The 115,343-nt window shown below is 43.5% G+C and carries 123 protein-coding genes, 1 tRNA gene, 3 pseudogenes and 3 other annotated features (1 of these 130 running past the window's edge); of the genes and pseudogenes, 19 read left to right on the top strand and 108 right to left on the bottom strand.

The window, feature by feature from the left end:
- Positions 1-24 precede the first annotated feature (24 nt).
- Positions 25-1,581 (top strand): stage V sporulation protein B, encoded by a 1,557-nt coding sequence (gene spoVB, locus M1D94_RS07365; protein WP_101502140.1) that lies wholly within the window; start codon positions 25-27, stop codon positions 1,579-1,581.
- A 3-nt stretch (positions 1,582-1,584) separates the two neighbouring features.
- Here spoVB and M1D94_RS07360 read toward each other — a convergent pair whose 3' ends face one another.
- Complete coding sequence (locus tag M1D94_RS07360) at positions 1,585-2,241, bottom strand: DUF421 domain-containing protein (protein ID WP_021480225.1); 657 nt, start codon at positions 2,239-2,241, stop codon at positions 1,585-1,587.
- Positions 2,242-2,438: 197 nt separating this feature from the next.
- On the opposite strand from M1D94_RS07360, the gene M1D94_RS07355 reads away from it, so the two are divergent.
- Positions 2,439-2,828 carry a TIGR04086 family membrane protein gene (locus tag M1D94_RS07355; protein ID WP_031315243.1) on the top strand — a complete coding sequence of 130 codons (390 nt, stop codon included), beginning with the start codon at positions 2,439-2,441 and terminating at the stop codon, positions 2,826-2,828.
- A gap of 56 nt (positions 2,829-2,884) precedes the next feature.
- Here M1D94_RS07355 and yajC read toward each other — a convergent pair whose 3' ends face one another.
- From yajC to iolG, 9 genes are all read right to left on the bottom strand, one after another.
- Complete coding sequence (yajC, locus tag M1D94_RS07350; RefSeq protein ID WP_004398708.1) at positions 2,885-3,151, bottom strand: preprotein translocase subunit YajC; 267 nt, start codon at positions 3,149-3,151, stop codon at positions 2,885-2,887.
- 36 nt (positions 3,152-3,187) lie between these two features.
- The gene (gene tgt, locus M1D94_RS07345; protein ID WP_003229725.1) at positions 3,188-4,333 is read right to left on the bottom strand and encodes a tRNA guanosine(34) transglycosylase Tgt; all 1,146 of its coding nucleotides are present in this window, start codon (positions 4,331-4,333) and stop codon (positions 3,188-3,190) included.
- Between the two features lie 26 nt (positions 4,334-4,359).
- Positions 4,360-5,388, bottom strand: coding sequence for a tRNA preQ1(34) S-adenosylmethionine ribosyltransferase-isomerase QueA (gene queA / locus M1D94_RS07340; protein ID WP_003229723.1), 1,029 nt, complete (start codon positions 5,386-5,388; stop codon positions 4,360-4,362).
- 29 nt (positions 5,389-5,417) lie between these two features.
- A complete protein-coding gene (locus tag M1D94_RS07335) occupies positions 5,418-5,618 on the bottom strand; it encodes a DUF2905 domain-containing protein (protein WP_003222669.1) in 201 nt (66 codons plus the stop codon).
- On the bottom strand, positions 5,611-6,615 hold the full coding sequence (gene ruvB / locus M1D94_RS07330; protein ID WP_003229718.1) for a Holliday junction branch migration DNA helicase RuvB: 1,005 nt from the start codon (positions 6,613-6,615) through the stop codon (positions 5,611-5,613). The genes M1D94_RS07335 and ruvB overlap by 8 nt, the downstream gene beginning before the upstream one ends.
- A gap of 10 nt (positions 6,616-6,625) precedes the next feature.
- A complete protein-coding gene (gene ruvA / locus M1D94_RS07325) occupies positions 6,626-7,231 on the bottom strand; it encodes a Holliday junction branch migration protein RuvA (protein ID WP_003229717.1) in 606 nt (201 codons plus the stop codon).
- A gap of 138 nt (positions 7,232-7,369) precedes the next feature.
- Positions 7,370-7,882, bottom strand: coding sequence for a sporulation cell-cell signaling protein BofC (gene bofC, locus M1D94_RS07320; RefSeq protein WP_014480438.1), 513 nt, complete (start codon positions 7,880-7,882; stop codon positions 7,370-7,372).
- A 47-nt stretch (positions 7,883-7,929) separates the two neighbouring features.
- Positions 7,930-9,237, bottom strand: a complete 1,308-nt coding sequence (locus tag M1D94_RS07315) for an MFS transporter (RefSeq protein ID WP_038829637.1) — start codon at positions 9,235-9,237, stop codon at positions 7,930-7,932.
- Between the two features lie 70 nt (positions 9,238-9,307).
- The gene (gene iolG, locus M1D94_RS07310; protein ID WP_070547599.1) at positions 9,308-10,333 is read right to left on the bottom strand and encodes an inositol 2-dehydrogenase; all 1,026 of its coding nucleotides are present in this window, start codon (positions 10,331-10,333) and stop codon (positions 9,308-9,310) included.
- Positions 10,334-10,570: 237 nt separating this feature from the next.
- Here iolG and M1D94_RS07305 point away from each other — a divergent pair, with 237 nt between their 5' ends.
- Positions 10,571-11,218 (top strand): phosphotransferase, encoded by a 648-nt coding sequence (locus tag M1D94_RS07305; RefSeq protein ID WP_103803779.1) that lies wholly within the window; start codon positions 10,571-10,573, stop codon positions 11,216-11,218.
- A 45-nt stretch (positions 11,219-11,263) separates the two neighbouring features.
- Here M1D94_RS07305 and M1D94_RS07300 read toward each other — a convergent pair whose 3' ends face one another.
- Positions 11,264-11,386 (bottom strand): hypothetical protein, encoded by a 123-nt coding sequence (locus M1D94_RS07300; protein WP_141949554.1) that lies wholly within the window; start codon positions 11,384-11,386, stop codon positions 11,264-11,266.
- Here M1D94_RS07300 and M1D94_RS07295 point away from each other — a divergent pair.
- The 3 genes from M1D94_RS07295 (at position 11,366) to M1D94_RS07285 (ending at position 13,682) form a co-directional block, all read left to right on the top strand.
- Positions 11,366-11,917 carry a DUF5412 family protein gene (locus tag M1D94_RS07295; protein WP_374953981.1) on the top strand — a complete coding sequence of 184 codons (552 nt, stop codon included), beginning with the start codon at positions 11,366-11,368 and terminating at the stop codon, positions 11,915-11,917. The two genes, M1D94_RS07300 and M1D94_RS07295, sit on opposite strands and share 21 nt — an antisense overlap.
- Before the next feature lie 6 nt (positions 11,918-11,923).
- Complete coding sequence (locus M1D94_RS07290; protein WP_029727127.1) at positions 11,924-12,064, top strand: hypothetical protein; 141 nt, start codon at positions 11,924-11,926, stop codon at positions 12,062-12,064.
- A gap of 163 nt (positions 12,065-12,227) precedes the next feature.
- The gene (locus M1D94_RS07285; protein WP_021480230.1) at positions 12,228-13,682 is read left to right on the top strand and encodes an alanine/glycine:cation symporter family protein; all 1,455 of its coding nucleotides are present in this window, start codon (positions 12,228-12,230) and stop codon (positions 13,680-13,682) included.
- Between the two features lie 40 nt (positions 13,683-13,722).
- On the opposite strand, the gene M1D94_RS07280 is transcribed toward M1D94_RS07285, so the two are convergent.
- The 6 genes from M1D94_RS07280 to nadB all read right to left on the bottom strand — a co-directional run bounded on the left by M1D94_RS07280 (position 13,723) and on the right by nadB (position 20,083).
- The gene (locus M1D94_RS07280) at positions 13,723-14,445 is read right to left on the bottom strand and encodes a YebC/PmpR family DNA-binding transcriptional regulator (RefSeq protein WP_004398802.1); all 723 of its coding nucleotides are present in this window, start codon (positions 14,443-14,445) and stop codon (positions 13,723-13,725) included.
- A 102-nt stretch (positions 14,446-14,547) separates the two neighbouring features.
- The gene (sgpA, locus tag M1D94_RS07275) at positions 14,548-15,144 is read right to left on the bottom strand and encodes a spore germination protein SgpA (RefSeq protein ID WP_038829633.1); all 597 of its coding nucleotides are present in this window, start codon (positions 15,142-15,144) and stop codon (positions 14,548-14,550) included.
- A 147-nt stretch (positions 15,145-15,291) separates the two neighbouring features.
- Positions 15,292-16,455 (bottom strand): spore coat assembly protein SafA, encoded by a 1,164-nt coding sequence (gene safA, locus M1D94_RS07270; RefSeq protein WP_021480233.1) that lies wholly within the window; start codon positions 16,453-16,455, stop codon positions 15,292-15,294.
- Positions 16,456-16,571: 116 nt separating this feature from the next.
- Complete coding sequence (gene nadA / locus M1D94_RS07265) at positions 16,572-17,678, bottom strand: quinolinate synthase NadA (protein ID WP_456270475.1); 1,107 nt, start codon at positions 17,676-17,678, stop codon at positions 16,572-16,574.
- A complete protein-coding gene (nadC, locus tag M1D94_RS07260; RefSeq protein WP_277708865.1) occupies positions 17,665-18,534 on the bottom strand; it encodes a carboxylating nicotinate-nucleotide diphosphorylase in 870 nt (289 codons plus the stop codon). The genes nadA and nadC overlap by 14 nt, the downstream gene beginning before the upstream one ends.
- Entirely contained in the window at positions 18,488-20,083 is a 1,596-nt protein-coding gene (nadB, locus tag M1D94_RS07255; RefSeq protein ID WP_277708866.1) for an L-aspartate oxidase, read from the bottom strand. The genes nadC and nadB overlap by 47 nt, the downstream gene beginning before the upstream one ends.
- A 102-nt stretch (positions 20,084-20,185) precedes the next feature.
- Here nadB and nifS point away from each other — a divergent pair, with 102 nt between their 5' ends.
- Positions 20,186-21,373: a cysteine desulfurase NifS gene (gene nifS / locus M1D94_RS07250; protein WP_103803776.1), complete on the top strand. Its 1,188-nt coding sequence runs from the start codon at positions 20,186-20,188 to the stop codon at positions 21,371-21,373.
- Complete coding sequence (locus tag M1D94_RS07245; protein ID WP_004398582.1) at positions 21,333-21,875, top strand: transcription repressor NadR; 543 nt, start codon at positions 21,333-21,335, stop codon at positions 21,873-21,875. The genes nifS and M1D94_RS07245 overlap by 41 nt, the downstream gene beginning before the upstream one ends.
- A gap of 23 nt (positions 21,876-21,898) precedes the next feature.
- Here the strand turns inward: M1D94_RS07245 and pheA are convergent, their stop codons facing one another.
- Genes pheA through spo0B form a run of 4 tightly spaced genes read right to left on the bottom strand, consistent with a single transcriptional unit; the run spans position 21,899 to position 25,175 of the window.
- On the bottom strand, positions 21,899-22,756 hold the full coding sequence (pheA, locus tag M1D94_RS07240) for a prephenate dehydratase (RefSeq protein WP_014477545.1): 858 nt from the start codon (positions 22,754-22,756) through the stop codon (positions 21,899-21,901).
- A 16-nt stretch (positions 22,757-22,772) separates the two neighbouring features.
- Positions 22,773-23,216, bottom strand: a complete 444-nt coding sequence (gene thrR, locus M1D94_RS07235; RefSeq protein ID WP_003222630.1) for a transcriptional regulator ThrR — start codon at positions 23,214-23,216, stop codon at positions 22,773-22,775.
- Positions 23,217-23,276: 60 nt separating this feature from the next.
- Positions 23,277-24,563 (bottom strand): GTPase ObgE, encoded by a 1,287-nt coding sequence (obgE, locus tag M1D94_RS07230; RefSeq protein WP_003229675.1) that lies wholly within the window; start codon positions 24,561-24,563, stop codon positions 23,277-23,279.
- A 33-nt stretch (positions 24,564-24,596) separates the two neighbouring features.
- A complete protein-coding gene (spo0B, locus tag M1D94_RS07225) occupies positions 24,597-25,175 on the bottom strand; it encodes a sporulation initiation phosphotransferase Sop0B (protein ID WP_004399131.1) in 579 nt (192 codons plus the stop codon).
- Positions 25,176-25,252: 77 nt separating this feature from the next.
- On the opposite strand from spo0B, the gene M1D94_RS07220 reads away from it, so the two are divergent.
- Positions 25,253-25,375 carry a hypothetical protein gene (locus tag M1D94_RS07220; RefSeq protein WP_003229671.1) on the top strand — a complete coding sequence of 41 codons (123 nt, stop codon included), beginning with the start codon at positions 25,253-25,255 and terminating at the stop codon, positions 25,373-25,375.
- Positions 25,376-25,495: 120 nt separating this feature from the next.
- On the opposite strand, the gene rpmA is transcribed toward M1D94_RS07220, so the two are convergent.
- The 11 genes and pseudogenes from rpmA to radC (M1D94_RS07165) all read right to left on the bottom strand — a co-directional run.
- Positions 25,496-25,780 (bottom strand): 50S ribosomal protein L27, encoded by a 285-nt coding sequence (rpmA, locus tag M1D94_RS07215; protein WP_003222623.1) that lies wholly within the window; start codon positions 25,778-25,780, stop codon positions 25,496-25,498.
- Between the two features lie 12 nt (positions 25,781-25,792).
- On the bottom strand, positions 25,793-26,131 hold the full coding sequence (locus M1D94_RS07210) for a ribosomal-processing cysteine protease Prp (protein WP_003229669.1): 339 nt from the start codon (positions 26,129-26,131) through the stop codon (positions 25,793-25,795).
- Positions 26,132-26,133: 2 nt separating this feature from the next.
- Complete coding sequence (gene rplU / locus M1D94_RS07205; RefSeq protein ID WP_003229668.1) at positions 26,134-26,442, bottom strand: 50S ribosomal protein L21; 309 nt, start codon at positions 26,440-26,442, stop codon at positions 26,134-26,136.
- 13 nt (positions 26,443-26,455) lie between these two features.
- Positions 26,456-26,531, bottom strand: a sequence feature (ribosomal protein L21 leader region).
- Between the two features lie 57 nt (positions 26,532-26,588).
- A complete protein-coding gene (gene spoIVFB / locus M1D94_RS07200; protein WP_103803775.1) occupies positions 26,589-27,455 on the bottom strand; it encodes a stage IV sporulation intramembrane metalloprotease SpoIVFB in 867 nt (288 codons plus the stop codon).
- Positions 27,448-28,242 carry a stage IV sporulation protein SpoIVFA gene (gene spoIVFA / locus M1D94_RS07195; protein ID WP_456270474.1) on the bottom strand — a complete coding sequence of 265 codons (795 nt, stop codon included), beginning with the start codon at positions 28,240-28,242 and terminating at the stop codon, positions 27,448-27,450. Before spoIVFA ends, spoIVFB begins: the two co-directional genes overlap by 8 nt.
- Positions 28,243-28,390: 148 nt before the next feature.
- The gene (gene minD, locus M1D94_RS07190; RefSeq protein WP_042975118.1) at positions 28,391-29,197 is read right to left on the bottom strand and encodes a septum site-determining protein MinD; all 807 of its coding nucleotides are present in this window, start codon (positions 29,195-29,197) and stop codon (positions 28,391-28,393) included.
- 1 nt (position 29,198) lies between these two features.
- Positions 29,199-29,879, bottom strand: a complete 681-nt coding sequence (gene minC, locus M1D94_RS07185; protein ID WP_004398901.1) for a septum site-determining protein MinC — start codon at positions 29,877-29,879, stop codon at positions 29,199-29,201.
- A 52-nt stretch (positions 29,880-29,931) separates the two neighbouring features.
- Entirely contained in the window at positions 29,932-30,450 is a 519-nt protein-coding gene (gene mreD / locus M1D94_RS07180; RefSeq protein ID WP_004398811.1) for a rod shape-determining protein MreD, read from the bottom strand.
- On the bottom strand, positions 30,447-31,319 hold the full coding sequence (gene mreC / locus M1D94_RS07175; protein ID WP_003222609.1) for a rod shape-determining protein MreC: 873 nt from the start codon (positions 31,317-31,319) through the stop codon (positions 30,447-30,449). Before mreC ends, mreD begins: the two co-directional genes overlap by 4 nt.
- A 30-nt stretch (positions 31,320-31,349) precedes the next feature.
- Positions 31,350-32,363, bottom strand: coding sequence for a cell shape-determining protein MreB (gene mreB / locus M1D94_RS07170; RefSeq protein WP_003229650.1), 1,014 nt, complete (start codon positions 32,361-32,363; stop codon positions 31,350-31,352).
- A gap of 91 nt (positions 32,364-32,454) precedes the next feature.
- Positions 32,455-32,757: pseudogene (gene radC, locus M1D94_RS07165) on the bottom strand (RadC family protein); the annotation flags it as partial.
- Positions 32,758-32,887: 130 nt separating this feature from the next.
- On the opposite strand from radC (M1D94_RS07165), the gene M1D94_RS07160 reads away from it, so the two are divergent.
- A complete protein-coding gene (locus M1D94_RS07160) occupies positions 32,888-33,040 on the top strand; it encodes a hypothetical protein (protein WP_042975112.1) in 153 nt (50 codons plus the stop codon).
- A 537-nt stretch (positions 33,041-33,577) separates the two neighbouring features.
- Here the strand turns inward: M1D94_RS07160 and M1D94_RS07155 are convergent.
- The 25 genes and pseudogenes from M1D94_RS07155 to M1D94_RS07035 all read right to left on the bottom strand — a co-directional run bounded on the left by M1D94_RS07155 (position 33,578) and on the right by M1D94_RS07035 (position 55,737).
- Positions 33,578-33,820, bottom strand: a complete 243-nt coding sequence (locus M1D94_RS07155; RefSeq protein WP_042975111.1) for a helix-turn-helix domain-containing protein — start codon at positions 33,818-33,820, stop codon at positions 33,578-33,580.
- Between the two features lie 444 nt (positions 33,821-34,264).
- Complete coding sequence (locus tag M1D94_RS07150) at positions 34,265-35,080, bottom strand: peptidoglycan recognition protein family protein (protein ID WP_095374975.1); 816 nt, start codon at positions 35,078-35,080, stop codon at positions 34,265-34,267.
- Positions 35,081-35,123: 43 nt separating this feature from the next.
- Positions 35,124-35,545, bottom strand: a pseudogene (locus M1D94_RS07145) (phage holin family protein).
- A 53-nt stretch (positions 35,546-35,598) separates the two neighbouring features.
- Entirely contained in the window at positions 35,599-35,796 is a 198-nt protein-coding gene (locus M1D94_RS07140) for an XkdX family protein (RefSeq protein WP_456270472.1), read from the bottom strand.
- The gene (locus M1D94_RS07135; RefSeq protein WP_268439079.1) at positions 35,797-36,162 is read right to left on the bottom strand and encodes a hypothetical protein; all 366 of its coding nucleotides are present in this window, start codon (positions 36,160-36,162) and stop codon (positions 35,797-35,799) included. It lies immediately after the preceding gene.
- An 11-nt stretch (positions 36,163-36,173) separates the two neighbouring features.
- Positions 36,174-37,940 (bottom strand): phage baseplate upper protein, encoded by a 1,767-nt coding sequence (locus M1D94_RS07130; RefSeq protein ID WP_456270471.1) that lies wholly within the window; start codon positions 37,938-37,940, stop codon positions 36,174-36,176.
- A 12-nt stretch (positions 37,941-37,952) separates the two neighbouring features.
- On the bottom strand, positions 37,953-39,848 hold the full coding sequence (locus M1D94_RS07125; protein WP_167568567.1) for a phage baseplate protein: 1,896 nt from the start codon (positions 39,846-39,848) through the stop codon (positions 37,953-37,955).
- Positions 39,849-39,858: 10 nt separating this feature from the next.
- Complete coding sequence (locus M1D94_RS07120; protein ID WP_456270520.1) at positions 39,859-41,724, bottom strand: prophage endopeptidase tail family protein; 1,866 nt, start codon at positions 41,722-41,724, stop codon at positions 39,859-39,861.
- A gap of 22 nt (positions 41,725-41,746) precedes the next feature.
- On the bottom strand, positions 41,747-42,580 hold the full coding sequence (locus M1D94_RS07115) for a phage tail domain-containing protein (protein ID WP_456270470.1): 834 nt from the start codon (positions 42,578-42,580) through the stop codon (positions 41,747-41,749).
- Positions 42,581-42,592: 12 nt separating this feature from the next.
- Positions 42,593-46,369, bottom strand: a complete 3,777-nt coding sequence (locus M1D94_RS07110; RefSeq protein ID WP_456270469.1) for a phage tail tape measure protein — start codon at positions 46,367-46,369, stop codon at positions 42,593-42,595.
- 62 nt (positions 46,370-46,431) lie between these two features.
- The gene (locus M1D94_RS07105) at positions 46,432-46,587 is read right to left on the bottom strand and encodes a hypothetical protein (RefSeq protein WP_225910714.1); all 156 of its coding nucleotides are present in this window, start codon (positions 46,585-46,587) and stop codon (positions 46,432-46,434) included.
- Between the two features lie 38 nt (positions 46,588-46,625).
- On the bottom strand, positions 46,626-46,988 hold the full coding sequence (gene gpG / locus M1D94_RS07100) for a phage tail assembly chaperone G (RefSeq protein WP_014479877.1): 363 nt from the start codon (positions 46,986-46,988) through the stop codon (positions 46,626-46,628).
- A gap of 56 nt (positions 46,989-47,044) precedes the next feature.
- Positions 47,045-47,626: a major tail protein gene (locus M1D94_RS07095; RefSeq protein WP_046160691.1), complete on the bottom strand. Its 582-nt coding sequence runs from the start codon at positions 47,624-47,626 to the stop codon at positions 47,045-47,047.
- The gene (gene gp17 / locus M1D94_RS07090; RefSeq protein ID WP_046160692.1) at positions 47,619-48,038 is read right to left on the bottom strand and encodes a tail completion protein gp17; all 420 of its coding nucleotides are present in this window, start codon (positions 48,036-48,038) and stop codon (positions 47,619-47,621) included. The genes M1D94_RS07095 and gp17 overlap by 8 nt, the downstream gene beginning before the upstream one ends.
- Positions 48,035-48,427, bottom strand: coding sequence for an HK97-gp10 family putative phage morphogenesis protein (locus M1D94_RS07085; protein WP_031600548.1), 393 nt, complete (start codon positions 48,425-48,427; stop codon positions 48,035-48,037). Before M1D94_RS07085 ends, gp17 begins: the two co-directional genes overlap by 4 nt.
- Entirely contained in the window at positions 48,427-48,753 is a 327-nt protein-coding gene (locus tag M1D94_RS07080) for a phage head closure protein (RefSeq protein WP_046160693.1), read from the bottom strand. Before M1D94_RS07080 ends, M1D94_RS07085 begins: the two co-directional genes overlap by 1 nt.
- The gene (locus M1D94_RS07075; RefSeq protein WP_046160694.1) at positions 48,743-49,036 is read right to left on the bottom strand and encodes a head-tail connector protein; all 294 of its coding nucleotides are present in this window, start codon (positions 49,034-49,036) and stop codon (positions 48,743-48,745) included. Before M1D94_RS07075 ends, M1D94_RS07080 begins: the two co-directional genes overlap by 11 nt.
- 54 nt (positions 49,037-49,090) lie before the next feature.
- Complete coding sequence (locus tag M1D94_RS07070; protein ID WP_046160695.1) at positions 49,091-49,483, bottom strand: collagen-like protein; 393 nt, start codon at positions 49,481-49,483, stop codon at positions 49,091-49,093.
- A gap of 27 nt (positions 49,484-49,510) precedes the next feature.
- Positions 49,511-50,716 carry a phage major capsid protein gene (locus M1D94_RS07065; protein ID WP_456270468.1) on the bottom strand — a complete coding sequence of 402 codons (1,206 nt, stop codon included), beginning with the start codon at positions 50,714-50,716 and terminating at the stop codon, positions 49,511-49,513.
- A 47-nt stretch (positions 50,717-50,763) separates the two neighbouring features.
- On the bottom strand, positions 50,764-51,360 hold the full coding sequence (locus tag M1D94_RS07060; protein ID WP_014479869.1) for an HK97 family phage prohead protease: 597 nt from the start codon (positions 51,358-51,360) through the stop codon (positions 50,764-50,766).
- A complete protein-coding gene (locus M1D94_RS07055; RefSeq protein WP_010329623.1) occupies positions 51,353-52,579 on the bottom strand; it encodes a phage portal protein in 1,227 nt (408 codons plus the stop codon). Before M1D94_RS07055 ends, M1D94_RS07060 begins: the two co-directional genes overlap by 8 nt.
- A gap of 4 nt (positions 52,580-52,583) precedes the next feature.
- Positions 52,584-52,790 carry a hypothetical protein gene (locus tag M1D94_RS07050; RefSeq protein ID WP_014479867.1) on the bottom strand — a complete coding sequence of 69 codons (207 nt, stop codon included), beginning with the start codon at positions 52,788-52,790 and terminating at the stop codon, positions 52,584-52,586.
- A 16-nt stretch (positions 52,791-52,806) separates the two neighbouring features.
- Positions 52,807-54,540 (bottom strand): terminase large subunit, encoded by a 1,734-nt coding sequence (locus M1D94_RS07045; protein WP_046160697.1) that lies wholly within the window; start codon positions 54,538-54,540, stop codon positions 52,807-52,809.
- Positions 54,530-55,015, bottom strand: a complete 486-nt coding sequence (locus tag M1D94_RS07040; RefSeq protein WP_122060541.1) for a phage terminase small subunit P27 family — start codon at positions 55,013-55,015, stop codon at positions 54,530-54,532. Before M1D94_RS07040 ends, M1D94_RS07045 begins: the two co-directional genes overlap by 11 nt.
- A 323-nt stretch (positions 55,016-55,338) precedes the next feature.
- Positions 55,339-55,737, bottom strand: coding sequence for an HNH endonuclease (locus M1D94_RS07035; RefSeq protein WP_456270467.1), 399 nt, complete (start codon positions 55,735-55,737; stop codon positions 55,339-55,341).
- Positions 55,738-55,816: 79 nt separating this feature from the next.
- Between M1D94_RS07035 and M1D94_RS07030 the strand changes: the two genes are divergently transcribed.
- Positions 55,817-56,041, top strand: coding sequence for a hypothetical protein (locus M1D94_RS07030; RefSeq protein ID WP_456270466.1), 225 nt, complete (start codon positions 55,817-55,819; stop codon positions 56,039-56,041).
- A 174-nt stretch (positions 56,042-56,215) separates the two neighbouring features.
- Here the strand turns inward: M1D94_RS07030 and M1D94_RS07025 are convergent, their stop codons facing one another.
- From M1D94_RS07025 to M1D94_RS06960, 14 genes are all read right to left on the bottom strand, one after another.
- A complete protein-coding gene (locus M1D94_RS07025; protein ID WP_456270465.1) occupies positions 56,216-56,416 on the bottom strand; it encodes a hypothetical protein in 201 nt (66 codons plus the stop codon).
- A gap of 443 nt (positions 56,417-56,859) precedes the next feature.
- A complete protein-coding gene (locus M1D94_RS07020) occupies positions 56,860-57,240 on the bottom strand; it encodes an ArpU family phage packaging/lysis transcriptional regulator (RefSeq protein WP_042975080.1) in 381 nt (126 codons plus the stop codon).
- Positions 57,237-58,592 (bottom strand): DEAD/DEAH box helicase, encoded by a 1,356-nt coding sequence (locus M1D94_RS07015; RefSeq protein WP_042975079.1) that lies wholly within the window; start codon positions 58,590-58,592, stop codon positions 57,237-57,239. Before M1D94_RS07015 ends, M1D94_RS07020 begins: the two co-directional genes overlap by 4 nt.
- Positions 58,534-58,866 carry a VRR-NUC domain-containing protein gene (locus tag M1D94_RS07010; protein WP_063124472.1) on the bottom strand — a complete coding sequence of 111 codons (333 nt, stop codon included), beginning with the start codon at positions 58,864-58,866 and terminating at the stop codon, positions 58,534-58,536. The genes M1D94_RS07015 and M1D94_RS07010 overlap by 59 nt, the downstream gene beginning before the upstream one ends.
- Before the next feature lie 281 nt (positions 58,867-59,147).
- Positions 59,148-61,562 (bottom strand): virulence-associated E family protein, encoded by a 2,415-nt coding sequence (locus M1D94_RS07005; RefSeq protein WP_042975078.1) that lies wholly within the window; start codon positions 61,560-61,562, stop codon positions 59,148-59,150.
- 19 nt (positions 61,563-61,581) lie between these two features.
- A complete protein-coding gene (locus tag M1D94_RS07000; protein WP_042975077.1) occupies positions 61,582-61,764 on the bottom strand; it encodes a hypothetical protein in 183 nt (60 codons plus the stop codon).
- Between the two features lie 118 nt (positions 61,765-61,882).
- Positions 61,883-63,829, bottom strand: a complete 1,947-nt coding sequence (locus M1D94_RS06995) for a DNA polymerase (protein ID WP_456270464.1) — start codon at positions 63,827-63,829, stop codon at positions 61,883-61,885.
- Complete coding sequence (locus M1D94_RS06990) at positions 63,826-64,368, bottom strand: hypothetical protein (RefSeq protein ID WP_046160703.1); 543 nt, start codon at positions 64,366-64,368, stop codon at positions 63,826-63,828. The genes M1D94_RS06995 and M1D94_RS06990 overlap by 4 nt, the downstream gene beginning before the upstream one ends.
- Before the next feature lie 56 nt (positions 64,369-64,424).
- The gene (locus M1D94_RS06985; protein WP_042975072.1) at positions 64,425-64,991 is read right to left on the bottom strand and encodes a DUF2815 family protein; all 567 of its coding nucleotides are present in this window, start codon (positions 64,989-64,991) and stop codon (positions 64,425-64,427) included.
- A gap of 28 nt (positions 64,992-65,019) precedes the next feature.
- Entirely contained in the window at positions 65,020-66,198 is a 1,179-nt protein-coding gene (locus tag M1D94_RS06980) for a DUF2800 domain-containing protein (protein ID WP_456270463.1), read from the bottom strand.
- Positions 66,195-66,572: a hypothetical protein gene (locus M1D94_RS06975; RefSeq protein WP_095374956.1), complete on the bottom strand. Its 378-nt coding sequence runs from the start codon at positions 66,570-66,572 to the stop codon at positions 66,195-66,197. Before M1D94_RS06975 ends, M1D94_RS06980 begins: the two co-directional genes overlap by 4 nt.
- A 12-nt stretch (positions 66,573-66,584) precedes the next feature.
- Positions 66,585-66,986, bottom strand: a complete 402-nt coding sequence (locus M1D94_RS06970) for a hypothetical protein (RefSeq protein ID WP_042975065.1) — start codon at positions 66,984-66,986, stop codon at positions 66,585-66,587.
- Between the two features lie 91 nt (positions 66,987-67,077).
- Positions 67,078-67,230: a hypothetical protein gene (locus tag M1D94_RS06965; RefSeq protein ID WP_179289453.1), complete on the bottom strand. Its 153-nt coding sequence runs from the start codon at positions 67,228-67,230 to the stop codon at positions 67,078-67,080.
- Between the two features lie 68 nt (positions 67,231-67,298).
- Positions 67,299-67,571, bottom strand: coding sequence for a helix-turn-helix transcriptional regulator (locus tag M1D94_RS06960; RefSeq protein WP_095374955.1), 273 nt, complete (start codon positions 67,569-67,571; stop codon positions 67,299-67,301).
- A gap of 266 nt (positions 67,572-67,837) precedes the next feature.
- On the opposite strand from M1D94_RS06960, the gene M1D94_RS06955 reads away from it, so the two are divergent.
- The 3 genes from M1D94_RS06955 to M1D94_RS06945 are packed head-to-tail and all read left to right on the top strand — an operon-like array spanning position 67,838 to position 70,199.
- Positions 67,838-68,272 carry a helix-turn-helix domain-containing protein gene (locus tag M1D94_RS06955; RefSeq protein WP_041345303.1) on the top strand — a complete coding sequence of 145 codons (435 nt, stop codon included), beginning with the start codon at positions 67,838-67,840 and terminating at the stop codon, positions 68,270-68,272.
- A 13-nt stretch (positions 68,273-68,285) separates the two neighbouring features.
- Positions 68,286-68,732 carry an ImmA/IrrE family metallo-endopeptidase gene (locus M1D94_RS06950; protein WP_041345305.1) on the top strand — a complete coding sequence of 149 codons (447 nt, stop codon included), beginning with the start codon at positions 68,286-68,288 and terminating at the stop codon, positions 68,730-68,732.
- 48 nt (positions 68,733-68,780) lie between these two features.
- Positions 68,781-70,199: a recombinase family protein gene (locus tag M1D94_RS06945; RefSeq protein WP_042975137.1), complete on the top strand. Its 1,419-nt coding sequence runs from the start codon at positions 68,781-68,783 to the stop codon at positions 70,197-70,199.
- 12 nt (positions 70,200-70,211) lie between these two features.
- Here the strand turns inward: M1D94_RS06945 and radC (M1D94_RS06940) are convergent.
- The 6 genes and pseudogenes from radC (M1D94_RS06940) to valS all read right to left on the bottom strand — a co-directional run.
- Positions 70,212-70,619: pseudogene (radC, locus tag M1D94_RS06940) on the bottom strand (RadC family protein); the annotation flags it as partial.
- Positions 70,620-70,655: 36 nt separating this feature from the next.
- Positions 70,656-71,225, bottom strand: coding sequence for a Maf family nucleotide pyrophosphatase (locus M1D94_RS06935; RefSeq protein ID WP_004398496.1), 570 nt, complete (start codon positions 71,223-71,225; stop codon positions 70,656-70,658).
- Positions 71,226-71,377: 152 nt separating this feature from the next.
- Entirely contained in the window at positions 71,378-72,376 is a 999-nt protein-coding gene (spoIIB, locus tag M1D94_RS06930; RefSeq protein WP_133954274.1) for a stage II sporulation protein SpoIIB, read from the bottom strand.
- 133 nt (positions 72,377-72,509) lie between these two features.
- On the bottom strand, positions 72,510-73,256 hold the full coding sequence (locus M1D94_RS06925) for a prepilin peptidase (RefSeq protein WP_163116893.1): 747 nt from the start codon (positions 73,254-73,256) through the stop codon (positions 72,510-72,512).
- Between the two features lie 140 nt (positions 73,257-73,396).
- Positions 73,397-74,689 (bottom strand): bifunctional folylpolyglutamate synthase/dihydrofolate synthase, encoded by a 1,293-nt coding sequence (locus tag M1D94_RS06920; protein ID WP_003229640.1) that lies wholly within the window; start codon positions 74,687-74,689, stop codon positions 73,397-73,399.
- Positions 74,690-74,748: 59 nt separating this feature from the next.
- Complete coding sequence (gene valS, locus M1D94_RS06915) at positions 74,749-77,391, bottom strand: valine--tRNA ligase (RefSeq protein ID WP_128740606.1); 2,643 nt, start codon at positions 77,389-77,391, stop codon at positions 74,749-74,751.
- Positions 77,392-77,450: 59 nt separating this feature from the next.
- Positions 77,451-77,673, bottom strand: a binding site (T-box leader).
- Between the two features lie 165 nt (positions 77,674-77,838).
- Here valS and M1D94_RS06910 point away from each other — a divergent pair.
- Positions 77,839-78,030: a hypothetical protein gene (locus tag M1D94_RS06910; protein ID WP_003222590.1), complete on the top strand. Its 192-nt coding sequence runs from the start codon at positions 77,839-77,841 to the stop codon at positions 78,028-78,030.
- Between the two features lie 18 nt (positions 78,031-78,048).
- Here M1D94_RS06910 and cotN read toward each other — a convergent pair whose 3' ends face one another.
- From cotN to hemA, 8 genes are all read right to left on the bottom strand, one after another.
- Positions 78,049-79,074: a spore coat protein CotN gene (cotN, locus tag M1D94_RS06905; protein ID WP_021480244.1), complete on the bottom strand. Its 1,026-nt coding sequence runs from the start codon at positions 79,072-79,074 to the stop codon at positions 78,049-78,051.
- A 32-nt stretch (positions 79,075-79,106) separates the two neighbouring features.
- A complete protein-coding gene (gene spoVID / locus M1D94_RS06900) occupies positions 79,107-80,834 on the bottom strand; it encodes a spore coat morphogenetic protein SpoVID (RefSeq protein ID WP_032726324.1) in 1,728 nt (575 codons plus the stop codon).
- Between the two features lie 130 nt (positions 80,835-80,964).
- Entirely contained in the window at positions 80,965-82,257 is a 1,293-nt protein-coding gene (gene hemL / locus M1D94_RS06895; protein WP_015384279.1) for a glutamate-1-semialdehyde 2,1-aminomutase, read from the bottom strand.
- A 29-nt stretch (positions 82,258-82,286) separates the two neighbouring features.
- A complete protein-coding gene (gene hemB / locus M1D94_RS06890; protein ID WP_072175588.1) occupies positions 82,287-83,261 on the bottom strand; it encodes a porphobilinogen synthase in 975 nt (324 codons plus the stop codon).
- Complete coding sequence (gene hemD, locus M1D94_RS06885; protein ID WP_072175587.1) at positions 83,258-84,046, bottom strand: uroporphyrinogen-III synthase; 789 nt, start codon at positions 84,044-84,046, stop codon at positions 83,258-83,260. Before hemD ends, hemB begins: the two co-directional genes overlap by 4 nt.
- Positions 84,036-84,980, bottom strand: coding sequence for a hydroxymethylbilane synthase (gene hemC, locus M1D94_RS06880; protein ID WP_021480247.1), 945 nt, complete (start codon positions 84,978-84,980; stop codon positions 84,036-84,038). Before hemC ends, hemD begins: the two co-directional genes overlap by 11 nt.
- Positions 84,981-85,012: 32 nt before the next feature.
- Positions 85,013-85,843: a cytochrome c biogenesis protein gene (locus tag M1D94_RS06875; RefSeq protein ID WP_003222575.1), complete on the bottom strand. Its 831-nt coding sequence runs from the start codon at positions 85,841-85,843 to the stop codon at positions 85,013-85,015.
- Between the two features lie 7 nt (positions 85,844-85,850).
- Entirely contained in the window at positions 85,851-87,218 is a 1,368-nt protein-coding gene (gene hemA / locus M1D94_RS06870) for a glutamyl-tRNA reductase (RefSeq protein ID WP_456270462.1), read from the bottom strand.
- 228 nt (positions 87,219-87,446) lie between these two features.
- On the opposite strand from hemA, the gene M1D94_RS06865 reads away from it, so the two are divergent.
- Positions 87,447-87,944: a hypothetical protein gene (locus tag M1D94_RS06865; RefSeq protein WP_014477563.1), complete on the top strand. Its 498-nt coding sequence runs from the start codon at positions 87,447-87,449 to the stop codon at positions 87,942-87,944.
- 21 nt (positions 87,945-87,965) lie between these two features.
- On the opposite strand, the gene yihA is transcribed toward M1D94_RS06865, so the two are convergent.
- The 13 genes from yihA to ilvB form a co-directional block, all read right to left on the bottom strand.
- Positions 87,966-88,553, bottom strand: a complete 588-nt coding sequence (gene yihA, locus M1D94_RS06860; RefSeq protein WP_003229621.1) for a ribosome biogenesis GTP-binding protein YihA/YsxC — start codon at positions 88,551-88,553, stop codon at positions 87,966-87,968.
- A complete protein-coding gene (gene lon, locus M1D94_RS06855; protein WP_003229618.1) occupies positions 88,550-90,874 on the bottom strand; it encodes an endopeptidase La in 2,325 nt (774 codons plus the stop codon). The genes yihA and lon overlap by 4 nt, the downstream gene beginning before the upstream one ends.
- Before the next feature lie 180 nt (positions 90,875-91,054).
- On the bottom strand, positions 91,055-92,713 hold the full coding sequence (lonB, locus tag M1D94_RS06850; RefSeq protein WP_003229616.1) for an ATP-dependent protease LonB: 1,659 nt from the start codon (positions 92,711-92,713) through the stop codon (positions 91,055-91,057).
- A gap of 151 nt (positions 92,714-92,864) precedes the next feature.
- On the bottom strand, positions 92,865-94,127 hold the full coding sequence (clpX, locus tag M1D94_RS06845; protein WP_003229613.1) for an ATP-dependent protease ATP-binding subunit ClpX: 1,263 nt from the start codon (positions 94,125-94,127) through the stop codon (positions 92,865-92,867).
- A 271-nt stretch (positions 94,128-94,398) separates the two neighbouring features.
- Entirely contained in the window at positions 94,399-95,673 is a 1,275-nt protein-coding gene (gene tig / locus M1D94_RS06840) for a trigger factor (RefSeq protein WP_014480469.1), read from the bottom strand.
- 227 nt (positions 95,674-95,900) lie between these two features.
- Complete coding sequence (gene ddcA, locus M1D94_RS06835; RefSeq protein WP_029726367.1) at positions 95,901-96,905, bottom strand: DNA damage checkpoint antagonist DdcA; 1,005 nt, start codon at positions 96,903-96,905, stop codon at positions 95,901-95,903.
- Between the two features lie 118 nt (positions 96,906-97,023).
- Entirely contained in the window at positions 97,024-97,623 is a 600-nt protein-coding gene (gene leuD, locus M1D94_RS06830; RefSeq protein WP_063335546.1) for a 3-isopropylmalate dehydratase small subunit, read from the bottom strand.
- A gap of 12 nt (positions 97,624-97,635) precedes the next feature.
- Positions 97,636-99,054 (bottom strand): 3-isopropylmalate dehydratase large subunit, encoded by a 1,419-nt coding sequence (gene leuC / locus M1D94_RS06825; RefSeq protein ID WP_080529631.1) that lies wholly within the window; start codon positions 99,052-99,054, stop codon positions 97,636-97,638.
- 49 nt (positions 99,055-99,103) lie between these two features.
- Complete coding sequence (leuB, locus tag M1D94_RS06820) at positions 99,104-100,201, bottom strand: 3-isopropylmalate dehydrogenase (RefSeq protein WP_015714468.1); 1,098 nt, start codon at positions 100,199-100,201, stop codon at positions 99,104-99,106.
- Positions 100,202-100,221: 20 nt separating this feature from the next.
- Positions 100,222-101,778, bottom strand: coding sequence for a 2-isopropylmalate synthase (locus M1D94_RS06815; protein ID WP_032726332.1), 1,557 nt, complete (start codon positions 101,776-101,778; stop codon positions 100,222-100,224).
- Positions 101,765-102,793, bottom strand: coding sequence for a ketol-acid reductoisomerase (ilvC, locus tag M1D94_RS06810; RefSeq protein ID WP_021480255.1), 1,029 nt, complete (start codon positions 102,791-102,793; stop codon positions 101,765-101,767). The genes M1D94_RS06815 and ilvC overlap by 14 nt, the downstream gene beginning before the upstream one ends.
- Positions 102,794-102,816: 23 nt before the next feature.
- A complete protein-coding gene (gene ilvN, locus M1D94_RS06805; RefSeq protein WP_004399096.1) occupies positions 102,817-103,335 on the bottom strand; it encodes an acetolactate synthase small subunit in 519 nt (172 codons plus the stop codon).
- Positions 103,332-105,056: an acetolactate synthase large subunit gene (gene ilvB / locus M1D94_RS06800; RefSeq protein WP_021480256.1), complete on the bottom strand. Its 1,725-nt coding sequence runs from the start codon at positions 105,054-105,056 to the stop codon at positions 103,332-103,334. Before ilvB ends, ilvN begins: the two co-directional genes overlap by 4 nt.
- Positions 105,057-105,177: 121 nt before the next feature.
- Positions 105,178-105,422, bottom strand: a binding site (T-box leader).
- A gap of 445 nt (positions 105,423-105,867) precedes the next feature.
- Between ilvB and cotQ the strand changes: the two genes are divergently transcribed.
- From cotQ to M1D94_RS06785, 3 genes are all read left to right on the top strand, one after another.
- Complete coding sequence (gene cotQ / locus M1D94_RS06795; RefSeq protein WP_021480258.1) at positions 105,868-106,203, top strand: inner spore coat protein CotQ; 336 nt, start codon at positions 105,868-105,870, stop codon at positions 106,201-106,203.
- A gap of 157 nt (positions 106,204-106,360) precedes the next feature.
- A complete protein-coding gene (locus M1D94_RS06790) occupies positions 106,361-106,816 on the top strand; it encodes a GNAT family N-acetyltransferase (protein WP_124048032.1) in 456 nt (151 codons plus the stop codon).
- Between the two features lie 180 nt (positions 106,817-106,996).
- The gene (locus M1D94_RS06785; RefSeq protein ID WP_249852219.1) at positions 106,997-107,821 is read left to right on the top strand and encodes a YsnF/AvaK domain-containing protein; all 825 of its coding nucleotides are present in this window, start codon (positions 106,997-106,999) and stop codon (positions 107,819-107,821) included.
- A gap of 385 nt (positions 107,822-108,206) precedes the next feature.
- On the opposite strand, the gene M1D94_RS06780 is transcribed toward M1D94_RS06785, so the two are convergent.
- The 10 genes from M1D94_RS06780 to M1D94_RS06735 form a co-directional block, all read right to left on the bottom strand.
- On the bottom strand, positions 108,207-109,466 hold the full coding sequence (locus M1D94_RS06780; RefSeq protein WP_249852220.1) for a Kelch repeat-containing protein: 1,260 nt from the start codon (positions 109,464-109,466) through the stop codon (positions 108,207-108,209).
- A gap of 577 nt (positions 109,467-110,043) precedes the next feature.
- Positions 110,044-110,117, bottom strand: a tRNA-Arg gene (locus M1D94_RS06775).
- A 129-nt stretch (positions 110,118-110,246) separates the two neighbouring features.
- Positions 110,247-110,756 carry a metallophosphoesterase gene (locus M1D94_RS06770; RefSeq protein WP_015384295.1) on the bottom strand — a complete coding sequence of 170 codons (510 nt, stop codon included), beginning with the start codon at positions 110,754-110,756 and terminating at the stop codon, positions 110,247-110,249.
- Between the two features lie 15 nt (positions 110,757-110,771).
- Positions 110,772-111,368 (bottom strand): XTP/dITP diphosphatase, encoded by a 597-nt coding sequence (locus M1D94_RS06765; protein WP_124072880.1) that lies wholly within the window; start codon positions 111,366-111,368, stop codon positions 110,772-110,774.
- Between the two features lie 12 nt (positions 111,369-111,380).
- Positions 111,381-112,118 carry a ribonuclease PH gene (rph, locus tag M1D94_RS06760; RefSeq protein WP_003246039.1) on the bottom strand — a complete coding sequence of 246 codons (738 nt, stop codon included), beginning with the start codon at positions 112,116-112,118 and terminating at the stop codon, positions 111,381-111,383.
- Between the two features lie 110 nt (positions 112,119-112,228).
- Positions 112,229-113,329, bottom strand: a complete 1,101-nt coding sequence (gene gerM / locus M1D94_RS06755; protein ID WP_021480263.1) for a spore germination protein GerM — start codon at positions 113,327-113,329, stop codon at positions 112,229-112,231.
- Between the two features lie 114 nt (positions 113,330-113,443).
- Positions 113,444-114,262 (bottom strand): glutamate racemase, encoded by an 819-nt coding sequence (racE, locus tag M1D94_RS06750; RefSeq protein ID WP_015251521.1) that lies wholly within the window; start codon positions 114,260-114,262, stop codon positions 113,444-113,446.
- A gap of 7 nt (positions 114,263-114,269) precedes the next feature.
- A complete protein-coding gene (locus tag M1D94_RS06745) occupies positions 114,270-114,710 on the bottom strand; it encodes a MarR family winged helix-turn-helix transcriptional regulator (RefSeq protein ID WP_003229573.1) in 441 nt (146 codons plus the stop codon).
- A gap of 243 nt (positions 114,711-114,953) precedes the next feature.
- Positions 114,954-115,178 (bottom strand): spore germination transcription factor GerE, encoded by a 225-nt coding sequence (gene gerE, locus M1D94_RS06740; RefSeq protein WP_003184172.1) that lies wholly within the window; start codon positions 115,176-115,178, stop codon positions 114,954-114,956.
- A gap of 115 nt (positions 115,179-115,293) precedes the next feature.
- Positions 115,294-115,343: the final stretch of an acyl-CoA thioesterase gene (locus M1D94_RS06735; protein ID WP_015251520.1), read on the bottom strand. It continues 394 nt past the right edge of the window; 50 of the gene's 444 nt are visible here — the last part of the coding sequence; the start codon falls outside the window, past its right edge — the gene reads right to left on this strand; its stop codon occupies positions 115,294-115,296.

Below are 115,343 nucleotides of genomic sequence, written 5' to 3'. Positions count from 1 at the left end.
AGTTTGAGAAGGCAGGGGGTAAAAATGGCGAAACAGACGTTTTTAAAGGGCACTCTTATCCTTATCGCAGCAGGAATGGTTACAAGAATGCTCGGGTTTGTCAACCGGGTGGTTATCGCCCGTTTTATCGGTGAAGAAGGAGTCGGGCTTTACATGATGGCGGCGCCTACCTTCTTCTTGGCCACTACATTAACTCAATTCGGTCTGCCGGTCGCGATCAGCAAGCTAGTCGCTGAAGCCAGTGCGCGCGGAGATCATCAAAAAACGAAAAATATTTTAGTCATGTCTCTGACCATCACGGGAGTGCTCAGCCTCATCTTTACACCGCTGTTTCTGTTTTTCGCCCCGGTTATGGCTGAAACGATGCTGACAGATAAGCGAACACTGTATCCGCTCCTGGCCATTACGCCGGTAGTGCCGATTATTGCTATATCGAGTGTGCTGAGGGGATACTTTCAAGGAAAACAGAATATGAACCCGCTTGCTATGTCACAAGTCCTTGAACAGGTCGTCCGCATTTCACTCGTGGCTGTCTGCACAACGATTTTTCTCCCTTACGGAATTGAATATGCTGCAGCGGGGGCAATGCTATCCTCAGTGGCAGGGGAGCTGGCATCACTTCTTTATTTATTCGTTTGCTTTAAGTATAAAAAGACAATTAAAATCAGAAAGCATTTTTTCCAGTCAATTAAAAACGGAAAACAAACCTTTACCCAATTAATGAGCGTGTCCCTTCCAACAACCGGGAGCCGCTTTATCGGAAACCTCTCTTGGTTTTTCGAGCCAATCGTCGTCGCTCAAAGCCTTGCCATCGCCGGTGTGGCAACAGTTGCCGCAACAAAGCAATACGGGGAACTGACCGGCTTTGCCATGACGCTGCTGACTCTGCCCAGCTTTATTACATATTCTTTGTCGACCGCGCTTGTTCCTGCGATCAGTGAAGGAATGGAGCAGAAAAAATTGCAGGTGGTGGAATACCGCTTGGAACAGGCGATGCGTCTCTGTCTGCTCAGCGGAGGCATTTCAGTTGTTATTTTATTTGTATTTGCAGATGAGCTGATGAGAGTGATGTACGGTTCCTCAGGCGCAGCTGTATTTATAAAAGTAATGGCCCCATTTTTTCTGCTTTATTATTTCCAAGGCCCGCTTCAAGCTGTGCTGCAGGCGCTTAATTTGGCTGGAGCTGCGATGATGAACAGCTTAATCGGAGCGCTTGTCAAAACAGGCCTTATTTTTGTCCTTGCCACAAGGCCTTCTCTTGGCATTATGGGCGCGGCATTAGCCATTGTGACAGGCATGGTGCTCGTCACGCTATTGCACGCAGCAACCGTAAGCAAAGTGTTGCCGATCAGCATCAAAATCAAGGAGTATGCGCTCAGCTTCGCTGTTATTGTAATTTGTGGATTTATCAGCTCCACCATCAAACAATATATAAGCTTTGGAGCATCTGAGGCTGTCAATCTAGCCGGATGGATTGCGGTGAGCGCCGCCATTTATATAATCCTCCTGCTCGTTTTCCGTTTAATTAAAAAAGATGAGCTTCGCCGCATTCCCATTATCGGACGTCTAATCGTCCGATAACGGTTACGGGCGGTGCCCATCTTTTTCATCAATAAATAATTCTCCGTCTGTAAACGAGCAAAAAGAAATATCTGAAGGGTTTGTGTATCCGTGTTTTTGCAAACTTTCGAGCAGCCATTTTTTATCTTTACTGATTCTGGACAGGTTTTCTGTTTGAATGAAGCCGTCTATAATGAGCGGCATTTCGAGCTGTCGATGCTCTCCGCTGTTTTCTTTCTTAACAATAGTCAGTTTGCCCGACGGCTCTAAAATAGCAAATGATACGTCAGCTACTCTGTCGATGCTATTTTCTCTGAGCTGAACCATTAAATCATCAAAATTATAACGCTGTGATTTCATGGCGTCTTCGTCAATTTTTCCATATTTGATAATTATGGTCGGCTTACCGTCAAGAAGCTGGCGGACTTTTCGGTTTTTTAAAGAAAAGTATGCCAAAGTCACTTGAATGATCATTAATACAAGCATTGGCAAAATGGTATGAAATAGATGATCGTCTACGTTTTCTATGGCTAAAACGGCAATTTCAGCCATCATGATAAAGACAACGAGATCTAATATACTAAGCTCTCCGATCTCCCGCTTGCCCATGAGACGAAAAATGACCAATATCACAAAATACAATACGACTGTGCGAAACGCAATAGTGAGAAGCTCTTCCATCATGCACCTCCAACTCATTATAGGTTGCAACAAAATGATCAATTTATGTAAGAAAAACCGATTGCATTTCACAAAGCTTTTACGTCTAATTCATGGGATAAGGGAATACATTTTTACAAAGACGAGCCATCAGCATGTCTGACGGCTTTGTGCAAAAAGAACAGAAGCCTTTTAATACAGGCAGAAAGGAGACAATCATGGAGGAGACGAAACAAGTTGGAAAAGGCATTCTTTACGGCTTAATCGCCATATTTGCAGCCATGCTCCTGACAAGTTTGGCGGTTTCACTTTTATTGACCGCAACCTCGCTGGAAGAATCATCATTTAACTGGCTGATCACAGCTATCTCATTTCTCTCTTTATTTATCGGCGGGTTCATTTCAGGCGGGAAAGGCAAGGAAAGAGGCTGGATGATTGGAGCATTGACTGCCTTAAGTTTTTCTCTGATTATCTTATTGTTTCAGTATTTAGGATTCGGAAAGACATTTACAGCAGAACAGCTGATCTTCCATCTGGGATTTTTAGGGGTGTGCATGCTGGGCGGGATTTTCGGCGTGAACATGAGGGGAAACAGGTCTTCCACATAAAAAAGAGCGGGCTCACTTGCCCGCTCTTTTTTGTTTGCTATGTATAGCTCCTGCTGTTATTCAGCAGCAGAAACTTCTCTGATCGCGCGGCGGTCGAACGTAAGACGTGTGTTATCACCAGTCTTAATTACGACTTTGCTTTCGTCGATAGAGTCAACAGTACCGTGCAATCCCCCGATTGTCACTACTGAATCGCCTTTTTTCAGTTCCTCTTGCATTTGGCGTACAGCCTTTTGCTGCTTTTGCTGAGGACGAATCAGCAAGAAGTAAAGGACCGCAAACATTAAAATAATAGGAACCAATGTACCTAAAGTGCCAGTCATCATTTTCACCCCTTTCTGTAAGCCTGTTATGTTTATTTAGAAGCTTTTCGCATTTGGCTTGTTATAGCCGTAACGCTCAAAGAACTCTTCTCTGAAATCACCCAGACGATCCTCGCGAATAGCCTGTCTTACCTGCTCCATTAAGTGTAACAGAAAATGAAGGTTATGGTAAGTTGTTAATCGAAGGCCGAATGTTTCATTACAGCGAATCAAGTGCCTAATGTACGCGCGAGTGTAGTTTTTACATGTATAGCAATCACACTCTTCATCAATCGGACGGAAGTCTCTTTCAAATTTCGCATTTTTCATATTGAGTCGTCCTTCAGCAGTAAACACTGTGCCGTTTCTTGCAATCCGTGTAGGCAGCACACAGTCAAACATATCGACCCCGCGGATCGCTCCGTCGATCAGTGCATCCGGAGAACCTACTCCCATCAGATATCTCGGTTTATCCTTCGGCAAGAGCGGTGTTGTAAATTCGAGTACACGGTTCATGACATCCTTCGGTTCACCTACAGACAATCCGCCTATAGCATATCCCGGAAAATCAAGGGAAATCAAGTCCTTCGCACTTTGTGTCCGCAGATCTTCATATTCTCCGCCTTGTACAATACCAAACAGCCCTTGTTCATCCTGACGATTGTGGGCATTCAGGCAACGTTCCGCCCAACGGCTTGTCCGTTCAACTGACCTCTTCATGTAGTCGTACTCCGCCGGGTATGGCGGGCATTCATCAAACGCCATCATAATATCAGAGCCGAGTGCGTTTTGGATCTCCATCGCTTTTTCCGGAGATAAAAACAGCTTGTCTCCATTTAGATGATTGCGGAAATGGACACCCTCTTCCTCTATATTACGAAACTTGCTTAAAGAAAAGACCTGAAAACCGCCTGAATCTGTTAAAATTGCGCGGTCCCAGTTCATAAATTTATGGAGCCCGCCCGCTTCTTTGACAATGTCTTGGCCCGGACGAAGCCATAGATGATAAGTGTTGCTCAAAATGATACCTGCATCCATTGCTTTCAGCTCTTCAGGCGACATTGTTTTGACTGTCGCCAGTGTGCCGACCGGCATAAAAACCGGCGTTTCGAAGGAGCCGTGAGGCGTATGCACTTTGCCCAGCCGCGCTCCTGTTTGTTTGCATTCTTTTATAAATTCATAGCGTATTGGTTGTTCAGCCACTTTTGATGAGGCCTCCTGTTCTCAAATTATATAATCAGCATCGCGTCTCCGAAGCTGAAGAAACGGTATTCCTCTTCCACTGCATGGTTATAGGCACGCAGAATGTTTTCTCTTCCAGCAAGCGCGCTGACCAGCATAATCAATGACGATTTCGGCAAATGGAAGTTTGTAATCATTCCGTCAATGGCTTTAAATTCATAGCCCGGATAAATAAAAATAGATGTCCAGCCGCTTGATGCTTTAAATTGCCCGTCATGTTCCCCGGCAATCGTCTCAAGCGTGCGTGTCGAGGTCGTGCCGACAGAAATGATCCGACCGCCATTTTCTCTTACTTTGTTTAAGGCTGCAGCCGTTTCTTCTGACATTTGATAAAACTCTGCATGCATATTATGCTCTTCCACTTCATCGGCACTCACAGGGCGAAACGTTCCAAGGCCTACGTGCAGTGTGATGAACTCAATTTGCACGCCTTTGTCTTTCAGCTGCTGTAAGATTTCTTCCGTGAAGTGAAGGCCAGCTGTAGGCGCAGCAGCAGAGCCGATTTCTTTTGAATACACTGTCTGGTAGCGCTCTTTGTCATCAAGCTGTTCTTTGATATATGGAGGGAGCGGCATCTCTCCAAGGGATTCAAGCACCTCGTAGAAAATACCATCATATTGAAATTCCATCTTTCTGCCGCCGTGCTCAAGCTCTTCCGTGCAGATTGCCTTCAATCTTCCGTCTCCAAATGTGACAACAGTTCCTTTTTTCACCCGTTTCGCCGGTTTGGCAAGTGTTTCCCATTTATCACCGGTTTCCTGTTTCAACAAAAGAAGTTCCACTTTCGCGCCGGTATCCTCTTTTGTGCCGAATAACCGCGCAGGCAGTACCCGGGTATTGTTCAGGACTAGACAATCGCCTTCGTTAAAGAAGCTGATAATGTGTTTAAACGAGCTGTCAGTAAGCTCTCCTGTATGTTTATCGAGCACCATCAGCCTTGAAGCATCACGCTGCTCCAACGGTACTTGTGCAATTAAACGTTCTGGTAGTTCAAAATCAAATAAATCGACTTTCATGATGATTTCACCTTTATTCTAGTCTTTTGTTATTTCATTCTGCCAAAAAGATTAAGCAAAATTGATAATACCACACTTATAATAATACAAGTGACAACCGGGAAGAAAAACGTGACATTTCCTTTTTTTACAAAAATATCTCCCGGCATCTTGCCGACAAAATGCAAAACTGCTCCGATAATAAGCAAAACAGCACCAAGAATCATGATGATCTTAGGAAATTCAGTCATATCGGGGAGCCTCCATTTGGAAATGATGATAAACGGCCGGTGTCACGATCCTTCCACGCGGCGTTCTTTGTATAAATCCAATTTGCAGCAGATATGGTTCATATACGTCTTCAATCGTATGCGATTCCTCGCCGATGGTAGCTGAAATCGTATCAAGGCCTACTGGGCCGCCGTTGAATTTTTCGATCATGCCCATCAGCAGCTTATGATCAATATGATCCAAACCGAGACGGTCAACCTGAAGCCGCTCCAGCGCATTCTGAGAAATGTCTTCCGTAATCCTGCTGTCACCCAGCACTTGGGCGAAATCGCGCACCCTTCTCAGCAGGCGGTTCGCCACGCGGGGCGTCCCTCTCGATCTTCTTGCAATTTCAAGAGCCGACGGTTTATCAATCTCAACCTCGAATACATCAGCGGTTCTTGTGACAATATCCGCCAGTTCTTCTTGTGTATAGTACTCAAGGCGAGACATGACGCCGAATCTGTCTCTTAAAGGAGCCGTCAAAAGCCCCACCCTCGTCGTGGCTCCCACCAGCGTAAAAGGCGGAAGGTCGAGCCGAACCGAGCGGGCAGATGGGCCTTTGCCAATCACAATGTCCAGGCAAAAGTCTTCCATTGCAGGATAAAGCACCTCTTCGATCGATCTGTGCAGCCTATGTATTTCATCAATAAATAATACATCTCCCGGTTCCAGCGCCGTTAATATAGCAGCCAAATCACCAGGCCTTTCAATAGCAGGCCCTGATGTCGTCCGCAATTCCACTCCCATTTCATTAGCAACAATCGAAGCAAGCGTTGTTTTTCCGAGTCCGGGCGGCCCGTACAGAAGAACATGATCCAGCGTCTCCTGTCTCATTTTCGCCGCATCTATAAACACGCGCAAATTTTCTTTTACCTTATGCTGCCCGATATACTGTGCCAGATTTTGCGGCCTCAGGCTTTGCTCTATCACTGATTCATGGTTGTCTGCTTCACTTGAGACGAGCCGTTCATCCATGAACATCACCTTACTTTAATAGTTTTTGTAATGCTTTTTTCACATATTGGTCTGTTGTCAGCCCAATTTCTTCTTTAAGGTGAGGAAGCACCTTTTTGATTTCTTTTTCAGCATATCCGAGAACCCTGAGGGCTTCAAGTGCTTCTTCAAGAGCCGTTTCCGCTGTTTGCTTTTCAAGCCTTTCTTCATGATTAAACAGATTTTCAATCATTTCAGGCACAACATCTGCCAGCTTTCCTTTTAAATCTAGAATAATCTGGCGTGCGGTTTTCTTTCCTACTCCAGGAAACTTGACCAAAAAAGCTTCATCTTCATTTTCAATTGCTTGGATGACCGCTCCGGGATCACCCGAGCCCAAGATGGCAAGTGCTCCTTTCGGGCCAATTCCGGTCACGTTTAACAGCTTTGTAAAGAGCGCCTTCTCCTCTCTTGTTGAAAAACCGTAAAGCGAAAAAGCATCCTCTCTGATATGATGGTATGTAAAAATCGTTTCCTGGCTTCTCTCCTTATATATAAACGGATTCGGCGTGAAAATCTGATAGCCGATGCCGCCGTTCTCTATGACAATATATTGGGGAGATACATAATCAATCGTCCCTTTAACAAATTCAATCACGCAAATTCACCTCTTTGACTGTTCTTCATTGTACCATAAAAACAGCCAAAGTCTTATAGAAAAGTTAACATATGTTCGCTTCTCTCTCATTCTTTCACGAAAAAAAAGACATGAATACATGTCTTCAATCAGCGGACGTTACCCGCTGTATGTCTTCATATGTTCGATGACATCCTCAAACTCCGCTTTTGTCCGAAATGGAATGCCTTTCAGCAGATTTTTTTGCATATGGCTTTCCAGCCTTTCTAAATCAATTTGAAAAAAAGACTGAATTGGTTCGGAAGCTGGCTCAGGCCGCCCATGAAAAGTGGAAATCACTCCATTATCCGATACACCGATATACCCGTTGACCTTGCTGAGCGGAGATATATCGTCCATTTGCTTCCGGAAGAGCACATATCCCTTTTTTTGTTCCACAAGCGTCCATCCGGCATAAGCTGCCCAAAAATCATCCATAGAAAACACTTTTTCATGCCTATGCTCAATGCTGACATCGCCGTCCAAATACACCTTTTCAAGCTGCACATGCACCTGCAGCGGCTCATAGTGCTCCACTTCCGCGCCAAGTGCGCGGGAAGGAGCTCCTATTAAAAATACTGCCGCTGAGCAAAGAATGCCCAGCAAAAGATACGCCGTGCTGAATCGTTTCACCCTCTACACCTCTTTGCACACGTTTATGATTAGTTTGACCAAAGAGGCTACTGCTTAACCGTTTTATCAAAATTTGTCTGCACATTTTCCCTGACAAACCGTTCCTCCGTATACACATCTGTGCTTTGCTCAGAAATTGTCAAGAATCGCGTCAGAAAGGCACTGAAAAAATACAATGCCGCAAAGATCCAAATCACGCCGCCTGCACCGAGCGGCCCAATGAAAAGACTCACGATGCCCGGCGCGATAAACGCACATAAACCAGATCCCAAATTCAACACTGACATGGCAGCACCTTTATTATCAGGTGCAAGCGTCGGCAAAAGCGCGCTTAATGGGACGTACCCTGCTAAAGCCGCGCCGTAGCAGCAGGCGATAATCATGAGCACCCAATACTGATGCCCGATCAGCTGAGGCGTGTAATACAGCGCCAGCGTAAAAATACCGCATCCGACACCGCCAAACCACATGACCGTATTGCGCCAGCCAAGTTTATCTCCGACTGCACCGAAAATGATATTAAACACAATATTCACAAAAAACAGCGTCCCCCATATTTGCAGCCATTCCGAAACCGAATACCCGTATCGTGCTAAATAAGTAGGAAGAAAGATGGCAAATCCAAATTGTCCTATCGCATTAATCGTCTTGACCACTCCGCCGATGCCTACCTTAGGGTTTTCAAACATAATCATAAATGCCTTCGACAGTTCTTTCCATTTCGGCTGATCTTGTTTTTGTATCGGAGTAAATTTATCTTTGTTAAAAAATAAGGCAAGAATTCCGCCTGCCGCCACAAACAGTAAAGCGCTCCAAAGCGTATTGATTTCTCCAAAGGCTGGAACTGCATAGCTGGAATAGAACGGGCCGAGCACGTTAAGGCCGCACGTAAACATAAACCAAAACCAGCCGACGGCTTTGCCGAGAATATTTTGAGAGGTGCTGTATGACACCCATACGAGAAAAGAGTATGCAAACAGCGGATATCCCAAGCCTCTAAGAGCATAGCTGCCCAAGAGAGCCGGATAATACATATGAGGAATCGCCCAGCCGATAAAAGCGGCCGAACCGAGGATAAATGCAAGCAATCCGACAGTCATCGTTTTTCTCGGCCCCCAAGTTTGGACAAACGTTCCTGAAAGCCAAGCTGAGATGGTGACAGCAATGCCGTACATGGTAAATAACGATGCGGATTGCTGCATGCTGAGACCATGATCAACGAGAAAAGGAGACAGCCAGCCTTGTTCGAGGCCGTCTCCAACCATAAAGATGACAACGCCAATATAACCCCAAACCATGTGAGAAGGAATTCCGATTTTGTTCAAAACATTTCCTTTAGCATGTACTGTATTCATTTTCTCCACCGCCTACTTAAAGTATCAATGGAGTATATACCCAAGCTTGCTGAATTGTAATCCTGTTAGATTAAAAAGCGATTTTTTCAGTGTGCTCAATGCTGACAGGCATGCCAAAAGCAAGCGATTGCTGTGCTGCTCTGGCGATCCTTCCGGCCTGTAAACCGTCATTGCCGGTGCAGGGAGTCTCCTGGTTTGTGCCGATCGCTTCTGCAAAACGGAGAATCTCCTCCTCATATGAATCCTTATAGCGTTCAAGGAAAAAGAAATGCGGTTTATCCTTCATCACAAAATCAGCTGTTGACACCTCAACCGTTGTCGGCCTGCTATTGTCAGCCGCTGCAGAGCCTTTCGTCCCGAAAACCTCAACCCGCTGGTCATATCCGTACACAGCTTGGCGGCTGTTATCAATCACAGCCATGGCACCGTTTTCAAAAGTCAGTGTAATAACAGCTGTATCAATATCACCCAGCTCCGCAAAAGAAGGATTCACCAAAGCCGCCCCTTTGGCATATACTTCCGTCACTTCGCTTCCCATAATATATCTGGCCATATCAAAATCATGGATCGACATATCCATAAACAATCCGCCTGACGTACGGACATAACCTATATTCGGGGGTTCTGGGTCCCGGGACGTGATTTTTAATAAATGAGGTGTACCGATTTCACCATTTTCAACAATCGTTTTGATTTTCTTAAAATGAGGATCAAAGCGGCGGTTAAATCCGACTTGAAGTGTTACCCCGTGTTTCCGGACAGCCGCAAGCGCTTCACTCGTTTCGTCCAGAGAGAAACTAACGGGCTTCTCACAAAATATATGCTTTTTCGCCTCGGCTGCTTCTTTGATCATCTGTGCATGTACGGCTGTAGGAGAGCAAATAAAAATAGCATCAATATCAGGATCATGTAATAAATCACGATAATCAGAGGTTATGTATTCAATCTGATGACTGTCGGCCCAGCTTTTTATACGGCTTGCCTGAATGTCAGAGACTGCTTTTATTTTCATGTGAGGAATCCGGCTTATATTTTGAACATGAAGTTTGCCGATGCGGCCTGCACCGATAATCCCTGTCACAATCTGTTTTGTCATAGCTTCTTCCCCCTTGATCATTCACGAAAGCGCTTTATTTAAAATTAATACTATCCCATTTGTAAGCGCTTTTCAAGAATGGAAATTAAAAGTTCTATGTCACTTTTATCACAATTCATGCTTATAAGTAGCCTTCTTCTTCAAGACCAGATACACTAGAATTAGGCTCTTTTTCCTGAACAGTTTATGATTTTCCTATAAACAGCTGCATAAAATAGAGCAAAGAAGGTGAATGAAATGCTGACAAAAGCAGAGGCACTGGCCCATTCCGTCATATACCGCAAGAACAGCAGATTTGATAAAGTCAAAGAGAAATCCGAGGAATTAACACTAATCGGCAAGGGAAGAAGCGCCTATGTGTTTGCCTTAACAGAAGGCGGTCGAAAAATGGCGCTGAAAGTATTTTTTCCGGAATATCGAGCGACAGCAGTCAAAGAAGCAGCGATCTATGAAAAATTAGCCGGGTCCGCATTCTATCCTGACATTTACGAAACTGGCGATTCATTTATTCTCATGGAATATATTAAAGGTGAAACCTTTTATAACTGTCTGAAGAAAGGCATTGCAATCAGTGATGACATGATTCAGCAGGTTGAAGAAGCGCTTTCTGACGCCCGGGCAGCCGGACTGAACCCGTCAGATATTCATTTGCGAAATCTGATATTGACAAAAACCGGGGCGGTGCGGGTGATTGATGTTGCGAGATTTGAGCAAACAAAAACATGCACGCAGTGGGACGACTTAAAATCCGCATATCATGCACTCTACAAAAAACCGATATTCCCCAAAAAGATTCCGGGTTTTTGGCTGGAGATCATCGCATTTTTATATAAGAAAGATTGGTTTCAAAAGCATTTCGCACAGCGGAAAAGAAAATATTCTTAAATCAAAAAGGCAGCCGCACAAGCGGCTGCCTTTATCATGTATTTTTTACTTTCTGACGGCAGAAATCAGTTTCATTTGTTCAGGCGACAGCTTAATTCGATAGCCTCTCACAGTTAAGTAGACCGCTTCTGGGTCCTTCTCGTCGGAATGACAATACGTTTTTTCCATTTCTGTCTCCCCTCACCCTTTATTGGCTTTATTTCATCTTATCATTGCTTTATTAAGGTAATTTTAAAGAAATGTAAAGATCATATGAATCCGATATATAGTAAAATGAGAGAAAAAAAGGGAGAGAGTCACATTAAGACACGCAGCAACATCCCGCTTATTATGTTTGCCCTGCTGGTCTTCTTCGGCGGCGCCATCTATTGGATGTTATTTTCACTAAAAAACGTTCCGAAAGGCAATCTCGTCCAATCGGTTGAATCGCCGGACGGCAGCTATACGTTAAACACTTATGTATCCGAAAACACCTTGAGCTTAGATGCAGCCAGAGGTGAACTTGTAAATGAAAAAACACTTGTCAAGAGAACAATCTACTGGAATTACCCGGACAGCCGCCCAGCAGTGACGTGGATCAATCACAATACAGTGAAAATCGGCAATCAGACTTTACATCTTGATACTGGTGAAACGTATGATTGGCGAAAAGATGATCATTGGATCCGTGAAGAACCGCCGCAGGCGTCAGTGAGGTGATGAAACATGAATAAGATGAACGGAACAAATGATGACAAGCATTTCAATCATTTTGTGATTGCTTTATCCTTTATATACGGTTTGACTGAACTAGGCTATTTGTTGCTGAAAGATTTTATAACAATTGCCATAAGTTTACCTCTGTAGAAAAACGCAGCGTAGTCGATACGCCGCGTTTTTTCTTTTTCCCTTCCTCTTCTTATTGATAATTACAGGTCATATAATGTGACAAATCGATTGTAGAAATAGTTCGATTAGACCAAAATCCTTTTTATACATGTATTCGAATTTGAAGTGAGGGGGAAGCTTGATGGCAGATTTTGTTGCTAGTTTGAATGCGGTCTTATGGAGTACGCCCGTCATTTATATTTTATTGGGAATTGGATTCGCCTTTTCAATTATGACCCGTTTTTTACAAGTCCGACATTTAAAAGAAATGATTGTTCAGATGTTCAAAGGCAAGAGCTCTGAAGCCGGCGTTTCATCTTTCCAAGCGTTATCGATTGCGCTGTCCGGCCGTGTGGGCACAGGAAACATCGCGGGAGTGGCGACAGCAATTGCATTCGGCGGACCCGGTGCGGTGTTCTGGATGTGGGCGATTGCCTTTATCGGGGCGGCGAGTGCCTTTGTAGAATCAACGCTTGCTCAAATTTACAAAGTGAAACAAGATGGTCAATATCGGGGCGGCCCTGCTTATTATATAGAAAAAGGCTTAGGCATTAAGTGGTTTGCCGTCTTATTTGCCGCTGCTGCCCTTATTGCAATGGCCTTTCTAATGCCGGGCGTACAGTCCAACTCCATTGCGGCTGGGATCCAAAATGCATTCGGCATCTCTCCTTTCGTCACAGGGTGTGGTCTGGTTTTATTATTAGGGTTCATTATTTTTGGCGGCGTCAAACGAATTGCCAATGCGGCGCAAATGATTGTTCCATTTATGGCAATTGGATATATCCTGCTGTCTTTGATTATTATTGTCATGAATGTGTCTGAATTGCCTGCTGTGATCTCATTAATATTCAAAAGCGCCTTTGCATTGGATTCCGCTTTTGGCGGCTTAATCGGCATGGCGATTTCCTGGGGCGTTAAACGTGGCATTTATTCAAACGAAGCCGGCCAGGGAACAGGCCCGCATCCGGCAGCTGCTGCAGAGGTTTCTCATCCGGTCAAGCAGGGACTGGTTCAGGCATTTTCTGTTTATATTGACACCTTGTTTGTATGTTCCGCTACAGCTTTCATGATCTTGTTTACCGGCATGTACAATACCCAGGCTGCAGATGGTTCCTTTATCGTTCACCAGCTTAAAGGCGTAGAAGCGGGACCTGGTTTCACACAAGCGGCAATTGACAGTGTTCTTCCCGGATTCGGTGCAGGCTTTGTTGCCATCGCTTTATTCTTCTTCGCTTTTACAACAATTATGGCGTATTACTACATCGCAGAAACAAATATCGCCTATTTAGCACGAGGCAGAGAAAGCAAATGGGCGATGCTTGGCTTAAAACTGATTATTTTAGCCGCCACGTTCTATGGTACTGTGAAAACAGCTTCACTTGCTTGGGCATTAGGGGATGCAGGGCTTGGCATTATGGTATGGCTGAACGTCATTGCCATTGTGCTGCTTGCCAAGCCGGCGCTCCTTGCTTTAAAGGATTATGAGCGCCAAAAGAAGCAGGGCTTAGACCCTGTCTTTGATCCAAAAGCGCTGGGTATCAAAAACGCTGATTTCTGGGAGAAAGAATACACTCATGAAAGTGAACGTGTCTCCTGAACATACTAATACCGGCCCGATATGACATCGTGCCGGTTTTTTATGAGCGATAGTTTGTATACACTTCTTGAACATCATCGTCATCTTCAAGGACGTCTATTAATGTTTCCAGCTTCTCAACAGCCTGATCATCGGCTTCTGCATAGGTATTGGGAAGCATGGTCACCTCCGCCGAAGAAATTAGATATTTCGATTCGAGGGCTGTTTTCACCTCTTCAAAATGCTCAGGCTCTGTGAAAACCTCATATAGGTCTTCTTCAATTCGCAGCTCTTCTCCTCCTGCTTCAAGCACATCAAGCATGAGCTCATCTTCTTCTATTTGCCGTTCAGTACGGTCTATCGTAATGAACCCCTTTCGTTCAAATAAAAAGGCTACACATCCGCTTTCTCCCAGACTTCCGCCATTTTTATTAAAGGCTGTCCGCACATTTGACGCCGTTCGGTTTTTATTATCTGTTACGCATTCAACCATGACGGCAATCCCTGAAGGGCCGTAGCCTTCATAGGTGATTTCTTCATAGCTGCTTCCGTCTTGGCCTCCCGCAGCTTTTTTAATGGCCCGATCTATATTTTCATTCGGCATATTGGCGCCTTTTGCTTTTTCGATGACAAGACGCAATGCTGAATTTGCTTCTGGATCCGCTCCGCCTTCTTTCGCTGCCACATAGATTTCTTTTGCAAGCTTCATAAATATTTTGCCGCGCTTTGCATCCTGTGCATTTTTTCTTTTTTGAATGTTTTTCCACTTGGAATGGCCTGCCATGTTTTCACCTTCTTTTACATTTTCTATGTACACTTTAATGGGAATTGTTCGCTGATGCAAAGAAAAAGGCTGCCGAATATCACTTCCGGCAGCCCTTCCTTCCTAGCGGTTGTTCATTTTATGAAGTTTTCTGAACAGCCCTTTATCTGTTGATACCTGGACATCACGGCCATTTGCATAATTGCGCGCTGCTTTTACGACATTATCTCTGTCAGACTTTGTGAACTCTCTATGGCTTCTGACTGCGATAACTACTCGATCATCCGATACCATAACTTGTGTGTCATTGACGTTTTTCACTTGTTTCACACGGTTGGCAATTTTTGCAGCCAGTCTTCTGTTTTCTTGGTTGTCATACCCGTTGTTCGCTGCATTCCGATTCATGTTTCGGTTATTCGTGTTGTTATATGTTCCGTCAGTTGCCAAAGGAACACGATCGTCAGCAGTAACACGGTCACGGTTATTTACATTCGTGGTGTTTCGGTTACCGTCGTTCTGATCCTCCATTAATTCAGAAACAGGACCATCGTGGTCGATTCCGTCTCCCTGTCTATCGGCGTCATTTTCATTTGTATAATATCCGATTGGACGGGTATTGCCGTTATTGCGCGTATCATTCATAGCATTATCGTTTGCTCCGCATGCTGTTAAGCCGGCTGTCATTAGAATCAGGCTAGCGATCGTCATTTTTTTACCCAATGGAAAAACCCCCCGTGGACGAATTGAGCATGTTTGCTCGCTTTTATCATGTGCGTATGGGGGGCATGTTAAGCGTGTCAGTTCTCTCCATTTGGCAGTGATCTGCTTAAAAACAAAAAAAGGAACGATTTACATCGTTCCGAACGATCACTCATTTTCTTCTTCCGGCCGGCCAAACATTTGGTTTACAGAAGGCTGGTTCGTCATTGGCATAGAAACTCCTGCCGAATATGGGTTTGGATTTGGGTTAGCTGTGCCATATGGCATATTAGGGCTTCCGTAAGCTCCCATTCCCGAATGGCCAGGCGCAGAGAAATATGGCTGATGATCACCGTCACAGCCGCAGTCGTCATGATCTTTGTATGGCATGTAACCATGAGCCGCAGCAGGCTGGTATGCTCCCATTACTTGGGGAGTGCCGTAATAAGGGCCATACGGCATATGTCCATACGGAGATCCATAAGCCGGAGATGCGTATTGCGGCGCACCGTATGAACCGTAATGTCCGTGATGGCTGTTTTCATGATGCTGGTTTTCATAACCCGGGTCATACTGAGGCGATACAAAGCCTGGCTGGTATCCATGCATCGGATGCATTGGATAAGCTTGTGCCGGATAGTACGGATAGCATAATCCTGATCCTGGAAGAATTGGCGAAACAGGCACCGGACACGGTACGAAATGAGCCGGATAATGATAATAAGGCTGAACAGCCGGCATCGGCATATTCGGAACTGTGTGATGAACGTTTTCCTCTTCTACACCGCCTACCTCTGGCGCCTTTGGCATATTAGGCATATTCGGATAATTTGCATTTTCCATATTACTCATAGCCTCCTGTTGTGGAAATTGGTCTTGCATATGATACATATGATCCATATTTCCGTCATGATGTTTTTTCGGCTCCTCCGGTTTAGGAGGCGACCAAGGCTGGAAAAGCTGTTTCATATCATAATAATCGTTCACATCAGCTTCAGGGTACACATTTTCCTGCAAATTAGGCATCGGCGGGACATACGGCATGGACTTTTTTTCTTTCGGCTTTGTGTCTTCTACATCGACAACGGATTTAGGCTTCTCTTTCGCATATGGATGTTCTTGCTTCACACTCCCGGCCGCAGGACTTTTGCCCGCTTTTGGCTCTTTTCTGACCGGCACTCCTTCTGACGGCACTTTTATTTTCATTCCAGGCATGATTAAGTCTGGATTGCTAAGCTGTGTATTGAGTTTTTTCACTTCCTCAACATCGACTCCGTACTTTTCAGCTATTTTCCAGAGCGAATCACCTTTTTGAACGATATGGATTTTCAACGTTTTCCCCTCCTATGCAAAACGTGAACAGTTCAGCTGTGATTACAATATGTTTCTTCACAACATATGCCTGAACAAAAGAAGTTATGAGTAAAGGAAGGGAAAATATTTCTGATCTACGTGATCGAAAGCATTCGATTCAGGGCAAGGAGTGCATCTTCCTGAATGGCTTTTGGCACTTTGATGACGCCTGAAGGTTCTCCTTTTTCAATTTGTTCCAGCGACCACAACAAATGCGGCAAATCAATTCGGTTCATTGTCAGGCAAGGGCACATGTCAGGGTTAAGTGATTCGATTTGTTTATCTGGATGCTTTTGAATGATCCGCTGAACAAGATTCATTTCTGTCCCGATTGCCCACTTACTTCCCGCCGGAGCCTGGTTGATTGTGTCGATAATATATTTCGTTGATCCGTTATCATCGCTTAATGTCACGACTTCGTGTGAACATTCCGGGTGCACAATGATCTGAATGTCGGGGTCTCGCTCTCTCATATCATGGATATTTTTAGTGGTGAATTTCTCGTGAACAGAGCAATGCCCTTTCCACAAAATCACTTTCACATTCGTATGCCCGGATTCAGCTACTAATTCATCTTTCATCGGGTCCCACACAGCCATATCTTCAAGCGCAATGCCCAGATCATAAGCCGTATTTCTCCCTAAATGCTGATCAGGCAAAAATAAAATTCTTTTTTTCTGTGTAAACGCCCATTCAAGCACTTTTTTCGCATTTGAAGAAGTCACAGTTGCTCCGCCATGCTTTCCGACGAATGCCTTGATCTCCGCAGTGGAGTTCACATAAGTTAAAGGTATGATCGTATCTCCAAATATATGCTGAAGCTTCTTCCATGCCCTATTGGTCTGCTGCATGTCAGCCATGTCAGCCATAGAACATCCTGCTCTCATATCTGGCAGGACGACCGTTTGCCGCTCGCTTGTCAGCATATCGGCGGTTTCTGCCATAAAGTGAACGCCGCAAAATACGATATAATCCGCTTCTTTGTTTTTTTCCGCTACTTGGGCCAATTGCAGGGAGTCGCCTGTTTGGTCAGCAAATTGTATCACTTCATCCTTTTGATAATGATGGCCTGGTATAAAGAGCCTGCTGCCGAACTTTTTTTTAATGGCGGCAACGCGCGTTTCCATATCCTTTCTCGATAGTTCTTTATAACTTTCGGGCATCATATCATTCGATTGTTTGATCACATCAAGAATTGACATAACGGCATTCCTCCACAGATTCATTTGATAACGTAACATCCATGCTGATATCTAAACTTTTGACGGAATGAGTCAGAAATCCTAATGAAATATAATTCACACCCGTCCCTTTAAAAGCAGGCAAAGATTCTAACGTAATCCCGCCGGAGGCTTCAGTTTTTATATGATCCGGTGTGAGCTTTGCAAAATGACGGACCGTATCAGGCGGACAGTTGTCAAACATAATAACATCCGCGCCAGCTGCAATTGCTTCCCGCAGCTGTCCCTCCGTTTCAATTTCCACCTCGATATTTACCATGTGCCCTGCGGCCTGACGGGCTTTTTTGCATGCCTCTAAAATAGAGCCGCATGCTGCGATATGATTATCTTTAATCATGATGCCGTCATACAAACCGAATCGATGATTATACCCGCCGCCGGCTCTGACAGCATATTTCTCCAGCATTCTGAGCCCCGGTGTTGTTTTTCTCGTGTCACAAATTTTAATCTGTTCATCATCCAGACACCGAACAGCCTCTCTTGTCATTGTCGCAATTCCTGACAGCCTCTGAATAAGATTTAATACGACCCGCTCTCCTGAAAGGAGCGCAGCTGCGGGACCGTGTAACTCGGCAATCACTTCACCTTTATGCAACATGTCCCCATCTTTTTTGTGCAAAATAATTTGAACATTTTCATCTAATAAAGCAAAGCCTTCTTTTATCACCGCAGTCCCTGCAAAGATACCCTCTGACTTAGCAACAATCTCCGCTTCACAGCTCTGTTCTCCAAAAATAGACTGCGATGTAAGATCCCCTGTCCCAATATCCTCAAGAAAAAAGTGATTCAGTAATTTTTTCAGCTGTAAATGATTCATTGTTCCAAATCCCCTCGTTTTTTCTGATCTTCGTTCCTTTTTTTGTATGGACAATTTGTCTTCCTTGCCAGCTCACCTCAGCATGAGGAAAATCGGTTCGGAAGTGAGCCCCTCTGCTTTCCTCCCGCAAAAGCGCAGAAAACGTCATCAGCTTTGCAGTTTGCCATAGATGAGAAAGTTCCATCTGCCGAATTGTGATATCCTTCACATTTACTTCCTGAAAAGGCAGCGTATGAAGCCAGATGCTAAGCTCAATCAAACTGCTTTGTTCCCGCAAAATAGACATGTGGCTTGTCATTTTGCATTGCAGTTCATGCACCTCTATATCCGGCACCTCGTAGAAGACACTGGTTTCTAGCCCTGATTGATATTGCCTGTTATAAACCGGTTTTTGGATAATATGCTCTGCTGCCCTTTTTCCAAATACCAGCGCTTCCAATAAAGAATTGCTTGCAAGCCGGTTTGCTCCATGTAAACCGGAGCATGCTGTCTCGCCAATCGCATAAAGCCCCGGCACTGTCGTTTCTCCCCAGCGATTAACTGAAACACCTCCCATTAAGAAATGCATTCCCGGAGCAACAGGAATTTTTCCGCTGTGGATATCAACCCCTGCTTTTTCACAAATAGCGGTGATGGTAGGGAAACGCGTTTCAAAATCAGAAATCGCACTGAAGTCTATATAAACGCGATTTCCTTTTGCCATTTCTTCGTGAATAACCCGTGAGACAATATCTCTTGGAGCCAGGTCACCTAAAGGATGCCGTTCAGCCATAATCCTGCGGCCGTTTTCGTCTACTAAACATCCGCCTTCCCCTCTGACAGCTTCTGAAACAAGCCCGTAGGATACACCATTTTTCACAAGCAGTGTCGGGTGAAACTGAGTAAACTCCAAATCCGTTAATTCCGCCCCGGCCCGGTAAGCCAGAGAAAGACCGTCACCTGTGACAGTAGGATCATTTGTATGGTGAAGAAACAGGTTTCCACAGCCGCCGGCAGCCAGCACAACTTCGTCTGCTTGCCTTACCTTGAGACGCCCTTTGCTGTCTTTTGTCATGACGCCGATACATCGTCCGTCCTCTATAAGCAAATCTGCTGCCATTTCATTCTCGATTAACTTGATTTTGCTGTTGATCCGTTTGAGCAAATAATCGATAAGCAGCCTGCCTGTTGCGTCTCCGCCTGCATGAAATATACGGTTGTATGAGTGGGCCCCTTCTTTTCCAAGACAAACACCGCCTCGTTCATTACGGTCGAATGGAAATCCACGCTCCAATAGGCTTTGAACCATCATTTTTCCATCATGTAAAATGTCTGCTGCAATAGCTAGATTATTATGGCCGCACCCTGCGTATAACGTATCCTCCAGATGGGCTTCAATCGAGTCATCTTTTGCATAGGCCGCAGCAATCCCGCCTTGTGCATAGACAGAATTGCTGTTTTTGACGCTTTTTTTTGTGATAACAGTCACTTCGTATGAGGGCGGGAAAGCTGCAGCTAAGGAAAGTGCCGCCGCCCCTGAACCGATGACTGCAATCGTCTTTTTAGACATATGCCATCCTCCTGTTGTTTACACCTGTCTTGACACCTATATTTACACAAGGATAAAATAAACTCAAGAGTTTTTTATGGAGAACGGATGGAGGAAGACCGGATGATTTATTTAGATTATGCAGCGACAACGCCTATTTGTGAGGAAGCCCTTACTGTATATCAGAAGCTTAGTATGGATATGTACGGAAATGCCAGTAGCCTGCATGATGCAGGAGGAAAAGCAAAGCACATACTGGAGTACTGCCGTGAAAAAATCGCCAACATCATTGGCGGAGAAGCAAGCGGCATCTATTTTACAAGCGGCGGCACTGAATCCAATTTTCTGGCCATTCAATCATTGCTAAACGGCCTGCCAAAAACGAAAAGACATTTTATTACGACTGCCATGGAGCATCAGTCCATTCACAATTGCGCTGCTTTTTTGGAACAGCAGGGATATGATGTAACAGTCATTGAACCGAATGAATACGGGCTTATTACCGAGGAAATCTTACTAGCCCATATCCGGCCGGAAACAGGCCTTGTATCTATTCAGCATGCAAATTCTGAAACCGGGATCATTCAGCCCATTCAACACCTGTCTTCATACCTGCACAATAAGGGGATTCTTCTTCATTGCGACGCTGTTCAAACGTTTGGAAAGATCCCGATCAATACAAAAAATCTGGGAGTAGATGCACTCTCAATGTCCAGCCATAAAATCCACGGTCCTAAAGGAGTAGGGGCGGTCTATATCCGGCCGGATGTCCCTTGGAAACCCGTTTATCCTCTGACTACTCACGAATACGGATTCAGAGCCGGCACCGTAAATGTTCCCGGGATCGGTGCCTTCACTGCCGCTGCAGAATTGATCGTAAGCGAAATGGAAAAACAGATATCCCGCAATGAGGCATTAAGAACATACTTTCTAGACCAAATCCGTATTCGGTCTCTCCCTGTAACCCTTGCGGCAGACACTTCGCAAGCAGAATGTCTTCCGCATATTATAGGGTGTTTTTTTCACTCATTTGAAGGACAATATGTTATGTTAGAATGTAATCGGAGTAATATTTGCATTTCAACCGGCAGCGCTTGTTCTGCAGGTTACCACGGTCCGTCTGAAACAATGAAAGCATTAAGAAAAACCGAACAAGAAGCTCTGCAATTTATCCGCATCTCTTTTGGCAGGCATACAACAGCTGAACAGCTGGAACAGTTATTACATACGTTTACAGTGCTTTGGGAACAAAAGAAAGGAGAATTTGATATTGACCGAAGAATTAAAGCTAATGGGCGCCAACAGGCGTGACCAGCTTCTTCTGTGGCTGAAGGAATCTAAATCACCGCTGACAGGAGGAGAACTCGCAAAAAAAGCGAACGTTTCAAGACAGGTTATTGTACAGGATATATCGCTCTTGAAAGCGAAAAATGTACCGATTATCGCCACAAGCCAAGGATATGTATACATGGATGCAGCCGCTCAGCAGCACCAGCAGGCAGAAAGAATCATAGCATGTCTGCACGGTCCTGAACGGACAGAAGAGGAACTGCAGCTCATCGTCGACGAAGGCGTTACAGTAAAAGACGTAAAAATCGAGCATCCCGTGTATGGAGATTTAACTGCAGCCATCCAAGTAGGCACCCGGAAGGAAGTTAGCCATTTCATTAAAAAAATCAATTCTACGAATGCTGCCTACTTATCACAGCTGACCGACGGCGTGCACCTGCATACACTGACAGCACCTGATGAACATCGCATCGATCAAGCTTGCCAAGCCCTCGAAGAAGCCGGCATTTTAATTAAAGACTAAAAAAAGCCCTCTAGAGGGCTTTTTTATAATTGGTAAGACTGGTATGCACCCAGGAGCTTCACTTTGCAGCCGAGCGCTTCAAGCTCCTGCATGGCCCCTGGAATCAATACATCATCAAACGCTTTTTCAATATCAATAATAAAGAAATAATGGCCTAATCCGGTTTTAGTCGGACGTGACTCAATTTTTGACAAGTTTAAATTTCTCCAAGAAAATGCAGACAGCACTCTATGCAGCGCCCCGGACTGATCATCCTGCGGCAGCATGACCATTAAGGTCGTTTTGGGCCTAGAACTCAATTTTGAATTCACTTCAAAAGATATGTTTTCATCAGGAGACAGGATAACAAATCTTGTATGATTGTCCCTATAATCCTGTATATCCCGTTTCACGATTTTTAATTCGTATGTAGAAGCTGCCATATCATTGGCAATGACCCCGATATTCAGCTCGGGATGGTCACTGACAAACTTTGCTGCCGCCCCGGTAGAATTGGCGTATTCATATGGAACGGAAGGAAAATGTCGATGAAGAAATTTATGGCATTGCGCAATCGCGTGTGAATGTGAGTAAATTTTGTCGAGCTCTTTCCATGCATTCTCTCTAGAGGGATGGACGAGCAAGTGCTGATGAATCGGCAACGTCATTTCACCCACGATTGGCAAGGGCTGTTCATGTATTAAATAGTCTATTGTTAGATTAACAGATCCTTCTAATGCATTTTCCAAAGGAACAAAAGCAAAATCAACTTCGCCTGCAACGGCTGCATCTATACACTCCGGAATGGTGCGGTAAGCAACATGTTCGGCGCCGTTTTGAAAACAAGAACTGACTGCTAGATGTGTAAATGTAGCTGCTGGACCTAAATAACCGACTTTCATGACGATTTTCTCTCCCTTATGCACCTGAACCTAATATTTCAACCTTTTCTACAAAATCAAACTTCCTGAGCTTATTCATTAATGTATGAATGTCTTCTTCCATTGCCGACGTACTGATAGACAGTGTCACATTTGCTCTGCCTTGAAGCGGAATGGTCTGGTGAATGGAAAGAACGTTGCTTCCAGAATCAGCTACCGCCTGAAGAAGCTGAGATAACGCACCTGACCTATCCTCCAAATGAAAGAAAAGTGTGATAATTTGTTCTTTTACCATGGTGTAGAATGGAAAAACAGCATCCCTGTATTTATAAAACGCACTTCTGCTTAAATCGACCTTTTGAACGGCATCTGCTACTGAATCTGCTTTTTTTCGATCAAGCAGCTTTTTGACTTCTAATGTTTTTCTCATTGCATCGGGCAATACATCTTCACGGACAAGATAAAATGTCTCCTCTTTCATTTGCATCCCCCCTTTAAAATAGAGAGCCTGACACCAGGCTCTCTTTTCAGCCAACATTCATTAATCAATAAATTCAAATTCAAATTCCAGAAGCCTGATTATATCTCCATCCTTGGCTCCGCGTTCTCTGAGTGCTTCATCAACACCCATTCCGCGCATCTGTCTTGCAAACCGTTTAACCGATTCATCACGTGAGAAATCAGTCATCTTGAATAACCGCTCAAGGCTGTCTCCTGAAAGCACAAATACACCGTCTGGATCGCGTGTAATGTTAAATGGCACTTCTTCATTTTCCATCGTGTACATGACACGGTTTTGTGTAAGCTCTTCCTCGTCATACAGCGGGAATTCCGGTGTGTTCTCAAGCTGATTGGCAACCTCAAACAGAAGCTCACGCAGACCTTCTCTTGTCACCGCACTGATCGGGAATACCGGATAATCATCCGTCAGCTTTTCTTTAAAGGCTTCGAGATTTTCCGCAGCCTCCGGCATGTCCATTTTATTTGCAACGATAATTTGCGGACGCTCGGTGAGACGCAGATTGTACTCGCTCAGCTCCTGGTTAATCGTAAGATAATCCTCATACGGATCGCGGCCTTCTAAGCCTGACATGTCAATGACGTGAACAATAACCCTCGTCCGTTCAATATGGCGCAAAAACTGGTGGCCCAGTCCGACGCCTTGGTGTGCGCCTTCAATCAGCCCCGGCAAATCGGCCATGACAAAGCTGCGTCCGTCATCCGTTTCAACCATGCCGAGATTCGGGACAAGCGTTGTAAAGTGATAGTCCGCAATTTTCGGTTTTGCAGATGAGACAACAGACAGCAAAGTAGATTTTCCCACACTCGGGAACCCGACAAGTCCGACATCTGCAAGCACTTTTAATTCAAGAACAATGTAGCGTTCTTTTCCCGGCTCGCCGTTTTCTGAAAGCTGAGGCGCGGGATTAGCCGGTGTAGCAAAGCGGCTATTCCCTCTTCCGCCTCTTCCGCCTCTTGCAATGACAGCCCGCTGTCCGTGCTCTGTTAAATCAGCGATGACCTGTTTTGTATCATCGTCTGTCACAACGGTGCCCGGCGGAACTTTAATGACCATATCATCAGCATTTCGTCCGTGCTGGTTTTTGGACATGCCATGCTCGCCGCGAATCGCTTTAAAGTGTTTTTTGTATCTAAAATCCATCAGGGTGCGGAGACCTTCATCTACTTCAAAAACGACGTCTCCTCCCTTTCCTCCGTCACCGCCGGCAGGGCCGCCTTTCGGCACATATTTTTCACGGCGAAACGCAACCATACCGTTGCCGCCGTCGCCGCCTTTTACATATACTTTGACCTGATCTACAAACATAATGTCCTCCGTTCTAAACCGTTAAAAACTCCGCTAGTCCAACCCAATTTCAATCAGACATTCGTGACTGGTGATTTCAAAACGCATGATATCAACGTCCTCATATCCATTCTGCCGAATATCATCAAAAGCAGATGGATCGGCAAAGGCGCCGTGAAAATCAAGGTACAGAATCAGCTGTCTGTCAGGATGATCCGTTTGAAGCGAAACCGTTAAATGATTTTCACTCTCTCTGCTGACTGCTTGATCAAACAGATGAAACAGCTTTCTCATCAGTTTCGCCAGCTTTTGATCATAAGCCGACAAATCCTTAATTTCTCCGAGAACTTCATATTCAAGCGTCATATAATGGGTTTTCCAATTAAACGTAAGAAAATCAAACGCCAAATGCGGTGTTTTCAGGTTTGAGAGCTTTGATTCGTGCTTTGCGTCTATAACCATTTCTTCAATCATTTCAAAGACACGGTCATACTTCTGTAAGCTTAAGTTTCCTTTAATCAGCTGCAGCTTATTCATCCAATCATGCCGGGAATGGCCAAGCAGATGAATCAGTTCGTTTGTTAATGCCGTGTCGCTTATATTTTCTTCTTGATTTTTTGAAACATCCTTCATTTTCGCACTCCCAATCATTTAATTTCTTATTTAGGAGTCTGTATAAGTGTGTATTATGAATTATAACAGAGAAGGCTTTGTTAGAAAAACAATTGTTTTTCCCAGAAATATCATGTTCCTTTTTTCTGGCTTTGGTTGATTTGCAGCCAGGCAGAACATTTTATGTATTACTGCTTGGGGAACATATCCAGTGGGTTTGAGATGTTTATTCTCATTCTTGGCGGGGTCTGCTCGCACATACTCTGCATTTCATTCTAGGTGTTTACTCCGCATATTGCAAAAAAAACTCCAGTCATCATCGACCGGAGTTTTTTGAATCATTATTGAGCTACAGGATATACGCTCACTTTTTTGCGGTCACGGCCGAAACGTTCGAATTTAACAGTTCCGTCGATTTTCGCAAATAGAGTGTCATCTCCGCCGCGGCCCACGTTTTCACCTGGGTAAATTTTTGTTCCGCGTTGACGGTAAAGGATAGAACCGCCTGTTACGAATTGACCGTCAGCACGTTTAGCACCTAAACGTTTAGCCTCAGAGTCACGTCCGTTCTTTGTAGAACCTACTCCTTTTTTAGAAGCGAAAAACTGAAGATCTAATCTAAGCATGTAGCTCACCTCCTATATTATGTTTGTGGTCACACGCAAGTTGTCTTTGTAATCCCGTTCGATTGTCTCCAGCGAAACAATCATGCCTTCAATCAGCAGCTGAGCTTTTTGGCGTGCCTCTGGATCAAGAGATTCAGGGAATTCAAAATAAAAATAACCCCCGTCCTCCCCTATATCAAGAAGCGGCTCGAAGCCCGCGAGCACAATGACCGCGTTAACGGCTCCAAACACAACGGCTGTCACTCCGGCACAAACAAGATCTTGTCCATGTTCAGCAAAATTCGCATGGCCCGTCATTTCAAAAGACAATATGCCTTTATCATGAGACCTTCTGATTGTTGCCTGAATCATGCTTACGCGTTGATTTTTTCGATCGTCACTTTAGTGTAAGGCTGACGATGACCTTGTTTTTTATGAACGTTTTTCTTTGGTTTGTATCTGAAAACAGTGATTTTTTTCGCGCGGCCTTGTTTTTCAACTTTAGCCGTTACTGTTGCGCCTTCAACTGTAGGGTTGCCGACTTTCACGTTGTCTCCGCCAACAAACAAAACGTCTTCAAAAGTAACTGTTTCACCTGCTTCAGCAGCAAGTTTTTCGATGTAAACAGTTTGGCCTTCTTCAACTTTGATTTGTTTACCGCCTGTTTTAATGATTGCGTACATTCTCTGCACCTCCTATTAGACTAAGACTCGCCAGATACCAGGGGGCTGTAAAAGCTCTTAACACCTGTACTGAGCGGTTGTAGCAATGGTGCTACATCCATAACATTAAAAAATATACCAAAATACAAGGCGTTTGTCAATCAGTTTTAGTAGGGCAGAAGCAGTTCCTCCATGGAAGAATTCGTCCGCTTATCGGCAAAGTAAGCGTGCAGCACTTCATTCTCGTCAAGCTGGCTGAGCTTTTGGCCTGATTTTTCTATAATAATCGGATGCTTACAGCCACGTTTGAACTCGGCCATCACATGATAGACTTTATCCTCCGCCTTTACTGTCAGCGGCAGAAGTTTCTCAAGCTCCCTGTTTTTTCCGTAATACCTTTCGAGGAGAAATCTCACATGGGTATAGTGCCTTTGCCGATATTCCTCAAACAAGGAAACCGCCAGAAAGACAAACAAAACCCATGCGCTGATTTGCAGAGGAATCACGAATAAAACCCAGCACCCGAGCAACAGGCAGAAGCAGAGCGACGTTTTTAGATTAAGCCGGTGAGCCTTTTGAAAAGGCAGCTGTTTGGAAAACAACAAAAATAACAGTTTTCCTCCATCCAGCGGCCAGATCGGCAGTAAATTGACAAATAAGATAGAAAGATTATAAAAGGTGAAGAGTTCAAAGGTATGCTGATGAATCACTGAGACTTCTGCAAGCATCCAGGCGGCAAACTGAAGCCAGATGTGCTGAAGAGGGCCGGCAATAATGACCGCAAACTCTTCCTTTAACGGCCTATTCCCGTGCTCTTCCACTTCGACCGTTCCCCCAAACGGCAGCAAAAAAACACGCTTGATTCTCCAAGAAAAAAATACGGCCAGAGCAGCATGCCCCAGCTCATGAATCAATACAATCAGGAGCAGACATAATAATGCTTTCATATGGCCTGTGAGCAAGCCCAGCGCCGCGATAATCCAAAGAAAAGGATGCACATGGATCTTTAAGATAAGGTCGAGCCATTTATTCAAATGTAATCACCTGAATCGGATCAATAAATTTATCGCCGTCTTTCATGGCAAAATAATAGACCCCTTTATTATGATCATCAAGCTTAATCGAACCGAGCTTTTTGCCTTTATCCACAAAATCATATAAAGCAACATCCACATCTTTGAGCTCGCCATAGATACTATAGGTGTTGTCAGCATGCTGCACCTTAACCGTCAGTCCCGTCTGGCTGTCTTTGCTGACTTCAACCACATAGCCTTCTTTTACGCTATCAATCTTATCGCTGCTTGTTTCGACTTTAATTCCTTCCCCATTGTCCTGAAAATCCTGCTGTACTTTCCCGGATGCAGGCGCGATCAGATCTTTGCCTACTTCAATTTGCTGTTCCTTATTTTTGTGTTCAGGAGCCAGGAAAGCAAGCGGATTTCCGAATTTGGTTTCGAACCAATGGCTTGCTGAGGCAAATTGAAATTCAGTTTCAAAGGTTTTGGCTACGGCGGGTTTAATCTGACTGACGGGTCCAATGTTTGTTTTATAGGCTATAGCTGAAACGAGAACAAGGCAGGCCGACAGAAGACATTTCAGGATAATTGAATCTGTTTTCACCAATGGGTGTTTTCCGTTGAATGCTGGCATGTTATCTTCGTAGACCGGAAGTGTTCCATACTTTTCCTGATCCGTTACCATCACCCAGGACGGGGGTTTCTGCTTTTCAGAAACTGTCTGAGTAGAGAAACGTTTTGAGCCGGAAAGCTGCTTTCTTCTTTTCTCTAATCGTTTTCTGATTTCATCTGCTCTGTGACTCATTGCCATCATCCTTTGCATTCGTTGGGTTTGTACATCATATGTCTTGTCCATGGCAAATATTCGGTTTAGTCAAGAACAAAGCAGGCAAAAACAAAAAAACCTGACACAGCATATGCTTTGTCAGATTCTTCTCTTTGATTCTATCACATTAAGATCTTACTCCGAAAAATGACTTAATCTTAGCCATCATTCCTTTGTTTTGCTCTTCAAGCACCTGTAAAGGAACAGATTCACCTAAGATGCGGCGGGCAATATTGCGATATGCAATGGAAGCACGGTTTTTAGGGTCCATCGCAATCGGTTCGCCATGATTGGAAGCTTTAATGACTTCATCATCATCAGCCACGATTCCGAGCAAATCGATCGACAGATGCTGTACGATTTCGTCGATATCCATCGTGTCACCGTTTTTCATCAAGTGATTTCTGATTCTGTTTACAACGAGCCGCGGCGATTCAACATTTTCCTCTTGCTCCAGCAGCCCTATAATACGGTCAGCATCACGAACAGCTGAGATTTCAGGCGTAGTGACCACAATCGCTTTATCAGCTCCGGAAACGGCATTTTTGTACCCTTGCTCGATTCCGGCAGGACAGTCTATGATGACATAGTCAAATTCCTGTTTGAGCTCTCGGACCATGTTTTTAATTTGTTCAGGAGCAACAGCTGTCTTATCGCTCGTTTGAGCAGCGGGCATTAAATAGAGCAGATCATCGAAACGTTTGTCTTTTACGAGCGCCTGATGCATTTTGCATCTGCCCTCTACAACGTCTACCAGATCGTAAATAATTCTATTTTCAAGACCCATTACAACATCAAGGTTGCGCAGTCCTATATCAGTATCTACTAAGCATACGCGCTTCCCTAAAATGGCTAAGGCGGTACCGAGGTTCGCAGATGTTGTTGTCTTACCTACTCCGCCTTTTCCCGAAGTTATTACGATAGCCTCACCCAATTCACATTCCTCCCTCAAGCCTTGTTAGATCAGGTCTTAAATGAGCCAAATGTTGAAGGCGTTCAATGACCATATTTCCGTCTGTATCTAAATAAGCACATTCCATTTCGTTCCCTTTTTGAATGTGGTCTGGGGAGCGATTTAACACATGATTGATTCTTAATTGTGTCGGAAGCATTTCAGAGGCGGCGATGACCGCTTGATTATTTCCATTAAATCCGGCATGCGCGATTCCTTTCAGTGAGCCCAGAACAAAAATGTTCCCTCCGGCCCTGACTGTTCCGCCGGGATTCACGTCACCGATCAGGAGCAAGTCGCCTTTTACCTGCAGCACTTGGCCTGAACGGACAATTTTTGAAACAGAAATAATTTCGGCTTCCTCTCTTATCTGCTGTGCTTCTTTTTTAGTAATGACTTCACTGTCAATAGAATGAACAAACAAATCTTTCTTTGACGCAATCAATTCGGTTAGCTGTTCCTCTTGCTCCTTATATAAAAAGCGATTTCCCAGCTTAACATGAACGCTGATTTTCTGGCCTTTTCCATCGGTATATTGTTCAATTGACAGCATATTCTGAAGACCATCGAGAAGCTCATCAAAAGAACACGCATCATCCAGATGCAATGTTAGTCCATTCTTTGTTCCTTTTATTGTTACATATTGCTGCTTTTTGGTCTTCACAATATTCACCTCAACAACATACTCATTTCGTCAAAAAAAGATAAAATCCTTTTTACTCATCTCTCAATTCTTTCTTTAGACTCATAAAAAACAATCTAAATGGCAGAACAAGAATAAGAGCTGCTGCAATATTTAATAAAATTGTCGGTATAAACCGGTCAAGCACAAATCCGTTAAACGTCATAATGTCTTTATGAATCAAAGACTGAATGCCGAATACGTAAAATTCGAGCAGACAGACAGCCAGAACTGCTATCAATATCACTACAAATGCGTTTGTATGTAACACTTTAAACGCTTTTGAAGCCAAATAGCATAGCCCTGCAAAACCAAACATGTAAACGCCTAATAGACTTGTATAGTTCATGTCATATAGAAAACCAAAAATAAATCCGTAAATCATCGCGTGTTTTTGGTTGATAAAAGCCGACATGAATATCAATACAAGCATCAAAAAACGCGGGGCGAGCACTTGGTCATCTGTAACGAAAGGAAAATGCACCAAATCTGTAAAAATGCTTTCCGCAGAAAAAACAAGCATCATAACGAAAGGGAGAAGGAAACGTTTCACGATCCTTCCTCCTCTGTATCGACAGTCGGCACGTCACGGTTAACAACGATCACATTATTTAAATCTGTAAGGTCAGCCGCAGGTTTTACATAAGCAACCTTCGTTAATCCATAGGAATCTGACTCGATATCAGTCACTTCACCGATTGTCAGCCCTTCTGGGAAAACACCGCCTGTCCCTGATGTTTCAATAAGATCGCCTTTTTTCACGTCTTGTTTATCCTTACGCTCAATAATTGTCATCTTAAGACGTTTTTTCTCTTTGTCATATCCTTCGATCAAGCCGTAGCCTTTGCTGCCTTTTTTTCCGGAAATTTTTGTCGCGACTCTGTTATTGCGGTCAGTATCGCTTAAAAGCTGAACAGTAGACGTAAAATTGTTAAGTCCGGAGCTTTTGATCTTGCCGATTAATGCGCCTTTTTCGTTTGTAACGGCCATATCTTTCGCTACGTTTTGCTGAGTCCCCTTGTTAATGGTGACCTGTTTCGCCCAATTATCAGGGCTTCTGGCGATGACCGTTGCTAAAATCGGCTTGTAATCTTTAATCGATTTGACATGGCCAAGCTCGTCACGCAAGGATTTGTTTTCTTCTTCAAGCTCTTGAAGCTTGGCTTCATATTGTGTCTGTCCGTCAAGTTTTTCTCTTAGACGCTCGTTTTCTTTGTATGTGTTTTTTAAATCATTGATGTTCTCAAATATTCCTGCAAAAAATTCGGCAGGCGTATGAAAAATATTTTGAAATACTCCCGTCGTATCGCCGATCACTTTCTCAGGCCAGGTGGTATTGCGGCCGCCCTTCAGCGAAAATCCAATCATAGCCACCAATATGATAATACACAGAAGTAATAGCATTAACCGCTTATTCGGCATCGTGTTACACCTCTTCTATTGAACTCCCGATTATCTAGTTTTCCCTTTGAAAAGATGGATGTGCTCCAGTGCTTTCCCTGTTCCGATCGCTACACAATCAAGCGGGTCTTCGGCGATAAGGACCGGCATTTTTGTTTCTTCGCTGATGACTTTGTCCAAATTGCGCAAAAGCGCTCCGCCGCCGGTTAACACTATACCTCTGTCCATGATATCTGCTGCAAGCTCAGGCGGTGTTTTTTCGAGTGTGCTCTTCACTGCTTCGACAATTGTAGATACAGTGTCGCGTAGAGCGTTAGAAATCTCTTTTCCTGTAATTTCAATTGTTTTCGGCAAACCTGTCAGCAAATCGCGTCCACGGATTTCCATGTTGTCGGATTCTTCAGGAGCTTCTGCGGATCCGATTTCCATTTTAATCGCTTCAGCCGTACGGTCACCGATCATCAGATTGTACGTTTTTCTGATGTAGTTGATAATCGCGTCATCCATCTCATCACCGGCTACACGGATTGACTGAGACGTTACGATGCCTCCGAGGGAAATAATCGCAACTTCTGTCGTACCGCCCCCGATATCAACAACCATGCTTCCAGTCGGTTCCCAAACTGGCAAATTGGCTCCGATTGCTGCGGCAAAAGGCTCTTCAATCGGATACGCGTCACGCGCTCCCGCCTGTCTTGTCGCATCGATAACAGCGCGTTCTTCAACAGCTGTAATGCCTGATGGGACACATACCATTACATATGGTTTTCTGGCAAACATGCCTTTATTTTTTATGGCCTGATTGATGTAATATTTCATCATCGTCGCCGTTGTTTCATAATCAGCGATAACGCCGTCTTTCATCGGGCGAAGAGCCACCACGTTGCCCGGTGTCCGTCCAATCATATTTTTCGCATCATTTCCGACAGCGACAATCGATTTCGTATCCGTCTGCAAAGCGACAACTGACGGCTCTCTCACAACAATTCCTTTTCCTTTTACAAAAACAAGCGTATTCGCAGTTCCAAGATCTATACCAAGGTCTCTAGCACCAATTCCAAACATATGTATGTATCTTCCTTTCTTAAAGCAAAAATACCCTAAAGGGAAAAACTCATAAACTCTATTATAGCTTAATTCGACGAAAAAAAAAGTGTTACAAATATCCTTTTTCCTTTAAACTCACAAATTTTTTATCCCCGATCACCAAATGGTCAAGCAGCTCGATGCCAATCAGGTTTCCGCATTCAAACAGCCGTCTTGTCACTTCAATATCTTCCCTGCTCGGCGTCGGATCTCCAGAAGGATGATTATGAACACAGATAAAGGAAGCGGCAGATCGTTTAAACGCTTCTTTAAACACCTCTCGCGGGTGGACAATAGATGAATTCAGGCTTCCGATAAATACGGTGCGTTTATGGATGACTTGATTTTTTGTATTTAAGTATAAACATGTAAAATAGACATAAATACAGAAAATATCTAAGGATACGTATGTTAGACGCACAGCTGCACGAAATGTTTCAAAAAAATTTTTCAGATTTTAAAAAAGGTTTATAATTTAAGTAGAAATAACCAGGGAGGCACTTATGAACATTAATAAAATAAGATCAGCGCTCTACAAGTCGGCTAAAATTTTAGGGGATGTTAATGCTGCTAAAAACGGCACTCTCGGGAAACGTATTGCCCGCCGTGCAGCCGGTAAAGCAACAAATAAACTATTACGGAATCTATTTAAATAAAAAAGGAGAATTGGGAAAGATGCAGTATTTCTCATTATAGGAAGGAGTGATTAAGATGAAAATTCAACGTGAGTTACCGGTAGGTACACACCATGACCCAGCAATTGGAATGGGTTTAGGTCGTGAAATAAGAGTAGGCGCATAAGTAAAAAGGCCTTTCGTATGACGAGAGGCCTTTTGTTTATTGATGGACACGGCAGCCGCAATCACAAAGGAAATGGACGTGCCTATTACCATACCAATCGCAAACATAATTAGTCGATTCTTTACGGCATGATGGGCAAGTGATAGCCGGCTTTTCTGCTGGCTCTCCTTCGTGCTGCTCGTATATCTCTATAACTTCATTAATTAGGAAGGTAGTTCTTTCAAGTTCTTCAAGTAGCTCTTTTGGCAGCTCTTTCACACCTATCACCTCAAAAAGAAGATACCAGAACGTTTGTTCTAAAACAATTAAAAAACCCTCAGTTCGAGATAAAGGGGAGAAAAGTACCATGTGATTCCTAGATAAGTAAAAAAGCCCTGCTCATATGAGTGGGCTCAATTATTATGGGGGCGGTATTTTTTATTTGCTTCAAGTTCTTCTTTTAAAGCCTCCGCATCCTGGCGTAAAAACAAACTTGTATTCCCTATCTTTTTTACAGCTTCAATGCGTTTGTCACTTATCAACTTACTCATGCGCTGCTTATTTACCCCTAAAATCTCGGCAACTTCGGAAGTGCTGAGGACCTCAGTTTTTACGAAGCCCTCAACCTCCTGGCGACCTCTTAAATGAAATTCCATGTTATTTTCTCCTTAAAGCCATATCTTTGAGAACAGCATAAATTGTTAATGCTACAATTATAGCCATTACAGACGTTGTAAATGCGTTTGTCCAAAAGGAGCGCACGCCTATCGCTGCCGCACTCAAAAGAATTAATGAAAAGATGAACTTTTGGTTTTTCTTCATTTTTTATGCTAGACTGATTATAATGTTATTGAGAAGCGAGCTCCCACTCGCTTCCCTGCAATCGTTAATCCTTCTTATTATCTTTCTTGTTACTATCGTGGGACTGCTGAAAAATCCAACCGATAGAAACAACATAGAAGATAATTTGAAGGATTTTTATTATGTTGTCTAGCATTTCCTCACCTCCTTATATATTTATTATAGCATATCTGTAGACATACGTCTATACATATAATAAAAAAATTTCCCTCCCTTGGTAAAAAGAGAGGGATTTTCTATTATAGTAGGGCTTCTAATTTTGCTTTTGTTTTCGGTCCGTAGATACCATCTGCAGAAAGCCCGTGCATCAGCTGGAACCGTTTGACCGCGTTTGCTGTTTTCGGACCATACACGCCGTCAATGCCGTTATTCTTCGCCCCTTTGTCTGGGTAGAAATAAAGAGCCGCCAGCGCTTTCTGAATCTGTGTTACAGACGCGCCTTTCATCATTGGACTTTTCACTTTATAGATGCCAGAAGGCAGCGCATATGACGTTTTCTTTTTGCTTGAGCTTGTTGTTGTCTTTTTGGTTGTGTTTGTTTTGCTTGAGCTTGTTTTCCCGCCCAGTGACTTCAATTCTGCTTCAATGGCAGCCTTAACCTCATTCCATCTACCCTCTGACAAAATACGGTGAGGACAATACTTGCCGTTCCAGTCTTGGTGTTTGCGGACACGGTCAATACCCCAGCCTCGCTCTTTGAGCAGCTGCGCCACAAACTTAATCGCCAGCTTTTCTGCTGCCTTATATTTAGCGCCTCCTGACTTGCTGTAGCAGATTTCAACGCCAATAGACTTACGGTTCCCTGTGCCGTTTGTGCCGTCTCCTGTGTGCCATGCGTTACGATTTAACGGTAGCCCTTGAATAACCTCTTTGTCATCAACGGCAAAATGAAAGCTTGTCGAGCTAGTATTCCCGATCATATAGCTGATCTCATTGGCAGCTGACGCGTCATTCGCTGTATTGTGGATGGTGATGTATTCAGCGTCCATGTGATTAGGGCATTTCAAATCGTATTTAGCTTCTGATACAAGATTCTTTTTCACTGTGATTGTCATAAGTGTTCTCTCCTTTATTGTTGATATAGAAAAAGCCGCCGGGTTACCCAGCAGCCTGTTCATCCTTTTCATTTGTTTGTTCATTGTCATTTTCGATTACGTGAAGCCGATCAACAATGGCAGCCGGAATCTTAACGCCGATCTGTGCAAGGTTCTCCGTAATGGAGAGCCCCTCATTCGCGATATAAAAAAGAACGGTCCCAAATGTCAGGACGCCGTTCAGATTGAGAATTGTATCTATGATGTTTGCCACGATAACCACAAGAAAACTGAGCATCTTACGCACATAACCGAACCATGCGCTACGGCTGCGGAGCTCCTTAAACTTCCACGCTTTCACCACACCGGTAAGGATATCAATGATGTTTAATATCAGCATTAAATCAAGATATTTCACACCCCAAACAGATAAACTCTCGCTAAATCCAATGTTTCAAAATTAATAAACACCGTTGTCTCCTCCATTTCTTGTTATCACCTCCTTAGAGGCAAAAATAAAAACGCCTATTAAGCGCTTATCATTCTTTGTTCAATTCAACCCCAGCAGGCTCGTCAGTCTCCCTAGAAGGGATGTCGCTGGGAGAAGAGTAATCCTTTCCGGTAATTTCTTTGTATTGAATATCTGTTATCTTGCCTAGTTCCACATATTTAGCAACATCTTCATCATTGTAAGCCTTCCAGCTGTAGCAGTATTGAATACATTTAAACCATTCCATTTACAACACTCCTTTTTCAGTCAAAGACATTAATAGGCTCGCTATTGTCTCGGCTTGCTCTTGCGATTGTTTTTGCGTTTCCGCCAGCTGCATGAGCAGCAACGCGTTTTGTTCTTTTAATTGGCTTACCGGCGACACTTCGGATGCCCCGGCGCTTAGAATCTCGTCAATCTCTTCCTGTGTGGCTGTCTCCGTCCATTCCTGATTCTCCGCATCAAACTTTGGCTTAAATAAAGAAGGAGAGTCAGGCAGCTCTACGGTCGTGCAATCTGCAGGAATGATATAATTACCTTTTCCGTCTATTTCAGTGACTAATATGGGTTCAATAAACATATAATTCTCATCATATCTATAAACCTGTAACATTCTTAACCTCCTTAGTTTAAAGCGACAACGGCATCCATGTAGTAGCCCGTCACATTGCTGTCATTGTTTGAGTGAATACCGGTAAGCTTCATATCTCCGCTCGCATTAATAAATAACTTACTATACCCCGTTGTACCTGAAACCGGGACCATCACGGCCGCACCGTTTGCCGGCAGTCTGTCAGCTGGGATTGTCCCGCACACAACCTCACGTGTTGCTGTAATATGCCCGCGCAGTAAAAGAAGAATTCCACATTTCGCATACTGGAACGGCCTGTCTCCTGTAGCAGCCCCGTTTTTTAGCGTGACGTTTTGCCACACAATAGTTTCAAACTCAGCATCTGTTATGAACCTTTTCCACTCTTTAAAAACACCGTTAGTGTGGACTGTAGCGTGCCAAAGTGTGTTATCGTAACTTCTCCATGCGAGAATTGACTTTCTACCAGAATCACCTTCTACCACGTCATAATTGAACCAAGAGCTGTCATTTTCTACCGGATTGTTTTTGACTGAGGTACCATTTGCAAAATAAAATCCTGAACTCAATGCTAAAACATCTGCCCCATCAGCTAATTGAGTCCGTTTCCCGTCATCCTTTGTCAACTTCGCCAGCTGTCCGCCGTTCCATTTATCTCTCTCATTTTGTGAGATATGCCGGATCGAATTGTAGTTATGGGCATTAAACTCAGCTAAAGAAGCTTGCTGCACATTATCCACCTTATCCAAGCCAACTTGTGCTTTTGTTACGGCATGGGGGTTGTCCTTTCTATTTGCATGAGCATCTACCTTTGACTGAGCACCCGCAATGGACTCAGCAGGGAACCAATTGATCTTCGTATGATTCGAATTGTAATAGAACCACCAAGCATTCCCGTTTACGTCCACGGCGTACCCCATGCCAATCCCTGGCTGTCCTACAAGCTGCATACCGCGCAAGCTTGATGATGACGGGTTATCAGTAACGGCATTTGTCCCATAAAAAGAGACAGTCCCTACATCTTTAAGCGAATCATAAAAAGAGCCCTCTGTGAGGTTGTATTTCTGCGTTCCGTTCTCTGCTGTTATCCTAAAGGTTTGACCGCTATTCCACTTGGTTCTCTCACTAGAAGAAATGTGTTTAGTTGCATCCGATACATGCAGATCAAAATCTTGTTTAGAAGCTTGCTGCACATTGTCCACATTGCCCAATCCTATTTGGCTTTTCGTCACCCCGTGAGGGTTGGACTTATTCCTTGTATGAGTGTCCAGATTCGCCTGGACCGCGTCAGCTTTCTCCTGTGCACCTGCCTTTGTCTCAACATTATCCAAGTCTTTAAATTTCTCCTGAAGGTCCGCCACTATTGCCTCGACTGACTGCCTTAACGTCTCAAAATCTTCGATGTAATATTCAGCAATTGGCACAATATCCGAGTCAATAAAGTCTTTGTCTATTTGAAAAGTAAACTGAGTGACGCCCAGTGACTGTTTATTGTCGTAATACAGATTAAGAGACGCTTGAACCTTGCCGTAATGCTTGATTTCTTCACTTGTCAAAACGTATTCAGCAATGCCGTTCAACTTATCGACGATCGTAATATTCTTGATGAACTTACTGCCGTCGGCCATTACCAAAACAAGTTTCCCGGTCACCGCGGACAAAGGTAAAGGGACGCCATCTTTGAACACTTTAAATGTCAATTTGGCCGTCCCTATATCTTGCGTACTAAAATGTATATTTGTTGTCCTGCTGCTTGAGCTAGTGCCCACATTGGCACTTATCGCAGCATCTTTATAGATCATGAAACCCCCTCCTTACCCTATCGGGAAGACAATATTTAGGTATGTGTAAGTGACCGCGTCCACACTGTTGACATTAAAGCCCCATGCAACAATTTCACCGTTGGCACGCACATCTATTTTCCGATCCCCAGACGTTCCGGCAACCTGGCAACCGGTAAACCAAGCCTTTCCTGGTCTAGCACCTGCCGGCAGGACTGCAAATATTACCCCGTCCGTTTCCGGAATTTTAACCCTCCCACGCAAATAAACAAGACCGCCGTTAATGGCATACTGCAGCTTATCATCTGAGTCTGGATTCGAAGCCCCGTTTTTCAAGGGTAGATTTGTCCAATCTAAAGCCTGGCTGGACATAAGCTCCGTCCAATCCCCGGCAACACCTGCGTTAGTTACGACACGCGTATAAATTTTGATGGGACGCCCTGTAGAGTTTCGGGTCAGTGTCTGAATAACAGACCCCGATATGTCAGCCGGCGCAACATGAAACCACCAGCCCGCGTCCCCGCCTGCTGGGTGATCTGTCAGCTTGGAAGTCTCGGCCGTAGTCATGTAATAATAGCCGACTTGGCGAAAGTCTTTTAGTTTCGTTATTCCATCAGGCAGGCGCATAGCATTTCCGTTGTTTTTCGTTAACGGGTAGCCCTGAAACCCTTGTGATAGGTCCGTGGCAAAGGCAGCCGCATTGTCTTTTGAGTGGTAGGCATACACTTTTGCCAGGCGCTTTCCGACTGAACCCGTTGCAATCGCAGCGAATAACGATTTCTTCCCTGTCATTGGGTCCTTATAAAGAAAAACGGATTCAGGCTCCCGAAAATCCCCCTCATATTTCCCGTCAGGACCTCGGCCAAAATCACACGTAATACGTTTTTTAAGCTTTCCATCTTTGAAGCTGAACAAAGACAATTCTGCTGGGTATGTGACGCTGTTTGTATCTCCTGTGTACCAATACAAATCGTATCCGTCGATAGTGAAGCCCTGCAGGTAATGCAAATCGTTTGGAACTGTCACTTCTCCCAGCAGGTTATCAATACCGTTTTTCACATCATTCAATTTACGCAGCTGCACAACGCTGTCATCGTTACTGTCTTTTAAACGTAAGGCAATTAAGCCGTTTTGCTGATCAATTACAGGGATAGCATACAACTCAGTGAATTTGTTGAATCGTTTAATCCCTCCGTTTCCGCCGTTGATCGTCGCACCGGCTGTGTATGGGAAACGAACCAGGTCATGACCAATTGTGCTGCCGTTTGAATCGACAACATCATAGTTTGACCAGATATACATTCTGTCGTTTTCTCGTTCAAGCCCGATTGTGGTGCCGTGCCCGCCATGAATGACTGTCATGCTATCAAGCATTACGCCGTTTTTATTCATCCTGGTAATGACGAAGTTTTGACTTTGATCTGTGTTGCCACTGCCCACTTGAGTCGCGTATATATCGCCTGTTTTCTCGTCTATTACGAAACACTGCAGCACCGTTTTATCTGCAAGGTTCAAACTCGTGTGATAAACGGGCGGTATTGTCGTGTAATCGAATCCGTATTCTTTTTGAACAGAGGCATCAAGGTCAGAGAGTGATTTCTCAATCTCTACAACACGCTCATTCGCTGTGTCAAATTCTTTACCTTCACGATTTATGCGTAGGTCCAGAACCTCTTTTACGTTCGTGCCATCTGCTTTAGTAATCACGTTGGCGAAACGCTTTTTCATCGTTTCTAGTTCTGTAGAAACAGAAAGACCGCCGTGATCAATTTGACTTGATTTATGGGCGGTCGTTGAACTTTCATGATATTTAAGTTTATTGTTAAGCAGATTGACTTCCGTTTCGGTTGCCTTGGCGTTGTCATCCAACTGAGTGAACAGTTTGGCATTCGGTGCATCCCCATGCCTTTTATTAAGATAAAGCGTCATGTTTTCACCTCTATTTCTGTCCTACTATGAGGATTTTTACTTTTGAACCTTCTGGAACACCCAGAGGATCACTTATTTTTCCGTCTTTATAAAGGGTTATATTAATGATGTTTGTGTCCACATCTTCCGCGTACAACGTATAGCCCGCCTCTTTCATAATGGAATTGGCATCGCCGGTCACATACTGGATTGCATAATCATCATCCGTATTCAAAGAAAGAATGCTCGCCGCCAAGGAAGCAAAACCATCGCCAGAAGATACAGACCATTCACCATTTAAAAATTGCAAAGAGAAAGTATATGTGGTCTGCTGTGAAGCCTGCGTATTCGCAAGGCTTTGCTTTATTTGATTGATCTCAGCAAGCCCAGAAGCCAATTGATTTTGATAATTTTTAATGGCCTGCTCCTGATTCTTCGCACGCTTTTTCTCTTCAATTTCCATGTCTACACGGCTTTTTCGTTTTCCGTCAATTGTCAGGTCAGAAGGCTGTTCAGGTCTCAAAGGGTTATATGAAGCCCCAGTTGCTCTCAGCTTCCCATCAAAAGTAATTCCGTTTAGGGGCGTATCAGCATATACACGAATGGTGTCCCCTGCCATAACCGGCTCTTCTATATCAGCCAGGGCCTGATCTAATAATTCCACATAGTCGGCATCATAGGACACCTCTGCATAAGGATTGACTTTGGTCTTAAGCAGCTTAATCATATCCTCTTTTTTGGTGATAGAATCATCTGTGACCGGTTCCGCCCAGGATGGCTGCCCGTTGATTAGAAACTTTTTTTCTTCCGGGTGAACATAGGTGACCGGAGGAAAGACATACTTTTCATCCTCATTCTTGAAAGTTCTGTACACTCCGATAATGTTGCCGCGTAGGAGATACATGACCGGGTCAGCTTTCTTTGTGCCTTTGGTATTTGGGTTATTGCTGTCCCTGCCTTTAAAGGTAGCTACGACCTTATAAGTCTTGCTGTCCAGGCCGCGAATGATATCAAACTCTTTTTCTGTCGGGGCTGAATCTTTATAGACAGATATGGTTTTCGTCTGATCGGCTATCTTAAATTCCCATTTACCGCCCAGCTTCGACACAAGTGTTTTAAATTTAAAGCCTGTCCCTGTGAAAGAAAAAGAAAACGTGGCTCCTATTTTCTTCGTATAATCTGCTTTTAGTGAACTATCATACGCCCAGGTGCCTGTTTTGGAATCGTAGGGAATGGACTGATCGCCCAGGATGTCTTTATCTTCCTTGAGCTTTCCGTATCCTTTCACCCGTGTTGTCGTGTTATCTTCGCTTGTTGTGATCTGTAAAGACGTTAGATTTGAAAGGTTATCCAGCCTTTTTACAATCTCTTTGCCGGCTTTTTTGTAGATGTATAAATGCGTGTTATTCGGGATGATTTCAACCCCAAAGGTAGAAATGATTTCGTCCATCAGTTCAGAGGTCTTTTTATTGCCGAACCCCTCCAACTTTTTAGCTCCGATTCCCTTCGCATCCGGCATAATTGTAAATGTGATTTCACTGCCTTTTACTGCGTGCTTAAGTGCTTCATTGAGAGTTTTTGTACCTTCTATCGTCTCGTGAACAACATGCTTGATCGCCCTAAAGGAATAGATGTGCGTGGCTGTAATGTCTTTAGTTAGCAAGGCCCCTTCCTGTTTGATCGTGGGCGTGTTAATGAAATACTGCTGCTTTTTATATCGCACCTCGTCGATAATAATAAAATTTCTTCCGACTAAAGCATTGAAAGGGATCTGATTGTACTCAGTCAAGGTAATCGAAAAAGACAAATCCTTTTTCCCAGTGACGTCATCATTCACTTTGGGCTCAACATGAATAAGCTCATGTTTTTGGCCGGTTTTAATGTCATGAACAAACATCTGATTCAAAGAGCCTCACCCCCTATTTATAATAAAAATGTGTAACGAAACGGATATCGCTGTAGGTAGCACCCGCGATCCTAAATTGATTGTGGCCAGCTACAAGAGACGGAAATCGCCCACTTCTATCGGAAATAGGCGCAGAGTTCTTCAGAATGTGATGCTTCAAAAGTGTTATCTTATCCGTTTTTGAAAATTTCCCGTTCAGCGTCAGGGTTTCATTTGTTGTGACATTAGTGATTGAAATATCAGTACCCTGCAGATACATTTCAACGTTGTAATTGTAGTTAATCGGGTCCAATTTTACGTCCCCTATGTTATCCACTACAAAAGAGTTTTTATTTTGAAAGTGAAACACAGGTGTTGAGTCCCGCCGGATATTCATGCCCAAGTGAAACTTTTCGTCCTTCAATTCCATAGAAGCAGTGCTGTCATATAAAGACTCAGCAAGTCCCTGAATGGCCGTTAATGTAATATCCACTTCCTGATACTTCTTGCCGTTTTCTTGATAGATAGAAAATGCATCATCACATGTAACAAGCCATCGTTTATAAGGCTGCTGCGTATTGATCACATAATAGGGGTCCTCTCTTATAAAAAGGTTGTAAACGGCATCCCTTTTGATCTGGAACTGATAAGAGCTGTTTGCCTCCACAATCACTTTTATGTTGATTTTTCTTTCTGTGTAACGCCCAGTGTTCCCCTGCTTAAGCATCATCGTCCCATTAATGAGCGCGTTTGTTCCTGCCGTCTGCCTTTCGAACACTGGCGCCTCCGGCCTAAATGAAGAAAGCGAGACACCTGGAAGAGTCTCGCTTAAATACTTGCCGTCTATTATTAGATCATAGTTTATCAACCTACCACTCTCCTAAGAGAAGCTTACATTATTCAGCAATCCCTTTTGGTTTCTTTCCTTGTTGTATGCTTCGTCTTGAATTTTATTTAATTCCTGGACACTTAGTATTACATTCGGGTCTTTCGCCACAAGCTGCGTTAATAGTCTTACCGTTTGGCTTAACAGATTAATTTCCGCTTGCTGATTGCTGTTTTGTTGCTGCAGTAAAGTCACCATGGTTTTCAATGCGTTTGCATCGCTTGAGCTTGACCGGCTTTCCGGCTCATACCCAACCATTTTACCCGCCTGGCTGAGAACCTTATGAGCTTGGCTGCGCCTAAATTGACGCAACGGCAGCAACATTTCTCCTTTATGCACCTCAGCCATATGATCACGCGTAATCAATCCGCCTGTATCGTAACCGATGTAACGGCCGCCGCGTGCCATAGACTTCAAGCCTGGATGATTCAGAATGCCCCCATATCGACTATTGAGATAGTTGATTGAAGCTAGAATTTGGTGTACAGGGTTTTTGATATTCCCGTATCCTGGTTCTTTGTTTGCTTCGAAGGTGCTTGGAATGAACTGCATAAGCCCCTGGGAAGGATGCCCCGCTTTCCAGTTTGAATCCCATCTGTTTACGACATTCGGATTTCCGCCTGATTCCTTCATTGCTATTGTCTCAAGTGCTGAGGCATATTCTGAACCCAGCCCTTTTATCTTTAAGGCTTGAGCAACCCACTTTTTGACGGCTGCAGTGCCGCCTTCACCGAAGTTGCTTGATTCCCCAAACTTATCTTTAATGAAATTAACAAAATTCTTTTTGATAAGGGAGAAAGAGCCCTTTAGGACATCGCCGGTAATGCCTTTTACCTTGGGCAGTTTCAATCCCAGCTTTTCAATGACCTTTTTGACAAGTTTTGACGGGTTGCTGATATAGTCAAATACATCTAAGGCAAGGTCCTTCACTTTTCCAACGGCTGCCTTTGCTCCATTCCACATCTTAGAAATGAAACCTTCTTTCTTCTTTGTTCCGTTCGCATAAGCTGGAATTCCAGAAAGAAAAGCTCTCGTGTCAATTGCCGACAAGACTTGTGTTCCTTTGGGAAGGTTCATAAGTGTATCAGTCGCAGGACTCAGCCCCATGTGACCCGAAGGGGTGATAAAAGCTTCTGGTCCTGCATTTGAACCTCTACCATCACCGAGAATTGCCGGGCCTCCTGGATGCCCACCAGTACCATTTGCATACTGCGGAACTTCCCATTTAGGGATTTTAGTATCAACCCCGATTTTTCCTAAAATCCAGTTGATACCCTGCTGAGTAAAGCCATTGATGATTTTACCGAATCCACGGAGCGTTCTGTTTCCAAACGCTTTTATTCCGTCCCAGGCTTTGCCTGCCATGCTCTTAATTCCGTCACCCATTTTTTTAGGTAATGACTTGGCAGCATCAACAATATCCCAGAATTTCTTAACAATGCCGTCTTTCATATCACCGACAATTTTAAACGCTTTGTCTTTGAGGTACGTGAACATTTTCCCTGCATTTGTGGCTCCATCTTTAAATAAACTTTTGATCCAGCCCCACATTTTTGGAAAAATGCCCTTTAAGCCAGCGCCGAGAGCCTTGGCACCGCCAAGAATCTTGCCGAAAAATGAAAGTTGGATAGCATTCCAGACGACTTTTATGGCGCCAGAGAATATTTTCTTAATTCCTTCCCACATTTTCGAAAAATTCCCGGTCAATAACCCAGAAAAAACGAGGATAACGCCCTGGATAATTGAAATCGCGCCAGTGATGACGCCCTTTATATTCCCCCAAACAGAACGTATGATCGCAAGTATAGCCGGCATGACAAATTGGACAATCGACCACACATTTTGAAGGGCTTGAGTAATAACAGAACCGTTTTGCTGCCAGAAAGACTTCCACTGCCCAGTGAGTTGACCAATGAAAGACATCACGCCGCCCAGTGCCTGTTTGACCAGAGGACCAAGAGTTCCAAAAACTTGGGATGCAATAGTGCCGAGAGCCGAAAAGGTCGGCTTCATGGCGTCAAAACTTGCCTTCATGTTGGATATGATGGGCTGTGCCTGCTGCTTAAAGCCCGAAAAAGCTGTCTTGATATTGTTTATCCCGTCGATAATGGTTTGGACCGTTAACACCGGGAAAAAGTCCATCAGTTTATCGGCACCTTTTGACGTATCACCATTGAAAACGTCCATAATGCCAGAGAAAATAGTCTTTAGATTCTTTCCGGCATTCGCGATATTGTTAAAAGTCGGTTCAAGGCTTTTCATGCCAGACTCTAAGCCAGACATGACCGGTTCAAGTAAGCTTAGGACCCCATTTCCAATAGGCTCTAACGACGCCAAGGCAGAACGGCCAATCTTTTTAAGCCTTGTCCCAAAATTATCTTGTAGGGCCTGGCCTGCTTTTTTGGTTGCTCCGCTTGTATTTGAAAAGCTATTCTCTATGTTAGCCAGTGCAGAGACGCCTTTTTGTCCTAAATCCTCGAACTGCGTACCCATAATTTGCTGCCCTATCTTATAGGCATCGCTTTTGTTTTTCATGCCGTCAATATCTTTCATAACAGCCGAGAAAACCAGGTCGCCGCCTTTCCCAGTCTTTTTAAACTGAGCGTATAAATCTTGGGTGTGTTTTGATAGTGACTGCATGGCTTCGTCTGCTGTTCCATCTGATAAACGAATGTTCATTTCTTTGATCAGATCGCCAACCTTATCCAGCTGGAAGGCCCCTGATTCAGCACCGGCCTGAAAGACTGAAAACATTCTTTGTGTGGAGAATCCTGCAGCTGCAAACTGATTGGAATATTCGTTAATCGAATCTAAGAACTCTCCGGAATAATCAAGGCCCTTCTGAAAACCACTGGTGATCATGTCCATTGCTGCATCAGTGGAAAGTCCATCAAATGAATTTTGCATCGCGTTGATTGACTTTGTAATGTCATTCCCGTCCTGGTCAAAAGCTTTGGCAATTGTCATGGTGCCCTTCGTGACTTCTTTTACTGTGTTATCGGTTGCACCCTTTAATGACTTTACGTTTTGTTTTACGTTGACGATTGCGTTTTTTGCATCCCCAACGCTGTCACCGAAACCATCAGCCCACAAGCTTTTTGCTGAACTTGCAACCTTCTGAGCCTCTTTTTCCGTCAGCCCTAATTGAGCCCGAATTTCGCCCTGGGCCGCCTGCGTATCAAGCGCCATTTTGGCACCAAGCCCGCCGATTGCAGCTGTCAGCGCACCGACACTGGCAACGCCTGCAGTCAGCGCACCGACCAAGCCCACTTTGATAAAAGAACTGAACTTAGACACTTTCCCGCCAGCGTCTCCACTTGCATCACCGATTTTTCTTTGACTGTCTGTCAATCCCTCAGCGCTTTCACTTGCCTGGCTTTGGGCTTGCTCCAATCGTTGATATTGCATTTGCGCACGCCGCAGTGAACCTTCCAGAGAATGATACGATTGAATCTGAGTATTTAGCCGCTGGGCGTATTTCTGCGCCTGCTGTGAGCCTTCGCCGTATAACTGAACCTGTTTCTCGTAAGATTTCCGGTACTCTTCCACAATCTTCTCTTGAATGGAAAGCTCATTTGATAAACCTTCAACTTTCTTTTTGCTGGCCGTGAGTTCATCACCCATCGCTTTAAACTCTTGAACAGTTGCTTTTGTGGCCGTTCGTGCTGTTTTAAGATTGTTTCTAAGACCTGTTATTCCTCTGTTTACGCCGGCATCGTTAAGCGTGGTATTAATAACTAAATTTCCTATCGGTCTGCCTTCTGTCGCCAAATAGTTACCTCCCTTCTATGGTTTTTTAGAAACACAAAAAGAGCGCCTTTACAGACACCCTTTTACAAAGTAGCACCAAATATTTGATAAGCCGGGACCAATTTGTTCTCTTCCTCATGCTTGTAAGCTGCAAGATCAAAGAAGCGTTGTATATCCATTTCATCTATTTCATGAAGCTTGTAACCATTTTCCATCAAATCAAGATACATCTGCTTCATTCTGTTAAGATAATCCCTGTAGGTCATTGGTTTCCCTGTTATTTTTGAGACTCCACTGCCTTCTTCTTCAATTGAGCCTTTTTTTTACTCTTTGTCATCGCTTGGTCAATAATATCTCTGAGCCAGTCACCTAAATCCTCAGAAGCAACACCGTCCAAAATATCGTCGACGTCAAATTGACCTTTAAAAATATCCACGACAAGACCCATCATATCCGTCATAACCTCATATTCGGTCATTTTTGAATCCTCATCCGTTGCTAGCGCATGAATTTCTAATGCTCTATAAGTAAACCGCGATGTAACAATTGGCTGAATGAATGTTTTTTCAGGAACTGAGACAATTTCCCCGTTTTCGCCAATTTCAGCATTTGCATAATCTTTCAATACTGCTTTAATCATGTAAAAACCACCTTCTTATATTTATAGAAAAAGCAGCCGCTGTCCGGCTGCCAGTTTTATTTCCCTAAATCTGCACTTACTTCTTCTGTTGTCATGCCATCTGGCAGCATCCCATAAGCACGCTGATAGAATTTTTCAAGTGTGAATCCATCGTTTTGATCGTAACCAATCAGGAAGACAAGACCGTCCGATTTACGCGGCAAGAATTGCCCTTCGATCGTATCTGTTTGATAGTCCACTTTATCTTCTTTCGTTTTTCCTTCCACAGAAGGGATGCCAAATTTCCCTTTTAACAAGGCATAATACACATAGCCTTTCTCATGGTGTTTTTGACGCCATGTAATGCACACGTAAGGCGGCTCCATATCTTTGTGGTACTCTTCAATACCATCAACAACCTTCACACCTAAAAGAGTTCTTTTCATTTCGGTAGTAAGGTCTGCGACATTTAACTCAAGTTTTGTTTCACTGACTCCTGTACTTTTCACCGCAAAAATGCCATCATCTGCATAAAGGGGTGATAGTTCAGAAGAAACATCCAGCTTCGCTTCAATTGCCCCCGGCATATCTACGATAGCAGAGGCTTTTTCATCAACAAGCTCGGCATATTTAATGCCGCTTAGTCCCGTCTTAGCCATTCATATCATCCTTTTCTATATTTATTTTTTGAATATCAATTAATTTGGTCGCTCTGTATCTCCGGGCGTATCGGTATAGAGCAATATCTGGGTCACGGTCAAAGGCTGACGCATATTGCTTGTAGTCGTTCTCTGCCATGATCTGATCAATCACAGGCTGTATAGCCTGGGCGTCCTTTATGGTTTTAGTCCATAAATCTATTTGAATATCAACTTCAAATGTTAGGGCCCTATCGTCCGCATAGTCTTTTCTGTGGCTCTCAAGCTCGTTAATGCGAATCATCGGGGCCTTTTCTATGTCCTGATCTTCTTCTGGAACAAAGACCAGGAATATCCGGTCACTGTCCACAAGAGAAGTAAGGGTTTCGTTTTCACTTAAAAGCTTTTCAACTTCCTGAATGGGAAGCATCATAGTCCCAGCTCCCTCATGTATACTTGCTGTACGATCTGCAAAACCGTTTGCTCCATTTCGTTTGATGTCCTCTCAATGAAGTGCTGCGGGGGCTGCTTGATCGTTCCAAAGTTAGAGAAGTGCAGGCGGGAGGCTGTTTCTTTCCCATAACCCACACTTGCATATATCTCCCCGTCTTCCTTGGCCTTTGAGTACACCACATTATCTTTCATGTGTACTTTGTGGGGATCGTGGTCGCTTTCTCTACCTCGGGGCGTATTACGTTCCAGCGCCTCAGCAAAAACCTGTGCGCCTGCCTGGACGGCTGCTTTGGCTGCCCTGGTATTTTTTCTTGCAAGCTTATCAAGCTCTTTTTCTATACCGCCGATACCGTCATCTTGCCGCGCCATCAGCTCACCTTCTCCGCAAAAACATTGATCAGGTTTTTATCCTGAGAGTTCGGGAGAATGTCTTTTATTTCGTAAAGCTCATCATCATGAAGAACATGCATGTTATTAGTCGCCTTCTTAACTTGCTGATAGCGAATAATGAACGTGACGCTGTTTTCTAAGAAGGTACCAGCAGTCGTGAGCTTTTCCCTTAACTTCTGTTCTCTTATCTCAGCCCAGCAAGAAAATAAGGGCTCATTTATCACAATATTCTCCCTGGTTTCCGGGTCCTTCCCGTTCTTTCGTGTAACAAAAGTGATGCGTGTATTGAGTCGGCTAAAGTCCATCTGTATACGCCCCTCTGAATTGCTGAATAAAGTTTGTTACGCCGAAAGGTATTTCTTGCAACGCCTTGTCCATTGAGGATACGCGCTGTTCATACCAGGCACCGACCAAGAACATGACAGCTGTATCAAATTTAGGGTTGTTTTGAAAGAAAGCATCCCTGTTCGGCGAAAGCGTTACGGCGTCCTTGATATAATCTTCCGCAGTATCTTTCAGCCGCTGGATAAACCCATCATCAAAATTGTGATCTATACGCATCGCAAGCTTTAATTCTTCAAGCGTCATTCCAACACTCCTTTACAAACAAAAAGGGACGCCGGTATGCGTCCCATTACGTCATTATTTTGCTTGTGCTGCTTTTTCCAAGGCTTCAATGCGTGAAACAAGTTCATTGTATTGCTCTTCCGTCCCAAAGCCGTCTTTACCAGGATCGCCCTTTTCTCCTTTAGGACCTTGTGGGCCAGCTTCACCCTGAGGACCCTGGGCACCGGTCTTTCCTTGAGGACCTTGTGGGCCTGTGTCTCCTTTCGGTCCCTGTTCGCCCGGATCGCCTTTAGGGCCTTGCGGACCTGCTGGACCTTGTGGGCCTTGTTCTCCCTGCATCCCCTTGATAAACAGAGGATTTTCTTCACTGTTTCCGCCAAGGTAAACCCGTGTTATCGGCTTTCCGTCCGTGTCTTTTTCCGATGCTGTCCATACACTTCCACTTTTATTTAGAAATTCTTCCGCCATTTTCAATCATCCTTCCCAATTATTTTTTTATTGCCCCACGTCTACTGATGACTGGTCTTCTGTGCTAGTTGTCGGTTGATTGATAGTGACAAAATAGCCGGCTTTGTCATCAGCTTTCTTCACATCGAAACGAATCGCCAGGGAAAGGACCTGTCCATAAAGATCATTTTCCACCCATTTCGCTGTGGCTTTTAATCGATTCGCAAAAAGAACAGCCCTTTTTAAATCCCCGATAAACATAACCGCGTCGCCGTCTTTTTCACCTAAAACAAGATCATCTACAACTGTGTTTGGTATTCCAAACAATACTTTTCCGGATGGGGATGAAATATTTTGCTGTAAAATGTACTGACCGTTTTTATCTTTCAGCGTATCTAAGAATTGGAACGCTGAAGAAGTTGCGACAATATCACGTTTATAGGCCTGTTTTAAATACACATTGAGAATTTTCTTAAGTTCGTCAGTTCCTGAGACTGTCATCGTTGTAAATGTGCGCAGAACTGCAGCAATTCGTGAATTACGTGTATTCCGTTCAATTTGTTGCAAATAATTTGCTACAAGAGCTGTTAAGTCAACACCCGAATCGTCAATAGCCTCCTGAGAAATTGGCAATTGACCGCGGTAAGTTACAACCTTCCACTCCACTTTCTTAAACTTTGGTTTCGCTAACTCTGGGTTTTTCTCTAATTCTTCTACAGAGTTGAGTTGAGTGCTAGCGTTCTCCAGAACTGGATAAGTACCAGATGAAGTTGTAACAGAAACGTTATTTACCATAGTACCAAGGTCAACAACGTCTTCCGGTTCCTGTTGTGGCTTAGTGATTACATCAATAGGAATCAGCACTTCTGCGCCATCAGATTTCAACCCGTCGCGTTTTTCCCCTTTTGATCGCAAAAACTCTTCAAAAGCTCTTACCTCTTCTGTCTTACCTGGTTTGATGATTGTACGGAAGCCTCCGCCATGCATTGATCTTTTCTCCTCGTCGTCTTCTTCTTTACTCCCAGCTGGTGCAGGGTTCTCCGGCTTAAGCCCGGCTAACTCTTCATACTCCGCAAGCTTTTTCTGCAGGCCGTCAAGCTCTTCTTTCATGGAAGTGATTTCACCTTTCAGAGCTGTAGCTTCGTCCAGCTTGTCTTCTTCTGCTCGTTTATGGGCTTCTGTGATTTTTGTATTAATGGCTGTTTGTTTTTGAGTAATCTGTGATCTTAGTTCCTTAATTTTTTCAGATAACATGTGTTTGCTCCTTTTCAAATAAAATAAGCACCCGGTTTTCGAGTGCTTTACAATCCCATTTTTAATAAATCCAGCTGCAGCAGCAGCTTTTCTTTTTCCGGATTCCGGTTTCTTTCCTCGTACTGCTGCAAATTCCGTTTTGCAATTGTCACGTCAGTGTCTTCATAAGCCGGATAAGTAACGACTGACACATCTGTAAGCTTTGAAATGTTTCTCAAGCTCCGCAACGGCAGGCCGGTTTCCTGGTCACGAGTAAAACTATCTCCATCCTTCCCCAGCATGAAGCCGAAAGAACAATTCGAGATATTGCCAACCCGCAGATTTTCGTATAAATCCGATGCGTACTGTGTATTCGGCAAAGTAACATCAAACCTTAAGCCAATGTCATCAACTTCAAGCTTAAGCGTGCCGGCAGACGTACGGCCAAGAATCTTGGACGGGTCATGGTCAATTAAAGCCCGCACATCGCTCATGTCTGTCTGATCCAGAGCCCTTTTATCAATCATTTCAATAAAACCACCCAAATTGTGGCTGCGGGTGCCGAACTTTAAAGCATAACCGCTAATTACTTTTGGGCCGTCATCGTCTGAATGAGCTTTTAAGGTCCCTTCCTGCGATGTTCTAATCTCTACTTCCTTAGACATTCCCCTCACCTCCTTCACCTGCTGACGAGATCGGCAGGCTCTTTGCTTTTGCTTTCTGAATCTCGTCCATCAAATCAATGTTCACATAGTTTAAACTCATGTAACGGTTGTCCCCGTTTGGTATTGGCTCGTAACCATACTCAGCCAGGGCATTATTGAGAGAGAAAATACCGTTTTGCAGCAAGGCAATAACGTTCTCACGCTTTGTTTTCGCGTCTGTTTCTCTAAATCGCCGTGTGTCGAATTGAAATTTCAGTTGTAGGTTTAAAGGATACGGCAGCATTTTGAAATTCAGTTCTGAGGCAATGGCCGTGAAATAGTTTGATAATGTATTTGTCAGATAGTCCAGGTTAGCTTGTTCCAGCGATGTATTGACTTGTTCAATACCCAGCTTATGGGCGGGCAGGCCAAACACTTTGGCGATCTGCTTTGTTGAATGCGTGTAATTATTAACAACCTCAAGCACTTTCGTATTAATTTCTAACTGGCTGAACTCCATATTTTCGTCGAGCACAACCACGCGCTGCTGATTTTTTATCCCTGAGTTTGCTTTTTCAAATTCATCACGAATCTTGTCCTTTGCTTGAGGAGACAAATGACCTTTTTTCATGTTGACAATACCGCTTAAATTGACGCCTCTTCTAAAAAAATCCGTAACAAGCCGTTTTCCAGCCTCTTGGCTTTCAATCTCATGCTTTAGACTGGAAAGAGGGCTCATCCCCGTTATACCGTCCAGGCTGAAAAATTTAATGTGCAGTACATTTTCAGGCTTCAAAACTCTTTCTTTGCCGCCAGACGGATAATACCGGTACAGTATTTCATTCCGGTCCTGCAGCTGCTCGGCATAGACTTCACTGTTCCGCATATGGATAAGCTCCAAGGGCGTTCCTTCTTTGTCCCGGATGATTTCGGCGTATGATTGTCCATTCATTAGTGCGTTAGCCACAAGAATGAATTTGAAAAAGTACCCCGAATAATAATCATTGGGTTTCTCATTCAGCAGCCTGAATAGATCAGAGTTCTTTTCTTCTACACCATTATGAGAAACCATAATTGGAGACGCCGCAATATCAGAAGATAGTGTAAGAATCGCAGTGAACACATCGCTGTTTTTTATTGCACTTACAGACGTGTAAGACAGGCCGTCCAAACCAACAATAATTTCATTGAACTCTCGTGCTCCTGGGCTCTGCTTATCTAACGATCGAAAGAATGCCACTTAATCACCTCCCTTCCTCTTCTTTTGGATTCAGTAAGAAGGCAATAAGAACGAGAAAAAGACCTGCCACAATAAAGCCGGCTACTGGATGGAGAAAGAAAACCCCATAGTCGATAACAAACAAGCCTGCCAAAAATAAAAGAGTATGCAAGTTCAACTTAATAAACTGACATACTCCCAACAAAAAGGTATTTATTTTTCCGATTTTCATGGCGCCCCCTCCTTCCCTAAAGAGTAAATTCTTCGCTTTCGTAATAAGAGTTCCAATCAAATTCCTCTTGTTTGTAATGGTACATAGCGCCCGTGTGTGCGTTCATCATTGCCGCTGCAGGGTCAATCTTTTCCCTGTATAGCGCTTTGTCAATTTGAATCGTATCATTCACTTTTTTCAGCATTGCATTGTGCATCGCCGTATCAAGTAATGGGTTCTTGCTGTGTATGATTTTTCCGTCGAATACATTCAAACGAAAATCTTTTGTTGGTTCAGATAATGTGCGAGGACCTTGACGAACTTCAATCAGCACATCTTCATAGCCATATTTCTCAATTTCATTTAAGAATAAAGAGATATTGTAAGGGTCAAAGAAGATTCCCTTTACTTGTAAATCAAATTCTTTAATATGATTGATCATATAATCCACAACCTGCTGCAGATTAATGATTCCGGATTTTTTGTCCGTAATTGTGCAGTATCCGGCTTTCGCGAGAGTACGATAGTCCAGTTTGTCACGCTCAATTTTATTATCCAGTCCACCTTTTGTTCCAACAAACGAGTGACTGTCCACATAAAATGTCTCATTTTCATCCTCTAACGGATAAATGAAGCCAAGGGCTGATAAATCATCTGTTCGTGATAAGTCAATCCCTATGTAAACCGGCTTCCCTGTAATGTCAGGCGCAGCATCCACACCGCGCTTTTTCCAATCGTTCCCGTTGATAAAGCTTTCAGAGGAAGCAGACTGCCATATATTAAAGTTTTTTACGAGTGTACCGTTTAGATCATCTTTATCAAGAGCCTCCTTCAATTTCTTGCGGAGGTTTTTCAAGATTTTCTTTTGTAGCCCCTCCACCTCAAGTAGTGGATTGCTTTTTATCCAAGTGCTTTCGTCGTAAATTTCCTCTTCGTCATCCTGTTCATAGACAATCGCAAAATAGTTTTCGTTTTCCTTACGACCACTTAGAATATCATCAACATAAGGATACTCCTGCGAATACATGGGGCCGTTCAGCTTAAATCCGGCTGTACTAATGATTAAGATAAGGCCCTGGTCCTGCTGACCTTGAGAAGACTCTAGAACTTCCATCATTTTTGTGTTGGAAGCTGTGTGATACTCGTCAAGAATCCCGATAAGAACGTTCAAACTGTCCAGGTTATCAGTATCCCTTGATAAAGGCATAATGACGCAGTCATCTTTCAGGTACCGGATTTCATTTTGTATAATCTTTGTCCATTTCCTCATGAATTTCGATTTACTTCGTATCTTCTTAAGCTGCATCGAAATCATTTTAAAGACGGTTTTCGCCTGGCCTCTTGAATTAGCTGTCGCATAAATTTGCCTGTCAAACTTAGGTGCTTCGCCGTAAATCAGCTCATACAATGATAGCCCCGCTACAAGTACAGATTTACCGCCCTTTCTCGCCATGCTTATATACGCTTTGGTGAATCGCCGAAAGCCGGTTTCTTTATTCCTCCAAGCATAGAGCATGTACACAATGAACTTTTGAAACAAAGCCAGCTTTGTGGGCTTTCCAGTTGATATATCTGGCAGCATCTCAAGAAACTTAATGACCTTTTTTGCCTTTTCTGGTCTGTATTCATATTCATAAGAAGGGTCAGCTGCTCTTTCCAAATCTCTCAGGTGACGCTGACAGGCTTTTATGACTTTCTTGCATGCCGTTATTTCTCCGCTGACAACCTTTTTCGCGTAAAGCGTGCCGGGGTCAAGATGTTCAATCTTCATCTATCGCCATTGCTCCAAACTCATCATCTTCCTCACTGTCGCTGTCGAGGCCCACGATTCGTAGACGTGAATCCAGAGACAGACCAAGCTGGCCGGCAATACCCCGGATCTCTTTAGACATGCTGTTCATTATGTCCACAGATGGATTTTTCTTTTTAACCGTCTCACCCCGGCTGTTTTTTTCAAACATGACTTGGCCGTCTTTGGCTATATCGGCCATCGCTTCTCGATACTGTGCATAGCTGTTGCAATAGATCGCAAGCAATGTCGAATCTAATTCAGAGATTGGCAAATTGATAATGTGCGGGTAGATGCGCCGCCATTCATTCTTCGCCATAGTGGACAACCAGTATGGTGGCTTTTCTTGCAAGGGCGAAAAATCTTTGAGTTTTTCTTCCTGCTGCAGACGCTCTTCCCGCTCTTCGTTGGTAATTTGTCCTTTTAACGTTTCCGTTAATTGTTTTCGTCTCGCCAATCAAAACCACCACCTTTCGTCCAAAATACATCACATAAATTTCGGTAAAATCAGCGAACGACAAAAACGCCGATCAACTCATACGAGATAAGGGATCGCGCGTAATATTTCAGTATTCAAAATCCGGCTAAAATAGCAAATCTCAAAATTTCATTTCAACATTTTTTACAAAGTTGAGGGGGCGCCGATACCCAGGAAAAATTTTTTGGTACCCGGTTAAAGTTCGGGGGGACTTAAAGCGACAAAATTAATGCTGTAGTGGAAATAATGACGCTGATACCACTCGCAATAATTCCGATCAAATGAAACGTTCTGTTGCTCATCTAATTACCTTCTCCTTTCCCAAATGTGACTTGGTTATGATGATACTGACATAGCACCTCAAGATTATTTAAATCAGTACGTGCCTGATCATCGTTTAAAACGTCTCTAAGCTCTTTGAACTTGTGATGGACTACTAACCTATGAGACTTATTTAAACGTCCCTGTGAGGCACAGACGGCACAATGATAGTTGCTTTCTCTAAGCTTCTGTTCACGAAGAAGCTTCCACTCTCTCGAATGGTAGTAAGAATAGAGTTCATTGTTCTCCCTGTTGTATCTCACATCTTTGTTGTACTGCTTGTCAGCATAGCCCTCGTGCTTCTCACAATAGCGCTGTGCCCAGTCCACATAGTTACGGCAGGCTGGCGCGTTACATCTTTTTAACGGCAGGACTATCACTCCCTTTCCTTTTAACAACTAGAAAAATATAACACTTCAATTCCCAAATACGATATAATTTAACCAGGAGGTGATAAATATGTCTGATATTACTACTAAACCAACCCCTATTCAGCGTAATCCACTGGATGTTGCAACTGAACTAACACAGTTACATATTAGAAAGTTTGAAGTTGTAACAGAAGAGGACATTGCTAATACATTCGCAAAATACTATGCTTTAGCTGCTAAGCTGAATAGAACTCACCCTGATTCCTTAGTGAATCTTATTCCTGAAGAAATCAAATCTAAGTTAAAAAAATAATGACTCGTGCCATCTATACCTTATGGTGTAGATGGTTTCTTTTTTAAATTTATCACTCCTATCATATTCTTTCTAAACTGCCACCGTACTCAAGCCGTTAACCGCCAATTGTCTATCCTGAGATTTACCGGAAGCAGTTTACAGAGAATATAAAAAAGCACCCCAATAGGATGCTTAGTTTTGCTGTTTTATACGGACCGGATTTAACCTACTAGAGCGCGGAAAATTGGTCTCATATTTTCTATTTACTGCATTGATTATTAAACTTGAAGACTGACTAATTGGCATAGTGTCTATAGATATATCTTGCTCATCTAGTTCAATCTCAAAGTCCAGACTTTCTTTAAGATGTTTTACTGTTCCTGTGACTATCATCTAATCACCTCCCACTTTATTATCGGTGAAAGAAAAGGACAAAGGAACAATTTGCAGAATTTGTCGAAAAAAAGTTTAATTCCTCCTTACGCTAATAGCTTAATTGAATTGATCTTACACATACTTCGAGAGGACGCCAAGTATAGTAAGACCGATCAATGAAATACGATATTACTATCCTCCCGATACGGACGCCTCAGACTAGCTGCTATCCAGGCTCAGAATGTTCCTCTCGTTTTGGCTTCATTCCTCAACACCTTTGTTCCGTATCCGAATTCGTCTTGATAAGGGAAAGACGCATCTCCCGTATATTTTGATAAGTTTTATTTATCGCATTTCGTTGATAGGTAAAGTTTATCGGGATTTCAAACATAAATAGTCTCCTTTTTTGGGCCCCTTTTTGTATCCTTAAAAGTCCGTTTTTTGTCCAAAAGAAAAAGCACTCAGATAATTCCAAGTGCTGTAGCAAGGCGGTATATCGCCCTTTTTTTCAGTTCGTAATAAGTGTTTTTCTTGATGCCCAAATCCATATATATGCTTATGTCCTTTACTGCAGATGCTGTAAGATACTTCTTCTCAATGATTAAACGTTCTAAGTCATCCAGACTATTTTGTAACGCCCGTTCCATCTGCTTTACCTTTAGCTCATTGATATTATGAGAATCCCTAAGAGAAGGAAAAAGACTCATGCCCGCGCTTTCGCATTCTCTCTTGTTTTCAATTTGTACTTTTAAGGCTCTATAATCTTTTAACTCTTTGATAACTATTTTTCTTACGGCTCTTGCATCCACTGGACTCATAAATGAAAGCTGTTCTGCTGTCATGTTAATTTCTCCAATCTTGCTTTAACTGCCTCCATTAAAGCATTTTGCCCGACGGCTTTACCCTCTAAAGCCCGCATAACATCTTCATCCACAGTGCCCTCTGTGACAAGATGGTTCACGATTACACTATGTTTTTGCCCTTGACGGTCAAGTCTTGCATTTGCTTGCTGATACAGTTCAAGACTCCAAGTCATCCCAAACCATACAATGATATGGCCTCCATCCTGTAAATTTAGTCCGTGCCCTGTAGATGCTGGATGTGCTAAAAGCATTTCAATTTTTCCTTTGTTCCAGTCACCTATCTCTTTGCTGCTGTCTAACGTCTTTGCCTTCTTAAATTTTTGCTGAATGCGTTCAAGATCGTGCTTGTATGAATAAAAGACAAGAATAGGCTTGCCGTTGGCTGCTTCCACTATGTCCTCTAAAGCATTTAGTTTTTCATCATGAAGTTTTTGAATTTCTCCATTTTCGTCATATACGGCACCGTTCGCCAGCTGCAATAGTTTGTTTGAAAGAACTGCTGCAGTATCAGCCACAACATCGCCATCTAAAAATGGAAGAAGCAAATCCTTTTCAAGTTGTTTGTATTTCGCTTTAATTTTGTCAGGCATTCGTACTTTCACAACATTGTCTATTCGTTCAGGCAGTTCAAGCCAGTCTCTAGCCTGCATACTAATGCAAATGTCAGACACTTTTTTATGAATGGCTTCTTCGGCTCCTTCTCTAAGCTTCCAGCTGTATATAACAGTTCTATTTCTTTGATCAGGCTGAAAGTATTTCTCCCTATAACTGGTGACGGTTTTGCCCAATCGTTCTCCCTGATCTAACAAATACATTTGCGGCCATAAATCAATCAAACTGTTTGGGGCGGGCGTTCCTGTCAGGCCCACAATTCTTTTTATAAATGGTCTAACTTTCTTCAAGGCCCGGAACCGTTTTGCCTTAGATGATTTAAAGCTGGAAAGCTCATCTATCACCACCATGTCAAAGGGCCATTCTTTGCCATAAAAATTAACAAGCCATTCAACATTTTCACGGTTAATAACGTATATGTCAGCTTTAGTATCTAGGGCCATAATTCTGGATGATTCAGGGCCCAATACCTTCGATACTTTTAAATGGGAAGTGTGGTCCCATTTTTCTGTCTCTCTTGACCAAGTATCTTCTGCCACCCTTAAAGGCGCGATTACCAAGACCTTTGATACATCAAAATAATCATACAGGAGGTCCGATACTGCTGTTAATGTACTTACGGTTTTCCCCATCCCCATATCAAGAAATAGACCTGCTGCCTCAGTTTCTATAATGTGTTTGATCGCATGCTCTTGATATTGATGTGGTTTGAACTCCATGAAATGCCCTCCTAACAAAAGCTTTTACTGTATCTGTAGAATCTAATACTCGAACCTCAAAGCCCAAGGCTTCTAAATCCTTTTTTCGTTTCACTTGTAAAGGCCTCAACTTTTCTCCTGGCGCTTTCATTTCCGCAAAGACAGCCCTTCCCCCAGGTAAAAGCACAAGCCTATCAGGCACCCCAGATAAACCTGGGGATACGAATTTCATCGCCTTGCCTCCATACCTTTCAACCTCCCGTTTGAGAAGTCGCTCTAATTGACTTTCCTTCAAAACTGCCTTCACTCCTTTTAACCGGTATCCATAGTTGCCATAATTGCCATAGCCTATCTATGTTCATGAAATAAAGAGATTATAGAGATTTTCTTACGTGTGTACGCTATATTCTTTTATTTTTATATTTATATAGATAATATGGATACCATGGATACCAATATAGGCTGGACCCTTGATACTGCTGGATTTATTACGGTATCCATACTCTTAAATTATGGATACTAGTATGGATACCATGGATACCGGATTTAGATTTACCTAAATTAGTATGGATACCGTTAATTCACTCTTACAAAAGCTCTTTGTACGCCATATAAACGCCCAAATTTCATCCTGCCCCGGCTCTCAGTGTATGGCGCCCAGCCAGGAAGCCTTCGCAAAATATCGTTTATCTCACGAGCCTGAATAGGGGTCATTTGCTTAGGGTCGCCCCCAAATAGTTCAACCCACACCTCCATGGCACAAACTCTTTCACGCTTAACGGTCCCTTTCGTCTCTCCATCGAAGTCGTAACCTTGTAGAAAATTCCTTCTTTCGCTAATGTCTTTTTTGTCCCAATCTTCGGGAAGAAGAGTGTTTAAATATTCCTCAATCAGGCCAGCTTTTGCACTGTCTTCGGTGTGAAGCTCTTGGGCTTCTTTGGCGGCCTCTTCTAACTCGCCTGTGAGATAAAGGGGCTCTTTTTCGTGCCAACAATCAACGGCCTCAGCCCATATCTGGTCAATCTCATATTGGTTAAGGTCTTTCCAAATGCTTTTTGTTCTTTCCTGTGCTGCCACAACAACGGGCCAAAAGCGTCGGTTCCCTGTACGGTCTTTCAAGAAAGTCACATCGTTAGTAGAACCAAAGAAAACGCACTGTCTCGGGAAAACAGATATTTGTCGGCCGTATGCAACCCTATAGCTGTCCTCCTGTTTGGAAATAAAGTGCTTTACTGCCTCAGCTTCTGCTTTTCGGGTCGCAGACAATTCGGCAAGCTCTATCAGCCAGGCACCTTGCAATTGTTCATAGGCTTCTTTCCCTTGAACTGTTGTAATTGAGTCAGAATGCCAACCCATTCCAAGCTTTTTAATGATGAAGCTTTTCCCCACACCCTGGGGCCCTACCATGACCAGAACGTTATCAAATTTCACGCCTGGCTTAAGAACACGTCCAACGGCCGCAGTGAAAATCTTTCGAGTAACGGCCCGGACATACTCCGTATCCTCAGCGCCCAGGTATTCAATAAAAAGCGTGTCAAGACGGGGCAGCCCGTCCCATTCTAAGCTGTTTAAATAATCTTGCACCGGATGAAATTTATTTTTCCCTTGAACCTCCATTAAGGCATCATGAACCTTGCCTTGTCCGGAAATTTTATAGATTGTCTCTAAGTAGTTTCTTAAAGAGGCATCGTCCCTGTCCGTCCAGTAATCTCCCTCCGATAATTTACGCCAAGGCAGATCACCCAAAACGGCAGCCCTATGTGAAAAGTCATTCCATGCGATTTTCCCAGCAAGCCGGGGGTCATTCTGCAGAATCAAGATAATGTTTTTGGCCGTCGAAAGAACATCACCATTTTTCTTTACGTCCAGATGCTCCAACCAATCCATGTCCGAATCTTCAACAACCCCAAACTCTTCACTCGCCTGGGCCAGCTTTTCTTGCCCGATTGTGCGTTTTACATTTTTATCATTTAAAGCAAAATCCGACATAGCCGTGAATGATGGCAGACGAACAACCGGCGTATTTGGGTCAGCTTCTTCATCACGCATACCAAACTTATGGATTCTAACTAAATCGAAAGCATTGACTAAAAGACCTCCGACCGGATCCGTCCCGTGATGGGAATATGCAAATTTTTCGTCGTCGTAGAGAATTAAACCGCCATTAGTGGACCCTTCTTTATAAGTGAAACGCCCTGGCCCAGCTTCTTCATAAACATCAGATAAAAACGTTTCAATTGCTTCCGGAATCGAATATGTTCGGCAGAAGGCTCCGACCATTCCATTTTTCTCATGAGGGTCACCTTGCTTATCCGCAAGCTTTTGCCGGCTTTTTTGAATCCTGGATGATTCCGGCCAATATGATGGGTCGGTCCAGTCTTCATAGCTGGCTAGAACTTCATCGGGGTCAAGCCAGGCTTCATCTTGTAATTTAAAAACGTATTCGCCGTCTTTAGACGTTGACGGCCAGTACATCAAACGGTGAGGCTGATAAGTCGTGTCATCGAAAAAATCAATACCGATATCAGCTGCTAGTTTGCGGGATACTGCCTGGTATTCATCAGGTGTAACGGCCCGTCTTAACGGAATCACTAGCCTCAAGCGAGGCGTTTCTTTGCTGTGCTTATGTGTTGAATAGGCTGCACATGCAAAGTCGTACATCATTTCTACTGACGCCCAGAGATCGCCTTTTATGAAATCGGCGTCTAGGGTGACAATTTGACGCCAGGCTACTGTATCTGTTTTCCGGCGACCACCTTTTAAAGAGCCCCCAACAAACCCGCCAACATCTTTTATTTGGTCCTGCTGTGACTTGGACATCTTTTTATATTCGGCATAGGTTTCATTCGTGTAATTTGGTGTTGATAATTTTCTCAGCAGATCGGACCATAGCATGTCTTTATTTTTCCAAGCCTTATCCCAACGGTTGCGCCCAATTGCTATGGTGATAGACCCGTCATGCTGCACTCGATTTTTTAAAGCTGTTTCCATCACCGGACACTCCCCCTTTTCATTCTGCTAAAGGTACTAATTTTCGAGGCTGTTCAAGTACGCCTTCTAGAGTATTTAAAACTGATTCAAAGCGCTCATTACCCCAGGGCCCATAAATTTTATTTTTGATGATCAAAATAAACTCGGTTTCGGTCCCGATGCAGCCAAAATCGCCAAGTGAATAATTTTTAATAATAGCCATCACTTACCATCCCTTTCTATCCAATCGAAGTATTCTGATTCCTTCTTCCTCACTGAGAATAAAAGCCCGAATAAGGCTATTAGACTTCTTATAAAATTCATAATCTCAGCCCCTGCTATTAATCTTTTTTATAGTAATCTGTGACAAAGCCGTCCGCGGTCAAGGGTAGACCCTTAGCCCAAGAAATAGGCTCTCCCATAATGGCCTCTACTTTCCCTAATTCATTTTTCCCACGGGGAACATCCAGGACAGCTTCATCATGAACGTGCATGACAGTTTTATAGCCAGCATTGTCTAAACGCATAAGGGTAATAGCCAGACAATCCCGTGCAGTTGCCTGAACGATATTCTCGACAAGCTTGCCGCCGTATGTGTTCAACCGCCCCCACTTACCAGACTCAAGTTTCCCCTCATACGTAAGTGCTTCTTTACCGAAGCGCTCATCCAGTTCAAGTTTTGGCTTCGCATATGCCAGGCGTCTGCCTGACGGTAGCTGTACAAACAAAATGCCGGCTTCATATAAGAAAGTTAGGCCGTGCTGAAGCTTAACTGGCTTTCTCTCTTTAACTGCTTTAATTGCCGCGGCTTCTACGTCATACCAGAACTTAACTATCTTTTTGTTTGCTGTCCGCCAAGCTTTTACAAGCTCAGGAAGTTCATCCTCTGCTAAGCCCATGTTTAGGGCACCCATCTGAATAAGCGCACCTTTTCCGCCCTGGTAGCCTAAAGCTAATTCGGCCACTTTACCTTTTTGTCTTAATGGGCTGCCTTTAGTGATTGACTCAACCGGAACTTTGAACATTTGTGCTGCCGAAGCCTCGTAAATCTTCCCGTGAGTGTTGAACACTTCCAAACGCCATTCTTCTCCTGCAAGCCAAGCAATTACACGGGCCTCGATGGCCGAGAAGTCAGAGACATAAAACTCATTACCTTCTGACGGGATAAAAGCTGTTCTAACAAGCTGAGATAGTACAAAAGGAACTTGACCATAAAGCAATTCGATCGCTTCATAGTGCCCGGCCTTCAATAAGTTCCTGGCTGTGTCCAGGTCCTCTATCTTGTTTTGTGGCAAATTCTGAACTTGAACCAAACGTCCGGCCCATCTGCCAGTACGGCTGGCCCCGTAAAATTGAAGTAAGCCGCGAACACGATTATCAGGGCAAAGAGCTTTCTCCATTGCCAGATACTTTTTAACTGAGGTTTTCGCCATTTCTTGCCTTAATCTCAAAACCCTGTGAACAGTTTCATCGTTTGTGTTTTCAATAAGTTCCTCGATTTTGTCTTTAGCTAGACTGGAAACAGTAAGTCCCTTCTCTTCAAGCCACTTTTTTAATTGCGCTGTACTGTTTGGGTTGGGCAGACCGGTCAACTTCTTAGCCTCTGCCATTAAACCGGCCTGATATTGTTCATCGCAGGCTATTGCATGCTTGACCAGGTCCACGTCTATCCGAACGCCTCTATCATTTATTTCTTGATCTAACGCCCATAATTTATGTTCAGACTCCAAAGGTTCAAACTTGGAAATACGGTTTTTGATTGCACGTTCCACTTCAACATCCTGGACACAATAGTCTTTAAATTTCTCCCATTTCTCCAGGTCGTGTTCGGGTAGATTCCTAACCCTTTGCCCATTCGCCTTGGTTGGTTTACATGGAACTGAAAAGTAACGAATGAGGGCTTTCCCTTCCTTGTCCTTCTGTTCCGATAGTTTTAGCGCCTTTGCCACCCCGTCTAGATTCCCAGGAAGCCCTAAAGTCGTAGCGTGGACAGCTGTACACCTCCACTGCGCCGGAATCTGCATTAAATTAAAATGCTTTGCAATACACGTTCTTTCAAAGTTAGCGTTATATGCTGTCTTGATTACCTTCGAACTTGTCAGCGCCACAAGCACCTCATGCGGTAGCGTATCTCCCTGGGCCAGATCAATTATTTTTACAGGGTCATTATCGAAAGCATAAGCAAACAACAAAATTTCAAAGTCAGGAGCTTCTGTGTACGCATAAACGCCTGCTTTTAAAAGATCAACGCTTGAGAATGTTTCTATATCAATTGATAAAGTTTTCAATTAGAAGCCCGCCTTTTTTGAAAAAATAGCCCGTTTACATCCCCGTATTTTTCTTGGAAAGCTTTACGGCCGAGTTCGGCAACCTCTTTACGAGTTCTAAGGGGTGTAACTGCAGCTTCATAAGGGTCCATTCCGCAGTTATTGACCCGGTTAATATAGGTCAGGTATTTAATGCCATTCGACTCAGCAAGAGCTATCAACTCAGGGGAATGGCGATAGTGTTTATTACGAGACGAATGCTTTTGTACTTTTTTCATGTTCTCCCTCACGTCAGATGCCGGGGTTGTCGCGGCCTTTTCTTCATCCCAGCCCAGCCTATTCACACGGGCAAAAAATAAGTTTCGGTGAATTCCGTTTGATACTGCAACATCAGCCCATTTTGACTTTGGCTTGCGTTTTTTTACTGGTGTTGTTATAGCCCTTTCTTTATCCCATCCTGAGAAACGTATTCTTCTTTCAAGGCGTATTTTGTCAATACCGTTTTTAGCTGCCCGTTCATATTCTTGAGGTGTGATATACCAGTCTGATGGATTAAACATGTTTTCACTCCCAATCTATTAAAAAGGGGAAACTCTCGTCTCCCCTCATAGTTCTTTTAATCTAAAAAGCTTTCGTCATCATCTTCGAAGTCATCAACTGCATCAAAGTCATCTTGAGCTCGTGAGCGACCGCCTAGGTAATCCCCGTCCTCAAGTTTTTGGATGTTATTTAAACCGCAAGCAATCCCTTTGTTTCCGGCTGTGTTGAACGCGTAGAAGTTAATTGAAACGCGGCCGTAGCAACCACTGTAAAGTTCTTCTGAATCAATAATGTCATTTAGGTGTTTATCCACAATGCCTGGTTTAGTCTTGCTTGAAGCATTCAAGAAATAGCAGCCTGCATATTCCTCCTGGTCTGGTCTTTCTTCATCCCCATCGCGCAAAGGTGTTTTGAGGTTTGCTGGGATTTTACCGCCCCATTTGCTAGCACCAGCTTGTTTAGCTGCTTCAATTGCGGCTTTGATTTTTCTTAATGTGTCTTTATCAGTTTTCGGAATAAGAATTGCAGTGCTGTATTTTGGCTCTTGGCCGTCCTCAATTGCATGAGGTTGAAAAGCATGAAGATATGAAAAGCGCACCTTTCCTGTTACTACCTTTGTGTTTGTGTTTTTGTTAACTGCCATTTTGCATGTCTCCTTTTGATTTGAGTTTTTATTTGAAATCAGCTATTGCTGATTCAGTTGAATTTAGTTCAGGCCGTTTGTCCGAATCAGGGACAAGAGTTGGCTTCCCTGCCGGTTTTATAACCAGGTCTTGCAGTAATTCATTAAATGCTTTTTTGCCAATACTTTTTTCTAAAGCTGATACTCCCAGAACCTCCGGTTTTGTAAGCACTTGTTCCGGTTCGTAGCCTTCGGCCAAGAGAGTATTTTTCACTGCATCTTTGTCCGCATATTTGCGGTTGCTTCTTCCCTCAACAAGTTTCCAGCCAGGTATCTTCTCCCCATGATGTTCGGCTTGTGCTAGGGAATAATCTTGTACATCCTTAACCCACCTTTTGAGCTCTTCTGCTTCGTAGAGGATTGCCCCTAGGTCCTCCTTTGATAGAAGCTCAGGCTTTTGAAAATCAAACCGCGCTAACTCTAGATTTTTCTTAGCCCTTGCTGCACAGGTCGCTTTTGCCCTGCAGAATCTGCAGTGTTCACCGGCTTCAAAGTCACCCTCACCCTTCCAGGCCATTTGCGCCCGGGGTTTAACAAATTCATTGGCCCATGCCATAAGCTCAGATACTGATAGCTCATATGTAGATACGCTATCTAGTCGCGGCTGTACAATCGTCATGCGAACAAATTCGATGTCATATAGAGTGCCAAATTGATTTAGTGCCCCTAATGCATAGAGCATCATTTGAGTGTTCTGTTCTGCTTCCACGGGTACGCCTTTCCCATATTTCAGGTCTATCACTTCCATAACTTCATCAGCTATGATCAAAGCGTCACCGGTCCCAAAGCCTTCGGGAACCCACTCGCTGAAATCTAAGCGCTGTTCAAGTAAGATAGTCGCGTCGCCTTTGTCAGCCTCAAGAGCATTAAATTTTTCAATCACTAAATCTGAATAGGTCGTGACATATTCCAGCATTGAATCAGAATATAACTCATGCTTTTTTAGCTTGTTTAGTCGTCTCGTCCGGGTAGCTTTAGAAATTTGCCCAGTGTGATATTGAAGCAACACCTCTGACACTTCGTGTGCCAGGGTCCCTTCTTCTGCAAACTCGCTTGTCGTTTCTTCGAACTGATCTTCTAAACGAGCGCTTGGCGTACAGGTTAGCCAGCGTTTTGAGCCCGATGCAGATAACTTTGCGTGGGCTCTATCAGCATGCCCCTGCGTCATAGCTGTTCCGCCAGTTCAAGTAATTCCGCATAATGCTCTTTTGGAACCTCGGTCAGCTTTTTAGCGCCGTATTTCGCGAATAGCTGCTTTATCTCGGCTTGTTTGCCTTCCTGGGATTTTTCAGCCAACTTTTGGCGAACAACTTTAATATCAATTTCTTGCGCATCCCCCTGGGCTGCTTTCTGAGGTGCTTCGGTTTCAGGCTTTGCAGGCTCCTTTTTAACTTCAACCGGCTTTTTCTCTGCAGGTTTTTCCTTTTCAACCTTAGCCTCAGTAGCCTTATTGACGGTTAAAGGGCTGGCAGAAAGTGCGTCTGCTAATGCTTGGAGCGATTTAGCAAGCTCCGGTGCTTCAATTTTTAAAGTGATATTCATAAATAAAACCTCCTATTTTTGATTGCGGAAAGCCGCAATTTCTTTCTTTTTTGCTTTGCGAATTTTTAGCTTGTAATCCTCTTCCTCGTATTGGCAGTCTTCAACCTGGGCCGCAGTGACTTTGCCCTTTTCAACGAGTTCAGCAATCGTGATAGGATTTAACTTTGACGCTGGCAGGCCTACGATATTTCCAAGCTTTGCCTTATCGAATTTAGTAGAGACTTTTTTGACGGCTTCGATTATCGTCGCCTTGTCATCACGGTACACAAGTACAGGACCGTTCTGTCTTAAGAAAGCGACCAAACGAGCTGTCCGAGCGTTAATACTTGAAGCTAGTGCCGAACGGTCTTTCTTTGCCTGGTTAAGGTCTTGGAAAAACGCGTTCGCTTGAGAAACTGAGCTAATGGCTGACATGGTAAAACCTCCGGTTTCATATTTTTGGTCCGCGTGTTATAATTGCGGCGTTATTTGTTTTACAATGGGTCGCCTCGGCAAAGGCGGCTTTTTACACTGTAGGTCTTGCTACAAGATAAGCCCTGCAGTATTTAAGCATTTGGTTGTGAGAAAAATCCGCAATTTTGGGTTTATTCATTTTTCGCATCTTCTGCTCAAATTCAGCGAAGAAGGCTGCAAGTTCAATTGCCTTTTCCCTTTGCATTTGAACCCCCTCCTTTCTCCAAGGCTTCTTTTTCAAGCAACCTTGGAACTGATAGCTTCATAAAAAACTCATAAAGCTTGTCTTCTACATGTGCCGGAAGCTCTTTCATATCCACCCTCCTTAACTACTTGTATTTCCGTCATTTTTAACACATTTAAATCCAGATTTATAAAAATCGCTATTCTGGAAAGTGTCTTTGTGCTCGGTAGATATCTTCCGTTTTCGATGTCAGAAAGGTAAGTCCTAGACAGGCCCAGTGCCTTCGCCATTTCTGTCTGCTTCAAGTGCCTTTCTTTCCTTTTATGCTTGATTAAAGCTCCAAGCTTTTTCCCATCCAGCATGTTTATCACCTCCCGTTAAGGTATGGCTAAATTGTACGGTATTCACGACATTTTGTAAAAGTCGAAATATGACGAAATTCAAGCATTTTAAAGATTTAGAGAGTATTTAGCTTGTATTTCCGTCATTTTGCTAAAAAATACTTGTATTTCCGTCATTTTTAGTATTGTATTTCCGACATTTGGGTACTATAATTGTGTCATACTAAACGACACGCGACACAATGGGAGCTTTTTAGGCCTTACTGTGTTGTAAAGGAGATAAAATCATGACTGTAGGGCAGAGAATTAAAGCTATTAGGAAGGAACGGAAGTTAACTCAAGTACAACTGGCTGACAAGGCAAATCTTTCTCGTTCATACCTTGCAGATATTGAAAGAGATAGATACAACCCAAGCCTTTCCACTTTGGAATCTGTAGCAGGGGCACTTGGTGTGCAAGTCTCTGCAATTGTTGGTGAAGAAAACCTTATAAAAGAAGAGCCTGCAGAATATAACGCTAAAGAAGAAAAAGACATTGCAAAGCGTATGGAGGAAATAAGAAGGGACTTAGAGAACTCGGACGGACTAAGCTTCTCTGGTGAGCCTATGAGTCCCGAAGCCGTTGAGTCTCTCATGGAAGCAATGGAGCACATCGTTCGTCAAACACAAAGAATCAATAAGAAATACACACCAAAGAAATACAGAAAAGACGATCAAGAATAGGGGGCCTTATACTTTGATAAAAGCAGCTGTGCAAAAACTAATTAAAAAGTATAAAACCAGTAATCCTTATGAACTTGCATCATATCTAAATATTAATGTCATTCAATGGGATTTACACCATGAAATAATGGGGTTTTATAAATACGACAAAAGAAACAAATACATCGTTATTAATTCAAACTTAAGCCAGGGTAAAAAAACATTTGTCTGCGGTCATGAACTTGGGCACGCACAATTACACCCTCGCGCTAATACCCCATTCATGAAAGAGCATACTCTTTTCTCAGTTGATAAGGTGGAAGTTGAGGCAAACACTTTTGCCGTTGAACTTCTTCTACCAGATTGGGTTATAAGCCAGTACAAAAATACGAATTTTACCCTAAAAGATGTCGCTGTGATGAATGGGGTGCCTGCAGAGCTAGCGCATTTAAAGGATTTATCCGAGTTTAAAAATTTTTAACCTCAAAACAGAACATATGTTTCTAGAAAGGAGCTTCACTTGAATCTAATGGAGGAAAGCAACCAAAAGAGTGTCGGGATATACGTTAGGGTTTCGACAGAAGAGCAAGCAAAGGAAGGCTATTCAATAGCTGCCCAAAAGGAAAAACTAAAAGCCTATTGCGTTTCCCAGGGATGGGCAAACTATAAATTTTATATAGACGAAGGAAAATCAGCTAAAGATATACATAGACCGTCACTGGAATTAATGCTCAGACATATAGAACAAGGCATAATTAACACAGTTCTAGTCTATAGGCTCGACAGGCTGACTCGGTCTGTTCGTGACCTCTACTCTCTTTTAGACTACTTTGACAAGTACAATGCCGTTTTCAGGTCCGCCACTGAGGTCTATGATACGGGGTCAGCAACTGGCCGTCTTTTTATCACGTTAGTTGCTGCCATGGCTCAATGGGAAAGAGAGAATTTAGGGGAACGGGTAAAAATGGGCCAAGTCGAAAAGGCTCGACAGGGACAATATAGTGCTCCTGCCCCTTTTGGTTTCACAAAAGAAGGTGAGTACCTGGTCAAGAATCCTCAAGAGGGTGAAATACTCTTAGATATGATTGATAAGATCAAAAAAGGTTATTCACTTAGAGAATTGGCAGACTATCTCGACGAATCTGATGCTATGCCTAGAAGGGGATATAAATGGCATATAGCCTCTATACTCGTAATGTTGAAAAATCCGGTACTGTACGGCGCTTTTCGGTGGGGTGATGAAATAATTGAAGATGCTTTTGAGGGCTATATCTCTAAAGAGGAATTTGATCAGCTACAAAAAATATTACACGACCGGCAAAATTTTAAGAAAAGAGAAACCTACTCAATTTTCATATTCCAAACAAAAATAATCTGCCCAAATTGCGGAAATCGGCTTACAAGTGAGCGCTCTAAGTATTTCAGGAAAAGAGACAATAAACACGTTGAAAGTAATCATTATAGGTGCCAAGCTTGTCTTTTGAATAAACGCCCCACTATTGGGGGCAGTGAAAAAAAATTTGAAAAAGCTTTAATTGAGTATATGCAAAATTTAAAACTTAAGCGTGTACCGAAAATACCGGAAGAGAAACAACAGGACTATGAAAAGCTTCATCAAAGAATAATCAGTATTGAAAAACAAAGAAAAAAATATCAAAAAGCTTGGTCTATGGATTTAATGACAGACCAAGAGTTCGAACAGTTGATGTCAGAAACTAAAGAAGCTTTACAAAAAGCAACTGCTGAACTCGAAAAAGAGCAGATTTCCCATCCCCCTAAAAAGCCTATTGATATTGAACGAGCTAAAGAGCTAGTAAGGATGTTTAAAGAAAACTGGTCTGTCCTTACTAGTGAAGAGAAAAGACAATTTGTCCAAGAAATGATAAAACAAATTGAATTCGAGAAGAAAGACGGTAAAATCAAGGTTTTAGACATTCAATTTTATTAGTGTTTATGTAAAGTATGAGCAGACAAAATGCTCCTGGGTTAAAAAGCGCATATCCTCCATGACAAGATTAGCGCCGTCTTCCGGTGAGCGAATAACGAAATGTTCTTCGTTGGCTAATTTATGAATCCGGCTTCCAAGCTCAACTGCAGCCAGTATTTGAATCGCTTTTACCATACCGATTCCCGGGATGCTTGACAGCTCTTCAACCGATGCTTCCTTGAGCAGACGCAGCCCGTCAAATGAGCGCAGCAGCCGGTTTGACAGGTCCAAAACAGATTCGTGTTTAGTCCCTGTCCGCAATAATATAGCCAAAAGTTCATGATTCGCTAAGTTCTCGGCTCCGACTTTCAGGAGCCGTTCTCTTGGCTTTTCTTTCATTGGGAAATCTTTGAGTTTTAATGGCAGATCTTGTATGACCAAGCACTCCTTTTCTTTCCCTTCCCGTTTATAGAACCGTCATGCCCTTATATCAAAATGGCGAAGAGCTCTCATTGTTTTTGATATAGGAAGACCCATGACTGAATAATAATCTCCGTCTATTTTCTTTACAAAAAGCGCGCCTCTTCCTTGGATGCCGTATGCACCTGCTTTATCCATCGGCTCTTTTGTTTCAATATACGTCCAAATCTCTTCTTCACTGAGGGACCAAAACGCAACTTCTGTCTTATCATAAAAAGTCTCGCTGTGATTTTCAGCTTGAATGCTGACCGCGGTTATTACTGAGTGACTTCGGCCTGAAAGCCTCCTCAGCATAGAAGCAGCTTCTTCTTGATCCTGCGGTTTGCCAAGGCATTCGCCGTCAAGGCATACCATTGTATCAGCACCGATAACGATTGCATGCGGGTGGAGATCAGCTACAGCCTTAGCTTTTTGTTTTGCCAACCATTGGACGTTTTCTTCTGGTGAAAAGTTTCGATTTAATTTTTCTTCTACTTCACTGACAATAATGGAGTAGGGCAGCTGGAGAAGATCGAGGAGTTCTTTCCTGCGCGGAGATTGTGATGCAAGTATTAGCGGTTTTGTCATGTTCGTCATCCTTTCAGGGTTTGCTTAAGAAAAAAAGATACTCGTTTATCCTACCAAATCACGAGGCTTGTCACAATTTCAGAAAAATAACTTTTTCATGACAAAATAAAAAAAGCCTGTCACTAAAGGACGAAGGCTCAGGGCACTATCTCTTATTTTACGACGGCTAACAGCTCCTGCTGAGCCTTCCACCCGGCTTCAGCACTTGGATCTTCTAATTCCTTTAAAGCCTGCAAAATCGCTTTTTTCTCTCCTGTTTCTGACGCTTTTGTTTCACCAAGCGACTTTTCTATTTTCTCTACACTCGCTTTTGTAATGTCTTCGCCGAGAATCGCCTTTGCTGCAAGCTCCGCTGTTTCCTTAAAAGAATCTGTCATATCTGACTCTATTGATAAGGAAAGCTCCTTGCCTCCCCAGGCTTCAAAATCACTGTCGATTAAAACCTGTCCTAACTGCTGTGAGACATCCTTATCAGTGGCTAAGCCCGCGATGACATACGTATACCCATCATCCTTTGACAGTGACACGGCGGAATATCCTTTTTCGGTCAATTGTTCTGTTAACGTTTCGGCGCCCTTTTCATTTGAAAATTTTCCGGCTTGCACAGCGTATGTTTTGTATGTACCTTCAGTTTGTGCTGCTTGTTTTTCTGCGCCTGAGGTTTGTTTATCAGCAGAAGTATCTCCGGCTTTTGCCGTTTGGCTGCCCAGAGAATCCTCTAAAGAGGCCGGTGCTGACGCTTCTTTATTCCCCGATATGCTTAACGCGAATAGCCCTAATCCAGTGCCAATGACAGCCGCGAAGGCAATCGTCGCAGCCACTCTTTTTACTGGTTTGGCAGTCCCGGTCTTTCCTTTTGCATAAGACTTTGTTTTTTTCTTTTGATAAGGAGGAACAACTTTGGGGTCCTCTTTAAACACCTTGTCCTCCTCGGAATCCCAATTAAATTCATCTTCATCAGGATGTTCCTGGGATGCCGCAACCTCTTGTTCTGCCTGTCTTTTTTCCTCCCAATTTGAGAATGTCATGCTTTTATCTGCCTCTGTATCTGGTGTCTCTTGTTCGTAAACCGTCTCTTCTTTTCCATTAATCGTCACCTTGAGGGCTTTTTCTGCGGCTTTACTGTTTTTTTTATTCTTTCTTTTTTTCATTTCCGCTTCCTCCCTTCATTTGCTTGACCGTTCTTGTCGGCTTTTCATGCTACACACTTTAGCACAGGCAAAGAAAAAAAGAACAAGACTTTTGTCGCCTTGTCCAAAAAACGTTCGTCAAATTTTTCAGCAGTCAGCCCAATGCCATTTTGATATAAAAAGAAATGATAGAGTCACCGTATAAATAGGCCAAAATGCTCCCTGCGGCTATAGCGGGGGCGAAGGGAAGCGGCTGCCTTTTAGCGAGTCTACCAGTCAGAACAGCTGCCACTCCATATAATGCACCTATCAAAACAGAAAAGAAAAAGGCAGCTGCCAGCATTTTCACACCAAGCACAAAGCCAATCACCGCAAATAATTTAATATCTCCTCCCCCTACTCCCCCATGGGTGATTGCGGCAATTACAGCCAGAAATAGAAATCCAGCTGCCGCACCTAGCAGGCCTGCACACCAGGAATCAAGCGGAGAAATCAATCTCGCGGCCGCCAAAAAGGGAAGAAAGAAAATCAATATTCGATTTGGAATCAGCATAAAATGAATATCTGTCACTGCAACAATAATGAGAAGAGAGATAAACACCACAGCGGGAAACAGTTCCAGCGACGGGCCAAAGCGTATTCCTGCGGCGGCAAATAAACACGCTGTCACAAGCTCTGCTGCGGGATACATAAAAGAAATCCTATGCCCGCAGCTTTTACATTTACCTTTTTGAAATAGGAATGACAGGATGGGAATTAATTCTGCAGGAGTTAATGTCCGCCGGCAAAACGGGCATGATGAACGGGGCGCAATAATAGATAGATGTAAGGGGATACGGCACCCGGCCGTATAGTAAAAAGAACCAAGGATCAGCCCAAAGATAATAAGAATGGATAGCATAGACAACACACCTTTACTCATTGAGTTCTGGTATGGATTGTAGCAAAATGGACATCCTGAGCTCCAATTGGGAATATTCAATTTTACACATAAAAAAAACGGCAGAATCTTTTTTTTGATTCTGCCGGAGCCGGATGCTTTTATTTCAACCTTTTTCGAATGTCAGAAATAAAGTAAAGAGATCCGGTAATCAGCACAATTTCATTTGAGCCCTTTTTACTTTCTATGAATTTGATCACATCGTCTGGATCTTCACTCCAGCTTTTATTGCTGATTTCACTTGCATCATAGAGATCTTTTGCAAGGGAAGCACGCGGGAAATCAAAAGAAGCAAAATGAATCGCATGAGCAATGGTTTCCAGTCTTTTAATCATGTTCTGATACGGTTTGTCCTTTAACGCGCTAAACACCACAGAAATGCGTGAATTGGCGAAACGCTGCTTCATCGTTTCCGCCAGCTTTTCAACACCTTCTTCGTTATGCGCACCGTCTAAATATACCGGAGGATGTTCCTGAACAAGCTCTAACCGTCCCGGCCAAGCAGCCTTCACAAGCCCGCTCCTTAACGCTTCGTCACTGATATGGGCGATATTCTCCTTATTGAGCCACTCCGCAGCCAAAATGGACAAAGCAGCATTTTGTCTTTGATGGGTGCCAATCAGAGATGTCCGAATATCTTCATAGCATTTCTCTTCCGTTTTGAATGAAAACTGTTCTCCTGCAGGCAGAGCCTCTTCATTGAAAATAACACATGCATCATGCAATGACTGGAACGGCGCAGCATGCCGTTCGGCTTCATGGCGGATGACCTGTAAAGCTTCCGGCTGGGTAACTGCTGTAACGATTGGAATACCTTCTTTAATAATGCCGGCCTTTTCTCCTGCAATTTCTTCAATGGTGTTTCCCAAAATGTTCATATGATCGTGTCCGATGCTTGTAATCACAGTTAAGAGCGGTTCAACCACATTAGTAGAATCGAATCTACCGCCCAGACCTGTTTCAAAAATAACAAAATCGACCTTATGAAACTCTGCAAAATATAAAAATGCACAAGCTGTCATAATTTCAAATTCTGTCGGCTGTCCGTATTCCGTTTGATCAAGGGCTTCAACGTGCGGTTTCATTTGATTGACGAGTGCTGTCCATTCCTCATCTGAAATCGGTATCCCGTTTACGCTGATCCGTTCATTAAACGTAATAATATAAGGCGATGTAAATGTTCCAACCGTATATCCGGCTTCCTGCAGCATAGAACGGATAAAAGCGACAGTTGATCCTTTACCGTTTGTTCCTGCGACGTGGAACGCTCGGATTTTTTTTTCAGGATGTCCTAACCGCGCCATCAGCTGTTTCATTCGACCAAGTCCGGGCTTCACCCCGAATTTTAGCCTCCCGTGAATCCAGCTGCGCGCATCTTGATATGCAGTAAACAATGATAATCCCCTCTTTTATAAGACAAGGCGGTTTCTCTAGAAACCGCCCCGGCTTTTCATTAACCCTTCAGCTCAGCCATTCGTTTTTGAACAGCGTCACGCTTCGCCACATAATCTTTTTCTTTTTCACGTTCTTCATCAATTACGTGTGCAGGCGCTTTTTTCATAAATCCTTCATTTCCAAGTTTCTTTTGGACACGCTCAACTTCTTTTGTCAGTTTATCAAATTCTTTTTGCAGACGGGCAATTTCTTCATCAATATTGATTAAGCCTTCAAGCGGAAGAATAACCTCTGCTCCTGAGACAACGGCCGTCATCGCCTTATCAACAGCCTCAATATCGGTGCCGATTTTAAGCACGCTCGGATTCGTAAAGCGTTCAACATATGAACGGTTCGCTTCGAGGCGGGCTGCTATTTCGTCTGTGCTTGTTTTAATGTACAGTTCAACCTGCTTGCTCATTGGCGTATTGACTTCACTGCGGATATTGCGCACAGAACGGATCAGCTCAACAAGAAGCTTCATGTCAGCTGCCGCTTCAGTATCGGTATGCTCCGGCACTACTACAGGCCATTGACTTACTGTAATCGATTCCCCTTGGTGAGGAAGGTGCTGCCAAATTTCCTCCGTTAAGAATGGCATAAACGGATGGAGCAGACGCATCGTTTGATCAAGTACGTAAGCAAGGATGGAACGGGTAGTTTTCTTAGCCGCTTCGTCTTCTCCATAAAGCGGAAGCTTCGCCATTTCAATATACCAATCACAGAAATCATCCCAAATAAAGTTATATAAATGGCGTCCTACTTCACCAAATTCATATCGATCAGCAAGCTGGGTCACGTGCTCGATCGTTTCATTTAATCGCGTTAAAATCCACTTGTCAGCGACTGACTTTTCGCCTGACAGATCAAGTTCATCGTACGTCATGCCATCCATATTCATTAATGCAAAACGAGAGGCGTTCCAAATTTTATTGGCAAAATTCCAGGTCGATTCCACTTTTTCATAGCTGAAGCGCAGATCCTGGCCAGGAGAGCTTCCAGTCGCAAGGAAATAACGCAGAGAATCGGCTCCGTACTTGTCAATCACATCCATCGGGTCGACACCGTTGCCAAGAGATTTACTCATTTTCCGGCCTTGCTCGTCACGGATTAAGCCGTGGATTAAAACATCTTTGAACGGGCGCTCGCCTGTAAATTCAATGCCTTGGAAAATCATGCGTGATACCCAGAAGAAAATGATATCGTACCCTGTCACGAGAACATCTGTCGGATAGTAGCGTTTAAAGTCTTCAGCCGTTACATCAGGCCAGCCCATTGTGGAGAAAGGCCATAGCGCAGAACTGAACCATGTATCCAGTACGTCTGTATCCTGTTCCCAATTTTCGCTGTCTTCCGGCGCTTCAAGCCCGACATATAGCTCGCCCGTTTCTTTATGATACCAGGCAGGAATACGATGACCCCACCACAATTGACGGGAGATACACCAGTCGCGGATGTTTTCCATCCAGTGTAAATACGTTTTTTCGAAACGGTCAGGCACAAAGTTGACCTTTTCTTCTTTCTTTTGCAGCTCAATCGCTGCATCAGCAAGCGGCTGCATGCGCACAAACCATTGTGTAGAAAGATAAGGCTCCACAACAGCCCCGCTTCGTTCACTATGGCCGACAGAGTGCATATGATCCTCGATCTTGAAGAGAACTCCCACCTCCTGTAAATCTTTCACGAGCTTTTTGCGGCATTCAAAACGATCCATACCTTGATATTGCAGAGCATTTTCATTCATCGTGCCATCTTCATTCATGACAAGAATGCGTTCTAAATTGTGGCGGTTGCCAAGCTCGAAGTCGTTCGGATCATGAGCAGGCGTAATTTTCACGGCACCTGAACCAAATTCCATATCAACATAGTCATCACCGACAATCGGAATTTCACGATTTACAATCGGCAGGATCACCGTTTTTCCGATAAGGTGTTTATAGCGCTCGTCTTCAGGGTGAACGGCAACAGCTGTATCACCGAGCATTGTTTCAGGACGTGTCGTCGCAATTTCAATTGAGCCTGAACCGTCAGCAAGCGGATAGCTCATATGATAGAACGCGCCTTGAACATCCTTGTAAATCACCTCAATGTCGGATAGGGCTGTTTTTGTCGCTGGGTCCCAGTTAATAATATATTCGCCTCTGTAGATCAGGCCTTTTTCATAAAGCTTAACGAATACTTCTCTTACCGCTTTGCTCAAGCCTTCATCCAGCGTAAAACGTTCACGGGAATAATCTAGGCCAAGACCTAATTTCGCCCACTGGCTGCGAATAAAGTCAGCATATTCTTCCTTCCACTTCCACGTTTCTTCGAGGAATTTTTCACGGCCTAAATCGTAGCGGGATTTGCCTTCTTCACGAAGTTTCGCCTCCACTTTAGCCTGTGTCGCGATGCCGGCGTGGTCCATGCCTGGAAGCCACAGCACATCATAGCCCTGCATGCGTTTCATTCTTGTTACAATGTCTTGCAGCGTTGTGTCCCATGCGTGGCCAAGGTGAAGTCTTCCTGTTACGTTTGGCGGCGGGATGACAACAGAGTATGGCTCTTTTGTCTGGTCACTACCCGCTTCAAAAAATTTGCCTTTTAGCCAAAAATCATATCGGTCTTTTTCAACCGCTGCCGGATCATATTTCGTCGGCATTGTTTGTTCATTCGTTTCCATCATAACCCTCCAGCATGTTTAAAAATGGCTGAGAACGAAAAAAGAGCTCTTCATCCCTGTAAAAGGACGAAAAGCTCTTTCGCGGTACCACCTTTTTTCATGAACTCTATCAGTTCATGCACTTATAACGGATAACGGGTGTTTCCCGAATTTCTCTACTCTTCTTTCAAGAAATTATGCTCCCGGGCGACCTTCCAATCAGACAACATAAGAAGCCTTTCAGCAAACGGCTTCTCTCTCTGCATGCGCCTTTTTTGTACTCTTCCCGTTCTAAGCAGGTGTATTTATCAGCTCATTGTATACATTATTTATGTTCTTTATTATAGTAAAAGTGTTTTTGATTCGTCAATCATCTTTTCCAAAAACACCGCTTTCTATACAGATGGGCAGGCACCTATTGCCCAAGTTTACATATGATGCTTGTAAATGCGTAGAGGAGGATGCACCGTGAAGAAACGTTTCAGCTCTTATTCGCTGCCGCCATGGGTAAGGCAAATTCGGCTTGTATCCGCACAAGTGATTATTCCCATTACGATTTTTCAAGGAATCAGAACCATTTTCTTTCCGACAACCTTTGATGTTTTGCTGCTCGCAATCCTAATCTTTTTAGCTTGCGCCCTTCATTTAGAATGGATATAAACAAACAAGTCCGCGCCATTAAGACGTGGACTCGTTTTCAGCCTGAAATTTTTTCTCTTGTTCAATCTGATGGATTTTCATCACAAACGGCTCTATATTTTTCATTTGCCAATAAGCCTTTAATAATTGTGTACATTCCTCTTTTTCATGCTGTCTTTTCCCAGTTTGATAACCGTTCAGCACCTTGTACATGGCTGCCGGATATGCCATATAGCTGAGAAAAAGGCTGACTTCCGCTTCACGCAGAGGGAATGATTTCGTATATCCATAAAACCATTCGACGCATTCCGGACAAGCTTTCGGAAAGCCTCTGAACATTTTTGTATAAAAGCCGAGCAGGTCGTTTTGCGGCGGACCGACAGATGCTCTTTCGAAGTTTGTAAAATATCCGGTCCCGGCATCATTATACAGAAAATGGTGTATAGACAGGCTGCCGTGGTTCATTACAACCCTTGAAACGTCCTTTTCCTTTGCAGACTCATACCAGTCCTCCAACCGTTCCAGCGCAAAATTCACCGCGGAAATGGTTTCTGAAAAATAGGTTATGGCCTGGAGTTCAAAAGGAGAAAGGTACCACTCCTTCTCCGCTCTATCCACAAACTGCTCATAGAAAATTTTATCTTGTTCCCACTTTTTTTTCGTTTGCCCGTAATAACGTTCAATCTCATCACGTCTAACCTTTAGTTCCTGCGCGGTTCTCTCGTGAAGACGGGCTGTTTCTCTAAATAAATAAGCATGTTTCTGATCCCGTTCTTCCTCTTGGTCAAATTGGAGCCAAGGCATTAAATAGTAGGTATCTCCGTATTGTATGCCTGCTGAGAAAAACTCACCGCTATTTGTTCTGTAAACGGGAACGAATGAACGAAAGCCTTTTTCCTCAATCGCCACCATATGATCTGTAAAATGCTTGCCGCGACCTTCTTTCAATTTTTTCAGGGCAAATATGCCGTAGTCTGTATACACTTTCCAAACAAGAGGACTGACAGGCTCAATAAATCGAGCAGTCAGTCCGTATTCCTGAAGAACCGATTGGGTATCTTCCATTTCATTCACCACATTTTCCGATCACTTACGGTTTACGCATGGCTATTTTTATATTGAGGAATATAGAGAATCTGTCCTGCTTTTAATTCATCATCCAAGGCTAAAGAATTCATCCTGATCAGCTGCTGGGATGTAATTTCATACCGTTCGCATAAACGCTCGATCGTATCTTCCTGCTGCACAATACAAATTTTCATTCTCGAAAACTCATCCGCTTCTTTTGTAAAGAGTTTTGTTAAATAAAGAGAATTATCACTTTCCTTTGTTTGAGGTTCCTTCGTTTCAGCAGCAGGAGCAACCCTAGGAACAGCATCCGTTTCCTTCCTTTCAGTCTCAGAAGATTCAGGCAGCTGGAAGGATTGAAAAGGTGTTTCTTCCTTAGGCTCTTCAGCTGATGGTGTTTTTCTCACTTCAATTTCGAAGCTCTCTTCCTCTTGTTCTTCCTCCTCCAGCAGCTTAGGCGCTGAATAAAAAGAATCCTCCTCTTCTTGTTCAGGCAGGAAGGTACGGTATGCCGGTTCAGGCAATTCTTCTTGAGATGCCTCCTCCGAGCTTGTTTTTTGATTGAAATGGAAATGTAAATCGGCTTTGTCATTCTCCACATATACAGCTGAAGCTGTTTCTCTGCTATCTTCTATGGAGAGAGCGGCCTCTGATACACTCTCCAAAGCTTCATCCGCTTCCGCCTCTTCTTGGCAAAGCGCAGGATCAGCCTGATCCGATTGAGCTGCTTCTTCATTTTGAGCCTCTTGGCGCAGCGCATATTCATGATTTGGAGACACTGTTGTTTCCTCTTTTTCCTCTGCAATCACAGTCTCTGAATGAAGTTCAGCTTCCAAAGCAGGCGATTCTTCTGCTCCGGCGTGTTCACGAAGCTCAGTCTCCGCTGAAGAGTCTGCTTCTTCACGAACATCCGCTATTGCAGCTGCCAGCTCAGCCGTTTCTTTTTTTGCTTTAACGATCTCTTGAATCTCTATTTCTGAATGATCAGGTTCTGGCTCAGATTCTGCTTTTTCCGATTCAACACGAACCTCCGTTTCCGGCACAGCAAGCTCTTCTGACTCGTCTTCCTCTTTCACATCTTCTCTGGCCTCTGGTTCTGAAGCAACCGATTCAGGCGGCTCAGATTCTGCTTTTTCTGTCTCCAGTTCTTCACGGAGGCCCGCTTTCGAGATAAAAAGTTCTGGCGGTTCGGCTGGCGGTTCATGCTGAAGAACTGCTTCCTCTGCCGATGATGCACCCGGTTCTTCTACTATACTATGTGCCGGCGGCTCTGAAAGCTCTTCCTCCCTGAATGCCGCAGGAGCTTCATATAAAGGTATCTCCGGCTCTTTGTCTTGCGTATCGTCCAAAAGCCCTTCGATCGCTAAATCAGCTTGAATTGTTAAAATGCGCGAATCCGTCAATTGATAGTCAAATGCGTCAATAAAGACAAAGACATCCTGTAAATGGCTCACTTTATTTTTCGGAATGGTAATATCCACAGGAAAACAGTGAGTCAGTTCCGCACTTCCATCCTCTCTCTTTCTGACTTGTTCAACAAACCGCTTATCTGTATAAATCTCTTCGGTATGTTTGTTTTGATCTATGTTGTACTCACCTGTAAGTTCAAGCGATCCTATGATTGATACATAATCATTTACTTCCTGAACCCTAATATCAGGATCTAATGAAATAGAAAGCAGTTCAGAAACTTCCTGTCCTTTTTGGAAACAGATCGATTCTTCTACAGAAAATTGCAATCGATGATTTTGCGGCAAGTTCATATCCTCCTTTCATCTAATCCTTAAAATTAGATGTCACTAAAGGTGTATGTATGAACTGGAGAAAATATGAGTGGGAGAGCACGAAAAAACCGGCACAAGGAGTCCTTGATACCGGTTTTCACTCTTATCTGCGGCTGATCTCAGCAAATACTTTCTCAGCTGCCTGGATTGTGTTTTCAATATCTTCATCAGTATGGGCCGTTGAGAGGAAAAGACCTTCGAATTGTGATGGCGGAAGGAATACCCCTTCATTTGCCATCCCTTTATAATAGCTTGCGAACAGCTTCAAATCAGATGATTTCGCTGTTTCATAATTGATGACTGGTTCGTTTGTAAAGAAGAAACCGATCATCGAACCTGCACGGTTAAAGGTATGCGGAATGCCATGAGCCTCGGCAGCTTTTGAAATTCCTTCTTCCAGTCTGTCGCCTTTTTTGATGAAATTCTTGTAGGAATCAGGTGTCAGCTGTTTCAATGTCTCTAAGCCAGCCGTCATCGCAAGCGGATTGCCTGACAATGTACCAGCTTGATAGATCGGGCCGCTTGGAGCGATCTGCTCCATGATTTCTGCCTTTCCGCCATAAGCGCCGACAGGAAGTCCGCCCCCGATTACTTTTCCTAAACAAGTCAGATCAGGCGTTACGCCGAAGTAGCCTTGAGCGCAGTTATAATCGACCCGGAAGCCAGTCATCACTTCATCAAAAATCAGCAGGGAGCCGTACTGCTCAGTGATATCACGCAGACCCTGCAGGAAACCTTCTTGCGGCGGAACAACACCCATATTTCCGGCAACTGGCTCTACAATGACTCCCGCAATGTCTTCACCGAATTGCTGGAAAGCAAGCTTTACACTTTCTAAATCATTGTACGGAACGGTGATGGTGTTTTTCGCAATGCCTTCAGGCACCCCCGGGCTGTCAGGCAGTCCGAGAGTGGCAACACCTGAACCAGCTTTAATCAAGAGAGAATCGCCGTGTCCGTGGTAGCAGCCCTCAAATTTTAAAATCTTGTTGCGGCCCGTATAGCCCCTTGCCAAACGGAGGGCACTCATTGTAGCCTCTGTTCCGGAGCTTACCATTCGTACAATTTCTACAGATGGCACACGATCAATGACGAGCTTAGCCAGTTCATTTTCTACTTCAGTCGGAGCACCGAAGCTTGTCCCATATTCAGCCACTTTTTTGAGGCTTTCTACGACGCGGTCATTTGTATGCCCTAAAATTAAAGGCCCCCATGACAAGACGTAGTCAATATATTCATTCCCGTCAATATCAAAGATTTTCGAGCCTTTTCCGCGCTCCATAAAAATCGGGTCCATGTCTACCGATTTAAATGCGCGAACGGGACTGTTCACACCGCCCGGCATGAGTTTTTGCGCTTCTTTAAAAGCCGTTTTTGATTTTTCATAGCTTCTCATCTGCCTCAACTCCTGTCAACTGAATAAAATTACTCCGCAAGCCATTTCGCTGCGTCTTTCGCATGATACGTAATAATCAGGTCGGCACCCGCGCGCTTCATGCTTGTCAAAATTTCCAACACAATTTCTTTTTCTTTGATCCAGCCGTTCTGCGCTGCAGCCTTCACCATTGAATACTCTCCGCTTACATTATAAGCGACGAGCGGCAAAGTAAACTCATTTTTTACGTCACGCATGATATCCATATAAGAAAGCGAAGGTTTGACAATCAAAAAGTCCGCGCCTTCCTCGACATCTGATTGTGCTTCGCGGAGTGCCTCCATACGGTTGGCAGGGTCCATCTGATATGTTTTGCGGTCTCCGAATTGCGGTGTGCTGTTTGCTGCATCACGGAACGGACCGTAAAACTCACTTGAATATTTCACAGCGTAAGACATGATTGGAATATTGACAAATCCTTCTTTATCAAGTGCTTCTCTGATCACTGTAACAAATCCGTCCATCATGTTTGATGGCGCAATGATATCCGCACCTGCTTTTGCTTGGCTGACAGCCGTTTGCGCCAAAAGCTCCAGCGATTCATCATTGAGGATGACCCCGTCTTTGACCAGTCCGCAATGGCCGTGGTCTGTGTATTCGCACAGGCACGTGTCAGCGACAACAACCATTTCAGGGAAGTGATCTTTAATTTCTGTGATGGCTTTTTGGACAATTCCGTGATCATGGTACGCTTGTGTTCCGCAATCATCTTTTTCTTCCGGGATGCCGAACACGATAACAGATTGAATGCCCAGTTTGACCAGCTCCGCTACTTCATCCTTCAATAAATCTAATGATACATGGTAAACATCAGGCATTGACGGAACAGCTTTTTTGCCCTCCAGCCCTTCAACGACAAAAATCGGATAAATAAAATCTGATGGATGCAAACGTGTTTCCTTTACCATTTCTCTCATTGCTTTTGATGTCCGCAGGCGGCGGTGTCTATTAAATGATTGACTCATATTCTCTCTTCCTCTCTTGACATGCTGCACATTAATTCAAGCATGCCATCTATTGTAAATGTATCAGGCGTATGCGATGTGATGCCGTACGTCAGAAGGGCATCATTTGTTAAAGGTCCAATGCTGATACAGGCCGTCCCATTCGCCTTCCACTTTTTTAATTCTTCTCCCAAGACATGCATAAACGTATGTACGGTTGATGAACTCGTAAATGTTACATAGTCAAAGGAATATTGACCCGCAACGTCTTTCAGTTCCTCAATGCCTTCTTCATCCGGAATCGTTTCGTAGAGAACCCATTCCTTTACTTCAAAACCGAGCGGGACAAGCTCTTGTTTTATCACATCACGTGACAAATTCCCTTTCATCACGGTAATGGGCTCCCCCGGTTCAGCATGCTGCTTAAGAGCGTCAGCCAATTGTTCAGCAATATACTCCTGTGGCATCACATCAACCGATACGTTATGCGTTTTTAAACGGCGGGCGGTTTTTTCACCGACGGCTGCAATTTTTTTATGCGCAGGCATAATAAGCTGATTTTCCTTCAGATAAGAAAAAAAGAAGTCTGCCCCATTCACACTTGTAAAAACAAGCCAGCCTGGCGCGGCAAGATCCTCTCTTACCTGTTCCGCAACATCATTCGGCAAAGCGCGGCGAAACGTAATCAAAGAGGTTAAAACAGCTTTACCGCCAAGCGCCTCCACTTTTTGCTGAAATGATGTTGCCTGTGCCTTATTCCGGGTGACAAGCACTGTTTTTCCTTTCAACGGAAAATCATTTTCCATCCTCATCAAGCTCCCGTTTTACACGATCAATTAAATCTTTTGCTCCTTTGTCAGCCATAAGAGCGGCACAGCGCTTTCCTACTTCCTCCGGATCGTTTCCGGTGACGGTTTCTTTAAAAATGATTTTGCCGTCAGGTGAAGCGACAAGACCTGTCATTTCAATTTCATCCTGTCCATTTAACACGGAGTAGCCCGCGATCGGAACCTGGCAGCCGCCCTCCATCGCGTTTAAAAAAGCACGTTCCGCTAAGACAGTTCGTTTTGTATATTCATCTGTAAACTGAGAAAACAACGCCAACAGCGCTTCATCCGATTCTCGGCACTCAATCGCCAGTGCTCCCTGCCCCACAGCAGGCAAACAGCGCTCTGGCTCAAGGAATTCGGTTACGACATCTTGCTTCCACCCCATTCTAGAAAGGCCGGCAGCCGCTAAAATAATCGCGTCATAATCCTCTGTTTCCAGCTTTTGAAGTCTTGTATCTATATTACCTCTAATCCATTTAATTGTAAGGTCAGGGCGCTCAATCAAAAGCTGCGCGCTTCTTCTTAAACTGCTTGTGCCAATGACAGCACCTTCCTTCATTTCTGAAAGCTTTACGCGATTCTTTGAAATAAGGGCATCACGCGGGTCCTCCCGTTCAGGAATGCAGCCGATCACAAGGCCTTCAGGCAAAACAGCAGGCATGTCCTTCATGCTGTGCACTGCCATATCAATCTCTTCGTTTAAAAGCGCCTGTTCAATTTCTTTGACAAACAGCCCTTTTCCACCCACTTTTGAGAGTGTAACATCGACAATCCGGTCGCCCTTTGTCACGATCTCTTTAATTTCAAAAGCAAACGAAGGATTGATTTCCTTCAGTTTTTGAATAACCCATTTTGTTTGAGTCATAGCGAGTTTGCTTCGTCTGGAACCTACTTTAATCGTTCTCATCATTTCTTTCCTCCCGAATCTGCTTGGGACATCGTTTAACTGAACCAATGGAATTGCGACAGGCTTCCAAGCAGGAAATAATTGATCATCAGCACCAGAAAACAAGCCGTATTCCACAGTGCAGCGACCTTTCCTTGCAGCTCTTTAATCAGCCTGATATAAAGATAATAGCTGTACAGCAGCAGGACGACAAACGAACCAAGCACTTTGGCGTCAAACCAATACAGCGTTTCTAGTGAGACATATGCCCATATGACGCCGAGAATCAAACTCAGCAGCAGCATCGGAACCCCAATGACATTTAAAACATACGCCATATAATCAAGCTTAGATAAATCTTCTATTCTCAACAGCCATTTTCCCCACTTTTTCTTTTTCAGCAGATGATATTGAAACATATATAGCACAGAAAAAACGAAAGAAAGGGAAAAAGCGCCGTATGAAAGAATCGCCATTGTAATATGAATCACCAAAAGCTCGGATACAAGCTGCCCGGAAAAAGCAGCTGACTGCTGCTCTGTCGGTGAAAATGTGTGAATGGCGATCATAGAAAATCCTATAACATTTGTAAAAAACACGATAAAGTCAACACGTAAAAGCTTTGTCAGTACCAGTGACAGCGTGACAAGCACCCAGGCATAAAAATAAAGCGCCTCCGTCACATTTAATACCGGAAACCGCCCCGTCACCCACATAAAATAGGCCAAATACACGGTTTGCAGAGTCCAGACAATAGAAAGCAACCAGAAGGCCATTTTTCCAGCCTTCCGGTTGTGTTGAAGAAAATCTATAAAATAAAAGAGTACACTTAACGCGTAAATGACGATTGTCCCCTCATTAAGTCTTGCCATTGCAGTATCAATCATTCAGCTTTCACTCACTTACAAGTGGGCTAAAGCCCGCTTTTGATTCAGCCTTCTTAAAAGAGTGGACCTTCTGGCTGCTTTCAACGGTTTTCATCATTTGACGGCCCGCAGCTTCTTCAATATCAAAAATCTGCATAAACAACGCAAGCTTTTCTTCAGAATCAGCATCTGCAGCAAGCTCTTTCACCTTTAAAATCGGATCACGAAGCATTTGGTTAATAATACTTTTGGTGTGTTTGTTCAACAGTTTTTTCTCTCTTGTGCTTAAGTGAGGCAGCTTACGCTCAATGCTGTCCATCGTTTCTGACTGGATGGCAAGCGCCTTTTCGCGCAATGCAGAAATAACCGGCACAACACCAAGTGTATTCATCCATTGTTTAAATTCCACAATGGTTTCTTCAATTAACAGTTCAACTTTTTCAGCTGTTTCTCTCCGCTCTTTCATGTTCGCTTCTACAATGCCTTCCAGATCGTCGATATCATAAAGAAAAACACCTTCAAGATCATTCAGCGCCGGATCAAGATCTCTAGGCACGGCAATGTCGACCATAAACAGCGGACGTCCCTTGCGAAGCTTATTCGCGTTTTCCATCCTCTCTTTGGACACGACAAATTCACTTGCACCGGTTGAACTGATTAAAATATCAGCCTCCGCAAGCGCGCTTTCAAGCTGATTCAAGCTTCTCGCTTCACCTGAGAAACGGTCTGCAAGCTCCTTCGCTTTCAAGTATGTTCGGTTAATGACAGTGACCTTGCCGATTCCTTGTCCGTGCAGGTTTTCCGCAGCAAGCTCGCCCATTTTTCCCGCACCGAGAATCAATATGTGCTTGCTTGAAAGATTTCCGAAGATTTTTTTAGCAAGTTCAACTGCAGCATAGCTTACTGACACCGCATTTGAGCCAATGTCTGTTTCGGCGTGAGTTCGTTTGCCCACTGTAACCGCCTGCTTAAACAGCTCATTAAAAATAGTCCCGATCGTTTTTTCTTGCTGAGCTGTTTTAAAGCTGTCGCGTACCTGTCCGAGAATCTGCGTTTCGCCAATCACCATAGAATCAAGTCCGCAGGCTACACGGAATAAATGCTCAACAGCAGCATCGCTCTCATAAAACGTTAAGAACGGTGACAACTCTTCTTTGCTTAATTGAAACCAATCAGCTAAAAACTTTTTTATATAATAACGGCCGGTATGGAGCTGGTCGACTACCGCATAAATTTCAGTGCGGTTGCAGGTTGATACAATGATGTTTTCAAGAATGCTTTTCTCTTCTTTCAGCTGCATCATTGCTTCTGCCAGCTCATTCGGCTGAAAACTTACTTTTTCACGTATCTCAATAGGGGCGGATTTATAATCTACTCCCACAACAAGTATATGCATCGCTCTAATTACACCCCCAACACCCAATCTTAATTTATAATCATTCTAACATAGAACTCATTATTTATAATAATTATAACATAGTTTCTTTCACAAAATGTGAACAGATTTTAAAATTCTTATGCTATATTAGAAAAAGCTTCAGGGAAAAGAAGCATTCCTATTGACAATACCAAAAACAGCAGAAATTTACTACACATCAGCTCTAAAAAACAAGAAGGTGATAGCATGAAACAAAAATCAATTTTATTCCCTTGTCTGCTGCTTGCCGCTTCTGTATATGCATGGCTAGAAAGCGGTCAAGCCGAACTGTTTTCAGGGCAGGATCAATGGCCTGTTCTCCTCATGCTGTTAGGCGCAGCCTTTGTATATCAAGGAAAAAAAGAAGCCGTTACACCCCATTTTTTTATCGGTTTGCTTCTCTTCGGGATCGGTTTACACTTTTTTGCCAAGCCGAAATGGGTATGGTGGCCGGATGATTTTGAAATGCTCCTCTTTATGATCGGCTTCTCACTTCTCGTTTCAGCCGTTCAAAAAAAAGAATATGTATATGAAGCTGTGTCGATGATTTGTTTTTCCCTGTTTTTGTACTTTTTCAAACAAATTATGGCATGGCTTGAGTCTGCGCATATTCCAACAGCGCTTCTGAAGGAGTATTGGCCGTTTGTCTTTATTGGAATCAGTTTATTGTTATTATTGATAAAACGAAAAAAATCTATACGATAAATAAAACCGGTAGAGGATCCTCTACCGGTTTATCATTTTTTTGATCGCTCCCCAAGCTTCGTCTTTTCCCTTTTTCGTTTCTGAGGAAAAGAGAATCAGCTCGTCTTCCGGATCAATATTTAATGTTTGTCGGACAACCTTCGCGTGTTTGTCCCATTTGCCTTTCGGGATCTTATCCGCCTTTGTAGCGATAACAATAACAGGAATGCCGTAATACTTTAAAAATTCATACATCTGTACATCATCATTAGATGGCGCATGCCGCAAATCAACGATCTGCACCACAGCTTTTAATTCCTCGCGTGTCGTGATATAGGTTTCAATCATTCTGCCCCATGCTTCACGCTCAGACTTTGACACTTTGGCAAAACCGTAGCCCGGCACATCCACAAAATGCAACTCATCATTGATAATGTAGAAATTAAGCGTTTGTGTTTTTCCCGGCTTTGATGACGTTCTCGCAAGATTTTTGCGATTGATTAATGAATTGATAAAAGACGATTTTCCTACGTTCGATCTTCCGGCCAATGCGATTTCCGGAAGCCCCCCTTCAGGGTACTGTTCCGGTTTTACTGCACTGATCACGATTTCTGACTTTGTGACTTTCATTTCTTCTCTCCTACTAAGGCATGTTCCAAAACCTCGTCTAAGTGGGACGCCAATATAAATGTCAGCCCCTCCCTGACGCTTTCCGGAATATCCTCTATATCTTTTTCATTATCTTTAGGCGCAATAATGGTCGTTAATCCCGCTCTATGTGCGCCAAGCGCTTTTTCCTTTAAGCCGCCGATCGGCAGCACGCGCCCGCGAAGCGTGATTTCCCCAGTCATGCCAACTTCACGCGAAACCGCCCGTCCCGTTAAAGCAGAAACAAGCGCTGTTGCCATCGTAATACCGGCTGACGGACCATCTTTTGGCACCGCACCCTCTGGTACATGTATATGAATATCATACTTCTCATGAAAGTCAGGTTCAATGCCAAGTTCTTCTGTTTTGGATCGCACATAGCTGAATGCAGCCTGAGCAGACTCTCTCATAACATCTCCGAGCTTTCCTGTCAGGATTAATTTCCCTTTCCCCGGAGAAAGCGATACTTCAATCGACAGCGTATCTCCGCCAACGGTTGTATAAGCAAGCCCTGTCACTACACCAACCTGATCCTCTGTTTCAGCTTGTCCATATCTGAAAATACGTTTTCCGATAAAGTCTTGAAGGTTCTTCTCAGTAACCGTAATCCGTTTTCGCTCTTCAGCAACAATGGCTTTTGCAGCTTTACGGCAAATCGCGGCAAGCTGGCGTTCAAGGCTTCTCACACCAGCTTCTCTCGTATAGTAGCGGATAATATCAAGAATCGCCTGATCACGCAGCTGCAGGTTGCTTTTCTTCAGCCCGTGTTCTTTGATTTGCTTTGGAAGCAAGTGATCCTTTACGATTTCAAGTTTTTCTATTTCTGTGTAACCTGCGATATTAATAATTTCCATTCTGTCTCTGAGCGGACCCGGAATTGTGGCCAAATTGTTCGCCGTTGCGATAAACAGCACTTTGGATAAATCAAAGGTTTCTTCAATATAGTGATCACTGAAGCTGCTGTTTTGCTCTGGATCAAGCACTTCAAGCATAGCGGATGATGGGTCTCCTCTAAAATCAGATGACATTTTGTCAATTTCGTCTAATAAGAAGACCGGATTCAGCTTGCCCGCTTTTTTCATCCCTTGAATAATACGTCCAGGCATTGCTCCGACATAGGTCCGTCTGTGTCCGCGTATCTCTGATTCGTCCCGAACTCCTCCGAGTGAGATTCTGACGAATTTGCGTCCCAAGCTTTTTGCAATTGATTTGGCTAAAGACGTTTTTCCGACACCTGGAGGTCCTGCCAAACAGAGAATCGGGCCTTTCAGGGATTTGGTCAGCTTCTGGACAGCCAAATATTCTAAAATACGTTCTTTTACTTTTTCAAGCCCGTGGTGCTCTTCGTCCAAGAGACGTCCTGCTTCTTTCAAATCAAGCTTATCATCTGTTTCATCCGTCCACGGAAGAGCAACCAGCCAGTCGATATAGTTGCGGATCACAGAGCTTTCCGCAGAACTTGACGGAATTTTTTCATATCTGTTCAATTCTTTAAGCGCTGTTTCCTTCACATGATCAGGCATGCCTGCTTCTTCGATTTTTTCCGTCAGCGTCTGAACTTCGCCAGTTTTGCCTTCTTTATCGCCAAGCTCTTTTTGAATCGCCTTCATTTGTTCTCGCAAGTAGTATTCCTTCTGCGTACGCTCCATCGAACGTTTGACGCGCTGGCCGATTTTTTTCTCAATCTCCAGCACTTCTTTTTCATTATTAATAAAATCAATGACCTTGTTCAGCCTGTCTTTGACATCAGCCGTTTCTAAAATATCCTGCTTATCCTTTAGTTTAAGGGGCAGATGAGAAGCAACGATGTCTGCCATTCTGCCCGGCTCTTCGATATCAGTAACCGCGGCGTACGTTTCGGCCGAGATTTTTTTAGAAATTTTTATGTACTGATCAAAGTGGTCTAGCAAAGTCCGCATCAATGCTTCGTCTTCTGTATCTTTTGAATCATCTTCATGAATAAGTTGAATGTCGACCGACGTGTAATCCTCGTGTTCATTGTATTTGACGATATGGGCGCGCTTGAGGCCCTCCACCAACACACGAATCGTACCGTTCGGAAGCTTCAGCATTTGCTTAATTTTTGTATAGGTGCCGACAGTGAAAATCTCGTCTTCACCAGGTTCGTCTATCGAAATATCCTGCTGAGTGGCTAAAAATATCATATGATCATGCATCATTGCCTGTTCAAGAGCCTGAACCGACTTGTCACGTCCTACATCTAAATGCAAAACCATCGTCGGGTACACTAATAAACCTCTTAAAGGGAGGAGCGGGATGCTGCGTTTTAATTCTTCTGCCATGTGACTGACACCTCCGTGACTTTAGTATGAACCATTATAATACAACTTTTTCATCCTTGTACAATAAACGGCATGGTTCCATTTTCTATAAAACAGTCTCCTCGTAGTATACCCTTTCTTTCTGATATGAAAAAGGAAAAGATGTCCTTCATGAAAAAAACCCTATTATCAAAATAGGGTTTAAACAGATTCTTTATTGATTTCAATAGGAAACGGTTTTTGTTCCGTTGGCGGATTCACTAAAATTTCATCAAGCACTTCTTGGAACGTCTTCACTGCAATAATTTCGATCCCGTCAATCTGCTTTAAGATGGCCTGCTGATTTTCATATGGGATAATCACCTTTTTCGCACCGGACTGCTTGGCCGCTTTTATTTTCGGAATGACGCCTCCGATGGGTTTCACAAGACCGTTCAGGCTGATTTCGCCCGTCATCGCAACGGTATTGTCAATAGGAATTTTGTGTATCGCCGAGAAAATCCCCGCCGCCATCGCAATGCCTGCTGACGGCCCATCAATCGGAATCCCTCCTGGGAAATTGATGTGAATATCATAATCAGAAGGCTTCATTCCCATTGTCCGGAGCACGGTTAATACATTTTCAACCGAACCCTTCGCCATGCTTTTTCGTCTGATTGATTTTGATTGGCTGCCGATGCTTTCTTCTTCAGCTATTCCTGTGATGTTAATTGATCCTTTATCTTGAGCCGCGGTTACACTCACTTCGATTTCCAGAAGCGATCCGCTGTTAGGCCCATAGACTGCAAGCCCATTTACAATGCCAACCTGTGGTTCAACACCGATTTTTTGCTCGTGCTTTGGAGTAAGCTGACTGGAGTGAATGACCCATTCAATATCCTCAATCGTAATGTCTTTCCGATTCTCCGTTACAGCCATCCCCGCTGCGATTTGAATCATATTGACGGCTTCCCGCCCGTTCCGCGTGTAGCTGGTCAAAAGATCTAGGCCTTCTTCGGAGATATTTTTTTCAATTTTATCCGCTGCTGTTTTAGCAACCGTTTTCAGCTCGTCCTTTTCAAGCTCGCGGAAAAAAACTTCCAAACAGCGGGACCGGATAGCTGGCGGAATTTCGTTTGGCATTCTCGTGGTCGCGCCAATCAAGCGAAAATCAGCCGGCAGCCCATTTTGAAAAATATCATGAATATGATTCGGAATTTGTGTATTTTCCTCACTGTAATACGCACTGTCTAAAAAGACTTTTCTGTCCTCAAGCACCTTCAGCATTTTATTCATTTGAATAGGATGCAGCTCCCCTATTTCATCAATAAACAGCACACCGCCATGGGCATGGGTGACAGCTCCCTGCTTCGGCTGCGGAATCCCAGCCTGTCCCATCGCTCCGGCCCCTTGGTATATCGGGTCATGGACAGAGCCGATGAGCGGATCGGCAATTCCTCTTTCATCAAAACGGGCTGTTGTCGCATCGAGTTCCACAAAGACAGCCTGCTCTTTAAACGGTGATTGTTTATGTTTTTTTGCTTCTTCCAACACAAGCCGCGCAGCAGCCGTTTTCCCAACTCCCGGTGGCCCATAGACAATCACATGCTGTGGATTTGGCCCGCATAAAGCCGCCTTTAATGCTTTAATGCCGTCTTCCTGTCCGACGATATCTTTAAAGCTTTTGGGGCGGACCTTCTCAGATAATGGCTCGGACAAGCTGATAGCGCGCATTTTCCGAAGCTGCTCCATTTCCTTCTTTGATTCTTTATCTATCGTGACCTTTTGTGTCCTTTGATTTTTAAGCAAATTCCAAAAATACAAACCGATGATGATCCCAAAAAACAGCTGAATAAATAACGCGATCCCTGTCCAACTCATGGTGGTCCCTCCTGAAAAACAATTTATGTATCCAATTCATTCCTCTGATTGCTAGTATCTCCCATAGAAGACGGGAATAAACGTTTTTCCGGAAGAGTTGCATGCAAAAAAACCTCCTGAGTGTTACCACTCAGGAGGTTTGTACTTATCTTTATGCAGATGTTTTATCTTGGCTTACCTCAGTGCCGTCTTTTAATAAGAGGCGAGGAGGCTCTCCGTGTGTCACAGTTGCCCCGGTAATTACACATTTTTCAATGTCATCACGAGAAGGCAGCTCAAACATCACATCAAGCATGATGCCTTCAATGATAGAACGGAGTCCGCGTGCTCCAGTCTTGCGTTCAATTGCTTTTTTAGCAATTTCAGAAAGCGCTTCTTCTTCAAACTCAAGCTCAACGTTGTCAAGCTCAAGCATTTTCTTGAATTGCTTAACAAGAGCGTTTTTCGGTTTTGTTAAGATCGCAACCAATGCTTCTTCGTCAAGCTTTTCAAGGCTTGCAATAACCGGAAGACGTCCGATAAATTCAGGAATTAACCCGAAACGGAGCAAATCCTCCGGAAGCACTTTTGAAAGAAGATCTTCTTTCTCAAGATCAGCAGCTTTATTGTCGGCACCGAATCCAATCACTTTTTGGCCTAAACGGCGTTTGATGATTTGTTCGATACCATCGAAAGCTCCGCCGCAAATGAACAAAATATTTGTTGTGTCAATTTGAATGAATTCTTGATGAGGATGCTTACGTCCACCTTGAGGCGGCACGCTTGCCACTGTACCCTCAAGAATTTTAAGCAATGCCTGCTGTACACCCTCACCTGACACGTCACGTGTGATAGACGGGTTTTCAGATTTTCTAGCCACTTTATCGATTTCATCAATATAGATAATGCCTTTTTCGGCTTTTTCCACATCATAATCAGCAGCTTGGATGAGCTTCAAGAGAATATTCTCTACATCTTCACCCACGTATCCAGCTTCAGTCAAAGATGTAGCGTCTGCAATCGCAAACGGCACATTTAAAATGCGAGCTAATGTTTGCGCCAGAAGGGTTTTACCGCTTCCCGTAGGGCCGATTAATGAAATATTACTTTTTGAAAGCTCAACATCATCAACTTTGCTGTTAGAGTTAATGCGCTTATAGTGGTTATACACAGCAACAGCAAGTGATTTCTTCGCTTGATCTTGGCCGATGACATATTCATTCAAAATTTCACGAATTTCCTGAGGCTTTGGTACGTCTTTAAATTCTACTTCTTCTTCTGTTCCGAGTTCTTCCTCTACAATTTCAGTGCAGAGTTCGATACATTCGTCACATATATATACACCAGGTCCAGCTACAAGCTTACGAACCTGATCTTGTGTTTTTCCACAGAACGAGCATTTTAATTGTCCTTTTTCCTCGTTAAATTTAAACATTCTTTCACCCCTTAATCTTGTCTCACTTTTTCTTTTACCGGCAGAGCAAAAGAAAATGATTCTTGAAACGAACGAGTATGTATTGCATTTTACCATACTTTCCAAAAAGACGGTAACAATGTGTTTCTGACTTGCACATTCTATATGTATGACAAAAAACAGCCCTGCATTAACTATATTGCCCCAAGAAAAAGAGATAACTCATAATTGTACAAAACAAGGCACGAATGATTCGCGCCCTGTTTTATTAGTACTATTATTATGCACCATATTAACGGTTTTCTACAAGAAAATCAATTGCTTTGCGAACTTTTAAATCTTCTTTCATCGCGTCAGTAGAACCGATGGCTTGTTTAATATTTTCAACAGGCATGTTGTATGCTTCAGCCATTTTAGTAAGCTCAGCATCAACTTCCTCATCTGATACTTCAAGGTTTTCCGCTTTCGCAATCGCCTCAAGAGTCAGGTTAGATTTTACGCGTTTTTCAGCATCTTCTTTCATTTGCTCTTTAAGCGCAGCTTCATCTTGACCTGAGAATTGAGTGTAAAGCTCAAGGTTCATGCCTTGCATTTGCAGACGCTGTTCGAATTCTTTCAGCATGCGGTCAAGCTCAGTGTCGACCATTGCTTGCGGAACATCGATTTCAGCATTTTCAGAAGCTTTCAGAACAAGCTCTTCACGCAATTTAGCGTCAGCTTCGTTTTCTTTTGCTTCTTCTAAACGTTTCTTAGTTTTTTCAGTTAATTCAGCGAGTGTTTCCACTTCTTCATCGATATCTTTTGCGAATTCATCGTCAAGCTCAGGAAGCTCTTTCGCTTTGATTTCGTGAATTTTCACTTTGAACACAGCTGGTTTGCCTGCAAGATCTTCAGCGTGGTACTCCTCAGGGAATGTCACTTCAACATCCTTCTCAGCACCTGCTTCAAGGCCAACTAATTGATCTTCGAAGCCAGGGATGAATGAACCAGAACCTACTTCTAGAGAGTAGTTTTCAGCTTTTCCGCCTTCGAATGCTTCGCCGTCAACGAATCCTTCGAAATCAAGAACAACTGTGTTTCCTTCTTCAACAGCGCCTTCTTCTTTTACAACAAGCTCAGCTTGACGCTCTTGAAGCGCTTTTAGTTCGTTTTGAACATCTTCGTCAGTTACAGTTGTGTCGTCTTTTTCAATGCCTAAGCCTTTGTAGTCGCCAAGCTTCACTTCAGGTTTTACTGTTACTTTCGCAGTGAAGATTAAGCTTTCGCCTTTTTCGATTTTTTCAACATCGATTTCAGGACGGTCTACAGGCTCGATTCCAGCTTCTTCAACCGCTTTAGGGTATTCTACAGGAAGAAGAATATCCAAAGCATCTTGGTAAAGAGCTTCTACGCCAAAGCGCTGTTCGAATAATCCGCGAGGAATTTTACCTTTACGGAATCCAGGAATTGAAACTTGTTTTACTACTTTTTTAAATGCATCATCAAGTGCTGTTTTAAACGTTTCAGCATCAACTTCAACCGTTAAAACGCCTTCGTTGCCTTCTTGTTTTTCCCATTTTACAGACATGTGTTTCCCTCCAAAAATCTATTCAGGTTGTGTCGGTCTTCCATTCTAAAGCAATCATACGGCTTCGTCCAACAAAAACAAAGCTGCCAAAGATCAGAATCATTATGTATAGATATTAATAATGAACTGCAAAGCCTGTCCAACCGTATTTCTTATAACCCGTTATACACAAATACAACCACTATATTATAACATAACACATAGCGCTTTCAACTATATGGCGCGATTTACAAATAAGAAATTTCTTCAATATCTTTTAACATTGTGCAAGCTTCATCGAGTTCTCTGTCGGTAAATTCATACATCATATGAAGTTCTTCGCTTTCAATTTCAATCCCGTGCATCTCGTAACCGACTTTATGAAGGGCAGCCGCCCAAAGGTCAGCCGACAGCAATTTCGGCTGGAACGGATATAAAACGTACAAATGTCTTCTCCACAATTCCTCTACTGCTGCATATAAGGTTGGATTTTCATTTCCAAGTGTCTCATCCAGCACCCTGAGAACACGGTGCAGGATCGGGGCGGCATCAGGCGGGACAATCTCAGAAGGTTCAATAGTCAACGACTCGCCAAATTTGCTAATGTGCACAGGTTTACTGTACTCATGCTCAGCCAGCAGCATGACAATCATCGTTTTGATAATCGGATGGGCTGAGGGGTCTTGGAGGATTGTTTTGAGCAATCCTGTATACTTTGCTACGTTACGGTCTTTTAAGGAATGAATGAGATTCATTTGCTCCTCAGGGCTTGCCAGCACTTTCTCGGTGTCAATTGTATCCTCATATTCTTCAGCCCAAGCCTCATCCTCACGATCCGGATCAGTCATTTTCCGGCTGAAATCCAGCAGCTTATAAAATTGCTCGGCGCTTTCTGCCGGCAGCTGATTTTCTTCCAAAACGGCTTCAATGGTGCTTTTGACTTCCTCGTATTTTTTGAGCTGAATTAAGATGGTCATGTACACCTGCAAAACCGTAAAATAATGGCCATAACCTTCTTTGAGCATCTTCTCGCACACGCTTTTTGCCTCTTCCAGCTCGCCCAGCTCTAAAAAGCAGATGGCCATCCCTAAGTGAAGATCGGCTTCAGTATCATCATATTTCATCGCTTCTGAAAACAGTTCGAGCGCTTCTTGATACTTTTTTTCCTTTAGTGATGACATCCCTTTTTCCACAAGGCGGTCTTTCAGATGAGGAAAAGGAATAATTTTTGCGTTCTTCTTGTCATGCGTCATACCTATATTCCTTTCAGGCATTTATTTTGTTCAAGTGTATCAACACCTGTGAACAAACACAAGAAATGAAAGGTTTCATCAGGCAAAAAAAGCCGCCGGACAAATACCGGCCGCTTTTTCAGGCTTGAAGCCAAGAGCTTCTTTGTGATTCAAATTGCTTGATTTCATCTTCCAACAGCAGCGTTAATGAAATTTCATCATATCCGTTGATCAGCATCTCTTTCCAATGCGGGTCAACTTCAAATGAAATTTGATTGCCTTCACTGTCATGAATCAGCTGATTTTCAAGGTCAACAGTCATTTGCAATGACTTGTTTTCATACTGGCCGACAAGCTGTTTCCAATTGTCATATGGCATGCGGATCGGAAGCATGCCGTTTTTAAAGCAGTTCTGATGAAAAATATCAGCAAATGACGGCGCAATGATAATTTTAAACCCATAATCATCAAGTGCCCACGGAGCGTGTTCACGCGATGACCCGCAGCCGAAGTTTTCTCCTGCTATTAAAATGGAAGCTCCTTGATAAACAGGCTGGTTTAATTCAAATTCAGGGTTCGGTTCACCATTCGCATCATATCTCCAGTCAAAGAATGCAAAACGCCCGTAGCCTGTTCTTTCAATCCTCTTCAAAAATTGCTTAGGAATAATCTGGTCTGTATCCACATTGATCCGATTTAATACGGCCGCTTTCCCCGTATGTGATTTCAAAGGTTCCATCTCGCGCACTCCTTACACAACTGTTTTTTCCTGATAAAACTTTCTGACATCAACGAAGTGTCCGTGAATGGCAGCCATCGCAGCCATTGCCGGGCTGACGAGATGTGTTCTTGCACCTTTTCCTTGTCTGCCCTCAAAGTTGCGGTTAGAGGTTGATGCACAGCGCTCTCCCTCAGGAACAACATCATTATTCATACTCAAACACATGCTGCAGCCTGACTCTCTCCATTCAAATCCAGCTTCCAAGAAAATTTGGTCAAGCCCTTCTTTTTCAGCCTGAAGCTTCACGCTTTGGGATCCGGGCACGACGATGGCCCTTACGCTGTCAGCTACCTTCTTCCCTTTGATCATGTCAGCAGCCTGTCGAAGGTCAGTCATGCGGGAATTTGTGCAGGAACCGATAAATACGTGCTCCACTTTAATGTCTTCAATTTTCTGATGAGGAGTAAGTCCCATATATTCATAAGCACGAATCGCTTCTTTTTTGTCATCTTCTGCAGAAAAGCTTTCCGGCGCAGGAACTTCAGAATCGACAGGAAGAACCATTCCCGGGTTAATGCCCCATGTCACCATAGGGGAAATTTTGTTGCCGTCAAGGACAATAGATTTATCGTAAACAGCGCCCGGGTCTGTGCGCAGCGCCTTCCATTCAGCTACGGCCTTGTCAAATTCTTCGCCTTTTGGCGTGTACTTGCGATTTTTGCAATATTCAAACGTCACCTCGTCAGGTGCAATCAAACCTGCTCTTGCTCCTGCTTCAATTGACATGTTACAAACGGTCATTCGTTCATCCATCGTCATATTTCTGAATACTTCCCCAGTGTATTCAATGACGTAGCCTGTGCCGAATTTCACACCGTATTTGCCGATGACAGCAAGGATGACATCCTTTGCCGTTACCCCTTTTTGAAGCGTTCCATCTACGCGCACTTCAAGTGTTTTTGGACGCTGCTGCCAAAGTGTCTGTGTGGAAAGGACATGTTCAACCTCACTCGTCCCGATTCCAAATGCAAGAGCGCCGAAAGCGCCATGTGTTGATGTATGACTGTCACCGCACACAATCGTTTTCCCTGGGAGCGTTAAGCCCAGTTCAGGGCCGACGACATGGACAATCCCTTGATCCACACTGTGAAGATCGGCAAGGCGCACGCCAAATTCCTCACAGTTTCTTTCAAGCGCCGTTACCTGGCGTTTCGCAACTTCATCCTTTATCTCAAAACGATTGACAGTCGGGATGTTGTGGTCCATTGTCGCAAATGTGTTTTGGGGTCTTCTGACCTTTCTTCCCTTTTGTCTCAAGCCTTCAAATGCCTGAGGAGACGTCACCTCATGAATGAGGTGCAAATCAATATATAGAAGATCCGGCTTTCCCTCACCATGTTTTACAATATGCTGATCCCAAATCTTTTCGATGATTGTTCGAGGCATCATCTTTTATTTCCTCCCTCTACCTAGAGCTAAGACCGCTTAACGTAAGCTGTCACACATTAGACATTGTATTTTCACTCATGATTGCTGCCTTAACTTCCTCTGTAATGGCCTGAGTGCTGCTGAACTCTTCACCCCGTGCCAAGTCTCTTGTTCTTTTTCCGGAAGCCAAGACTTTGTTTACCGCATCTTCTACAGCTTTCGCTTCCTCTTCAAGCCCGAAAGATGTTCTCAAAAGCATTGCCGCTGACAATATGGCTGCGAACGGATTTGCCATCCCTTTACCGGCAATATCAGGCGCGGAGCCATGAACAGGTTCAAACAGATGAAGACCAGAGCTTGATAGGCTGGCTGACGGGAGCATTCCGAGAGAGCCTGTAAGCATGGACGCTTCATCGCTTAAAATATCACCGAACATATTTTCAGTCACCACGACATCAAATTGATTCGGTGCATAAATTAGCTGCATGGCCGCGTTATCCACAAGCATGTGCTCAAGCTTCACATCAGGAAATTCTTTCGCAACGTCCTCAGCCACTTCACGCCACAGCCGGCTTGATTCAAGAACATTCGCTTTATCTACAGAGGTCACTTTGCCTTTTCTGGCTGCCGCCATTTTGAAGCCCTCTCTGATCACTCGTTCAATTTCCGTTCGCTTATAAAACAGTGTATCTACTGCTTCCTGCTCACCTTCAGTGTTTACATAGCGTTTGCTCGGCTGGCCGAAATACAAGCCGCCTGTGAGCTCACGAACGATAACGAAATCAACATTATCTATATATTCTTTTTTCAAAGGCGAAGCGTCAGAAAGGCTTTCAAATACCTTCACAGGCCGTAAATTCGCAAACAAATCAAGCTGTTTTCTGATGCTGAGCAGCCCTTTTTCCGGTCTCAGTTCCGAAGGATTTTGATCCCATTTCGGTCCGCCGACAGCGCCAAGCAATATCGCGTCTGCATTTTTACAAGCAGCAACGGTTTCCTCCGGGAGGGGGTTATGATGTTCATCAATAGCCGCCCCTCCAATCAGGCCATATTCAAATTCAAATTCATGGTTAAAGCGTTCGGCAACACTTTTCAGTACGTCTGTCGCTGATTCTAATACTTCAGGGCCGATCCCGTCTCCGGGCAATAGAGCAATACGTTTCTTCAAGTTAACCGTTCTCCTTTCTTTTATGATCCGACAGCTGTGTGGTTTTTCAATCCGCTCATATTCGACTGGAAAACCAATTGACGGTTGACTGCGTTCAAATAGGCTTTCGCTGATGCTTCTAATACGTCTTGCGCTATGCCCCGCCCTGCTGATTCTTTTCCGTTCACCAAAACTCTTACATACACCTGGGCAAATGCATCTTCGCCTTTTCTGTTAGACTGAATGCGGTAGTCTAAGAGCTCCACGTCCTTATCGATGCAGCGCTCAAGCGTATTGTAGATTGCTTCCACGCTTCCAGCTCCAGTTGCAGCTTCCTGAATAAGCTCTGCGTTTTCTTGATTTTTCAAAGAAAGAGTAGCCGTAGGGACCTGACTTGTTCCGTAATGTACTTGCAGAGAAAGAAATTCATACCCAATCTTGCGATCTGTTACTTTTTCTTCTAAAATAAGAGAAACAAGATCCTCATCAGTGATTTCTTTTTTCTTCTCAGTCAACTCTTTGAACATCGTAAAGAATTTATTAATCTCTTCACTGTCAAATTGGAATCCTAAAGCAGTCAGCCGATCTTTAAATGCGTGGCGTCCGGAATGTTTACCTAGGACAAGCGCATCTGCGGTTACACCGACAAGCTCCGGTGAAATAATTTCATAAGTCGATTTTTCTTTTAAAAAGCCGTCCTGATGGATGCCTGATTCATGAGCAAATGCATTATCTCCAACAACCGCTTTGTTGCGCGGGACAGCCATGCCTGTCAGTTTGCTTACTAAATCACTTGTTCTCTTAATCTCGTTCAGTGTAATGCCTGTTTCGACTTGGTAGAAATCTTTTCTGGTATGGAGGGCTACGGCAATTTCCTCTAATGCCGCGTTTCCGGCTCTTTCACCGATCCCGTTCACAGCGCATTCGATTTGATCAGCGCCGTTTTCAATCGCAGCAAGAGAGTTTGCGACTGCCATTCCTAAATCATCATGACAGTGGGCTGAAAGCTTTGCTTTGTGAATGTTCGGAACGTTTTCCTTCATATATCTAAAGATATTTCCGTATTCCGCCGGAGCCAGGTAGCCGACAGTGTCCGGAAGATTGATAACACTGGCGCCTGCGTCAATCACTTTTTCGACGATTTCTGCTAGAAACGGCAGTTCAGTGCGGCAGGCATCTTCAGCTGACCATTGCACAATCGGAAAACGTTCTTTTGCGTATTTCACCATTTCAACCGCTCTTTCAATGACTTGCTCACGTGTCATTTTCAGCTTGTGCTTCAAATGAATGTCCGATGTGGCGATAAAAACATGAATTCTCGGGTGAGAACCTTCTTTTAACGCTTCCCAAGCAGCATCAATATCACCTTTTACACAACGGGCCAGACCAGTTACTGAACAATTTTTAATGGTTCTTGCGATTTCCTGAACAGCTAAAAAGTCACCTCGGGACGAAGCGGGAAATCCCGCTTCAATGATATCTGCCCCGAGTCTTTCGAGCTGCTTAGCTATGGCAAGTTTCTCCTGTGTATTCAAGTTCACTCCAGGGGACTGTTCACCATCACGAAGCGTCGTATCGAAAAAATTAATTTTGCGCAACGGAGACCACCGCTTCCTTCTTCTTGCCTTGTTTCACAAACGGCATCATTTCACGAAGCTTTCTTCCCACCACTTCGATTTGATGTTCGTTCTCGCTCGCATTGATGGCGTTGAAACGAGGACGGTTTACTTGGTTTTCGACGATCCACTCTTTTGCGAATGTACCGTTTTGGATATCTTTTAATACTTCTTTCATAGATTCTTTTACTTTAGCGTCCACAACGCGAGGACCTGATACGAAATCTCCCCACTGTGCTGTGTCAGAGATTGAATATCTCATTCCTGCAAGTCCTTCTTCGTACATAAGGTCTACGATTAATTTCAGCTCATGAAGACACTCGAAGTATGCAAGTTCTGGCTGATAACCTGCTTCAGTTAATGTTTCAAATCCGGCTTTGACAAGCGCGCTCAATCCGCCGCAAAGAACCGCTTGCTCACCGAACAAATCTGTTTCTGTTTCTTCTTTAAATGTCGTTTCTAATACGCCCGCTCTTGCGCCGCCGATTCCTTTTGCATATGCGAGGGCTTTGTCTCTTGCTTCTCCAGTCACATCTTGATAGATTGCGAACAATGCAGGTACGCCGGCTCCTTGCTCATATGTTCTTCTTACCAAGTGTCCCGGGCCTTTAGGTGCCACTAAGAATACATCTACATCCGCCGGAGGAACAATTTGATGGAAATGCACGTTAAATCCATGAGCGAATACTAATGATTTTCCTGCTGTCAATTCATCTTTGATTTCAGCTTCGTATACTTTTTGCTGCTGTTCATCCGGAAGCAGAACCATGATGATTTCCGCTTGGGCTGCCGCTTCTTTTACTGAAAATACTTTATGTCCGTCTTCTTGGGCTTGAGTGAAAGATTTTCCTGGTCTAACACCGACGATAACGTCTACTCCGCTTTCTTTAAGGTTCAGGGCATGTGCGTGGCCTTGCGAACCGTACCCGATAACCGCTACTGTTTTTCCAGCCAATACGTTCTCTTTGATATCACCGTTATAATATACTTTTACCATTTTAATCTCTCCCTTGTTATGTTTTATACAATAGATATTGTTTTATTGGATGACGCCTTTTGCTGGGTTCCCCTCGCAAAAGCCGTTGTACCTGTTCTCGCGATTTCTTTAATGCCATAAGGTTTTAATAACTCAATAAGCGCTTCAATTTTGTTAGATTCACCCGTCACCTGAACAACGATGCTGTCTCTGCTGACATCAACGACAGAGGCTCTAAACGGTTCTATGATTCCATTAATCTCTGTTCTCGTTGAAGGTGCGGAGACAACCTTGATTAAGGCCAGCTCCCTCTGGACAATCGATTGATTTGTGATGTCTGTGACTTTCAGTACATCAATCTGTTTGTTGAGCTGTTTCGTTAACTGTTCAACATCATTTTCACCTTCAACATGAACGACGAAGGTGATTCTGGAAACGCCGGCTGTTTCTGTGTGTCCAACTGTAATGCTTTCAATGTTGTAATGCCTTTTTGTGAATAGACCGGTGATCCGGTTTAACACCCCGGAGCGGTTCACCACAGTCAATGTGATAATTCTTTTCAAGGTTTCACCCCCACCATTTCATGCAGCCCTTTCCCCGGAGCCACCATCGGGAATACTTTTTCTTCGCTGGCAACCCGCACGTCAATGACAACAGGTTCTCTTGATGTTAATGCCTCTTCCAGCTTTACCTTTGCTTCCGCTTCTGATGAAATTCTGATGCCTTTAATGCCGTATGCTTCGGACAATTTGACGAAGTCAGGCTGAGAAGCGAATTTAGATTCTGAATAACGTTCTTCATAGAAAATTTCCTGCCACTGTCTGACCATTCCGAGACAAGCGTTATTTAAAATCACTACCTTGACCGGAAGATTTAATTCGCGAATAACATCGAGTTCTTGAAGCGTCATTTGGAATCCGCCGTCTCCGACAACCGCGACAACAGTAGCATCTTTTTCGGCCAGCTGTGCGCCGATCGCCGCCGGAAGACCGAATCCCATCGTTCCAAGTCCGCCTGACGTGACCCATTTATCTGCTTTTTGGAACGGATAAAATTGCGCTGACCACATTTGATGCTGGCCTACATCTGTTGCGACAATGGCCTCTCCTTTTGTAAATTGATGAATATATTCAATCAATTTCTGAGGTTTAAAACCTTCTTCTTCATTATCTACATACCAGAGCGGATACTCTTCTTTCCATTCTGCGAGCTGTTTTTTCCATTCGCTTGAATCGCTTTGTTTGCCGTCTTGTTTGATCAGCTCCTGCAGGACAATTTTGCTGTCTCCGACTACAGGAATCTGTGTTTTCATGATTTTTCCGATTTCAGCTGGATCGATATCGATGTGGGCTATCTTTGCGTTTCTGGCAAAGTGTTTCAGGTTTCCTGTGACACGGTCATCAAAACGGGCGCCGATACTGATTAATAGATCACATTCATGAAGGGCCATATTGGCTGTATAAGTACCGTGCATTCCCGCCATCCCTAGGAAAAGCGGATGGTCAGCCGGGAAGCCTCCGAGCCCCAAAAGGGTGTGTGCCACAGGGATTTGCTGCTGTTCAGCATAATTTTTTAATTCTTCTGACGCTTTTCCGTGCAGTACGCCCGCACCCGCCAGGATCACCGGTTTTTTCGCACTGCTCACGGCTTCCACAAGCTTGCGGATCTGCAAATAATTTGGCTCTGTTGTCGGCTGGTATCCCGGGAGATTCATCTCATGATCGTAGCTGAATTCTCCTTCAATTGTTGCTACATCTTTCGGAATATCAATCAATACAGGTCCGGGTCTTCCAGTTGTTGCAATATGGAACGCTTCTTTAATGATGCGCGGCAGATCTTCCGGCTGGCGAACCTGGTAGCTGTGTTTTGTTACTGGCATCGTAATCCCTAAAATGTCTGCTTCCTGAAATGCATCGCTCCCGATTACAGAGGTTGCTACCTGCCCTGTAAAGACGACTAACGGCAATGAATCAATCATGGCATCAGCAAGGCCTGTAACAAGGTTTGTCGCTCCCGGCCCTGACGTGGCAATGACGACACCCGGTTTTCCGGAGACCCTTGCGTATCCCTCCGCTGCATGAATTGCTCCTTGTTCGTGACGGGGAAGGATATGTACCAACCCTGAATTGTATAGCTTATCGTAAATCGGAAGCACAGCCCCGCCCGGATAACCGAAGATCATTTCTACTTTCTCTTTTTTTAATGATTCAATCAGCATTAATGCTCCGCTCATCGTCTGTGTACATTTGGCAGATGCTGAATCCACCTGTACATTAGTCCCCATTTTAGTTCCTCCTTTTGGATTTTCATCCTTTAAAGATCATCTTTTCATTAGCTAGATAGCTGATTATTCAATAAAAAAAGCCCTTCCGCCCACAATCAGCCGCGCAGTAACTGCGATAGCTAAAAGGGGCGAAAAGGCTTTTCTTTCCGCGGTACCACCCTTGTTTACGGCCTTAGTTGGCCGTCTCATGGATATTTCTATCCGCTTTAGTAACGAGTGAATCAAGTTCACCCGGCCAAGTCCTACTGTCATTTCAGACTGGCACTCTGAGGCGAGTTCACCTTGTAAAGCTTCGCCGGTTCTCAGCTAACCCGGTTCTCTGTGGAAAGCTTTTTCAAGGCTACTTATCCTCATCTGCGCTTTTCATATTCAGCCTTCGGAACGGCTTTCCAGCTGTTCAAGAAGGTCGTTTGTTTTTCATTTTTTTAGAATCATACTGCGATGATTTTCGCTTGTGAAGCTTGCGTTTATCTTTTGTTGAACTCATATTACGCCGCTTTGGACGCAGTGTCAACAGCATTTTTTAAAATTATTAGACAATTTTGATTAATCAATCTATATTGTATACGCTTTCATTATTGGTACAAAAGGAATTGCAAATGTTAAAAGTTTTTATAATTTTTTTATTAATCTATCAAGAATACACCAGAATTATTTAATTTTATATAAACATGTAAGATTTTATAACACGCTATGGTTCGTATATGGATTGAGTCTGACAGATCATCTGCAATCCATTTCAATTTCGGATAGGCACCCCTATTATTCCCCGGCATACATTAATGGTATCTTGCAAAGAAAAGGTGATACGATGAATAAATCATTAGCAGACATGCAAGGATTCCCTGCAGGCTTTCCAAGCTTCCCGAGCTTTCCGCAGCATCATTATCCTGCTGTCCCTTCCTTTTACCAGCAAAGCCATCAGCCATTTGGAGGCTACGGATACGGACAGCCGTTCAGCCAGGCATATAGCCCGTTAACCACTCCCTCTGCTATGTACTCCTCTTATCCATACACTTCAGATTTTTTCGGGCAGCAATTTTCAGGCACTGGCTTCAGCGGCCATAGCGGCGGGTTCAGTATTCCGGCGACACATGTCGGCGGTTTTAGCGGAACAGCCGGTGTGCATGGAGGCTTTAGATATTAAAGAAAACTGCAAGGGCCGAACACGATTTCGGCCTCTTTTTTTGCTTTCAAGCATCTTTTGCAACTCATACATTTCTTCAAAACTGACAGATTTTCTGCCTTTATAGTTGGGTTCAGGAGGAAATATGATTAAGATGAATGTTTGAGGAGGTATAAAATTGCATATAAAAATAGACGATTTAACTGAACGTCAGGTGGTCTCACTTGTAAATGAGCATTTACATAGCATGACGCTTATGTCCCCACCAGAAAGCATTCATGCCTTAGGTTTAGAAAAACTAAGAGGGCCTGGAATAACATTTTGGAGTGCATGGGAGGGTGATGAACTAGCCGGTTGCGGAGCGCTAAAAGAACTGGACAGCTGGCACGGAGAAGTCAAATCAATGCGAACATCTGCATCACATTTAAGAAAAGGCGTTGCCAAACAAGTTCTCCAGCATATCATTGAAGAAGCCGAGAAGCGAGGCTATGAGCGGTTAAGCTTAGAAACGGGTTCAATGGCTTCATTTGAGCCGGCAAGAAAGTTGTATGAAAGCTTCGATTTTCAGTACTGTGAACCGTTTGCAGACTATGTTGAAGATCCAAACAGTGTGTTTATGACGAAGGAATTGTGAGACGGCTTTATAAGGATAGATAAGTGCAGGGGAAGGTCTGTCTTATCTATCTTTTTTTAAATTCACACATTTCACCTTTATGTACACGCCAATGTTTTCAATTTTGTTTAATTCAAAGAACAGCGGGAATTACAAACGACATGAACGATATCATGCAAATTCATAAAGGAGGAGATTGATATGAAAAGCATAGTTGGTGTATACGAAACTCCGCAGGAAACCATCGCAGCGATTGAAGGCTTACTCACAAAAGGCTATGATTCTGATGACATTTCTGTTGTGACAAGCCGGCGAGATACAGATTATTTGGAGTCACGTACAGGAACAGAAGTCAATCAAGCTATCGATGCACATCAGGACGAATCTGAATCTTTTTTCGATAAACTGAAAGATTATTTCACAATGGATGATACTGCTACACACAGCAAAGCATTATCCGACTTGGATATTAAAACTGATGAAATAGACAAGTATCAAGAAGATTTGGATGACGGAAAACTTCTGGTAGCCGTCGATACAGATGCAGATGTAAATGCTCCTATTGATAACGGCAATGCCCTTTCAGGCGGCTTTTCAAGCGCAAATGAAGTGGCGGATTATACAACGAAAGAAGAAAAAACGATGCCGCTCCGGGAAGAACAGCTGAAAGTCGATAAGGAAGACGTTCAAACCGGCGAAGTAGAAATAGGAAAAGAAGTGAAAACAGAAAAAAGAGATATGGACATCCCGGTGAGACATGATGAAATTTATGTCGAACGCCGTCCAGTGGATGAAAATAAAACGGACGCTGCTCCCGTCAACGATTCGGAAGAGATCAGAGTGCCAATCGTTGAGGAAAAGCTGGAAGTGACTAAAAAACCGGTTGTCACTGATGAAGTGGTTGTCGGCAAACGCACTGTTGAAGAAAATGAACATATTTCTGAAACTGTGAAAAAAGAAGAACCTCGTCTGAATAAAGAAGGAAAAGTTGACGGCTTGGATGATGATCCGTTAAATAACAAATAAAAATATCAACAAAAGGCTGACCTGACATGATTTTAGGTCAGCCTTTTAAAAACTTTATCTATCCAATAGAGGCTTGTTCCAAACAGTTGTGTGAGAGCTTCAATTATCAAGTTATTACAAACCTATTTCCATACTATGTTGAAGACTGAAAGTATCTTTCAAGAAAAATCCAACATAATTTTTACATTTTTTCAACATTTTTTCGACTCCATACCACGAGGTAAGAACCACATTACTAATACAAGTGATATGAAAGAGTACTATCAATTGAATTCCCCTTAATATCTCCAGCTAACGTTCGTTAGTTCCACACACTTTCTATCCATTTTCCTCAACAGTGAGACACTGTAAAACATCCATAAGCACTATATTGGATGGATGTTTATTATTTGTATTTATTCACTTCATACATCAATATATTTTTAAACACAACATAGTCCTTTTTACTTTCGAAAGGCCCTTTGTTGTTGTCATGCTCATCAATTTCATAAAAGCCTGGCCCCTCTCCAGCGTCACGCTCCTTGTACCATTTAAGAAATGCGTTAACTTCTTTCATGGAGAGCTGGTACTCTTTCTGCAAGCCGTTAACCATTGTAATGACAAGCATGGCGTCGCCGTCATCAGATGGTGCTTCCTCGCCTGGCTTCGCTCCATTACCGTTGTCAGTTCCCGGATCAGGAGCAGTTGAAGTATTTTTAATTGTGTATTTTTCAACAGAGTTAAAAAAGTTACTTTCAGAAGGTCTCTTTATAGCTCCTCCAACCGCATAAAGATCATTATTTATTACTACAGCTCCTGCCCCGGCGCGAGCAAACTGCATTTTTTGATCCATAGTATTTGTAGTATTAGTTACTGGATCGTACACTTGGACAAAATTAGTTGCGTTAGTATTCGTTGAGAAGTAGCCTCCAATTATATAAATCTTGCCGCCGTAAGCTACAGCAGAAGCATATGAAGTATTAATTAAAAACCCTTTCTTAACCCATGAATTCTTCACCGGGTCATACTCATAAATGGTATTACTTCCAGAATTCGCACTCGCGCCACCAATATAATAAATTTTTCCATTCACTGCCGCGGATGCCGCTGCTTTTGAATTCGGTTGTCCATTCGCCTTATTTTCCCATTTGTTTGTTGTGGTATTATAAGCAAAATGATTAGGTGTAGATGTTTCTTGCTGCGTCATTAGATAAATGGTATTATCAATAGCTACCGCTGTCCCTAAGAAGCTTTTTTTGGGGACATCTGCTCCTTCTTCCCATTTATCAGCTTTGGTATCATAAATTAATAGTTTTGAAGAATTTTCAGTATGACTGGTTCGATATGTATTCCCCCCCATTACATAAATCTTATCTTTAACTACCGCAACGGCCGAGCCAGCTAATTTTATTGGCATATCCGATTTCTTTGACCATTCATTTTTTTTAGAATCATAAACAAATGTAGTATTTGTGGCTAAAGTTTTACCGTACCCACCAATAACATATATTTTGTCTCCGACAACAGCTGTAGCTGCATGGCTTCTAGGTTCCGGTAAATCAGCCTGACTCACCCAGCCTTTTTCCTCTTCAGCTGCATGCACTTGATAAAAAGGGCTCATGATTGAGCAAAGAATAAATGCAAATATCAAGATTATTTTTTTCAAAAATATCACTCCTTTTATAAAATTAGACAATGCGTTTTATTATATCGTCTCATCTTATCAAAGGTTTAATTTTTGAAAAATTATCGATAATCCTTTTTCAACCTCATTACCTAAATTTGAGGCCTCTTTTATAAAGGTTAAGCCTACCCCACTCAAACTGTTCAATTATATCCATGATCTCCATTATCACCACCAAAAGATGTTGTAATTGACAGCGTAACATCAGGCAACAATTTGAATTACCCAGAGCCACAGTGTAATCTTTCCTCAGTAATCCTTATCGCTTTCAAACATTTAATGATTTTGATCAACACTTCAATATTACTAAAAAAAGTATTGTTTTTACCCTTTAACTTCAAGCTTCACCCTTTAACATCTGGAATAATATTTTAAGAGTCACAGATGCAATCTCCGAATGTTTCTCGCTTGGCAAAGTTAAGAACTGAAAGTTTCATTTTCTTTAGGTAACATTTTCAAGGCACCCTCTGTTTTTGACTCTGTTGAACATAAGAATTTTTACCATTACCAAAATAAAAAAAGCCCCAAACCCTATGTAGAGGTTTGAGACTTTTTGGTACGTCCCAGGAGAGATTCGAACTCCCGACCGACGGCTTAGAAGGCCGTTGCTCTATCCAGCTGAGCTACTGGGACACGTTTTGTTTTTTGTTTTTCGCTTTAACTATCAGCGACAAGATTTATTATATATGGGATGCAATAATAAGTCAACGGTTTTTTAGAATTTTTTTCATGAGGAAGAAAATTTTCTTCCTCATGACATTTTCATAGTGTGACTCGGTTTTGCAGATCCTCAATTTCATTGCCTGCTTGGTCGTAAAAACGGACTGTCGCAGCATCATTTTCTAATGTCAGTATAGCATAGCTTTCTGTCCTGCGCACCCTCGGAAGCCGGATGCTGCCTGGGTTAATCATCAGTTTGCCCCGCAGCACTTCGCTTCCCGCGATGTGCGAATGCCCGAAGCAGATAATATCCGCTCCGAGCTCCTCTGCACGATAGTATACGTTTAACAAGGTCTGTTTTATACCGTGAAGGTGGCCGTGTGTGACCAGTATTTTTCTTGAACCGGCAGTCAGTAGAAGCTCGTCCTTAAAATCGCCGGCAAAATCGCAATTGCCTTTTACAACCGCATAAGGCTCCAATGCAGGATGCCTCGTTTCAAGCTCAGAGTCCCCGCAATGAATCATGAGATCAACTTCTGCCTCATGCCGTTTCGCAATGGTTTGGAGTTCTTCTTCAAGCCCATGGCTGTCACTGATAATCAGCACGTTCATGTACAAGCTTCCTCCTTATGCCTCCAAAAGCTTAGATAGCTTTTTAAGCGCGTCAGCCCTATGGCTGATTTTATTTTTTTCAACACTTGTCAGTTCAGCCATTGTCTTATCTTTATCTTTCACGATAAAGATTGGGTCATAGCCAAAGCCATATTCTCCTCTCGGTTCTTCGGCAATATACCCTTCAACATGGCCTTCGACTGTTTTTGTTTCCTCACCGGGAATACTCACGGCCAGTGCGCAGCGGAAACGGGCGGTGCGCTGTTCTTTTTCGATACCTTTCAGCTCGCTGAGCACTTTTTCGATATTTGCCTGGTCGTCTTTCTGTTCCCCTGCATAGCGGGCTGAATAAACCCCGGGTCTGCCGCCAAGATTATCGATGGATAGACCGGAGTCGTCCGCAATCACCATTTTGTTCACTGCTTTGGCAACAGCTTCCGCTTTCAGAATGGCATTTTCTTCAAATGTATGGCCTGTTTCTTCAATTTCTTCTGTGAATCCAATTTCAGCTAAAGATTTGACATCATAGCCTCTTGGCTCAAGAATTTCTTTGAATTCCTTCACTTTTCCCGGATTATGTGTCGCAATAATTGCTTCTTTCATGATGATCAAGCCTTTCTGTCTTTATTTCAGTTCTGGCAGAGAATCACCCAGCACTTCTTTTTGCTTGTCAATCAGCTCTTGAATTCCTTTTTCCGCAAGACCCAGAAGACCGTTCAGATCCTCCCTTGAAAAAGTCGCCTCTTCCCCGGTTCCCTGCAGTTCCACAAAACGGCCGCTGCCTGTCATGATGACATTCATGTCAACTTCAGCCGAGGAATCTTCTTCATAATTTAAATCTAACAAAATTCCCTGTTCCTTATCAATTCCAACAGAGATTGCAGCAAGAAAATCAGTGATCGGATTTGTCTTGATTGTTCCTGCTTTGATCAGCTTGCCAATCGCAATCGCCATAGCAAGAAATGCGCCTGTAATGGAAGCTGTTCTAGTTCCTCCATCAGCTTGAATGACATCACAGTCAATCCAAATCGTCCGTTCACCGAGCTTTTCCAGATCTACAACAGCTCGAAGCGCGCGGCCGATCAGGCGTTGGATCTCCATTGTTCTGCCGGAAATTTTCCCCTTAGAAGATTCTCTGATTGTTCTTTGGTTTGTTGCCCGCGGCAGCATGCTGTACTCTGCTGTAATCCAGCCTTTCCCTCCGCCCCGCAAAAACGGCGGTACGCGGTCCTCAACAGACGCGTTGCAGATTACCTTAGTATTTCCCGCTGTTATTAGAACAGAACCTTCCGGATGGCTGATAAAATCCAGATCGAATGTGATTGGACGCAGCTCATCGTGTTGTCTTCCGTCATGTCTCATGTTTTACCTCCGATTGTATGTACATAAACCATTTTTGTCCCGGAATTGAATAAAGAAAGAGGCAGCCGGAACGCTAACCTCTTTCTTTCTAGTATATCAAAAATCCCAATTTAAAAACTACCCGTATTCACTTGAGATGGTCTGGAGACCGGTTCTGTGAGCTTTTCGCCTTTTTCATTTACCAGCTCTGATTTTCCGTTCACTTTAACAGACACGCCTTTTATATCCGGCTGCTCCGTTAACGTGAGCACAATGCTGTTCAGCACTTCTGAAGAAATCATTTTCGTCTTCTCATCGGCGCTGCCGAATATAGATTGATTGAAATCCAACGTCACGCGCCCGTCTTTGATTTTCGGTTTGCTGACCAGCTTTACATCTTCACTGAAGTCTGTTAACAGCCCGCTCACCTTGCTTGGGCCTTTAGCCAATTCATTAATGGCTGCTGTGATGTCGTCTTTTTCCGAATTGTCGATTCGTTTCGTCACCGGCACGTAGTATTCACTGTCTTCATTTTCCGCCAAATAGTAGACTGTCAGCGGATGGGTAGCAGTGAGATCATTTACACCGGCTGTCTCCAAATTAATGCCGTCTTTGCGGCTTAAATCATCTGAGATCGGTGTCCCTCCTACAGGCATCTCCTTCAGTTCATGCCCGTTTATTCTCAGCTTCACTTTATCTATCGAACTAAATTGCGTCAGCGTCCACGTCACAGACTGAACGATTTTCTGTTCGTCTTCTTTCTTATAATTTTTGAACTCATTAGAGAAATCAGCTATCGCGGTTCCATCTTTTTTGATGTCAACGTTAACAGTTGTGTCAGCCGGCAATACCGCTCTGAAGCCATTCGGAAGAATTTCTGACACAGGCCCGCCCTGTACGAGGTATTCAAGCGCCTGCTTAGCCGTGCTCTCACTTTTAGGAAGAGGCAGCGTTTGCGCAACAACATACCCGTTTTTATCAATGAGATAAAGCTCCCTCATGACAGTAGATGAGGCCTGATCCGCTTTTGCGGTATCGCTTTTTTCACTTTCTGTTTTTTTGGCTGCTGTTGTATTTGAATTGGCACCCGCTTCATCGTTCACGAATGTAACGTCTTGAGGCGGATCAATTTCCTCGGCTGCCTTATCAGATTGAAACAAACCGCATCCGGATAAAAGCAAGGCAGAGGTGAGACAAGTGGCACCAATGACTGCAGGTCCTTTTTTCAGCATACTTTTCCCTCCTAAGGATGTTTGTACTATTATGTATACGAGCCTCTTTAGGAAATAGACCGAAGAATTCCGGCAAAACAGAAAAAAACCCGCAACATAACGTTGCGGGGAAAACTATCTTCTAATCGGTTCTTGCAGTGAGATGCATTCCACATGGCCCACCTCATGGCCAAACCAATCGTCTGCGATTTTCGCAAACTGATCACGCGCTCCTGTTGTCAAGAACTGATGATCCGGGGCATTCGCAGACTGGTTCAGCAGCCCTTTATACGAGAGAATCGTGCTGACTTCCCGGGCTGTTTCATCGCCGGACGAAATAATGTTAACGTGTTCTCCCATATATCTTTGAATGGCTTCTTTCAAAATGGGATAGTGGGTGCAGCCTAAAATCAGCGAATCAATCGATGTATCTTTTAACGGATACAGCGAGGTTTTGACAATCTCGTCTGCTGTTTTGTCGAGAAACTTCCCGCTTTCCACAAAAGGCACAAGCAGCGGGCAGGCAAGGTTTTCAACCTTCAGATCAGGGTTTAATGCCAAAAGCGCCTCTTCGTATGCATTGCTCTTAATCGTATTCTCTGTGCCGATGACACCGATATGCTGATTATCCGTCACTTTTATCGCTGCTCTCGCACCAGGCTGGATCACTCCGACCACCGGTATACCGACGCTTCGCTGGATGTCATCCAATGCGATCGCTGTTGCTGTATTACAGGCGATCACCAGCATTTTGATGTGGTGGTTTTCGAGTAAATAATTCGTCAGCTCCCACGTATATTGAAGCACCTCTTCTTCAGGGCGCGGCCCATAAGGACACCGTTTCGTATCCCCGACGTAGATAATATTTTCTTTAGGTAGCTGTCTCATGATTTCCTTCGCAACGGTTAAACCGCCAACCCCGGAATCAATGACTCCTATTGGTTGTTCCAACAAAATCGCCTCATTTTCTCTTCATTTCATGCTGCAGTTTCATCAAAGATTTTTCGAAGATGGCTATTTCTTCATCTGTAAACGATTCGAACATATCACGCAGATATTCCTGTCTTTTTGTAATGACCTCTTGGATAATCCGTTCTCCTTCAGGCAGCAGATGTATCCGGACAACACGTCTGTCCGCCGGGTCCTTGACCCGCTCAACAAGCTCATTTTTTTGCATGCGGTCGATTAAGTCCGTTGTCGTGCTGCATGCCAGATACATTTTGCCCGATAATTCACCGATTGTCATATCTCCTAATTCATAAAGCCATTGCAAGCCGACAAATTGCGGCGGCGTAATCGCATATTGGTTAAGGATTTCTCGTCCTTTTTGCTTAATGATCGCGGCAATGTGGCGGAGTGACTTTTCAATATCCGCAACATGCTCCAAAGGTTTTGATGTCATTTGTCCATCCCTCACTCAAGGATCTCTTACGCACAAAAGCGTTCCGTGTCTATTTTCCTTCTTTTTTGAAGAAAATGCAAGACTCGCAGGAGAGAAATAGAGGACTTTAGTCAAACAACATCAAGAAATAAAATTTAATTTATGACTTGCCTACGTTTTGCACAGCATTCCAAATATGGTTTCGAATGTTCCAAACAAACAGCAATAACCGGCTCCTTCCAAAAGAAGGAATACCGGCAAGGATTAAAGCTCTAGCTCACCCATTCTAAGAAGCTCAACAACGGCTTGCGAACGCCCTTTCACACCCAATTTCTGCATGGCATTTGAAATATGGTTTCGAACGGTTTTCTCACTGATAAATAGCTCGCTTGCAATCTCCTTTGTTGTCTTATCTTGAACGAGCAATTCGAACACTTCTCTTTCTCTTTTCGTTAGCAGCGGCTTCGATTGAAATTCTTTCTCCTTCAAGTATTGTAACCCTCCTTGCTAAGGTGAGAGCGAATCAGAAACGAATGGGTTTTGATATAGTCGAGATATCATATGTAAGAAGGGCGCAGGAGGTGACGTTTACAAGATAATTAGTTTATCGTGTATGAAGAAGCGTTTCTTTCTCCTCATCTGTCCAGCTGACAG

The organism is Bacillus sp. JZ109 (assembly GCF_053903135.1).
The sequence above is the reverse complement of the archived record's forward strand: the minus strand, read 5'-3'. Positions and strand labels throughout refer to the sequence as shown.

Excerpts from the sequence above, each read along its gene's own strand:
- spoVB (WP_101502140.1), top strand. The coding sequence starts at position 25 with ATGGCGAAACAGACGTTTTTAAAGGGCACTCTTATCCTTATCGCAGCA.
- M1D94_RS07360 (WP_021480225.1), bottom strand. The coding sequence starts at position 2,241 with ATGGAAGAGCTTCTCACTATTGCGTTTCGCACAGTCGTATTGTATTTT.
- M1D94_RS07355 (WP_031315243.1), top strand. The coding sequence starts at position 2,439 with ATGGAGGAGACGAAACAAGTTGGAAAAGGCATTCTTTACGGCTTAATC.
- yajC (WP_004398708.1), bottom strand. The coding sequence starts at position 3,151 with ATGACTGGCACTTTAGGTACATTGGTTCCTATTATTTTAATGTTTGCG.
- queA (WP_003229723.1), bottom strand. The coding sequence starts at position 5,388 with ATGAAAGTCGATTTATTTGATTTTGAACTACCAGAACGTTTAATTGCA.
- M1D94_RS07335 (WP_003222669.1), bottom strand. The coding sequence starts at position 5,618 with ATGACTGAATTTCCTAAGATCATCATGATTCTTGGTGCTGTTTTGCTT.
- ruvB (WP_003229718.1), bottom strand. The coding sequence starts at position 6,615 with ATGGATGAACGGCTCGTCTCAAGTGAAGCAGACAACCATGAATCAGTG.
- M1D94_RS07315 (WP_038829637.1), bottom strand. The coding sequence starts at position 9,237 with ATGAATACAGTACATGCTAAAGGAAATGTTTTGAACAAAATCGGAATT.
- iolG (WP_070547599.1), bottom strand. The coding sequence starts at position 10,333 with ATGACAAAACAGATTGTGACAGGGATTATCGGTGCAGGCCGCATCGGC.
- M1D94_RS07305 (WP_103803779.1), top strand. The coding sequence starts at position 10,571 with ATGCTGACAAAAGCAGAGGCACTGGCCCATTCCGTCATATACCGCAAG.
- M1D94_RS07295 (WP_374953981.1), top strand. The coding sequence starts at position 11,366 with ATGACAATACGTTTTTTCCATTTCTGTCTCCCCTCACCCTTTATTGGC.
- M1D94_RS07300 (WP_141949554.1), bottom strand. The coding sequence starts at position 11,386 with ATGGAAAAAACGTATTGTCATTCCGACGAGAAGGACCCAGAAGCGGTC.
- M1D94_RS07290 (WP_029727127.1), top strand. The coding sequence starts at position 11,924 with ATGAATAAGATGAACGGAACAAATGATGACAAGCATTTCAATCATTTT.
- M1D94_RS07285 (WP_021480230.1), top strand. The coding sequence starts at position 12,228 with ATGGCAGATTTTGTTGCTAGTTTGAATGCGGTCTTATGGAGTACGCCC.
- M1D94_RS07280 (WP_004398802.1), bottom strand. The coding sequence starts at position 14,445 with ATGGCAGGCCATTCCAAGTGGAAAAACATTCAAAAAAGAAAAAATGCA.
- nadA (WP_456270475.1), bottom strand. The coding sequence starts at position 17,678 with ATGTCAATTCTTGATGTGATCAAACAATCGAATGATATGATGCCCGAA.
- nadC (WP_277708865.1), bottom strand. The coding sequence starts at position 18,534 with ATGAATCATTTACAGCTGAAAAAATTACTGAATCACTTTTTTCTTGAG.
- nadB (WP_277708866.1), bottom strand. The coding sequence starts at position 20,083 with ATGTCTAAAAAGACGATTGCAGTCATCGGTTCAGGGGCGGCGGCACTT.
- nifS (WP_103803776.1), top strand. The coding sequence starts at position 20,186 with ATGATTTATTTAGATTATGCAGCGACAACGCCTATTTGTGAGGAAGCC.
- pheA (WP_014477545.1), bottom strand. The coding sequence starts at position 22,756 with ATGAAAGTCGGTTATTTAGGTCCAGCAGCTACATTTACACATCTAGCA.
- thrR (WP_003222630.1), bottom strand. The coding sequence starts at position 23,216 with ATGAAAGAGGAGACATTTTATCTTGTCCGTGAAGATGTATTGCCCGAT.
- obgE (WP_003229675.1), bottom strand. The coding sequence starts at position 24,563 with ATGTTTGTAGATCAGGTCAAAGTATATGTAAAAGGCGGCGACGGCGGC.
- spo0B (WP_004399131.1), bottom strand. The coding sequence starts at position 25,175 with ATGAAGGATGTTTCAAAAAATCAAGAAGAAAATATAAGCGACACGGCA.
- rpmA (WP_003222623.1), bottom strand. The coding sequence starts at position 25,780 with ATGCTTAGATTAGATCTTCAGTTTTTCGCTTCTAAAAAAGGAGTAGGT.
- M1D94_RS07210 (WP_003229669.1), bottom strand. The coding sequence starts at position 26,131 with ATGATTCAGGCAACAATCAGAAGGTCTCATGATAAAGGCATATTGTCT.
- rplU (WP_003229668.1), bottom strand. The coding sequence starts at position 26,442 with ATGTACGCAATCATTAAAACAGGCGGTAAACAAATCAAAGTTGAAGAA.
- spoIVFA (WP_456270474.1), bottom strand. The coding sequence starts at position 28,242 with ATGAGTCACAGAGCAGATGAAATCAGAAAACGATTAGAGAAAAGAAGA.
- mreC (WP_003222609.1), bottom strand. The coding sequence starts at position 31,319 with ATGCCGAATAAGCGGTTAATGCTATTACTTCTGTGTATTATCATATTG.
- mreB (WP_003229650.1), bottom strand. The coding sequence starts at position 32,363 with ATGTTTGGAATTGGTGCTAGAGACCTTGGTATAGATCTTGGAACTGCG.
- M1D94_RS07160 (WP_042975112.1), top strand. The coding sequence starts at position 32,888 with ATGAACATTAATAAAATAAGATCAGCGCTCTACAAGTCGGCTAAAATT.
- M1D94_RS07155 (WP_042975111.1), bottom strand. The coding sequence starts at position 33,820 with ATGGAATTTCATTTAAGAGGTCGCCAGGAGGTTGAGGGCTTCGTAAAA.
- M1D94_RS07150 (WP_095374975.1), bottom strand. The coding sequence starts at position 35,080 with ATGACAATCACAGTGAAAAAGAATCTTGTATCAGAAGCTAAATACGAT.
- M1D94_RS07140 (WP_456270472.1), bottom strand. The coding sequence starts at position 35,796 with ATGGAATGGTTTAAATGTATTCAATACTGCTACAGCTGGAAGGCTTAC.
- M1D94_RS07135 (WP_268439079.1), bottom strand. The coding sequence starts at position 36,162 with ATGTTACAGGTTTATAGATATGATGAGAATTATATGTTTATTGAACCC.
- M1D94_RS07130 (WP_456270471.1), bottom strand. The coding sequence starts at position 37,940 with ATGATCTATAAAGATGCTGCGATAAGTGCCAATGTGGGCACTAGCTCA.
- M1D94_RS07125 (WP_167568567.1), bottom strand. The coding sequence starts at position 39,848 with ATGACGCTTTATCTTAATAAAAGGCATGGGGATGCACCGAATGCCAAA.
- M1D94_RS07120 (WP_456270520.1), bottom strand. The coding sequence starts at position 41,724 with ATGTTTGTTCATGACATTAAAACCGGCCAAAAACATGAGCTTATTCAT.
- M1D94_RS07105 (WP_225910714.1), bottom strand. The coding sequence starts at position 46,587 with ATGAAGCAGATGTATCTTGATTTGATGGAAAATGGTTACAAGCTTCAT.
- gpG (WP_014479877.1), bottom strand. The coding sequence starts at position 46,988 with ATGATTAAAGCAGTATTGAAAGATTATGCAAATGCTGAAATTGGCGAA.
- M1D94_RS07095 (WP_046160691.1), bottom strand. The coding sequence starts at position 47,626 with ATGGCTAAGACGGGACTAAGCGGCATTAAATATGCCGAGCTTGTTGAT.
- gp17 (WP_046160692.1), bottom strand. The coding sequence starts at position 48,038 with ATGATGCTTCCCATTCAGGAAGTTGAAAAGCTTTTAAGTGAAAACGAA.
- M1D94_RS07085 (WP_031600548.1), bottom strand. The coding sequence starts at position 48,427 with ATGGCGCGGCAAGATGACGGTATCGGCGGTATAGAAAAAGAGCTTGAT.
- M1D94_RS07080 (WP_046160693.1), bottom strand. The coding sequence starts at position 48,753 with ATGGACTTTAGCCGACTCAATACACGCATCACTTTTGTTACACGAAAG.
- M1D94_RS07075 (WP_046160694.1), bottom strand. The coding sequence starts at position 49,036 with ATGACGCTTGAAGAATTAAAGCTTGCGATGCGTATAGATCACAATTTT.
- M1D94_RS07070 (WP_046160695.1), bottom strand. The coding sequence starts at position 49,483 with ATGGCGGAAGAATTTCTAAATAAAAGTGGAAGTGTATGGACAGCATCG.
- M1D94_RS07065 (WP_456270468.1), bottom strand. The coding sequence starts at position 50,716 with ATGTTATCTGAAAAAATTAAGGAACTAAGATCACAGATTACTCAAAAA.
- M1D94_RS07060 (WP_014479869.1), bottom strand. The coding sequence starts at position 51,360 with ATGTCTAAGGAAGTAGAGATTAGAACATCGCAGGAAGGGACCTTAAAA.
- M1D94_RS07050 (WP_014479867.1), bottom strand. The coding sequence starts at position 52,790 with ATGAAAATCGGAAAAATAAATACCTTTTTGTTGGGAGTATGTCAGTTT.
- M1D94_RS07045 (WP_046160697.1), bottom strand. The coding sequence starts at position 54,540 with ATGAAGATTGAACATCTTGACCCCGGCACGCTTTACGCGAAAAAGGTT.
- M1D94_RS07030 (WP_456270466.1), top strand. The coding sequence starts at position 55,817 with ATGTCTGATATTACTACTAAACCAACCCCTATTCAGCGTAATCCACTG.
- M1D94_RS07025 (WP_456270465.1), bottom strand. The coding sequence starts at position 56,416 with ATGATAGTCACAGGAACAGTAAAACATCTTAAAGAAAGTCTGGACTTT.
- M1D94_RS07020 (WP_042975080.1), bottom strand. The coding sequence starts at position 57,240 with ATGACAGCAGAACAGCTTTCATTTATGAGTCCAGTGGATGCAAGAGCC.
- M1D94_RS07015 (WP_042975079.1), bottom strand. The coding sequence starts at position 58,592 with ATGGAGTTCAAACCACATCAATATCAAGAGCATGCGATCAAACACATT.
- M1D94_RS07005 (WP_042975078.1), bottom strand. The coding sequence starts at position 61,562 with ATGGAAACAGCTTTAAAAAATCGAGTGCAGCATGACGGGTCTATCACC.
- M1D94_RS07000 (WP_042975077.1), bottom strand. The coding sequence starts at position 61,764 with ATGGCTATTATTAAAAATTATTCACTTGGCGATTTTGGCTGCATCGGG.
- M1D94_RS06990 (WP_046160703.1), bottom strand. The coding sequence starts at position 64,368 with ATGTTTAATCCATCAGACTGGTATATCACACCTCAAGAATATGAACGG.
- M1D94_RS06985 (WP_042975072.1), bottom strand. The coding sequence starts at position 64,991 with ATGGCAGTTAACAAAAACACAAACACAAAGGTAGTAACAGGAAAGGTG.
- M1D94_RS06980 (WP_456270463.1), bottom strand. The coding sequence starts at position 66,198 with ATGACGCAGGGGCATGCTGATAGAGCCCACGCAAAGTTATCTGCATCG.
- M1D94_RS06975 (WP_095374956.1), bottom strand. The coding sequence starts at position 66,572 with ATGAATATCACTTTAAAAATTGAAGCACCGGAGCTTGCTAAATCGCTC.
- M1D94_RS06970 (WP_042975065.1), bottom strand. The coding sequence starts at position 66,986 with ATGTCAGCCATTAGCTCAGTTTCTCAAGCGAACGCGTTTTTCCAAGAC.
- M1D94_RS06965 (WP_179289453.1), bottom strand. The coding sequence starts at position 67,230 with ATGCAAAGGGAAAAGGCAATTGAACTTGCAGCCTTCTTCGCTGAATTT.
- M1D94_RS06960 (WP_095374955.1), bottom strand. The coding sequence starts at position 67,571 with ATGCTGGATGGGAAAAAGCTTGGAGCTTTAATCAAGCATAAAAGGAAA.
- M1D94_RS06955 (WP_041345303.1), top strand. The coding sequence starts at position 67,838 with ATGACTGTAGGGCAGAGAATTAAAGCTATTAGGAAGGAACGGAAGTTA.
- M1D94_RS06945 (WP_042975137.1), top strand. The coding sequence starts at position 68,781 with ATGGAGGAAAGCAACCAAAAGAGTGTCGGGATATACGTTAGGGTTTCG.
- M1D94_RS06935 (WP_004398496.1), bottom strand. The coding sequence starts at position 71,225 with ATGACAAAACCGCTAATACTTGCATCACAATCTCCGCGCAGGAAAGAA.
- spoIIB (WP_133954274.1), bottom strand. The coding sequence starts at position 72,376 with ATGAAAAAAAGAAAGAATAAAAAAAACAGTAAAGCCGCAGAAAAAGCC.
- M1D94_RS06925 (WP_163116893.1), bottom strand. The coding sequence starts at position 73,256 with ATGCTATCCATTCTTATTATCTTTGGGCTGATCCTTGGTTCTTTTTAC.
- valS (WP_128740606.1), bottom strand. The coding sequence starts at position 77,391 with ATGGAAACGAATGAACAAACAATGCCGACGAAATATGATCCGGCAGCG.
- cotN (WP_021480244.1), bottom strand. The coding sequence starts at position 79,074 with ATGGAAGATACCCAATCGGTTCTTCAGGAATACGGACTGACTGCTCGA.
- hemL (WP_015384279.1), bottom strand. The coding sequence starts at position 82,257 with ATGAGAAGCTATGAAAAATCAAAAACGGCTTTTAAAGAAGCGCAAAAA.
- hemB (WP_072175588.1), bottom strand. The coding sequence starts at position 83,261 with ATGAGTCAATCATTTAATAGACACCGCCGCCTGCGGACATCAAAAGCA.
- hemD (WP_072175587.1), bottom strand. The coding sequence starts at position 84,046 with ATGGAAAATGATTTTCCGTTGAAAGGAAAAACAGTGCTTGTCACCCGG.
- hemC (WP_021480247.1), bottom strand. The coding sequence starts at position 84,980 with ATGATGAGAACGATTAAAGTAGGTTCCAGACGAAGCAAACTCGCTATG.
- M1D94_RS06875 (WP_003222575.1), bottom strand. The coding sequence starts at position 85,843 with ATGATTGATACTGCAATGGCAAGACTTAATGAGGGGACAATCGTCATT.
- hemA (WP_456270462.1), bottom strand. The coding sequence starts at position 87,218 with ATGCATATACTTGTTGTGGGAGTAGATTATAAATCCGCCCCTATTGAG.
- M1D94_RS06865 (WP_014477563.1), top strand. The coding sequence starts at position 87,447 with ATGAAACAAAAATCAATTTTATTCCCTTGTCTGCTGCTTGCCGCTTCT.
- yihA (WP_003229621.1), bottom strand. The coding sequence starts at position 88,553 with ATGAAAGTCACAAAGTCAGAAATCGTGATCAGTGCAGTAAAACCGGAA.
- lon (WP_003229618.1), bottom strand. The coding sequence starts at position 90,874 with ATGGCAGAAGAATTAAAACGCAGCATCCCGCTCCTCCCTTTAAGAGGT.
- lonB (WP_003229616.1), bottom strand. The coding sequence starts at position 92,713 with ATGAGTTGGACAGGGATCGCGTTATTTATTCAGCTGTTTTTTGGGATC.
- clpX (WP_003229613.1), bottom strand. The coding sequence starts at position 94,127 with ATGTTTAAATTTAACGAGGAAAAAGGACAATTAAAATGCTCGTTCTGT.
- tig (WP_014480469.1), bottom strand. The coding sequence starts at position 95,673 with ATGTCTGTAAAATGGGAAAAACAAGAAGGCAACGAAGGCGTTTTAACG.
- ddcA (WP_029726367.1), bottom strand. The coding sequence starts at position 96,905 with ATGACGCATGACAAGAAGAACGCAAAAATTATTCCTTTTCCTCATCTG.
- leuD (WP_063335546.1), bottom strand. The coding sequence starts at position 97,623 with ATGGAACCTTTGAAATCACATACGGGGAAAGCGGCCGTATTAAATCGG.
- leuC (WP_080529631.1), bottom strand. The coding sequence starts at position 99,054 with ATGATGCCTCGAACAATCATCGAAAAGATTTGGGATCAGCATATTGTA.
- ilvC (WP_021480255.1), bottom strand. The coding sequence starts at position 102,793 with ATGGTAAAAGTATATTATAACGGTGATATCAAAGAGAACGTATTGGCT.
- ilvB (WP_021480256.1), bottom strand. The coding sequence starts at position 105,056 with ATGGGGACTAATGTACAGGTGGATTCAGCATCTGCCAAATGTACACAG.
- cotQ (WP_021480258.1), top strand. The coding sequence starts at position 105,868 with ATGAATAAATCATTAGCAGACATGCAAGGATTCCCTGCAGGCTTTCCA.
- M1D94_RS06785 (WP_249852219.1), top strand. The coding sequence starts at position 106,997 with ATGAAAAGCATAGTTGGTGTATACGAAACTCCGCAGGAAACCATCGCA.
- M1D94_RS06770 (WP_015384295.1), bottom strand. The coding sequence starts at position 110,756 with ATGAACGTGCTGATTATCAGTGACAGCCATGGGCTTGAAGAAGAACTC.
- rph (WP_003246039.1), bottom strand. The coding sequence starts at position 112,118 with ATGAGACATGACGGAAGACAACACGATGAGCTGCGTCCAATCACATTC.
- gerM (WP_021480263.1), bottom strand. The coding sequence starts at position 113,329 with ATGCTGAAAAAAGGACCTGCAGTCATTGGTGCCACTTGTCTCACCTCT.
- M1D94_RS06745 (WP_003229573.1), bottom strand. The coding sequence starts at position 114,710 with ATGACATCAAAACCTTTGGAGCATGTTGCGGATATTGAAAAGTCACTC.